113 protein-coding genes, 1 tRNA gene and 2 pseudogenes (2 of these 116 running past the window's edge) are annotated in these 109963 nt (G+C 64.3%); 65 read left to right on the forward strand and 51 right to left on the reverse strand.

Annotated elements, in window-relative coordinates; genetic code table 11:
* Together IVB07_RS16320 and IVB07_RS16325 are read left to right on the forward strand one after the other, a co-directional pair.
* Positions 1-465, forward strand: a pseudogene (locus IVB07_RS16320) (SDR family oxidoreductase) (it extends 239 nt beyond the left edge of the window).
* A 266-nt stretch (positions 466-731) separates the two neighbouring features.
* Positions 732-1553 (forward strand): outer membrane protein, encoded by an 822-nt coding sequence (locus tag IVB07_RS16325; RefSeq protein WP_247362473.1) that lies wholly within the window; start codon positions 732-734, stop codon positions 1551-1553.
* Positions 1554-1622: 69 nt separating this feature from the next.
* Here the strand turns inward: IVB07_RS16325 and IVB07_RS16330 are convergent, their stop codons facing one another.
* Positions 1623-2678, reverse strand: coding sequence for a serine hydrolase (locus IVB07_RS16330; protein WP_247362475.1), 1056 nt, complete (start codon positions 2676-2678; stop codon positions 1623-1625).
* 370 nt (positions 2679-3048) lie between these two features.
* Here IVB07_RS16330 and IVB07_RS16335 point away from each other — a divergent pair, with 370 nt between their 5' ends.
* Positions 3049-3453 carry a metalloregulator ArsR/SmtB family transcription factor gene (locus IVB07_RS16335; RefSeq protein WP_094183458.1) on the forward strand — a complete coding sequence of 135 codons (405 nt, stop codon included), beginning with the start codon at positions 3049-3051 and terminating at the stop codon, positions 3451-3453.
* A 2-nt stretch (positions 3454-3455) separates the two neighbouring features.
* Positions 3456-3947 carry an SRPBCC family protein gene (locus IVB07_RS16340; RefSeq protein WP_247767747.1) on the forward strand — a complete coding sequence of 164 codons (492 nt, stop codon included), beginning with the start codon at positions 3456-3458 and terminating at the stop codon, positions 3945-3947.
* 120 nt (positions 3948-4067) lie between these two features.
* Here the strand turns inward: IVB07_RS16340 and IVB07_RS16345 are convergent, their stop codons facing one another.
* Genes IVB07_RS16345 through IVB07_RS16355 form a run of 3 tightly spaced genes read right to left on the reverse strand, consistent with a single transcriptional unit; the run spans position 4068 to position 7200 of the window.
* Positions 4068-5288 carry an ABC transporter substrate-binding protein gene (locus IVB07_RS16345; protein ID WP_247336135.1) on the reverse strand — a complete coding sequence of 407 codons (1221 nt, stop codon included), beginning with the start codon at positions 5286-5288 and terminating at the stop codon, positions 4068-4070.
* A 22-nt stretch (positions 5289-5310) separates the two neighbouring features.
* On the reverse strand, positions 5311-6285 hold the full coding sequence (locus IVB07_RS16350; protein WP_247362477.1) for a tripartite tricarboxylate transporter substrate binding protein: 975 nt from the start codon (positions 6283-6285) through the stop codon (positions 5311-5313).
* Positions 6286-6321: 36 nt separating this feature from the next.
* Positions 6322-7200 carry an IclR family transcriptional regulator gene (locus tag IVB07_RS16355; RefSeq protein ID WP_247362479.1) on the reverse strand — a complete coding sequence of 293 codons (879 nt, stop codon included), beginning with the start codon at positions 7198-7200 and terminating at the stop codon, positions 6322-6324.
* 210 nt (positions 7201-7410) lie between these two features.
* On the opposite strand from IVB07_RS16355, the gene IVB07_RS16360 reads away from it, so the two are divergent.
* Positions 7411-8253, forward strand: a complete 843-nt coding sequence (locus tag IVB07_RS16360) for a hypothetical protein (protein ID WP_247362481.1) — start codon at positions 7411-7413, stop codon at positions 8251-8253.
* Positions 8254-8257: 4 nt separating this feature from the next.
* Here IVB07_RS16360 and IVB07_RS16365 read toward each other — a convergent pair whose 3' ends face one another.
* Positions 8258-8920 (reverse strand): response regulator transcription factor, encoded by a 663-nt coding sequence (locus tag IVB07_RS16365; protein WP_247767748.1) that lies wholly within the window; start codon positions 8918-8920, stop codon positions 8258-8260.
* Positions 8917-10302 carry a HAMP domain-containing sensor histidine kinase gene (locus IVB07_RS16370; protein WP_247362483.1) on the reverse strand — a complete coding sequence of 462 codons (1386 nt, stop codon included), beginning with the start codon at positions 10300-10302 and terminating at the stop codon, positions 8917-8919. The genes IVB07_RS16365 and IVB07_RS16370 overlap by 4 nt, the downstream gene beginning before the upstream one ends.
* Before the next feature lie 190 nt (positions 10303-10492).
* On the opposite strand from IVB07_RS16370, the gene IVB07_RS16375 reads away from it, so the two are divergent.
* Entirely contained in the window at positions 10493-11362 is an 870-nt protein-coding gene (locus IVB07_RS16375) for a DUF3280 domain-containing protein (RefSeq protein WP_247362486.1), read from the forward strand.
* Positions 11363-11375: 13 nt separating this feature from the next.
* Here the strand turns inward: IVB07_RS16375 and IVB07_RS16380 are convergent, their stop codons facing one another.
* From IVB07_RS16380 to IVB07_RS16390, 3 genes are read right to left on the reverse strand one after another with little or no spacing between them, the layout of a single operon-like run.
* Complete coding sequence (locus IVB07_RS16380) at positions 11376-12407, reverse strand: L-idonate 5-dehydrogenase (RefSeq protein ID WP_247362489.1); 1032 nt, start codon at positions 12405-12407, stop codon at positions 11376-11378.
* Between the two features lie 26 nt (positions 12408-12433).
* A complete protein-coding gene (locus IVB07_RS16385; protein ID WP_247362492.1) occupies positions 12434-13201 on the reverse strand; it encodes an SDR family oxidoreductase in 768 nt (255 codons plus the stop codon).
* An 11-nt stretch (positions 13202-13212) separates the two neighbouring features.
* Complete coding sequence (locus IVB07_RS16390; RefSeq protein ID WP_247362494.1) at positions 13213-14412, reverse strand: mandelate racemase/muconate lactonizing enzyme family protein; 1200 nt, start codon at positions 14410-14412, stop codon at positions 13213-13215.
* 177 nt (positions 14413-14589) lie between these two features.
* Between IVB07_RS16390 and IVB07_RS16395 the strand changes: the two genes are divergently transcribed.
* Together IVB07_RS16395 and IVB07_RS16400 are read left to right on the forward strand one after the other, a co-directional pair.
* Positions 14590-15354, forward strand: a complete 765-nt coding sequence (locus IVB07_RS16395) for a GntR family transcriptional regulator (protein ID WP_247362495.1) — start codon at positions 14590-14592, stop codon at positions 15352-15354.
* Positions 15355-15379: 25 nt separating this feature from the next.
* Positions 15380-16744: an MFS transporter gene (locus IVB07_RS16400; protein WP_346658294.1), complete on the forward strand. Its 1365-nt coding sequence runs from the start codon at positions 15380-15382 to the stop codon at positions 16742-16744.
* 9 nt (positions 16745-16753) lie between these two features.
* On the opposite strand, the gene IVB07_RS16405 is transcribed toward IVB07_RS16400, so the two are convergent.
* Positions 16754-18004 carry an arsenic transporter gene (locus IVB07_RS16405; protein WP_018455238.1) on the reverse strand — a complete coding sequence of 417 codons (1251 nt, stop codon included), beginning with the start codon at positions 18002-18004 and terminating at the stop codon, positions 16754-16756.
* Between the two features lie 286 nt (positions 18005-18290).
* The gene (locus IVB07_RS16410; RefSeq protein ID WP_247362499.1) at positions 18291-20768 is read right to left on the reverse strand and encodes a PAS domain S-box protein; all 2478 of its coding nucleotides are present in this window, start codon (positions 20766-20768) and stop codon (positions 18291-18293) included.
* Between the two features lie 215 nt (positions 20769-20983).
* Between IVB07_RS16410 and IVB07_RS16415 the strand changes: the two genes are divergently transcribed.
* The 4 genes from IVB07_RS16415 (at position 20984) to IVB07_RS16430 (ending at position 25579) form a co-directional block, all read left to right on the forward strand.
* Positions 20984-22054, forward strand: coding sequence for a putative zinc-binding peptidase (locus IVB07_RS16415; RefSeq protein ID WP_247767749.1), 1071 nt, complete (start codon positions 20984-20986; stop codon positions 22052-22054).
* A gap of 183 nt (positions 22055-22237) precedes the next feature.
* Complete coding sequence (locus IVB07_RS16420; protein WP_018455235.1) at positions 22238-24253, forward strand: acetyl/propionyl/methylcrotonyl-CoA carboxylase subunit alpha; 2016 nt, start codon at positions 22238-22240, stop codon at positions 24251-24253.
* Between the two features lie 163 nt (positions 24254-24416).
* Positions 24417-25283 (forward strand): isocitrate lyase/PEP mutase family protein, encoded by an 867-nt coding sequence (locus tag IVB07_RS16425; protein WP_247362504.1) that lies wholly within the window; start codon positions 24417-24419, stop codon positions 25281-25283.
* A complete protein-coding gene (locus IVB07_RS16430) occupies positions 25280-25579 on the forward strand; it encodes an acylphosphatase (RefSeq protein WP_007603158.1) in 300 nt (99 codons plus the stop codon). The genes IVB07_RS16425 and IVB07_RS16430 overlap by 4 nt, the downstream gene beginning before the upstream one ends.
* 8 nt (positions 25580-25587) lie before the next feature.
* On the opposite strand, the gene IVB07_RS16435 is transcribed toward IVB07_RS16430, so the two are convergent.
* Both IVB07_RS16435 and IVB07_RS16440 read right to left on the reverse strand, forming a co-directional pair.
* A complete protein-coding gene (locus IVB07_RS16435) occupies positions 25588-27108 on the reverse strand; it encodes a PAS domain-containing sensor histidine kinase (RefSeq protein WP_085351344.1) in 1521 nt (506 codons plus the stop codon).
* Between the two features lie 147 nt (positions 27109-27255).
* Entirely contained in the window at positions 27256-28110 is an 855-nt protein-coding gene (locus IVB07_RS16440; RefSeq protein WP_247336146.1) for a LysR substrate-binding domain-containing protein, read from the reverse strand.
* Between the two features lie 112 nt (positions 28111-28222).
* Here IVB07_RS16440 and IVB07_RS16445 point away from each other — a divergent pair, with 112 nt between their 5' ends.
* Positions 28223-28645 (forward strand): 4-oxalocrotonate tautomerase family protein, encoded by a 423-nt coding sequence (locus IVB07_RS16445; RefSeq protein ID WP_018455230.1) that lies wholly within the window; start codon positions 28223-28225, stop codon positions 28643-28645.
* A gap of 57 nt (positions 28646-28702) precedes the next feature.
* Here the strand turns inward: IVB07_RS16445 and IVB07_RS16450 are convergent, their stop codons facing one another.
* Both IVB07_RS16450 and lipB read right to left on the reverse strand, forming a co-directional pair.
* Entirely contained in the window at positions 28703-29416 is a 714-nt protein-coding gene (locus tag IVB07_RS16450; RefSeq protein WP_018455229.1) for a DNA helicase, read from the reverse strand.
* Between the two features lie 184 nt (positions 29417-29600).
* Entirely contained in the window at positions 29601-30338 is a 738-nt protein-coding gene (gene lipB, locus IVB07_RS16455; RefSeq protein ID WP_026232907.1) for a lipoyl(octanoyl) transferase LipB, read from the reverse strand.
* Between the two features lie 79 nt (positions 30339-30417).
* On the opposite strand from lipB, the gene IVB07_RS16460 reads away from it, so the two are divergent.
* Positions 30418-30660 (forward strand): FliM/FliN family flagellar motor switch protein, encoded by a 243-nt coding sequence (locus tag IVB07_RS16460; protein ID WP_085351347.1) that lies wholly within the window; start codon positions 30418-30420, stop codon positions 30658-30660.
* Between the two features lie 219 nt (positions 30661-30879).
* Positions 30880-30964: transfer RNA gene (locus IVB07_RS16465), tRNA-Leu, on the forward strand.
* Between the two features lie 186 nt (positions 30965-31150).
* Here IVB07_RS16465 and fdhD read toward each other — a convergent pair.
* Positions 31151-32023: a formate dehydrogenase accessory sulfurtransferase FdhD gene (gene fdhD, locus IVB07_RS16470; RefSeq protein ID WP_083926388.1), complete on the reverse strand. Its 873-nt coding sequence runs from the start codon at positions 32021-32023 to the stop codon at positions 31151-31153.
* 117 nt (positions 32024-32140) lie between these two features.
* On the opposite strand from fdhD, the gene IVB07_RS16475 reads away from it, so the two are divergent.
* The gene (locus IVB07_RS16475; protein WP_247767750.1) at positions 32141-34462 is read left to right on the forward strand and encodes an FdhF/YdeP family oxidoreductase; all 2322 of its coding nucleotides are present in this window, start codon (positions 32141-32143) and stop codon (positions 34460-34462) included.
* Positions 34463-34496: 34 nt separating this feature from the next.
* The gene (locus IVB07_RS16480) at positions 34497-35105 is read left to right on the forward strand and encodes an isochorismatase family cysteine hydrolase (protein ID WP_018455224.1); all 609 of its coding nucleotides are present in this window, start codon (positions 34497-34499) and stop codon (positions 35103-35105) included.
* Positions 35106-35117: 12 nt separating this feature from the next.
* Here the strand turns inward: IVB07_RS16480 and IVB07_RS16485 are convergent, their stop codons facing one another.
* From IVB07_RS16485 to IVB07_RS16505, 5 genes are all read right to left on the reverse strand, one after another.
* The gene (locus tag IVB07_RS16485) at positions 35118-36278 is read right to left on the reverse strand and encodes a DUF305 domain-containing protein (RefSeq protein ID WP_247362511.1); all 1161 of its coding nucleotides are present in this window, start codon (positions 36276-36278) and stop codon (positions 35118-35120) included.
* On the reverse strand, positions 36275-36454 hold the full coding sequence (locus tag IVB07_RS16490; RefSeq protein WP_085351350.1) for a CsbD family protein: 180 nt from the start codon (positions 36452-36454) through the stop codon (positions 36275-36277). The genes IVB07_RS16485 and IVB07_RS16490 overlap by 4 nt, the downstream gene beginning before the upstream one ends.
* 143 nt (positions 36455-36597) lie before the next feature.
* Positions 36598-38202, reverse strand: a complete 1605-nt coding sequence (locus tag IVB07_RS16495; RefSeq protein WP_085351351.1) for an alpha-amylase family glycosyl hydrolase — start codon at positions 38200-38202, stop codon at positions 36598-36600.
* Between the two features lie 27 nt (positions 38203-38229).
* Complete coding sequence (locus IVB07_RS16500; RefSeq protein WP_247767751.1) at positions 38230-38772, reverse strand: hypothetical protein; 543 nt, start codon at positions 38770-38772, stop codon at positions 38230-38232.
* Between the two features lie 12 nt (positions 38773-38784).
* Complete coding sequence (locus IVB07_RS16505) at positions 38785-39960, reverse strand: zinc-dependent alcohol dehydrogenase (RefSeq protein ID WP_247362513.1); 1176 nt, start codon at positions 39958-39960, stop codon at positions 38785-38787.
* Between the two features lie 171 nt (positions 39961-40131).
* Here IVB07_RS16505 and IVB07_RS16510 point away from each other — a divergent pair, with 171 nt between their 5' ends.
* Positions 40132-40914 (forward strand): SDR family NAD(P)-dependent oxidoreductase, encoded by a 783-nt coding sequence (locus IVB07_RS16510; RefSeq protein ID WP_085351353.1) that lies wholly within the window; start codon positions 40132-40134, stop codon positions 40912-40914.
* Between the two features lie 331 nt (positions 40915-41245).
* On the opposite strand, the gene IVB07_RS16515 is transcribed toward IVB07_RS16510, so the two are convergent.
* Complete coding sequence (locus tag IVB07_RS16515) at positions 41246-41656, reverse strand: response regulator (RefSeq protein WP_083926391.1); 411 nt, start codon at positions 41654-41656, stop codon at positions 41246-41248.
* Positions 41657-41745: 89 nt separating this feature from the next.
* Between IVB07_RS16515 and IVB07_RS16520 the strand changes: the two genes are divergently transcribed.
* The 5 genes from IVB07_RS16520 to IVB07_RS16540 all read left to right on the forward strand — a co-directional run bounded on the left by IVB07_RS16520 (position 41746) and on the right by IVB07_RS16540 (position 47463).
* The gene (locus tag IVB07_RS16520; RefSeq protein ID WP_247362515.1) at positions 41746-42753 is read left to right on the forward strand and encodes a chemotaxis protein CheB; all 1008 of its coding nucleotides are present in this window, start codon (positions 41746-41748) and stop codon (positions 42751-42753) included.
* An 8-nt stretch (positions 42754-42761) separates the two neighbouring features.
* On the forward strand, positions 42762-43028 hold the full coding sequence (locus IVB07_RS16525) for a hypothetical protein (RefSeq protein ID WP_018455213.1): 267 nt from the start codon (positions 42762-42764) through the stop codon (positions 43026-43028).
* A gap of 170 nt (positions 43029-43198) precedes the next feature.
* Positions 43199-46366, forward strand: coding sequence for a CheR family methyltransferase (locus tag IVB07_RS16530; protein WP_247767752.1), 3168 nt, complete (start codon positions 43199-43201; stop codon positions 46364-46366).
* On the forward strand, positions 46366-47112 hold the full coding sequence (locus IVB07_RS16535) for a Crp/Fnr family transcriptional regulator (RefSeq protein WP_018455211.1): 747 nt from the start codon (positions 46366-46368) through the stop codon (positions 47110-47112). The genes IVB07_RS16530 and IVB07_RS16535 overlap by 1 nt, the downstream gene beginning before the upstream one ends.
* Positions 47113-47250: 138 nt before the next feature.
* Complete coding sequence (locus tag IVB07_RS16540) at positions 47251-47463, forward strand: hypothetical protein (RefSeq protein WP_018455210.1); 213 nt, start codon at positions 47251-47253, stop codon at positions 47461-47463.
* Between the two features lie 47 nt (positions 47464-47510).
* Here IVB07_RS16540 and IVB07_RS16545 read toward each other — a convergent pair whose 3' ends face one another.
* A complete protein-coding gene (locus IVB07_RS16545) occupies positions 47511-47795 on the reverse strand; it encodes a hypothetical protein (RefSeq protein ID WP_018455209.1) in 285 nt (94 codons plus the stop codon).
* 309 nt (positions 47796-48104) lie between these two features.
* Here IVB07_RS16545 and IVB07_RS16550 point away from each other — a divergent pair, with 309 nt between their 5' ends.
* The 6 genes from IVB07_RS16550 to IVB07_RS16575 all read left to right on the forward strand — a co-directional run bounded on the left by IVB07_RS16550 (position 48105) and on the right by IVB07_RS16575 (position 51885).
* Positions 48105-48311 carry a hypothetical protein gene (locus IVB07_RS16550; RefSeq protein ID WP_018455208.1) on the forward strand — a complete coding sequence of 69 codons (207 nt, stop codon included), beginning with the start codon at positions 48105-48107 and terminating at the stop codon, positions 48309-48311.
* Positions 48312-48313: 2 nt separating this feature from the next.
* Complete coding sequence (locus IVB07_RS16555; protein ID WP_204511415.1) at positions 48314-48514, forward strand: hypothetical protein; 201 nt, start codon at positions 48314-48316, stop codon at positions 48512-48514.
* A gap of 80 nt (positions 48515-48594) precedes the next feature.
* Complete coding sequence (locus IVB07_RS16560) at positions 48595-49671, forward strand: flavodoxin family protein (RefSeq protein WP_247362518.1); 1077 nt, start codon at positions 48595-48597, stop codon at positions 49669-49671.
* Positions 49668-50573 carry an NAD(P)/FAD-dependent oxidoreductase gene (locus IVB07_RS16565; protein ID WP_247336174.1) on the forward strand — a complete coding sequence of 302 codons (906 nt, stop codon included), beginning with the start codon at positions 49668-49670 and terminating at the stop codon, positions 50571-50573. The genes IVB07_RS16560 and IVB07_RS16565 overlap by 4 nt, the downstream gene beginning before the upstream one ends.
* A gap of 18 nt (positions 50574-50591) precedes the next feature.
* Entirely contained in the window at positions 50592-51536 is a 945-nt protein-coding gene (locus IVB07_RS16570; protein ID WP_247362521.1) for a cation diffusion facilitator family transporter, read from the forward strand.
* A gap of 160 nt (positions 51537-51696) precedes the next feature.
* Complete coding sequence (locus IVB07_RS16575) at positions 51697-51885, forward strand: hypothetical protein (protein ID WP_204511411.1); 189 nt, start codon at positions 51697-51699, stop codon at positions 51883-51885.
* Positions 51886-51904: 19 nt separating this feature from the next.
* On the opposite strand, the gene IVB07_RS16580 is transcribed toward IVB07_RS16575, so the two are convergent.
* Positions 51905-52162, reverse strand: a complete 258-nt coding sequence (locus tag IVB07_RS16580; protein WP_231190834.1) for a hypothetical protein — start codon at positions 52160-52162, stop codon at positions 51905-51907.
* Positions 52163-52444: 282 nt separating this feature from the next.
* Here IVB07_RS16580 and IVB07_RS16585 point away from each other — a divergent pair, with 282 nt between their 5' ends.
* Positions 52445-52819, forward strand: a complete 375-nt coding sequence (locus tag IVB07_RS16585) for a hypothetical protein (RefSeq protein ID WP_247362522.1) — start codon at positions 52445-52447, stop codon at positions 52817-52819.
* 3 nt (positions 52820-52822) lie between these two features.
* Here IVB07_RS16585 and IVB07_RS16590 read toward each other — a convergent pair whose 3' ends face one another.
* Complete coding sequence (locus tag IVB07_RS16590; protein ID WP_247767753.1) at positions 52823-54154, reverse strand: polysaccharide deacetylase family protein; 1332 nt, start codon at positions 54152-54154, stop codon at positions 52823-52825.
* A 190-nt stretch (positions 54155-54344) separates the two neighbouring features.
* A complete protein-coding gene (locus IVB07_RS16595; protein WP_247767754.1) occupies positions 54345-55118 on the reverse strand; it encodes a polysaccharide deacetylase family protein in 774 nt (257 codons plus the stop codon).
* A gap of 116 nt (positions 55119-55234) precedes the next feature.
* Between IVB07_RS16595 and mgtE the strand changes: the two genes are divergently transcribed.
* The 4 genes from mgtE (at position 55235) to IVB07_RS16615 (ending at position 59233) form a co-directional block, all read left to right on the forward strand.
* Positions 55235-56656 carry a magnesium transporter gene (mgtE, locus tag IVB07_RS16600; protein ID WP_018455198.1) on the forward strand — a complete coding sequence of 474 codons (1422 nt, stop codon included), beginning with the start codon at positions 55235-55237 and terminating at the stop codon, positions 56654-56656.
* A 222-nt stretch (positions 56657-56878) separates the two neighbouring features.
* Complete coding sequence (locus IVB07_RS16605; protein WP_085351361.1) at positions 56879-57196, forward strand: helix-turn-helix domain-containing protein; 318 nt, start codon at positions 56879-56881, stop codon at positions 57194-57196.
* A gap of 185 nt (positions 57197-57381) precedes the next feature.
* Positions 57382-58200, forward strand: coding sequence for an aldo/keto reductase (locus IVB07_RS16610; protein ID WP_018455196.1), 819 nt, complete (start codon positions 57382-57384; stop codon positions 58198-58200).
* Between the two features lie 49 nt (positions 58201-58249).
* On the forward strand, positions 58250-59233 hold the full coding sequence (locus IVB07_RS16615; RefSeq protein ID WP_247362526.1) for a hypothetical protein: 984 nt from the start codon (positions 58250-58252) through the stop codon (positions 59231-59233).
* Between the two features lie 541 nt (positions 59234-59774).
* Here IVB07_RS16615 and IVB07_RS16620 read toward each other — a convergent pair.
* The 4 genes from IVB07_RS16620 to IVB07_RS16635 all read right to left on the reverse strand — a co-directional run bounded on the left by IVB07_RS16620 (position 59775) and on the right by IVB07_RS16635 (position 64560).
* Complete coding sequence (locus IVB07_RS16620; RefSeq protein WP_247336178.1) at positions 59775-59939, reverse strand: hypothetical protein; 165 nt, start codon at positions 59937-59939, stop codon at positions 59775-59777.
* Positions 59940-60420: 481 nt separating this feature from the next.
* Positions 60421-61473, reverse strand: a complete 1053-nt coding sequence (locus IVB07_RS16625) for an HlyD family efflux transporter periplasmic adaptor subunit (RefSeq protein WP_247487258.1) — start codon at positions 61471-61473, stop codon at positions 60421-60423.
* A complete protein-coding gene (locus tag IVB07_RS16630) occupies positions 61470-62735 on the reverse strand; it encodes a glycosyltransferase (protein ID WP_247362533.1) in 1266 nt (421 codons plus the stop codon). The genes IVB07_RS16625 and IVB07_RS16630 overlap by 4 nt, the downstream gene beginning before the upstream one ends.
* Before the next feature lie 1111 nt (positions 62736-63846).
* Entirely contained in the window at positions 63847-64560 is a 714-nt protein-coding gene (locus IVB07_RS16635; protein WP_018455192.1) for a DUF599 domain-containing protein, read from the reverse strand.
* A 124-nt stretch (positions 64561-64684) separates the two neighbouring features.
* Here IVB07_RS16635 and IVB07_RS16640 point away from each other — a divergent pair, with 124 nt between their 5' ends.
* From IVB07_RS16640 to IVB07_RS16655, 4 genes are all read left to right on the forward strand, one after another.
* On the forward strand, positions 64685-65347 hold the full coding sequence (locus tag IVB07_RS16640; protein ID WP_085360925.1) for a glutathione S-transferase family protein: 663 nt from the start codon (positions 64685-64687) through the stop codon (positions 65345-65347).
* Positions 65348-65671: 324 nt separating this feature from the next.
* The gene (locus IVB07_RS16645) at positions 65672-65875 is read left to right on the forward strand and encodes a hypothetical protein (protein ID WP_007611353.1); all 204 of its coding nucleotides are present in this window, start codon (positions 65672-65674) and stop codon (positions 65873-65875) included.
* 159 nt (positions 65876-66034) lie between these two features.
* Positions 66035-67000: a hypothetical protein gene (locus tag IVB07_RS16650; RefSeq protein WP_026232899.1), complete on the forward strand. Its 966-nt coding sequence runs from the start codon at positions 66035-66037 to the stop codon at positions 66998-67000.
* 42 nt (positions 67001-67042) lie between these two features.
* Entirely contained in the window at positions 67043-67483 is a 441-nt protein-coding gene (locus IVB07_RS16655) for a DUF1489 domain-containing protein (RefSeq protein ID WP_007603229.1), read from the forward strand.
* On the opposite strand, the gene panC is transcribed toward IVB07_RS16655, so the two are convergent.
* A complete protein-coding gene (gene panC, locus IVB07_RS16660; protein WP_247362536.1) occupies positions 67480-68331 on the reverse strand; it encodes a pantoate--beta-alanine ligase in 852 nt (283 codons plus the stop codon). The genes IVB07_RS16655 and panC overlap by 4 nt on opposite strands.
* Before the next feature lie 281 nt (positions 68332-68612).
* Between panC and IVB07_RS16665 the strand changes: the two genes are divergently transcribed.
* The 4 genes from IVB07_RS16665 to IVB07_RS16680 all read left to right on the forward strand — a co-directional run bounded on the left by IVB07_RS16665 (position 68613) and on the right by IVB07_RS16680 (position 72389).
* The gene (locus tag IVB07_RS16665; protein ID WP_018455186.1) at positions 68613-69536 is read left to right on the forward strand and encodes a division plane positioning ATPase MipZ; all 924 of its coding nucleotides are present in this window, start codon (positions 68613-68615) and stop codon (positions 69534-69536) included.
* 342 nt (positions 69537-69878) lie between these two features.
* A complete protein-coding gene (locus IVB07_RS16670) occupies positions 69879-70739 on the forward strand; it encodes an alpha/beta fold hydrolase (protein WP_007603233.1) in 861 nt (286 codons plus the stop codon).
* Between the two features lie 121 nt (positions 70740-70860).
* Entirely contained in the window at positions 70861-71610 is a 750-nt protein-coding gene (locus IVB07_RS16675; protein WP_018455185.1) for a hypothetical protein, read from the forward strand.
* A 53-nt stretch (positions 71611-71663) separates the two neighbouring features.
* The gene (locus IVB07_RS16680; protein WP_247767755.1) at positions 71664-72389 is read left to right on the forward strand and encodes a DnaJ domain-containing protein; all 726 of its coding nucleotides are present in this window, start codon (positions 71664-71666) and stop codon (positions 72387-72389) included.
* Between the two features lie 224 nt (positions 72390-72613).
* On the opposite strand, the gene IVB07_RS16685 is transcribed toward IVB07_RS16680, so the two are convergent.
* Positions 72614-74461: a D-alanyl-D-alanine carboxypeptidase gene (locus tag IVB07_RS16685; RefSeq protein WP_247362538.1), complete on the reverse strand. Its 1848-nt coding sequence runs from the start codon at positions 74459-74461 to the stop codon at positions 72614-72616.
* A gap of 373 nt (positions 74462-74834) precedes the next feature.
* On the opposite strand from IVB07_RS16685, the gene IVB07_RS16690 reads away from it, so the two are divergent.
* The 5 genes from IVB07_RS16690 to IVB07_RS16710 all read left to right on the forward strand — a co-directional run bounded on the left by IVB07_RS16690 (position 74835) and on the right by IVB07_RS16710 (position 79609).
* Positions 74835-75173, forward strand: a complete 339-nt coding sequence (locus IVB07_RS16690; protein ID WP_007603238.1) for a phasin family protein — start codon at positions 74835-74837, stop codon at positions 75171-75173.
* A 781-nt stretch (positions 75174-75954) separates the two neighbouring features.
* A complete protein-coding gene (gene clpS / locus IVB07_RS16695) occupies positions 75955-76287 on the forward strand; it encodes an ATP-dependent Clp protease adapter ClpS (RefSeq protein WP_018455182.1) in 333 nt (110 codons plus the stop codon).
* A 290-nt stretch (positions 76288-76577) separates the two neighbouring features.
* Positions 76578-78983, forward strand: coding sequence for an ATP-dependent Clp protease ATP-binding subunit ClpA (gene clpA / locus IVB07_RS16700; protein ID WP_018455181.1), 2406 nt, complete (start codon positions 76578-76580; stop codon positions 78981-78983).
* 81 nt (positions 78984-79064) lie between these two features.
* Positions 79065-79361 carry a hypothetical protein gene (locus tag IVB07_RS16705; RefSeq protein ID WP_245288412.1) on the forward strand — a complete coding sequence of 99 codons (297 nt, stop codon included), beginning with the start codon at positions 79065-79067 and terminating at the stop codon, positions 79359-79361.
* Positions 79301-79609, forward strand: coding sequence for a cupin domain-containing protein (locus tag IVB07_RS16710; RefSeq protein WP_018455180.1), 309 nt, complete (start codon positions 79301-79303; stop codon positions 79607-79609). The genes IVB07_RS16705 and IVB07_RS16710 overlap by 61 nt, the downstream gene beginning before the upstream one ends.
* A 46-nt stretch (positions 79610-79655) precedes the next feature.
* On the opposite strand, the gene IVB07_RS16715 is transcribed toward IVB07_RS16710, so the two are convergent.
* The 5 genes from IVB07_RS16715 to IVB07_RS16735 form a co-directional block, all read right to left on the reverse strand.
* Positions 79656-81077 carry an MFS transporter gene (locus IVB07_RS16715; protein ID WP_051112982.1) on the reverse strand — a complete coding sequence of 474 codons (1422 nt, stop codon included), beginning with the start codon at positions 81075-81077 and terminating at the stop codon, positions 79656-79658.
* A 146-nt stretch (positions 81078-81223) separates the two neighbouring features.
* A complete protein-coding gene (locus IVB07_RS16720; protein ID WP_162496372.1) occupies positions 81224-81445 on the reverse strand; it encodes a hypothetical protein in 222 nt (73 codons plus the stop codon).
* A 26-nt stretch (positions 81446-81471) separates the two neighbouring features.
* Positions 81472-82497, reverse strand: a complete 1026-nt coding sequence (locus IVB07_RS16725; protein ID WP_085351373.1) for an aldo/keto reductase — start codon at positions 82495-82497, stop codon at positions 81472-81474.
* Positions 82498-82613: 116 nt separating this feature from the next.
* On the reverse strand, positions 82614-82850 hold the full coding sequence (locus IVB07_RS16730; RefSeq protein ID WP_085384439.1) for a hypothetical protein: 237 nt from the start codon (positions 82848-82850) through the stop codon (positions 82614-82616).
* 98 nt (positions 82851-82948) lie between these two features.
* Entirely contained in the window at positions 82949-83905 is a 957-nt protein-coding gene (locus IVB07_RS16735; protein ID WP_018455176.1) for a helix-turn-helix domain-containing protein, read from the reverse strand.
* Positions 83906-84102: 197 nt separating this feature from the next.
* Here IVB07_RS16735 and IVB07_RS16740 point away from each other — a divergent pair, with 197 nt between their 5' ends.
* Positions 84103-85119, forward strand: coding sequence for a carbon-nitrogen hydrolase family protein (locus tag IVB07_RS16740; protein ID WP_018455175.1), 1017 nt, complete (start codon positions 84103-84105; stop codon positions 85117-85119).
* A gap of 26 nt (positions 85120-85145) precedes the next feature.
* Positions 85146-86186 (forward strand): phenylacetaldoxime dehydratase family protein, encoded by a 1041-nt coding sequence (locus tag IVB07_RS16745; RefSeq protein WP_085384438.1) that lies wholly within the window; start codon positions 85146-85148, stop codon positions 86184-86186.
* A 5-nt stretch (positions 86187-86191) separates the two neighbouring features.
* On the opposite strand, the gene IVB07_RS16750 is transcribed toward IVB07_RS16745, so the two are convergent.
* Positions 86192-86830, reverse strand: a complete 639-nt coding sequence (locus IVB07_RS16750; protein WP_085351376.1) for an HAD family hydrolase — start codon at positions 86828-86830, stop codon at positions 86192-86194.
* Between the two features lie 233 nt (positions 86831-87063).
* Between IVB07_RS16750 and IVB07_RS16755 the strand changes: the two genes are divergently transcribed.
* Positions 87064-87360: a hypothetical protein gene (locus tag IVB07_RS16755; RefSeq protein WP_085351377.1), complete on the forward strand. Its 297-nt coding sequence runs from the start codon at positions 87064-87066 to the stop codon at positions 87358-87360.
* A gap of 76 nt (positions 87361-87436) precedes the next feature.
* On the forward strand, positions 87437-87637 hold the full coding sequence (locus IVB07_RS16760) for a hypothetical protein (protein ID WP_018455171.1): 201 nt from the start codon (positions 87437-87439) through the stop codon (positions 87635-87637).
* A gap of 42 nt (positions 87638-87679) precedes the next feature.
* Here the strand turns inward: IVB07_RS16760 and IVB07_RS16765 are convergent, their stop codons facing one another.
* A complete protein-coding gene (locus tag IVB07_RS16765) occupies positions 87680-88720 on the reverse strand; it encodes a TRAP transporter substrate-binding protein (RefSeq protein WP_204513945.1) in 1041 nt (346 codons plus the stop codon).
* Between the two features lie 115 nt (positions 88721-88835).
* Between IVB07_RS16765 and IVB07_RS16770 the strand changes: the two genes are divergently transcribed.
* The 4 genes from IVB07_RS16770 (at position 88836) to tsaA (ending at position 91497) form a co-directional block, all read left to right on the forward strand.
* Positions 88836-89780: a lytic transglycosylase domain-containing protein gene (locus tag IVB07_RS16770; protein ID WP_162496378.1), complete on the forward strand. Its 945-nt coding sequence runs from the start codon at positions 88836-88838 to the stop codon at positions 89778-89780.
* A gap of 106 nt (positions 89781-89886) precedes the next feature.
* Positions 89887-90627 (forward strand): AzlC family ABC transporter permease, encoded by a 741-nt coding sequence (locus IVB07_RS16775; protein WP_247767756.1) that lies wholly within the window; start codon positions 89887-89889, stop codon positions 90625-90627.
* Complete coding sequence (locus tag IVB07_RS16780) at positions 90624-90974, forward strand: AzlD domain-containing protein (protein WP_018455167.1); 351 nt, start codon at positions 90624-90626, stop codon at positions 90972-90974. Before IVB07_RS16775 ends, IVB07_RS16780 begins: the two co-directional genes overlap by 4 nt.
* A 31-nt stretch (positions 90975-91005) precedes the next feature.
* A complete protein-coding gene (tsaA, locus tag IVB07_RS16785; protein WP_018455166.1) occupies positions 91006-91497 on the forward strand; it encodes a tRNA (N6-threonylcarbamoyladenosine(37)-N6)-methyltransferase TrmO in 492 nt (163 codons plus the stop codon).
* Positions 91498-91606: 109 nt separating this feature from the next.
* Here the strand turns inward: tsaA and IVB07_RS16790 are convergent, their stop codons facing one another.
* The 4 genes from IVB07_RS16790 to IVB07_RS16805 are packed head-to-tail and all read right to left on the reverse strand — an operon-like array spanning position 91607 to position 94606.
* The gene (locus IVB07_RS16790) at positions 91607-92035 is read right to left on the reverse strand and encodes an HIT family protein (protein ID WP_018455165.1); all 429 of its coding nucleotides are present in this window, start codon (positions 92033-92035) and stop codon (positions 91607-91609) included.
* A gap of 52 nt (positions 92036-92087) precedes the next feature.
* The gene (locus tag IVB07_RS16795; RefSeq protein WP_204511402.1) at positions 92088-93332 is read right to left on the reverse strand and encodes a GNAT family N-acetyltransferase; all 1245 of its coding nucleotides are present in this window, start codon (positions 93330-93332) and stop codon (positions 92088-92090) included.
* 54 nt (positions 93333-93386) lie between these two features.
* Entirely contained in the window at positions 93387-94133 is a 747-nt protein-coding gene (locus IVB07_RS16800) for a glycerophosphodiester phosphodiesterase (protein WP_018455163.1), read from the reverse strand.
* 5 nt (positions 94134-94138) lie between these two features.
* Complete coding sequence (locus IVB07_RS16805) at positions 94139-94606, reverse strand: RidA family protein (protein WP_007611287.1); 468 nt, start codon at positions 94604-94606, stop codon at positions 94139-94141.
* Between the two features lie 234 nt (positions 94607-94840).
* Here IVB07_RS16805 and IVB07_RS16810 point away from each other — a divergent pair, with 234 nt between their 5' ends.
* Both IVB07_RS16810 and IVB07_RS16815 read left to right on the forward strand, forming a co-directional pair.
* Positions 94841-95686, forward strand: coding sequence for a cell envelope integrity EipB family protein (locus tag IVB07_RS16810; protein ID WP_007611285.1), 846 nt, complete (start codon positions 94841-94843; stop codon positions 95684-95686).
* A 65-nt stretch (positions 95687-95751) separates the two neighbouring features.
* On the forward strand, positions 95752-96153 hold the full coding sequence (locus IVB07_RS16815) for a RidA family protein (RefSeq protein ID WP_007603265.1): 402 nt from the start codon (positions 95752-95754) through the stop codon (positions 96151-96153).
* A gap of 9 nt (positions 96154-96162) precedes the next feature.
* On the opposite strand, the gene IVB07_RS16820 is transcribed toward IVB07_RS16815, so the two are convergent.
* From IVB07_RS16820 to IVB07_RS16830, 3 genes and pseudogenes are all read right to left on the reverse strand, one after another.
* A complete protein-coding gene (locus IVB07_RS16820; protein WP_085351383.1) occupies positions 96163-96570 on the reverse strand; it encodes an ACT domain-containing protein in 408 nt (135 codons plus the stop codon).
* Positions 96570-97858, reverse strand: a pseudogene (locus IVB07_RS16825) (DNA polymerase IV). Before IVB07_RS16825 ends, IVB07_RS16820 begins: the two are co-directional and overlap by 1 nt.
* A complete protein-coding gene (locus IVB07_RS16830) occupies positions 97855-98166 on the reverse strand; it encodes a DUF3572 domain-containing protein (protein ID WP_027518410.1) in 312 nt (103 codons plus the stop codon). The pseudogene IVB07_RS16825 and the gene IVB07_RS16830 overlap by 4 nt, the downstream one beginning before the upstream one ends.
* A gap of 266 nt (positions 98167-98432) precedes the next feature.
* Here IVB07_RS16830 and IVB07_RS16835 point away from each other — a divergent pair, with 266 nt between their 5' ends.
* Positions 98433-98798: a response regulator gene (locus IVB07_RS16835; protein ID WP_007603272.1), complete on the forward strand. Its 366-nt coding sequence runs from the start codon at positions 98433-98435 to the stop codon at positions 98796-98798.
* A gap of 14 nt (positions 98799-98812) precedes the next feature.
* The gene (locus IVB07_RS16840) at positions 98813-100186 is read left to right on the forward strand and encodes a PleD family two-component system response regulator (RefSeq protein WP_018455158.1); all 1374 of its coding nucleotides are present in this window, start codon (positions 98813-98815) and stop codon (positions 100184-100186) included.
* A 241-nt stretch (positions 100187-100427) separates the two neighbouring features.
* Here the strand turns inward: IVB07_RS16840 and IVB07_RS16845 are convergent, their stop codons facing one another.
* Entirely contained in the window at positions 100428-100799 is a 372-nt protein-coding gene (locus IVB07_RS16845) for a hypothetical protein (protein WP_085384430.1), read from the reverse strand.
* Between the two features lie 282 nt (positions 100800-101081).
* On the opposite strand from IVB07_RS16845, the gene IVB07_RS16850 reads away from it, so the two are divergent.
* Positions 101082-101273: a hypothetical protein gene (locus IVB07_RS16850; protein ID WP_085386298.1), complete on the forward strand. Its 192-nt coding sequence runs from the start codon at positions 101082-101084 to the stop codon at positions 101271-101273.
* Positions 101274-101711: 438 nt separating this feature from the next.
* Here the strand turns inward: IVB07_RS16850 and IVB07_RS16855 are convergent, their stop codons facing one another.
* Positions 101712-102320, reverse strand: a complete 609-nt coding sequence (locus tag IVB07_RS16855) for a TetR/AcrR family transcriptional regulator (RefSeq protein WP_085384428.1) — start codon at positions 102318-102320, stop codon at positions 101712-101714.
* Positions 102321-102449: 129 nt separating this feature from the next.
* Between IVB07_RS16855 and IVB07_RS16860 the strand changes: the two genes are divergently transcribed.
* Entirely contained in the window at positions 102450-103688 is a 1239-nt protein-coding gene (locus IVB07_RS16860; protein ID WP_247297033.1) for an MFS transporter, read from the forward strand.
* A gap of 997 nt (positions 103689-104685) precedes the next feature.
* Here IVB07_RS16860 and IVB07_RS16865 read toward each other — a convergent pair.
* Complete coding sequence (locus tag IVB07_RS16865) at positions 104686-105063, reverse strand: PRC-barrel domain-containing protein (protein ID WP_018455153.1); 378 nt, start codon at positions 105061-105063, stop codon at positions 104686-104688.
* 1139 nt (positions 105064-106202) lie between these two features.
* Here IVB07_RS16865 and IVB07_RS16870 point away from each other — a divergent pair.
* The 3 genes from IVB07_RS16870 (at position 106203) to IVB07_RS16880 (ending at position 107280) form a co-directional block, all read left to right on the forward strand.
* Positions 106203-106421, forward strand: coding sequence for a hypothetical protein (locus IVB07_RS16870; protein ID WP_085351389.1), 219 nt, complete (start codon positions 106203-106205; stop codon positions 106419-106421).
* Between the two features lie 203 nt (positions 106422-106624).
* Positions 106625-106846 (forward strand): hypothetical protein, encoded by a 222-nt coding sequence (locus IVB07_RS16875; protein WP_026232889.1) that lies wholly within the window; start codon positions 106625-106627, stop codon positions 106844-106846.
* Between the two features lie 53 nt (positions 106847-106899).
* On the forward strand, positions 106900-107280 hold the full coding sequence (locus IVB07_RS16880) for a hypothetical protein (protein ID WP_018455151.1): 381 nt from the start codon (positions 106900-106902) through the stop codon (positions 107278-107280).
* Positions 107281-107531: 251 nt separating this feature from the next.
* Here IVB07_RS16880 and IVB07_RS16885 read toward each other — a convergent pair whose 3' ends face one another.
* Positions 107532-108449: an NADP-dependent oxidoreductase gene (locus IVB07_RS16885; RefSeq protein WP_085395626.1), complete on the reverse strand. Its 918-nt coding sequence runs from the start codon at positions 108447-108449 to the stop codon at positions 107532-107534.
* A gap of 369 nt (positions 108450-108818) precedes the next feature.
* Positions 108819-109631 carry an aminoglycoside phosphotransferase family protein gene (locus IVB07_RS16890; RefSeq protein WP_247296504.1) on the reverse strand — a complete coding sequence of 271 codons (813 nt, stop codon included), beginning with the start codon at positions 109629-109631 and terminating at the stop codon, positions 108819-108821.
* Between the two features lie 212 nt (positions 109632-109843).
* Here IVB07_RS16890 and plsY point away from each other — a divergent pair, with 212 nt between their 5' ends.
* Positions 109844-109963 carry the start of a glycerol-3-phosphate 1-O-acyltransferase PlsY gene (gene plsY / locus IVB07_RS16895; protein WP_085395627.1) on the forward strand. It continues 564 nt past the right edge of the window, so the window shows 120 of its 684 coding nt (coding positions 1-120); it begins with the start codon at positions 109844-109846; its stop codon lies off the right edge, out of view.

The raw sequence follows: 109963 nt of genomic DNA on the forward strand, positions 1-109963 counted from the left end.
AACAGCGCGGGCCATGGGCCCCGGGCGGCGATCACGGAGATCACCGACGAGCAGTGGCACACCGGCCTCGACACCTATCTGCTCAACGTGATCCGTCCGACCCGGCTGGTGATGCCAATCATGCAAACGCAAAAGGGCGGAGCCATCATCAACATCTCGACCGCCTGGGCGTTCGAGCCGAGCGCGATGTTTCCGACCTCTGCGGTGTTCCGCGCCGGCCTCGCCGCCTTCACGAAGATCTTCACTGACACCCATGCCGCCGACAACATCCGGATGAACAATGTGCTGCCGGGCTGGATCGACAGCCTGCCGCAGCTGGATGCACGCCGCGACAGCGTGCCGATGCGGCGCTACGGCAAGGTCGAGGAGATCGCCGCGACGATCTCGTTCCTGGCGTCCGACGGCGCGGCCTATATCACGGGACAGAACATCCGCGTCGACGGCGGACTGACGCGTTCGGTCTGAGACGCGGAGCGTCGGATCGCGCGCGGGTTGTCGCGATGCGACAGTGGTGTGCGTCGCGCGTCACGGAGGAGGGATGACGCGTGGCCCTCCAGTCACACCCGTCACGCGTTCGCGCGCCGCACGGCTCACACTACGTCACAGTCCCTATGAACTTCGCCGCAGCCCAAGACGGCCAGGGACCGGCAGCCTATGCCCAATCTGCGCCGGACAACTTCCGCCCGCGCATTCGAAACGCGAGATCAATCGCGCGGGGCAAGGAGGCTGGAATGAAGAAGTTTTTACTGGCGGTTGCCGCGGTTGTTTTGGGCTCCGCATCCGTGCAGGCGGCCGACCTCGCGGCGCACTACACCAAGGCGCCGATGATGGCGACGGCCTACAACTGGACCGGCTTTTACGTCGGCGGCAATGTCGGCGGGCAATGGGGCAGCGCCGATCCGGCCACCTCGACCGCGTTCGATCCCGCCGGCTATTTCGCGGACACCAGTGTTACCGCGATTGCTGCAGTCGGCGCCCAGCGTGTCAACAGCTCCAGCGTCACCGGCGGTCTTACCGCCGGCTATAACTGGCAACTCAACAACGCCGTGCTCGGCCTGGAAGGCGATATCAACTATTTCGGCTTGAAGGGCAGTGCATCCGGCTCGGCGCTCTATCCCTGCTGCGCCCCGACCGGCTTCACCGTGTCCTCGCAGGTCTCGGCCGACTGGCTCGCCACCATCCGCGGCCGCATCGGTTTCCTCGCGGCTCCGACCTGGCTGCTCTACGCCACCGGCGGTGCGGCGATCGCCGAGGTGACGGGCAATTTCAACTTCGTGGACACGTTCGCTGCGGCGACGGAGTCGGCCGCGTTCCGCGACACACGCCTCGGCTGGACCGCAGGTGTCGGCACCGAATATGCCTTCGGCGGCGGCTGGTCGCTCAAGGCGGAATATCTCTACGTCGACCTCGGACGCAGCACCGTGACCAGCACCAATCTGTTGGGCGGCGCGTTTCCGACCAACGTCTTCACCCACTCGGTCGATCTCAAATCGAACATCGTGCGCGTCGGCGTGAACTATAAGTTCGGCGGACCCGTCGTTGCCAGGTACTGAGCATTCCCGTTCCGACCTGGCGTGGAAAGCCCCGGCTTAGCGGGGCTTTCTGTTTTTCGCTAGGCGGATTCAGTGCGATGCCACCAGATGCGCCAATGCTGGCAGGATCCTGTAGCGCGCGACCTCGTGGGGATATTCGCCCCGATTGGCGAGCAGGACGATCCCGATCCGCTGCGCCGGCACCAGGCCGATATAGCCGGAGGCGTTATTGAGCCCACCCGGCTTGTCGACGACGGTGACGCCTGGAAGACGCACCGTCTCCCAAGCCATTCCCTGTCCGAACTTGTCGTCGACGCGGAAAATCTCGTGCTGCGTCATCCGCAGGGCCTCGCGCAAGTGAGGCTCGGTCGACTGCCCATCGACGCAGGCCGCAACGAATGCGGCGAGATCCCGCGGCGAAGAAAACATCTGGCCGGTGCCGGGGAAATCAAAATAACTCTGCTGGTTGCCGATGGGGCCGATTGCCATGCCCTGATCCGAGTAGCCCTGGACCGCGAGCTGCATCCAGGCGTCGTGCATGACGGCACGGCTGTCCTCGCCGCGTTCGGGCACGGAGGTCGCATTCATGCCGATCGGCTTGAGGATGTGTTGTTCAAACAGGGTTGCGATCGGAGCGCCGTAACAGCGCTCGAGCACGAGTTGAAGCAGCACGTAGCCGGCGTGGCTGTAGACGCGCTGCTTGCCGGGCACTTCGCCGGCTTGCGGTCTCCAGCTGTTGAACATGTCGATGAGCTGCGCGCGGGAAAACGCGTCGCTCGGCCACGGCGGATGATCGGTCGGCAGCAGCATGCCTGAGGTGTGCGTGACGAGTTCGCCGACAGTGATGCGGCGAACATAGTCGCCGGTGAGCTCCGGGAGATATTTCGCCAGACGATCGTCGAGCCGCAGTTCGCCGCGGAGGGTGCCGAGCGCAACCAGCGTCGCCTCAAACGGCTTGCGTAGGGAACCGAGGTTGAACAGCGTGTCCGGCGTGACCGGCCTTCGCGTGGCGCTGTCGGCAAAGCCGTAATTGAAGTACTCGACATGGCTGCCGGCATAAAGTGCAGCGGCGAGACCGCCCGGCTGGTCCGGCGTCGCGGTCGGCGTCAGTTCGTTCGCAACAATGTCGCGCATCTGCGCGATCATGTCGGAATCCGCGGCGGCCCCGCGCGGCCATGCAAGCGCAAGGGGAACGAGCGCGGCCCGGGCGAGCGCCCGTCGGGTGAGATACGATGAGGTGACAACAGACGACACGGCTCTGGCGCAAGATTCGATGCGCCCCCAGTCTCTTGTAGTGGGAAGGGCCGATCCTCCCTATTCACGATTGCGCGTGGTGGGTTCCGCGCGAATGGTCCGTTAGCCCGGATGGAGCGAAGCGCAACCCGGAAAGTGCCGCAGCCGAGCGAGCGGCCCCGATTACGCTTCCCTTCATCCAGGCTACCAGTCGGCAAAATTAACTTAGCTATTTGGCTAACAATTGTTGACGCGAGATCATGGCAGCCCTATAGTTAGCCCCATGGCTAACCAACTATCCCGGCTCGATCAGGTTTTCGCGGCCCTTGCCGATCCCACCCGGCGGGCGATCGTGATGCGGCTCTGCGCCGGCGAGGCGTCGGTCGGCGAACTCGCCGATCCCTTCGCGATGGCGCTGCCGAGCTTCATGAAGCACATCCATGTGCTGGAGACGAGCGGTCTCGTCCTGTCGGAGAAATCCGGCCGCGTGCGCACCTGCCGCCTCAGTCCTGACGCGCTCCTCACTGCGGAGGACTGGTTCCAGCACCAGCGTGCGATCTGGGAGGCGCGGCTCGATCGCTTCGAAACCTATGTAATGAAGCTGAAGAAAGAGCGGGCGGCTGCCAAACGGGCGACCAAGACAAGTAACAAGCCGATCGACAAGACAACCAGACGGAAAGGTTCCTGACGATGACGAATTCTGCCAATCCCGCTCTGTCGCAATGGTCGCTCGACCGTGAGATCGTGATGTCGCGCGTGATCGACGCGCCGCGCGATCTGGTGTTCGAAGCGTGGTCCGACCCGAAGCATCTGCCGCAATGGTTCGGCCCGAAGAGCTTCAAGCTCGAGACCTTCGAGATCGACGTGCGGGTCGGCGGCGTCTGGCGCTTCAACATGATCGGCCCGGACGGCACGGTCTACCCGAACCGCATGCGCTTTCGCCGCATCGAACGGCCGTCGCTGATGGAGATGGATCACGGTACCGACCAGGACGAGGATCCCGGAATGTTCCGTTTCACCGTCACCTTCGCCGAGCAGAGCAACGGCAAGACGGTTCTGATGATGCGGCAGCTGGCGTCGAGCGCGGCGCAGCGCGACGGCATGATCAACTTCGGTGCCGTCGAATACGGCTACCAGACACTCGACAAGCTCGCGGCCTATGTGAGTGGGATGAAGAGGTAGGGCGAGCAGCCACTTCCTCTCTCATGCGGAGGAGGCCGCGGAGCGGCCGCCTCGAAGCACGAGGACCATTGGTGAAGCCTTCATTCTTCAAGGCGCGCGCCCCTCGGGATGAGGGGCGCTTCATTCCTTCGCGTCGTCCGTGACGATGTCGCCGAGTTTCTGCCAGCGCTGGCCGTCGAACTGCACCATCTGGAACTGCTTGTTGACGCGGTAGTCCGTCGGCGTCGTCGTCACCGAGATGCCCGGCAGCGTCAGGTCGAGTGCGATGTTGTTCAGGCTGGCGGCCTGGCGCATCACGTTCTCGCGCGTGAGATCGTCGCCGCATTGCTTCAGCACCTGCACCAGCAGCTGCGCGGTGATATAGCCGTAGACGTTCAGGTTCGAATCCTTGTCGCCCTCCGGGTAGTACTTGGCCATGAAGGCGAGATATCGCTTCATGCCGGGATCGTCCTTCCATTCGGGATCGGCTGAATCCTTGACATAACCGACGCTGACGACGCCCTTGGCGTTGTCGAGTCCGGCAGGTTTCAGCACCGCGCTGACCGAGGAGGCGTTGATGTCGATGATGTGCAGCGGCTTCCAGCCGATCTCGGCCACCTTCTTGATCGCCTGCGCGGCCTGTTTCGGCGTGGTGGCGCTGAACAGCACGTCGGCACCGGCATCCTTCAACCGCAGGATCTGCGAGTCGATGGTCGGCTCGGTGATCTCGTAGGACGTCTCGGCGACGATCATCTTCGCTTTGTCACCGAGACCTGCCTTGAAGCCGGCGAGGTAATCCTTGCCGAGATCGTCGTTCTGATAGAGCACGCCGATTCTGGCGTTCGGATGGTTCTTCAGAAGATATTGCGCGTAGATCCGGCCCTCGACGAGGTAGGACGGATTGAAGCCCATGGTCCAGGGGAAGTTCTTCGGATCGGTGAAACGCGCCGCGCCCGTTGCCGCGAAGAGCTGCGGGACCTTCTTGGCGTTGAGATATTTTTGCACGGCGACATTGGGCGCCGTGCCAATGATCTGGAAGGTCAGCAGCACCTCGTCGCTTTCGACAAGCTTGCGGGTCTGCTCAACCGTCTTCGGAGGCGAATAGGCATCGTCATACTGGATCAGATTGACCTTGCGGCCGTTGACGCCGCCCTGGTCGTTGATCATCTTCATGTAGGCGGCCTGGGTCTTGCCGATGACGGCATAGGCCGAGGCCGGCCCGCTGAGCGGGACGGTCTGGCCGACCTTGATCTCGGTGTCGGATGCGCCGGGATCGTATTTCTTCTGGGCCTGTGCCGCCGGGATCGATAGCGCGAGAACGATCGCGACTGCCGCGACACGGTTGAGAAGTACGTTTTTCATTTCCATTCCCTGTTCGTGACCGTCACTCGCCCTTGAGACCGGCCTCGCGGATCAGCCCGGTCCACTTTTTTGTTTCGTTGTCGATGAACTGACCGAACTCGGCCGCGGTGCCGGCGCGCACTTCGAGGCCCTGGGCGGTTAGCTTGTCCATGACCACCGGCTCGGCCAGCGCGCGCAAGACTTCGGCCTGCAGCTTGTCGACGATGGCCCGCGGCGTCGTCGAAGGCGCCATGAAACCGTACCAGCCGGCCGCGGCCACGTTGGGAAAACCCTGCTCGCGCAGGGTCGGCGCCTGCGGGTAAAGCGCGCTGCGTTCGGCCGAGGCGACGCCGAGCACAATGAACTTGCCGCTCTGGATGTAGGGCATTGCGGTCGGCAGCGCCGTCAGCGTGGCATCGACGCGGCCGGCGAGCAGTTCGGTGTAGGACGCCGCATCGCCACGGAAGGGAATGTTGAGACCCTTGACGCCGGCATCCCTGAACAGGAGTTCGCCGGCAAGATGCGGCTGCGAGCCGGCGCCGGGCGAGGCGAAGGTCAGGCCATCCGGCTTCGACTTGCCGTAGGCGATCAATTCGGGAAGCGTCTTGAACGGCGCATCCGCGCTGATGATCAGGAACAGCGGCGCGATCACAGCCATCGCGACGGGCTGCAGATCCTTGCGCTCATAGGCCAGCTTGCCGAACAGCGCTTCGGCGGTCGCGTAGGGCGCCGCGACATAGAGGAGGGTATAGCCGTCGCCCGGCGCATGCGCGACCGTGTCGTTGGCGATGCGCGTGCCGGCGCCCGGCTTGTTCTCGACGATGAATTGCTGGTGCAGGTTGCGGCCGAACTCTTCGGCCAGCAGCCGCAGCGAGATGTCGTTGGAGCCGCCGGGCCCGTAAGGCGAGATCAGCCGCACCATACGCGACGGCCAGGCGTCCTTAGCGCGTGCGGCGAATGGAAGCCCGGATATCGAAAGAGCGAGGGTGCCCAAAAATGTTCGCCGTGTGATGGTCATGGTGGCCTCCAGATGGCGGAGCGCCGATTGTCTTGTTCATCGCCTGGCGCTCTTCTTGTTCTGCTTTTGTGTTTCGGTCGCCGGCGCCGCCCCAATCATGGTGCGGATGCTGTCGGCAAGAGCGGCAATGCGCGGGCCGATCTCGCCCTCCAGCTGGCCGGGCTGGAGCCGGAATGCGGGGATGCCGCAATTGATCGAAAAGGCCTGCTTCGCCTCACGCGCATGAAACAGCGGCGCGGCGACGGCATGGATCGAGGCGATGTACTCGCCGAAGCAGGTGCAGAAGCCGCGGCTGATGCATTGTGCGAGGCCGGCGCGGTATGTCTCTCGGACGGCTGACCACAGCTCGGTATCCTCGCTTGCAATGCGCTCTTCGAGCAGCGCGGCATCGGCCTGCGGCAAGGTCGCCGCCGCGGCACGGCCCATCGCCGTCATCACCACGGAAATGGGCATGCCGATGTCGGGGACGTGCGGGCCGACGTCGCCGGAGCGCGCGGTCTCGACATAGATCATGGAGGTCGCATCGAGCAGGCCAATCGAGACCGTGCCGCGCACGCTTTGCGCCAGCTCCTGCATCATGGGACGTGCGACCTGGCGGAACTGCATGTCGGCGAGCAGCGGATGCGCCATGCGAAGGGCGCGCGCGCCGACGCGATATTTGGCGCGTTCGGAATCGTAGCGGAGGTAGCCGAGTTCGGCGAGCGTATGCGTCAGCCGCGCCACCGTCGGACGCGGAATCCCGGTCAGCGTCGACAGCTCCATGTTGCCGAGCTGCGTCGCTCCCGCCTTGAACGCTTCGAGCACCACGAGACCCTTTGCCAGCGTCGTCGCGAACGCGGCGTCGTCGATGCTGTCCGCCAGCACGGCGGCAGCGGACGAGGAGGCGCGGATCGGTTTGGACGCGGTTTTGGCCATCGAGGATTAATGAACCCGGTCGGGGCGGTTGTCCAATATATTCATAAAATAGTATTTTGTGTCCACTATACGGACAAGCCGCGGCGTTGCCCGTGCGGATAAAATGTGCGCGACGAGCTCCGCCGCACACAGATTCTCGTCGTGATTCCGTGGGTTGTTGTGACAGGATTATTACGACTGAATTTCATATCGATTACAGCGGAGCGATTCATGTTGCAGTGGCAGGCGCGGACAAATCCCCTCGCGTGGTGGTGGGGGTCCCTGACGCTGGTCAGTGCTGCCAACATTCTCGCCTGGTTCATGCTGTACCGCGCGTTCTATCCCACGTCCGCCGGCCGCATCAGTGGCGGCTCCGACATCGGACTGATGTTCCTGCTCTGCGCCGGCTATGTCTTCGGCTGCGCCTTCCGCTCGTTCCTGCCGCGCGCCGACGTGCAGCGCATCTGTCTGTTCGACACCTGGCTCTCCAGCGTCTTCGTCGGCCGCACGGTCGCGACCGTGGCCGAACTGTGCTTCGCGGCGCAATGGGCGGTCATCCTGCATCAACTCGGGACCATGACGGGCGCCGAGACGGTTGTGAACATCGCGTGGGTGATCGTGCCCATCATCATCATCGCGGAGTGCTTCTCCTGGTATGCGGTGGTGACGACAAACTTCCTTTTCAACGCGATCGAGAACTCGCTGTGGGCGGTGACATTCTTCCTCGCGGGCATCGCGCTGTGCCGGCTGATGCCGGAATTCCAGGGGCCGGTGCGCTGGGCGCTGATTGCCGGCATCGTCGGCATCGCCTGCTTCCTGGCCTTCCTCGTCACCGTCGACGTGCCGATGTATCTCAGCCGCTGGCGGGCAGGGTATGAAGAGGGCAACCGGTTGCTCGGCTTCCTCGAAGGTCTGCATGACGTCTCGACGCGCTGGGTCGTGACCCACGACATCGCGCACTGGAAGGGCGAGCTGACCTGGATGTTCCTGTATTTCACCGCCGCCGTGTGGTCGAGCCTTGCGCTTTGTGCGCTCTACGCGATGGAAGGCTATCTCACGCGCTATCTGGGTTGAGCAATCAGGCCTCGCCGAGATCGACGTCCGTCAAGATGCCCTGGCGCAGCGCCAGCCGGACCAGCTCGATGTCGGATCCGACGCCGAGCTTGTCCTTGATCAGGGAATGCAGGTTCGCCACCGTCTTCGGGCTGACATGGAGCGTCTCGGCGATCTCCTCTGTCGTATTCTCGGCGAGCAGCAGCCGCAGCACTTCGAATTCGCGCGGCGTGAGGACGTCGGCGGCAGAGCTTTCCCCGGCCAGCCGGCTCAGCGCGAGCTCATGGTCGATGTCGGGGCTGATTGCGATCTTGCCGGCGAGCACGTCCATCACGGCGCGCACCAGCGTCTCCGGCGGACTGGTCTTGGTGACGTAGCCCCTGGCGCCGGCGCGGATCGCCTGCACGGCAAAGCCGGCATTCTCGTGCATGGTGAAGACGAGGATCCTCGCGCCCTTGTCCCACTGCCTGATGCGCCTGACCGCCTCGATGCCGCCGATGCCGGGCATGCTCAGATCCATGATGACGAGGTCGGGCGCCTCCGATTTGTAGAGACGATAGGCCTCGGCGCCGTCGGCGGCTTCGGCGATGACGCGAAGTCCCGGCTGCTTCTGGAGCACGGAGCGATAGCCCTCGCGGACGACGGAATGGTCGTCGACCAGCAGAATGGTCGCGCCGGCCGCGCTCATGCGGCGTGCTCCAGCGGCGGCCGATCGGCGGCTGCGAGCGGAATGACGACGCGCAGTGCGGAGCCGCCGTTCGGCTTGGCCTCGAAGCTCAATTGGCCGCGCAAGGCCGCGACGCGCTCGCGCATGCCGAGCAGGCCCATTCCGGATTTCGCGACGGGATCGGTCGCGCGTCCGTCATCGTCGATCGCAAGCGCGATCTCGCTCGCCCCCATCGTCAATTCCAGGCTGACCCGTGTGGCGACGGCATGCTTGGCGGCATTGGTGAGCGCCTCCTGCACGATCCGGTAGAGGCTGGCGCTGATCGTGGCCGGCAGGGTCTCGAATGCGCCGTCGAACCGGATCGAGAAGCGCGTCTCGCCGCGGCTGCGCCCGTTCCAGCCCGCGACCAGGCCTTCGAGGCTGACGACGAGCCCGAGCTCCTCGACATCCGGCGGCCGCAGCCGGAACAGTGTGCCGCGCAACGTCTCCATCATGCCGGTTGCGGTCCGCGCGATGCCGTCGCATTCGCCAAGCAAGGAAGGGCAGTCCTGCGCGGCGGTCTGGCGGGCGGAGGAGGCGAGCGCCCGGATGGCGGCGAGCGACTGGCCGAACTCGTCATGCAGCTCGCGCGCGAGATGGCGGCGCTCCTCGTCCTGGAGCGCGATCAGCTTCCGCGTCAGCTCGCTGCGTTCGGCAAGTGCGGTCTCGAGGCTTTCGGCGAGATGGTTGAAGCCGTCGCGGATCGCGGAGAGCTCGGCAAGGTCGAACGGCGGCAGCCGCGTGGTGAGGTCGTTGGCGGCAATCCGCTCCAGGCCGGTGCGGATCATGCGGGTGGGGCGCAGCGCGCGTGCCAGCGCGGCGTAGACCAGGGCGCAGAGCAGCGGCAGCGCGATCGCCAGCGCCAGCATCAGGCGGCCGGCCTCGTGCCAGGCCTCCGCCGTCTGCACGGCCGGCTCGACCGAGACCACGGCGTCGCCAAGCTTCGCTCCGCGCACGATCACAGGCCGTGCCGCTTCGCGGCCGGGGTCGAACAGGCTGCGATAGAAGGCCGTGAAGGCTTGCGGGGGTGGGTTTGCCGGGGCGGGCGCGCCGCTGCAGAAGCGCTGGAGGATGTCGCTGCTCGTGCCGCGGAATGCCAGGCACAGGCCGGGCGTCATCACATAGGCCGAAACGGGGTCGAGGTTGGGAAAGTCCGAGCGCGGGTTGGCGACCCACTGGATCTTGCCCTGCTGCAGCTCCAGCGTCTTGGCGACGATGGCGGCGATGTCGTCGAGGCGCGCATGCGCCGCGCGGTCGGCCGTAATCAGGAAGTAGGCGGAGATGGCTGCGAAGCAGGCGGCCGATATCGCGGCCACGCGCAACGTCAGACGGACTTTGAGATCGAATCTCGGGCGGTTCCACATCGGCGGGCACCTGGTGCGAACGGGTTGTCGCGCCCGCATTAAACGGCAGAACGCACCTAGCGCAAAGCCGCTAGGCGCCAGTGCGGTGCACCGTCGTGAAATTTTCCCGGTCATCGCCGGGACCGGCGCTGCTGCGAGCCCTGATTACGCCGTCCAGATTGTGCGCCGCTCCGTCATACGAGGCACATTTATGCACCTGCGCCGGTTGATCCTCTCAGTCTGTCTCCTTGTCGTCCTTCCGGCTTATGCGCTCGGTGCCGAGACTGCCGTCGGCGTCGCCATGGACGATTTCAGTTATACCGATACGTCAGCGGAGCCTGCCAACCAGACCGCCGCCCACGAGCGACGGCTGGCGGCCTTCATGGCTGCGCTCCGGCAAGATATCGGCGGAGACCGGCGCTACCGGCTGGTGCCCTCGGCCCAGGACGGCGCGGCGTTCAAGGTGATCGGCGGCATCCAGAAGACGAGCACACTGGTGCAATGGGCCAAGGTCGCCGTGATCGACGTTGGCGCCAGGAAGGTCGTGATGGACAAGCTCTACACCTTCCGCGGCGACAATGATGAATCATGGGAGCGTGCCGAGATCTTCGTGTCCCGCGAGATCATGGCCGCGCTCGGCGCACCCGCGCCGATCGCGCTGGCGGTGTTCGAATTCGAGCTCGAGGACAACACCGCGGCGCCGGCCGCCGGTCTCGCGGCCGCAGATGCATCCTATCTGGCCGAAGTGACCGGCAGTGTGCGCGATGCCCTTGGCCAATCCGGCCGCTACCGCCTCGTCGATGTCGGCAGCGCGAACGAGGAGGCGGTAAAGGCACGCGCTTTACGCGACTGCGGCGGCTGCGAAGCGGCGATGGCGCAAGGGCTCGGTGCGGATCAGTCTCTGATCGGGGTGGTGCGGCGGGTCAGCCGCACCGAATACACGCTCGGCTTCCAGGTGCGCGATGCCAGGACCGGCGCGGTGCTGGCACGCGGCGACAGCGGCCTGCGCCTGGGCGCGGACTATTCCTGGAAACGGGGCGCCGTGCGGCTGGTCAGCGACCGGCTGATCGAGAACCAATAGCAGCGCTCATCGATCAGAACGTCAATTGCACCTTCATCGACTGCGAGCGGTCGCTGGCGAGCTCGAACGCTGCGACCGCGTTCTCGAACGGCATGGTCGCCGTGATCAGCGGCTTGACGTCGATTAGGCCTTCGCCCATCAGCCGCACCGCCAGCTCGAATTCGGGATCGAAGCGGAAGGTGCCGCGGAGCTGCAATTCCTTGGCGACGATGGAGTTGATCGGCAGCGTCATTTCGCCGCCCAGGCCGAGCTGCACCAACGTGGCCCTGGGCCTGAGCACGTCGAGCGCGGTGCGGAGTGCGGCCTGGTTGCCCGAGGCTTCGAACAGCGTGTCGAACACACCCTTGCCGGTGCGCCACGGATCGAGCGCCGTCGCGCCGGCCGCGACATTGATGGCGTAAGTGGCGCCGAGCTTTTTGGCGACCGCAAGCGGCGCCTCCGCGACATCGGTGACCACGATCTCGGCCGCGCCGCCGAAGCGCGAGACCAAAATCATCAGCGCGCCGATCGGGCCGCAGCCGGTGATCAGCACGCGCTTGCCGAGCAGGGGCCCGGCCTGCTTGCCGGCATGCAGGCACACCGCGAGCGGCTCGGCGACCGCGGCTTCCGCCAGCGATAGCTTGTCGGCGATCGGAACGGCCTGCGCCGCATCGACCGTGATGAATTCGCGAAAGCCGCCCTGCACATGGGGAAAGCGCATCGCGCTGCCGAGGAAGCGCATGTCGAGGCACTGGTTGCGCATGCCTTCCTGGCAATGCAGGCACCGGCCGCACGGCTTGCTCGGATTGACCGCGACCCGAGTGCCCGGCTTCACGTTCGTGACGCCGTCACCGATGGCTGCGACCACGCCGGCGATCTCGTGCCCCAGCGCCATCGGTTGCTGGATGCGCACGACACCGAAGCCGCCGTGATGATAGTAGTGCAGATCGGAGCCGCAGATGCCGCCGTTCGCGATCTTGACGCGGACTTCGCCCGGACCGGGCGCTGCATCGGGGTAGCTATCGATCCGCAGATCTTTCGGTGCGTGAATGACGACGGCGCGCATGGTTAGCTCCCTCAGCGTTTCGCGGCTCACATCGCAGCGATCATGCCGCCATCGACATAGATGATCTGGCCGTTGACATAGGTCGAGGCATCCGAGGCCAGGAAGATCGCAGCGCCCACCAGCTCGTCCGGTCGGCCCCAGCGCTTGGAGGGAACGCGGCCCATCAGCCAGTTGTTGAAGTCGGTGTTGTTGACCAGCGCCTCGTTCATGTCGGTCAGCATGTAGCCGGGGCCGATCGCGTTGGCCTGGATGCCGTGCTGGGCCCATTCCACCGCCATCGAGCGAGTCAGGTTCTTGATGCCGCCCTTGGCAGCGGTGTAGGGCGCAATCGTGGGACGCGCGAGCTCGCTGCCGAGCGAGCCGATATTGATGATTTTGCCGTACTTGCGCGGGATCATGCGCTTGGCCGCCTCGCGGCCGATCACGAAGGCGCTGGTGAGGTTGGTCTCGATCACCTTGCGCCACTCGTCGGTGGTGAACTCCACCAGCGGCTTGCGGTGCTGGATGCCGGCATTGTTGACGAGGATGTCGACCGCGATGCCCCTCTTGTCGAAGTCGTTGAAGGCGGCGACGATCGCAGGCTCGTCGGTGACGTTGAAAGCGGCGCCTTCGGCCTGGTGGCCGGCGGCGCGAAACTCGGCGACGGCCTGCTCGACACGCTTCGGATCGACGCCGTTGACGATGATCCTGGCGCCGGCCTTGGCCATGCCCTCGGCAATGGCGCGGCCGAGACCGCGGGAGGAGCCGGTCACGAGCGCGGTGCGGCCGGAAAGGTCGAAGAGGGCGGTGCTCATCTCAAGAATCCTCAGACGTTGGAACGGCGCACGGTCAGATCGGAGCGGTCGAAGACGGCAGGCAGAAGGTCGACGCCGAGGCCGGGGCCTTCCATTGGATAGACAAAACCATCCTTGATCGTGGGCATGGTGGTAACGAGCTCATTGTACCAGCCCTTGTAGAAGGCGCGCACCGATTCCTGGATCAGCGTATTGGGCTGGCTGAACGACATGTGGATGGCGGCGATGAAGCCGATCGGGCCGATGCAGTCGTGCGGTGCGAAGGGCCGGTGATAGGTCTCGGCCATCGCCGCGATCTTGCGGCCCTCGGTGAGGCCGCCGGTCCAGCACAGATCCGCCATCACCACATGCATAGCGTCGCGGTCGAGCATGTCCTTGTAGGGGAAGCGCGACCCCAGCGTCTCGCTGGCGCAGACCCAGACGTCGGTGCAGCGGGCATATTCGGCCAGCGCCTGCGGCGAGTTCATACGGATCGGGTCTTCGTACCAGGTCGGCTTGTAGGGCTCGAGCGCGCGCGCGATCTGTTTTGCGGTTGGCAGGTTCCACAGCGAGTGAAGCTCGACCATGATCTCCATCTTGTCGCCGACCGCCCTTCGGATCTTCTCGAACGGCTCGATCGCCTGCTTCATCTGCGCGGCGGAGATGTAGAGACCCTTGTTCTCCTGCGCCGCCGGATCGAACGGCCAGATCTTCATGGCGGAGATGCCGCTCTCCAGCAGGTTTTCGGCAAGCGCGTCGGCGCGGTGCATGAAGCCGTCGAGGTCTTCGTAGGGACTCTTGGCAGCGCCAAGATTCCAGTTCGCGACCGGGCTGATATTGGTGGAGCGGACATATTGGGTGCCGGCGCAGGTGTTGTAGATGCGCTGCTTGTCGCGGCAGAGGCCGCCGAGCATCTGGTGGACCGGCTGATTGCAGACCTTGCCGAACAGGTCCCACAGCGCGATGTCGATTGCCGAGGCCGCGCGATATTCGACGCCGGTGGACGACTGCGCCATCGGCAGGTTCAGCATGTCGCGATGGATCGCCTCGATGTGCAGCGGATTGCGGCCGAGCAGGCGGCCGGCAAAGGTGTCGTGGATCTGCGTCTCGACTGCGCCGGCGCCGTAAAAGGTTTCGCCGAGACCGATCATGCCCGTGTCGGTGTGGACGCGCACCCAGATGACGTTGGAGAATTCTTCGGTGCGCAGCGTCTCTATCGACGTGATTTTCACGGCAACTCCTCCCATCGCAGGCGCGCGCAGCGCCGTCTTGTTGTCATTGCGCACCGCAACATGGTGCGGGCAGGCGTCAAGTCTTACGCTCGCTTGTAATATATCACAACATGTTTTAGGGATATCACCAACAAGGCGCCATCCAGCAACGACGGCGCGGGCTGAGGGAGAGACGGCATGGCAACGCGCAAGCGCGCGCTCGAGGTGGTGAGGAACGACGACGGCGAGGGCAAACCCTTCCGACGCAACCGTCTCAACTTCTTCGAGCTCGCCTACCGGAGGATCGAAGAGCTGCTCGTCCATTGCGAGCTCAAGCCGGGCCAGTTCATGACGATGCTGGAATTGCAGCACATCACCGGCTTCGGCCGTACGCCGGTTCATCACGCCGTCAATCGTCTCTCCGCCGATACGTTGATCATCATCCGACCGCGCCACGGTCTGCGCATTGCGCCGATCGATCTGGCACGCGAGCGCATGCTGCTGGCCTTGCGCCGCGACATGGAGCGCTTCGTGATCCGGCTTGCGGCCGATCGCGCCAGCCTCTCGCACCGCAATCAGGCGCTGCATATCGAGCGCCTTTTGCGCGAGCGCCGCGCCACTCTGACCCTCGACGAGTTCAACAGTATTGACCGCCGCATCGACGCGCTGGTGCTGGAGGCGGCAGGCGAGCCGTTTCTGGTGCACACGCTACGGCCGTTACACACGCTGTACCGGCGCATCGGCTACATCCACCACCGGTTCATGCCGGGACAGGCCGAACTGTCAGGCACGATCGATCGTCACCTCGCCATTCTCGCCGCGGTCGCCGGCCGCCGCGTCGAGGACGCGGTGAAGGCGAGCGATGCACTGATCGACTACATGGGCGAGATGTTCACCGGCATGGAGGTGGGGATCGACCCACGCCTGCTCGATTGCAGCATCGAGCCGCTGCTTGGCACGTAAGAAAGATTTGAAGAGAGGACCAAAGATGTCGACGATGGCGATGCCACAACCGACCGCGAGCGAAGCCGCGGTCCGCTACCTCATCACGAACTACAGTCCCAAGGGCAACAAGGTCGGCTGGCTGATGATGGCCTCGATCCTGGTCGAAGCCTGGGATCTCTATTCGATCGCCTTCGTGCTGATCTTCATCAAGGAGCAGTTCAATCCCGATCCGCTGATGCTGGGCCTGGCCGCGGCCGGTACGCAAGGCGGCGCCCTGATCGGTGCGCTGCTCGGCGGCTGGCTCTCCGACAAGATCGGCCGCCGCGTCATGTTCCTGGTGACGATGGTGCTGTTCATCGTGCTGGCGCTGGCGCAGGCCTTCGTGCCCAACGTGTTCTGGCTCGTCGTGATCCGCTTCTTGCTCGGCGTTCCGCTCGGTTCGGACATCTCGACCGGCTACACCTACATCATGGAATCCATGGCCAAGGGTGAGCGCGAAGTCATGGGCAACCGCTGGCAATTCATGTTCGCGGTCGGTGAGGTCCTGACGATCGGCGTCATCGTGATCTTCCTGCTGCTCGACATCAACCACGAAACGCTATGGCGGGTGACGCTCGGCCTCGGCGCGCTGCCGGCGCTGATCATCCTGATCATGCGGCACGACGTGCCGGAGACGGCGGTCTGGCTGGTGCAGAAGGGACGCTACCGAGAGGCCAAGCAGGTCGCGCGCGATATGTTCAACGACGACCTCGCCATGCTGCCGGACCATGACGTGGAGGTGCCCAAGGTGTCCACCCGCGACTTCCTCGCCGACCTCAAGAAGGATCCGATCCGCTGGCGCGCCACGATCTACGGCTGGATCGCCTGCTTCGCGCAGGCCAGCGAGTTCTCGACCTTCGCGTTCTACCTGCCGGTGCTCTTCGTGATGGTCGGCGTGTCGAGCGTGCTCGGCATCAATCTGGTGACGATGGCGCTGTTCTCCTTCGCTGCCGTGTCGGGCTGGGTCGGTCCGCTGCTGACCCCGAAAATCGGCCACCGCGGCATCTCGATCGCGGGCTTCTCGATCGTGCTGGTCTCGCTGCTGGTCGCGGCCTTCGCGCTCTACACCGACAACAAGATCCTGCTGCCGTTCGCGGCTGCCGCGATGCTGTGGGGCCATTATTGGGATGCCTCCAACTGTATGACGATCCCGACCATGGTCGCCAAGCCGAAATATCGCGGCACCGCCAGCGGCTTCGCCTACATGTTCGTGAAGCTGCCGTCGTTCCTCGCGATCTTCCTGTTCCCGTCGTTGTTCGCGGCGATTGGGCAGGCGAATGCCACGCTGTTCGTCGCGATCTTCCCGCTGATCGGATTGCTTGCCGCAATCTTCATCCTGCCGGAAGTCTACGGCTACGAGAACGACTGATCTCGCAAGTTACCTGATCGCGGCCGCCAGGGCCGCGATCAGGGCCGGCGGCGTCACGAGCAGTCCGAGCTTGAGGAACGGCCAGGCGCCGACTTCGATCTTCTCCCGCCGCAGCGCCACCAGCCACAGGATGGTGGCGAGCGAACCGGTCACCGACAGATTGGGACCGAGATCGACGCCGATCAGGATGGCGCTCACGACCGGCGCGGGCAAGTGATCGCTGGCGGCGACCGAGCCGGCAACGAGACCGACGGGAAGATTATTGGCGATGTTGTCGGCGACCGCGGTGGCGATGCCGACGCTCCAGGCCGCCTTCGTCACGGATTGTCCGACAGCTTCATGCAGCAGCGCGCTGAGCTGCCCGATCACGCCGGTCTTGATCAGCGCTTCCACCATCACGAACAATCCGCCGACCAGCGGCAGCACGCTCCAGGAGACGCCGCGCAGCACGGGGAGCGGCGATTGCCGGTTGAGCAGCAGCACGATTGCGGCTGTCACCACGCCGCAAACGAAGGTCGGCAGGCCCAATTGCTTGTCCAACGCGGAGGCCGTGACCAGCACGACGCCGATCGCCACGATGCCGATCGCCGTCAGCTTGCCGCCGCGGCCGAGCTTGGGATGCGGCACTCTGCGCGCGATCGTCTCTTCCTTCAGGGCGCGGTGCTGGGTCAGGCGCAGCACGACATAAGTCAGCAGGATCGAGGCCGCCGAGGGCAGGGCGAACAGCCGCAGCCATTCGGTGAGCGCAGGCATGTGGGCGCCGAACACGACGAGATTGGCGGGGTTGGAGATCGGCAGCACGAAGCTCGCGGCATTGGCGATGAAGGCGCAGACGAAGAGATAAGGCAGCGGCTTGGCGCCGGCCGCACGCGTCGCGGCATAGACGGCGGGGGTCAGCACGATCGCGGTGGCGTCGTTCGAGAGCAGGACGGTGACGAGCGTGCCGACAATGTAGATCAGCAGGAACAGCCGCTGCGGCGAGCCGCCGGCATGTTCCACGGCGAGCGCTGCGAGATAGTCGAACAGGCCTTCGAGCCGCGCCAGCTCGGCGATCAGCATCATGCCGATCAGGAAAAGATAGACATCCACGCCTTTCTCGATGCCGGTGAGCGCATCCCGCCAGGGCAGCAGACCGAACAGCACGAGCGCACTGGCGCCGATGATCGCCCAGATCGCCTCCGGCAGGCGAAAGGGCCGGATGATGACGCCTGCGGTCGCGACGACGATGATGCTCCAGGCCCAGATGGCGTTAGACGGCACGTTCGATCCTTGAGATGTGTCGGTTCATTCGGCAGCGATAGCGGAAGCCGATGTCGATGTCTTCCCCCCGCGAGCGCGGACGGCTATCTGCGATTGCCGCGTCTCGGCCCGAGTTTCAGTCCACAATGTTGTTCAAAAGCCCGTTGGGTTGGAGCGGCGCGATAGCGCCGTCATTGCGAGGAGCGCAGCGACGAAGCAATCCAGACTGTTTCCGCGGAAAGATTTTGGATTGTTTCGCTGCGCTCGCAACTACGGAGTTTGTGGCAGCTTCGTGCGACCATAACACTCATCGCGCCATCGACGGCTTTGCCGTGATTGCCTTGCGCAAGATGCGCGACAGCGCTTCGACCGAATACGGCTTCTGGATCAGCTCGAAACCGCGATCGGCGTTCTCGGCGAGAACGTTGCTGTAACCAGAGGTGAGCACGACGGGCAGGCCCGGATAGCGTTCGCGGATGATGCCGGCGAGCTCGACGCCGTTCATGCCGGGCATGATGACGTCGGAGAAAACGAGATCGACGGCGAACTCGTTCTCGCCGAGAATGGCGAGCGCCGCATTGGCGTTGGCGGCGCGGCGGACGACATAGCCGAGGTCTTCCAGCAGCTCGGTGGAGAACCGGCCGACCTCGTCGTCGTCTTCCACCACGAGCACGCGATAGCCGCGCCCGGTGGCCGCGGCCTCATAGGTCAGCGCCGCGGCTTCCTGATCTGTCGCGGGGCTGTGCGCCCGCGGCAGATAGATGGTGAAGGTCGCGCCTTCACCATGGGTGCTCGTCACGGCGATGTCGCCCTCGGACTGCTTTGCGAAGCCGAAGGCCTGGCTCAAGCCGAGGCCGGTGCCCTTGCCGACCTCCTTGGTGGTAAAGAACGGCTCGAAGATGGCTTCGATGTTTTCGGGCGCGATGCCGCTGCCAGTGTCGGCAACGGAGATCGCGACATAGTCGCCGCCGCGCGCCGGTTGCGTGCGGAGGTCGGGGATTCCCTGAACTTTCCGGACCGCGATGGTGAGACGGCCTTCGCCGTCCATGGCGTCGCGGGCGTTGATGGCGAGGTTGATCAGCGCGGTCTCGAATTGCGCGATATCGGCGACCGTGAAGCAGTCGCCATCGTGAACCTCCACCGCAATTTCGATGCGGCCACCGACCAGCGGCCGGACCAGCTGCGCGACCCCTTCAACCTGGCTGCCGACGTTGAAGATCTGCGGTTTCAGCGGCTGCCGGCGCGCAAACGCCAGCAGCTGGGCGGTCAGCTTGGAGGCGCGCTCGACGGTGTCCGAGATAGCATCGACATAGCGGCGACGGCGCTCCTCCGGCAGCTCGCGGCGGCGCAGGAAATCGGTGGCCGAGCGGATGATGGTGAGCAGATTGTTGAAGTCGTGCGCGACGCCGCCAGTGAGCTGGCCGATCGCCTCCATCTTCTGCGATTGCCGCAACGCTTCCTCGCCGCGGCGACGCTCGGTGATGTCCACAGCCTCGGGCACCGCGCCGGTGATGTTGCCGTGGCGGTCGAGCACCGGGCGCATGCCGAACTCGAAATCGCGCTCCCCGATGGGAAGGCGCAGGCGCATCTCCATCCGCACGGCTTCGCCCTTGAGCACGGTGTCGAAGGCCTCGCGCACTCGTGCGCCCATGCCCTCCGTCGTGCTGAACCAAGGCGTCTGCCACAACGGCTTTCCGATCACATCCGCAGGGCTCGCCTTGATGGCGTCGAGCACGGTCGTGTTGGCGTAAAGCAGCTCGCCACTGAGATTGACGAGGCCCTGATACTGGTTGCTGGTCTCCAGGATGGCGCGCAGCCGCGCCTCGTTGGATTCGAGTTCGGCGGTGCGCTGGACGATGCGTTCTTCCAGCGTCTCGTTGAGCTGCCGGAGCTCGATCTCGGCCTGCTTGGCCACCGTGATGTCATGGGCAACGCCGATGAAGCCGATATGCCTGCCGGTCGGGTCCCAGCGCGGCTGCGATTCCGAACGCAGCCAGCGCCATTCGCCGGCGGCGCTCTTGTAGCGGGCTTCCAGCACGAACGGTTTGAGTGATGCTTCGCCCTGAACGGATTGCTGTAGCACGTGGGGCAGGTCGTCCGGATGCAGCACCTTGCGCCAGTCGAAGGCAATGGCCTGGTCGTAGGGCAGGCCGACGAAATCGACATAGGCCTGGTTGGCGAAGGACCGTGTGCGGTCGAGTTTGGTGACCCAGATCGGCACCGGGGCGCTGTCGGCGATCAGCCGGAAGCGCTCTTCGCTCTCGCGCAGGGTCTCACGCACCAGCATCTGGTCGGTGACGTCGATATGGGCGCCGACGAGGCGAAGGGCGCGGCCGCCACCGTCCCGCTCGATCTTGGCGACGACGCGGATCCAGCGGGTCTCGCCGTCGCTGGGGCGGATGATGCGGTATTCTGCGGTATAGTCCTCACTGGTGCCGGACAGCGCTTCGATGAAGTGCTTCACCGTAGCGTCCCGGTCGCCGGGATGAATGCGATTGATCCAGTCCTCGTGCGACTCGTCGGCAGCTTCCGGCGGCAGGCCGTGAAGCATCAGATATTCCGGCGAACGGCGGTTCTTGAAGCCTTCGCGGAAATCGACTTCGAGACCGCCGACCTTGCCGATGCGCTGGATGCGCGCAAGTTCGGCTTCGCGCTCCTGGAGCGCGCGATAGGCGTTGTCGCGCTCGCGCGCAACATCTTCCAGGTGCTGGCGCAGCTTTTCGGCGGCGATGGTCTCGGGCAAAGGATCGTTCAAGGCGTTGGCCGTTGTGATGCGAGAGCGCACGTGGCGGACCGATATTCACACAGACGTAGCGCGATGGCCATTGCTCAGAGGGAATATGGAAAGAAAGGCGTCGCCGGATGCAGTATGGTGGGCATGAGCGAACGCCAAGTCTGGCTATTTGTTCCGAACATTGGAACGATGAGCCCGCCGCGCGCGTATCCGCGAGGCGCCACAACTGTCATTCCCAAAAGCTCCCTTTCCGAAGAGGCTAAATCTTGAAGCTTTTTGTCTGCCAGGCCTGCGGCAACGTCCTCTATTTCGAGAACCGCACCTGTGAACGCTGCGGCCATCGGGTCGCGTTCCTGCCGGAGAAGGAGACGATGTCGGCGATCGAGCCCGACGGAGAGGTCTGGGCCACGCTCGCCGACAAGGGCAGCGGACGCATGCCGTGCCGTAATGCCGAATATGATTCCTGCAACTGGCTGACGGATGCAGGTGATACCACCGGCTATTGCCGCGCCTGCCGGCATAACGGCGTCGTGCCGGATCTGTCGGATCAGGCGCAACTCGCCCGCTGGCGCGAGCTGGAGATGGCGAAGCACCGGCTGTTCTATTCCCTGATCCGCTGGAAGCTGCCGCTCCAGACCCGGCAGGACAATCCCGAACATGGCCTGATCTTCAATTTCCTCGCCGACGATCCGCAGAGCGGGCAGAAGGTCCTGACCGGCCACGACAACGGCCTGATCACGATCGCGCTGACCGAGGCCGACGACATCGAGCGCGAGCGGCGCAGGCTGGAGATGGGCGAGCCCTACCGGACGCTGCTCGGGCATTTCCGCCACGAGGTCGGGCACTATTTCTGGGACGTGCTGGTGCGCGACGGCGGCATGCTGGACGAATGCCGCGCCGTGTTCGGCGACGATTCCGCCGATTACGGTCAGGCCTTGCAGCGCCACTATGCCGAAGGCGCCCCGCCGGACTGGCAGCAGAACTACGTTTCTGCCTACGCGACCACGCATCCCTGGGAAGATTTCGCCGAGACCTGGACGCACTATCTTCACATCGTCGACACTCTGGAGATGGCTAGCGAGTTCGGCATGGAGGTGCGGCCCAAGGTGGACCGCGACGGGGAGTTGACGGCGCGCATCCGCTTCAACCCGTACGAAGCGAGGGACGTCGAGGCCATCGTCAACGCATGGCTGCCCTTCACCTTCGCCATGAACAGCGTCAACCGCGCCATGGGCATGCGCGATCTCTATCCGTTCATCCTCTCGCCGGTCGTTGTCGACAAGCTCGGCTTCATTCACGGCCTGGTCCGGAACGTGGGCAAGGCCGGGAAGCCGTAGGCCGTCCGGGGCCTGTCAGGCCCGTTTCGGTCTTGCTTCGGTCTTGCGCTGGTACGCCAGAGGGGCCGGATTTTGACCGTTGCCTCCAGCCTATTTTGATGTACCACGGGAGCCACACGGCCCCTCCCATAGGCTCCAACGGCCAGGGAAGGGTCCCGCCCAAGGTCGAGACTCAAGAAAAGCATGTTCAAACGCATTCTGATCGCCAATCGCGGCGAAATCGCCTGCCGGGTCATCAAGACCGCTCGCCGCATGGGAGTTCAGACGGTCGCGGTCTATTCCGAGGCCGACCGCGACGCTCTCCATGTCGAGATGGCCGACGAGGCCGTGCTGATCGGCCCGCCGGCTGCGGCCGAGAGTTATCTGGTGATCGAGAAGATCGTGGAGGCCTGCCGCAAGACCGGCGCCGAGGCCGTGCATCCCGGTTACGGCTTCCTGTCCGAGCGCGAGGCGTTTCCGCGCGCGCTGGAGGCGGCCGGCATTGTCTTCATCGGCCCCAACCCGGGCGCGATCGCGGCGATGGGCGACAAGATCGAATCCAAAAGGGCCGCCGCGAAGGCAAAAGTGTCGACCGTGCCCGGCTATCTCGGCGTCATCGAGGACGCCACGCACGCGGTCAAGATCGCCGACGAGATCGGCTATCCCGTGATGATCAAGGCCTCCGCTGGCGGCGGCGGCAAGGGCATGCGCATCGCGCATTCGACCTCCGAGGTCGCCGAGGGGTTCAACCTCGCCAAGGCGGAGGCCAAGGCCTCGTTCGGCGACGACCGGGTCTTCATCGAGAAGTTCATCGTCGATCCCCGCCATATCGAGATCCAGCTGCTCGGCGACAAGCACGGCAACGTAATCTATCTCGGCGAGCGCGAATGCTCGATCCAGCGCCGCAACCAGAAGGTCATCGAGGAAGCGCCGTCGCCGCTGCTCGACGAAGCCACCCGCCGCAAGATGGGCGAGCAGGCGGTCGCACTCGCCAAGGCGGTGAATTACGACTCCGCCGGCACCGTCGAATTCGTCGCGGGGCAGGACAAGAGCTTCTACTTCCTGGAGATGAACACGCGCCTCCAGGTCGAGCATCCTGTCACCGAGCTGGTCACCGGCGTCGACCTCGTCGAGCAGATGCTCCGCGTCGCCGCCGGCGAGAAGCTCGCCATTGCGCAGAAGGACGTCACGCTGACCGGCTGGGCAGTGGAGTCGCGCCTCTACGCGGAGGACCCGTTCCGCAACTTCCTGCCCTCGATCGGGCGCCTGGTGAAATACCGTCCGCCGGCGGAAGCGAGCCAGGACGGCATCACCGTGCGCAACGACACCGGCGTGCAGGAGGGCGGCGAGATCTCGATCCATTACGATCCGATGATCGCCAAGCTCGTCACCCACGCGCCGTCGCGCGCCGCCGCGATCGAGGCGCAGGCCACTGCGCTGGACTCGTTCTATGTGGACGGTATCCGCCACAACATCCCGTTCCTGTCGGCGCTGATGCATCATCCGCGCTGGCGCGAAGGCCGGCTCTCCACCGGCTTCATCGCCGAGGAATTCCCCAAGGGCTTTGCCGTGCGCGTGCCTGAAGGCGAGGTCGCACGGCGGCTCGCTGCGGTCGGCGCCGCCATCGATCACGTGCTCGGCGAGCGCAAGCGGCAGATCTCGGGGCAGATGGGCGGCCGCATCGTGCAGCGCGAGCGTCGCCGTGCGGTCTGGCTCGACCGCCAGGAGATCCTGCTGGAGATCGCGCGCGAGGGCGAGGCGGTCGCGGTGCGTTTCGTCAATGCTGACGGCAAGACCGGCAATGCGCATCTGTTGCAGTCGCCGTGGAAGCCGGGCGATCCTGTCTGGCAGGGCACCATCGACGGGCATGTCGTCGCGGTGCAGGTGCGCCCGATCGCGAACGGTATCCGCCTCGCGCATCAGGGCGTCGAGGTGCCGGTCTATGTCTGGACCGAAGCGGAAGCTGCCTCGGCGCGGCTGATGCCGGTGACCACGGCTGCCGACACCGGCAAGAAGCTGCTTTGTCCGATGCCCGGTCTCGTGGTCTCGATCGCGGTGACCGAAGGGCAGGAGGTCAAGGCCGGCGAGACGCTCGCGGTGGTCGAAGCCATGAAGATGCAGAACGTTCTGCGCGCCGAGCAGGACGGCACGGTGAAGAAGATCCACGCCAGCGCCGGCGCGACGCTCGCGGTGGATGCGCTGATTTTGGAGTTTGCGTAACGTCATTGCGAGGAGCCACCGGGTCCGCGCGAAGCGCGGCCCGATGACAGGCTCCGCGACGAAGCAATCCAGTCTGTCTCTGCGGATGCATTTCTGGATTGCTTCGCTTCGCTCGCAATGACGGAGTATGCTGCGGCCTCCGTGACCTAACCGAGACATCACCATGGCCTTTCGTTCCCGCCGCGAAAAACTGCGATCGATCCTGTCGGGCGGGACGTGCGTCCATCCCGGCTCGGTCTACGACGCTATCTCGATCCGCATCGCCGAGGATCTCGGTTTCCCGCTCGGCATGTTCGGCGGCTCGGTGGCTTCGCTCGCGGTGCTCGGCGACCCCGACATCACGCTGATCACGCTCACGGAACTTGCCGAGCAGATGCGGCGGATGTCGCGTGCGGCAGCGCTTCCGGTGTTGGTCGATGCCGATCACGGCTATGGCAACGCGCTCAACGTGCGTCGCACGGTGCAGGAGCTGGAAACGGCGGGCGCCGCCGGCCTCACCATCGAGGACACGCTGCTGCCGGCTGGCTTCGGCGAAGCGAAGACGCAGCTGATCTCGCTTGAGGAGGGCGTCGGCAAGATGAAGGCGGCACTCGACGGCCGCGGCGACCCCTCGCTCGTCATCATTGGCCGCACCGGTGCGGCCTCGATCACCTCGATCGAGGATGCGATCCGCCGCGCCAGAGCTTATGAGGCTACCGGCGTCGACGCGCTGTTCTTCACCGGCATCAAGTCGCGCGCCGAGCTCGAGGCCATCGTGTCTGCGACGCGCCTGCCGATCGTGCTCGGCGGCGCGCCGGAGGAGTTGAACGTGCTCGAATACCTCGCTGGCCAGCGCGTGCGCATCGCGCTTCAGGGCCACGCGCCGATCGCGGCCGCAACGCAGGCCGTCTACGAGACGCAGAAGGCGCTACGCGACGGCACTGCGCCGAAGAATCTCAAAGGTCTCCCATCGTCGGACTTGACCAGCCGCGTCACGCGGGAGGCCGACGTCAAGGCGCGGAGCGCCGATGTCCTCGGACTGAAACAATGAGCCGGGCGATCCTCCAGGTCATGATCCGCGGCCGCGTGCAGGGGGTAGGCTACCGGGCCTGGCTCGAGTATCAGGCGACGACGTGCGGTCTCGAAGGCTGGGTCCGCAACCGCCGTGACGGCAGCGTCGAAGCGCTGTTCGCGGGGCCGCCGAAGCACGTCGCGGACATGGTTGCGCTGTGCCGCCACGGCCCGCCGTCCTCGCGCGTCGACAGCGTCACCAGCGAGACGGCCGACGTCGATGAACTGAACTTGCGCCGAGCAGGCGAGGCGTTTTCGGTGTTGCCGACGGTGTAGCTAAAGAATCACCGCGGCAGCTTGGCGATCGCTTCGCTCAATTCGTGGATCTCGTAGGGCTTGCGCAGGATCGGGAAATCGCCGCGCACGCCTGCGGCGACTTCGCTGTAGCCGGTGGCGAGCAGAATCGGCAGGCCGGGGCGGATCTGGCGGAGGTGATGGGCGAGGCTGAGCCCGTCCATCTTGCCGGGCATGACGATATCCGAGAACACGAAGTCGACGCCGTTCTTCTCGATCTCGCTCAAGGCGGCTTCGGCGTCCGCGACCCGGCGCACCTGATAGCCGAGCTGCTCCAGAAGGCCGATGCTGACGGCGGCGACGTCCGGATTGTCCTCGACCAGCAGCACCGTGCCGCTGCCTTGGAACGCCGGTTCTCCCGCCGCCTCACGCGATGGCTCGTCTTCTCCGCGCGGCAGCAGGATGGTGAAGGTCGTGCCCTTGCCGAGCGCGCTCGCGACCCGGACCGTGCCGCCGGCCTGATGGGCGAAGCCGTGCACCTGGGAGAGACCGAGGCCAGTGCCTTTTCCGATCGCCTTGGTCGTGAAGAACGGCTCGAAGATCTTGTCGAGAACGTCGGAGGGAATGCCGAGGCCGGTATCGGTGACGTCGATCGCGATGAATTCGCCCACGAGGGGGTCCTCGTCGAGCACGAGATTGCGCGCTGCGATCGTCACCGTGCCTCCGTCGGGCATCGCGTCGCGGGCATTGATGACAAGGTTGAGCAGCGCGGTCTCGAGCTCGGAAACGTCGGTCCTGATCGGCCAGACGTCGTCGCTGACGTCGAAAGCCAGGCGCACGGAGCTGCCGACGCCGGCATCGAGTACCTCGCGGATCGCCGCGATGCGGTCGGCGAAGTCGATCGCCTGCGGATTGACGCTCTGCCGCCGCGCGAAGGTGAGGAGCTGGTTGGTTAGCGCGGCGCCGCGCCTGGTAGCGGTTTCGATGGCCGAGATCGCGCGCTGAAGCTTGGCTTCGTCGTCGGCCCCTCGTTTCAGCATGTGGAGGCTGCCGCTGATGATCATCAGGAGGTTGTTGAAATCGTGGGCGACCCCGCCGGTGAGCTGGCCGAGCGCGTCGAATTTCTGGGATTCGGCGAGCTGCTTCTGCATCGCCTCGAGTTTGAGCTGGGTATTGCGCCGCTCGGTGATGTCGCGCGTGATCTTGGCGAAGCCGACCAGCTCGCCGGCCTCGTAGATCGGATCGATCACGACGCTGGCCCAGAAGAAGGTGCCGTCCTTGCGGACGCGCCAGCCTTCCTCCTCGTAGCGGCCCTTTTCCCGCGCGATGCCGAGCGCACGGGCGGGCTTGCCGTTGGCGCGGTCGGTCTCGGTGTAGAACCGGGAAAAGTGTTGGCCGAGGATCTCCCCGGGTGAATAGCCCTTGATGCGCTCGCCGCCAATGTTCCAGCTGGTGATTCTCCCGGTGGGATCCAGCATGTAGAGTGCGTAGTCCGCAACTCCTTCAACTAACAGGCGGAAACTGCGTTCGCTTTCGAACAAATCCCTCTGCTGACTAGACTTCTCGACCATTCCCGGACCCTGCCTCAACGGGGGCAAACGCAGTAGGTGGCGGATTGTTCCCGGAGGTTGGAACATTTTTAGGCAACATTGCGCGTCCGTATGCAGGACGCAAGCCAGCAGACGCTCGCCCGCATTCGAGCCGGAAAGCCGTGCGCGTCAGACCGCCGCCACGCTACGGAACGTCGCCGCCACCGCACGCAGCGCCGCCAGCTTTGCGGGATCGCTGACCTTCGAATGGAGCATCACCTTTGAGCTGCCGAGTTTCGGCAGCTTGTGGGCGGGGCCGACGTCGACCAGGCCTGCCGGCGCGATCCGTCGCGCCAGCGGCGCGATTGCAAGTCCGGCGAGCGCGGCTGCAACCACGGCGGTGACGCCGCCGCCGACGAAGCGCTCACGCCATTTCAGGCCGGCCTTGTCGAGCGCGCGCACAGCGATGGCGCGGACGCCGCAGGGCGGGGCGAGCGTCGCGAGCGGCAAAGGCTGCCCCTTTGGCACGGTGAAGCGTCGTGACGCGAACCAGCCGAATTCGTCCTCGGCCAGCGTCTCTCCGCCGCGCCGGCTGCCTTCCTGGCGCACGATCACCGCATCCAGTCGGCCCGCATCATAGGCCTCCTGCATCTCGCGCGAGAAGCCGATGATGACGGCAAGCGTGAGGTTCGACGACATCGCATGCAGGCGTTCGAGCAGGGGTACCAGCTCCGGCCCCGCAGCATGGTCGGAGATGCCGAGCGAGAGCGACTGCGCGACCGAGGCCTCGCCCGATAGCGCGCGGTCATGCGCCGCGATCAGCGCGCGGGCGCGCTCCAGGAACGTCGCGCCGTCTGCCGTGAGCCGGACCGCGCGCGGCGAGCGCTCGACGAGACGTTTTCCCAGCAGCGTCTCCAGCCGTTGCAGCTTGAGGCTGACAGCCGCCTGGGTCGTGCCGAGCGCTTCGGCGGTCCGCGTGAAACTCTGGAGGTCGGCGACCAGCAGGAAGGCCTGGACGGTGGCGATGTCGAGCGTTGCTATCATTACGATTTCTTATCACTGGTATCAACAGAGATAAGATACCAAGATGTCGAGGGCGGGTCTAGCTTCTCACCAACGCCGCGCAACATCTGCGCGACATCCGAGGAGAACGACCATGCCGCTGATCACCGTGTCCTACACCACCCCGCGCCAGTCGCCGCCGCTGAAGGCCGACATCGCGAGCGCCGTATCCGAGCTCACCGCAAAAATCCTGCACAAGGACCCTGAGGTCACGGCCATTATCGTGAAGTCGGTGGAGGCGAGCGACTGGTTCGCTGGCGGCAAGTCGCTCGCAGAGCAAAAGCTCGCGAGCTACTGGATCGACATTCACGTCAGCGAAGGCACCAACACCAAGGACGAGAAGGCCGCCTATCTCGCCGCGATGTTCCAGCGCATGGCCGGGATCCTGGGCCCGCTGCATCACGAGACCTATCTGCATGTCGACGAGGTCAAGGGCGACGCCTATGGCTTTGGCGGCCTGACCCAGGAGCGGCGCTACATCGCCGGCAAGCTCGAGGTTTCGCCGGAGAAGGCGTGAGGAGGGAGGCCGCGGGTGAATAACCGCACCCGCGGCCTGAACCGTTGCCAGGGATCGTCAGCTCGCTATGCGAAACTGAACTTCGTCCTTGTTCAGGAAACAGGTCTTGTCGAACAGCTTCAGGTCGAGCGGGTTCGGCAGCCTGACATCGTCCAGGTCAGGGCAGGGTTTGAGCGAGGAATCATAGGAACGGTCGATCTGCGAGATGAAGACGACGATCAATCCCTTGTCGTGCGCGAATGATTTCAACGCGCGCACCTGAACGGTGAGGTCGGGATTTTCCCGCCGCTGGTCCAGCAGCTGCAGATAGTCGATCACCACGACCGTGCCGCGCGGTGCTGCGGCCATCTGCTTGACGACGTAGTCGGCACTGATGGCGTCGGAGCAATCGACCTCGAAGAGTTTTTCGAACTCCGCCAGATCCACGCCGATCGCCCGAAAGCGATCCAGAACGTCTTTCTCGGTGTATTCGAGCGAGAAGAACGCGGCGCGGTGGCCCGACCGCATCGCCTCTACGGCAAGCCCGAGGCTCATCAGGGTCTTGCCCTGGCCGGGACGCGCGCCCACCAGCACCAGGTCACCCGGTTGGAATTGCGGGAAAAGCCGGTTGGCCGGCGTCGCTGTGGCCGCTTTCGCCGCGAGCAGGCTCCATGCGGAAAAGCCTTGCGTCGCAGCGACGCGGTCGAGCGCATCGTGCAGCGGGATGCCCACCTCGTGGGACAAGCGCTTCGCTTTTCGTTTCAGATGATAAATGGGTGCAGACAGTCTCATCGCAAAAACCTCCCATTGCAAGCTGAAGCGCAACCCCTCCTTATGCCTTGGCGCTCGAACAGTCGGTCCGATGATCAATTCGCCCGGCATGACATCTGCTTTCCCGGCGGAGGAGGGAGGCGTAGGCGACACCGGAATCGAGGGTAGCTGATTCCGGGTTTGCCGAGAATGAGGGAGACCGAAGTTAGGCCGCTGCTTCCGGCATCAGCGCCTGGGTCGGCCCGAACAGCTCCTCGAAGGCTTGCCGAAGCGCCACGTCGACATCGCTCATCGTCAGGAGCTGGCCGAGATCGACCAGCGAGGTGACGCCGTAGCGGGGATCGGCGACGCCGCAGGGCACGATGCCGGCGAAATGTGACAGCTCCGGCTCGACATTGATGGCAATGCCGTGAAACGAGACCCAGCGCTTCAGCCGGACGCCGATCGCGGCGATCTTGTCCTCGTGCTCGGGTCCCTTGTCGGGCCGCTTGACCCAGACGCCGACCCGGTCCTCGCGCCGCTCGCCACGGATGTTGAAGGCGGCGAGCGTTCGCAGAATCAGCTCCTCCAAGCTCGCGACATAGGCTCGGACATCCGGCCGGCGGCGCTTCAGGTCAAGCATGACATAGGCCACGCGCTGGCCGGGCCCGTGATAGGTGAGCTGGCCGCCGCGCCCGGTGGCAAAGGTCGGGAATCGGGCATCGAGCAGGTCGGTGGTCTTGCCCGAGGTGCCGGACGTGTAGAGCGGGGGGTGCTCCAGCAGCCAGACCAGCTCCGGGGCTGCACCGGCCGCGATCGCCGCGACGCGCGCCTCCATTTCGGCGACCGCCTCCGGATAGGGCACCGGCGCGTCCGAAATCCGCCATTCCACCGGCTCGCCGGTGGAAGCGGAAAACGGCGTCAAATCGAGCTCTTGGCGGGGGTGTTGGGGCGAATTAACCATTGGCTAACCATAACCAGGTGATGATCCCAGGAGCAAATACCAGTCCCTAGTCCTAGTCCCAAGTTGCGGTGGTGCTGAAGTGCCTACTCTCGACAAAGTCACCGTGGACCTCATGGTCGTCCTCGGGACGACGACCATGCCGATCCATCAGGTATTGCGTCTTTCCCGCGGCGCCATCATCGAGCTGGACGCAACCGAGGCCGACGAGGTCAAGGTTCTGGCCAATAATTTGCCGGTCGCCTCCGGGGTCGTGCTGGTCGACCGCAACCGCATCGCGGTCGAGGTCAAGCAGATGCTGCCACGTGTCCCGGGCACACGGTAGCGGCCCGGGCAGGCGTCGCGGCCCGGGCACGCGTCGCGGCCTGGGCACGCAGTAGCGGCCGGGCAGGCGGAAAAGGCCGATCCCGGCGCAAGGAGCCGGAACTTTCCTGCCAAGCTTGTGGAATTCAGGGCCTTTGGAGGCTTGTACCCCTCTGACGGATTTGTTAGATCGGCGCCGTTGATCCGGTTGGCCTTCAAGCCTCAAGCCGGCATTCCCAAAGCGCTCGTGGCGGAATTGGTAGACGCGCTGCCTTGAGGTGGCAGTGAGTAAAATCGTGGGGGTTCGAGTCCCTCCGAGCGCACCAAGCAAACAGACACGCGAAAGATTGTTTCGCGATTTTCGGTGCCCGCCCTGTTCGCGCTGCGGACCCTGGAACGGGGCCTCCCCAAGTCTTCGATGTTCGATCTCGCGGCCGAGGGTTCGCTCCCTCGGCGCGATCGGGCATGAAGTTGCCTAGCGAAGTTCGCTATGCCCTCACGTCCGGGTTCCCTTAGTTTGCCTGCGGTCGAGACTCCGGCTCGATCTGCGTGGCGGCGGGCTTAAACACCCTCGCCGGATGGCTGAAGATCTCGAATTCGTCGCCCCGCGCTATGCCGACAAGCGTGATCCCGCTGGCTTCGGCCGTTCGGACTGCGAGCGCGGTCGGTGCAGACATGGCAACGACGACGCCGGCGCCGATCGCGGCGGTTTTTTGCACCATCTCGACCGAAATCCGGCTGGTGAGAATGACGGCGCCAGCGCGGCCGGATGCTCCTTCCGTCGCGAGAGCGCCGGCAAGCTTGTCGAGGGCGTTGTGGCGCCCCACGTCCTCGCGCACCGTCATGGTCTTGCCGACTGGCTCGAAAAAACCCGCGGCGTGAGCGGCGCGTGTCTTGTAGTTGAGGATCTGTGACTCGCTGAGGGTTGCGACGGCCGTGCTGATCTGCTCCGCCGTGAGGTTCGCTGGCTGCTCGACGCACTGAACGATCCGCCCGGCTTCCCGCAAGCTGTCGATGCCGCACAGGCCGCAACCCGTCGGCCCGACCAGATGTCGCCGGCGCTCCTTCAGGCGGCGCCCGGCGTTCGTTCGCAGCCATAGCCGCAGTTCGATGCCGTCGCGACCGGGAACGACCGTGAGCTCCTCGATCTCGCCGATGTCCCCGATGATCCCTTCGGTCAGGCTGAATCCCACAGCAAGATCGGTCAGATCGGCGGGAGTTGCCATCACAACGGCGACGGTCGTTCCGTCGTAGACGAGTGCCACGGGACATTCCTCCGCCAGCATCCGCTCATCCCGCGTTCCGCTCGACGTCAGCCGGGGCATTCTCACGGATGCCGTGGGCATGGATGCGCGATCGTGTGCGCCGGATCGAGAGCCGTGCATGGGTGTTCGTCCTACGTCGATTCATCGACGCACGAACCGGAGCAAGGTTCCGAACGCTTGGAACTTGCCATCCCATCTCGGGTTTTGCGTGCAGGGCTTGCGATTGAAGGAAACGCCATGCGGCAAAAGGCAAAGGTCGAGAACTATGATGCGCCGGCAGGCGGCTGGGGCTCGCTCAAAGCCGTTGCCAGTATCCTGACACAGGAAGAGGTCGCCATTCTCGGCAGCGAGATCCTGCTCAAGCAGAACAAGCCGGACGGATTCATGTGCGTGAGCTGCTCCTGGGCCAAGCCGGCCAAGCCGCGTCCGTTCGAGTTCTGCGAAAACGGCGCCAAGGCGACCGCCTGGGAGATTACGCGCAAGACCGTGACACCGGAGTTCTTTGCGCAACATACGCTGGCTGAACTACGAACTTGGTCCGATCATCAGTTGGAGGAGCAGGGGCGCCTGACGACGCCGATGCGTTACGACAGGGCAAGCGACAAATATCTGCCGGTCGACTGGGAGGAGGCCTTTGCGGCTATCGGCGCCGAGCTGAACCGGCTCGATCCCCGTTCGGTCGTGATGTACACGTCTGGACGTGCCTCGCTCGAAACCAGCTACATGTACCAATTATTCGGCCGCATGTACGGCACCAACAATTTCCCCGACAGCTCGAACATGTGCCACGAAACCACGTCGGTGGCGCTGCCGGAGGTGATCGGAGTTCCGGTCGGGACCGTTCTGCTGGAGGATTTCGAGACTACCGGTTGCATCTTCTTCTTCGGCCACAACACGACCACCAATGCGCCGCGCATGCTGCATCCGCTCCAGGAGGCGGCGCAGCGCGGCGTGCCGATCATATCTTTCAATCCGCTGCGCGAGCGCGGCCTGGAGCGTTTCGTCAATCCGCAAAATCCGGTCCAGATGATCGCCGGCGGCACGCGCATCAGCTCGCAATATTATCAGGTGCGGGTCGGCGGTGATGCTGCGGCGATCGTCGGGATTTGCAAATGGGTGATCGAGGCGGACGACCTCGCGCGCAAGAATGAAGCTGCGCGCGTGGTGGATGTCGAATTCATCCAGCAGCACACGGCCGGCTTCGAGGAGTTCGCCGCATTCTGCCGTACACAGGATTGGGACGAGATCGAACGGGCCTCGGGGCTTTCGCGCGGTGCGCTGCGCGAAGCCGCGAACACCTATATGGAAGCCAAGGCTGTGATCGCCAATTACGGCATGGGCATCACCCAGCACAAGCACGGCGTCGAGACGAACAAGATGATCGTCAACCTGCTGCTGCTTCGCGGCAATATCGGCAAGCCGGGCGCGGGCATTTTGCCGATTCGGGGCCACTCCAACGTGCAGGGCCAGCGCACCGTCGGCATCTCCGAGAAGACCAAGCTGGTGCCGCTCGACAAGCTTGCGGAGCTTTACGGTTTCGAGCCGCCGCGGTGGGAGGGACTGTCCACCGTCGACGCCTGCCAGGGTATTCTGAAAGGCGACGTTCGCGGCTTCGTCGGCCTCGGCGGCAATTTCCTGCGCGCCGTTCCGGAGCGGTCCCTGATGGAGCCCGCCTGGTCCGGCCTGCGCCTGTCGGTGCAGATCGCGACCAAGCTCAACCGGACCCACCTCGTGCCGGGCGAGGGCACTTATCTGCTGCCGTGCCTCGGCCGGATCGAGATCGACCGGCAGGCCAGCGGCGCACAAGCGGTGTCGATGGAGGATTCCACCACCTGCATTCACGGATCGCGCGGCCAGCGCAAGCCGGTGGCCGACCATCTCCTGTCGGAGCCGGCGATCGTCGCCGCCCTGGCAAAGGCAACGTTGAAGCCCAACCCCAAGATCGATTGGGACGCCTGGGTCGCCGACTATTCGCGGGTTCGGGACGCCATCGAGCGCACCTATCCCGACCAGTTCAAGGACTTCAATGCGCGCATGTTCGAACCCGGCGGTTTTGCGCGGCCACTCGCGGCGCGCGAGCGGAAGTGGAAGACCCCGAACGGCAAGGCCAACTTCACCGTTCCGAAGTCGGCCTTCGCGCCGCCGCGCGAGACCGACGGCGTCTATGAGCTGATGACACTGCGCGCGGACGGGCAGTTCAATACGACGATCTACGCCGAAGGCGATCGCTTTCGCGGCATCGAGGGCGGCCGCTACGTCGTGTTCATGAATCCCGCCGACATGGAGGGAGACGGGTTGAAAGCAGGAGATACCGTCACGCTGGTGACGGAGGCGGGCGACGGTGTCGAACGCAGCCTGAGCGAACTCCAAATCGTCCCCTATGGCATCCCGCGCAGGAGCATTGCGGCTTATTATCCGGAGTGCAACGTGCTCATTCCGCTCTGGCATTACGCGGAGGGCAGCAAGGTCCCTGCGGCAAAATCCATTCCGGTGCGTCTGTTCAAGGACATCCTTCCAGAGATCGTCGAGGCCGGAGAGGCTCCGATCTCGGCGTCGTGAACGCCGTCGATCACGCCCACAGGAGTGAAGGACGATGAGAGACAGCGCGTCGGACGTGACCGACATCAGCGACGCCGTTCACTTGTGCATCGACATGCAGAACATCTTCGCTCCGGGTGGCCTTTGGGAGACGCCATGGATGGCGCGAGTGTTGCCGACGATCGCCTCGATCGTTTCGCGCCATCAGGCCAGAACGATCTTCACGCGATTCATCACGCCGGAAGATCCGGAAGATCGTCCCGGACAGTGGCAGCGCTATTTTCGTCGCTGGCGCGAAGCGACCCGCAAACATCTGCCGCCATCCGGCCTCGAACTCGTGCCGGCTCTGAGCCGCTTCGTTCCGCCGGCTGCCGTCATCGACAAGCCGGCCTACTCCGCGTTCAGCAATCCTGGCCTCGCGAGCCTGCTGATCGACAAGAACGTCGGCACGGTCGTCATCACCGGGGCGGAGACGGACGTCTGCGTGCTCTCGACGGTCCTGAGCGCCGTCGATCTCGGCTTCAGGGTCGTCATCGTCGAGGATGCGCTGTGCAGCTCGTCCGACGTCGGCCATGATGCGCTGATGACGATGTATCGCACCCGCTTTCACGGCCAGGTCGATCTGATGACCGCCGAGGAATTGGCGGAGTTCTGGCGCGAGTAGGGCACGACCCGCTCAATTGACATTGTCGCCGAGCATGTTGCGGAAGGCGGCGGCGACGGCGGCAATGCCGCTGGCGCCGTGCATCAGCGCGATCTCGCCCTGTTGCTCATGGCGGATGGCGTGGGCCATCACACGCAGGCGCAGATCGCCGCCGCTATGCCACATCTGGTTGGCCATCTTGACTGCGCCTGCGTGATGCTTGCTCATCGTTTCGACGAAAACCGTGTCGAATTGGTTCGCCGGCGCGGCCTTGACCTGCCGCATCTCGGCCTGTGTCAGGAAGCCCGGCATGGCGGCACGTTCGTCCGAGCTGCAATCGGGTATCTCGGTGTCGAACCAGCTCAGCCACCACGTCTCGAAAATCCGGTTCTCGCCGGTCTGGCTTGCGACCATCAGCATCGCCAGCTTTCGCAGATGCGGGTCCTGCGCGCGCTCCGCGGCGATCCGCGCCAGCGCGATGCCCTGGGCGTGATGCGCAGTCATGTGACGGATGTAAGTCTGGTCCGCGTCCCTGTCGCGGCCCGCCCACTGCGGCTCGTAACCATGGCTGCCGAACAAGGCAGCCGCGCCGAGCAGTGCGATCAAAGCCAGCGCGCCGGTGATCCAGGCATTGGTGAAGCGAACGTCGCGCGCGGGTGCTGCTCCCCCCGTCCAGCGCAGCCGGGCAAACAGGGGGTACATCACGGCCGAGGAGCCGTGGACGAGCAGGCCGATCCAGTAGGGCTGCTGCAGCGTGAACAGCGGTTGCCAAAACGGAAACAGGGGCACCAGCACGAACCATTCCATGCTTGACGAGAACACGGCCCAGGGCAGCGCGAGCAGCAGGATCGTGAGCGGCCGCAGGTCAGCGGTCCAGCGCCCGAGCACACCGAAGAACACCAGCGCCCAGGAGAAGTCCGCCCATTGGTGGAAGGCGATCCCGGCAAGGATCGCGCTCCACGACGGCTCTGCGCTAATCGCCCAATCGCGCGCGGGAATGGCGGCGACCGTCATCCAGTCGACCGCGGCATCGCGTCCGATGCGCGCGGCGAAGAGCTGGCTGACGATGGTCGAGAAGGTGCTGCTGATCAGGCCGAGTTCGGCAGCGGCGACCCAGCGCGAGCGTCGCCGTGAGGCGCCTTCATCACCGGTGCGAATTGACTTGGAAATGGCTGACGGCGCGGCAGCGTTCACGTCAGCTGATTGAGTTTCTTCAACGGATTGAGCTCGCTCGGCTTGCTCTGTTCGTCCCGGCCGCGCTCCGCTTGCTCCTTGCCTTCCTCATGGAGATTCTGATCGCCGACGATCTCGCCGACGGCCTGTTTCGCCTTGCCGGCGATCCGCTGACCGAGGCCCTTGGTCTTGCTCATGATCCGCCTCCTGGCTCACGCCGCCACCCCGGCGCTTGAAGGGGGTGAGCGCCGGGGCTGCGGTTTCGTCTATTCAGCCTCCGGCAGGGGGGACGTCGGAGGCGTTGATGAGACTCTCTGACGCGCGGATGGTTCCTCGGCCGTCACCGTGGCTCGAGTTCGATGATCACGCCTTCATTGCCGCGGAGCAGGATGGAGGCGTCCGGCAGCGGCTCGGACGGCAGGTCGAGATGCGTCGACATCAGCAGGCGGCCGCGACCTTGCCAATGCAATTTCCGCGGCTCGGCGGCAATGTTGAGCGCGACCAGAATTTCCTTGCCGCCATCCGTCCGCCTGTAGGCAAGAACGTCGTTCTGCGCGCGTAGGGGCTCGTAGCCGCCGTGGCGCAGGCACGCGCGCTCGCGCCGCAGTCGCATCAGCGCGCGAAACAGCGCCAGGATCGAACGTGGGTCGCGCTGCTGCGCGGCCACGTTGGCCGCGCCGTCGCGCGGCTCGAGCGGCAGCCATGGATCGCCGGTTGTAAAGCCGCCGTTGCTGCTGTCATCCCATCGCATCGGCGCGCGTTCGGGATCGCGGCAAAGGCCATACCCCGGCACGAGCTTCTCGAAGGGATCGTGGACGCGGTCGGGCGGAATGGGAACGCGCTTGCGGCCGATCTCGTCGCCCATGAAGAAGAAGGGCGTTCCCCGCAGCGTCATCAGCAGCATCGCCAGCACGCGCATTTGCGGCTCGCCGATTTGGCTCGCGATCCGTTGCTTGTCGTGACCACCGATCACCCAGACCGGCCATGCATGATCCGGGATGGCGTTGAAATACGCGTCGATCGTTGCTTGCAGGGACAGCGCGTCCCATTGCGAGTCCAGCAGTGCGAAATTGAGGGGCAGATGCAGGCGCGGTCGGTCGTTGCCGTAGAAGTGGCCGATGCGGTCGGTCTTGCCTTGGACTTCACCGCACAACATCCGCCCTGGATAGCCGTCGATCACCTCGCGAATGAATTCGATGCAATCCATCGTCTCCGGCCGGTCGTCGGTAAAGACGGGCGTTTGGCGCTGCGGCGGCGGCTTGCCTTTCGCTTGCGGGTTATGCGGATTGTCGCGCAGCAGCGCGTCCTTGATCAGGACCGCGCTGGCATCGACGCGAAAGCCGTCGACGCCGCGATCGAGCCAGAAGCGCATGACGTCGGCGATCGCGGCGCGCAGTTGCGGGTTGCGCCAGTTCAGATCGGGCTGCTCGACCAGAAAGGAGTGATAGTAATATTGCCGCCGCGCCTCGCACCATTCCCAGCCGCTGCCGCCGAAGCGGCTCAGCCAGTTGTTGGGCGGGCCGCCGTTCTCGGCTGCGTCGGCCCAGATGTACCAATCGGCCTTCGCGCTGTTCCGTGAGCTGCTGCTCTCGATGAACCATGCGTGATCGTTCGCGGTATGATTGGGCACGAGATCGAGGATCACGCGGATATCCGCCGCGTGCAGGGCCTTGAGCAGGCGGTCGAACGCCTCGAGGCTGCCGAACGCAGGATCGATCGAGCAGTAGTCGGAGATGTCGTAGCCGAGGTCGCGAAACGGGCTCTTGTAGACCGGCGTCAGCCACACCGCGTCGACGCCGAGCCATTTCAGATAGTCGATGCGGGATGTCAGGCCGGCGAGATCACCCTTGCCGTCGCCGTCCGAGTCCTGGAACGAGATCAGTGCGATTTCGTAGATGACGGCGGATTCCCACCACGCACCTTCGTTACGGGACGCTTCGCTCATTGTCTTGCATCACCTCGTCGCGCGTTCTCAGGTCCGTTCCGTCGCGGCGTGCGCTGCGATCTGCTTGGCCGCGGTTCGGGCGCTCTCGATGCCCTTGGGAAAGCCGCTGCGGTTCGGATACAGCTTGCGCGGTGCGTCGCGCTGCGGCCGCTGCGGCTTGGTGTCCTGCGCGGCGCGGTAATCGAGCATCGCGATGCCGCCGACCATCAGCAGCGCCAGCGCGATATTGCCCTTTTTGGGATTGTCCGCGGTCAGCCCCGAGAGCAGCGCGGCGGCATCGAGGCCGTCGCCGCCGACGCGGGCCCACAGGCCGGCGTTCTTCTCGACCGAGAGCGTCATGACCCCGGCCAGGATCTCGCGCAGGCCGAAGGTGCGGACCAGCGTCTCATGGCCCTCCATGCCCAGCGTTTCCGTGACGCGCCGCGGCGCGAAGAATTCCACGACGCCGAGACCGATGCTGAACCAGCCGAGCGCACGGGCGAGCTGGTCTTCGGGCCGCTTCAGGCTCGGGCCGCCCTCGACGATTTTCGGGTCGCCCTTGGTGCGAACGATGTTGGAGAAATGAAACATGGGTCTTGCTCCTCAGGGCTTCAGCACGACCTTGACGCAGGAGTCGCGCTTGTCGCGAAACACCTGGTACATCTCGGGGCCTTGGCTAAGCGGGACGGTGTGGGTGATGACGAAGGACGGATCGATCTGACCTTCCTCGATGCGATGGAGCAGGTCGTCGGTCCAGCGGTTGACGTGGGTCTGGCCGGTGCGCATCGTCAGGCCCTTGTTCATGAAGGCGCCCATCGGCAGCATGTCGGAGAATCCGCTGTACACGCCTGCCACCGAAATGATGCCGCCGGGCCGGCAGACATAGATCATCTCGCGCAGCACATGGGGCCGGTCGCTCTCCACCATGACCATCTGCTTGGCGCGGTCGAGCAGCGTGTCGGGCAGGGTAGCCATCACATGCGACTCCATCCCGACGCAATCGATACATTTTTCGGGGCCTCTGCCGTCGGTGAGCTCCTCGAGCCGCTCCAGGACGCTTTCTTTTTCGAAGTTGATGGTGGTGGCGCCGCCGGCTTCGGCCATGCTGAGCCGTTCGGGCAGGCAATCGATCGCGATCACCTGGTTGGCGCCGAGCAGGATGGCGCTGCGGATCGCCATCTGCCCCACGGGACCGCAGCCCCAGATCGCGACCGTGTCGGTCGGCTCGATGTCGCATTGCACGGCGGCCTGCCAGCCGGTCGGGAAGATGTCGCTGAGAAACAGCAACTGCTCGTCGGGAATGCCCGCGGGCACCTTGATGTGCGTGGCGTCAGCGAACGGCACGCGCAAATATTCGGCCTGGCCGCCGGGATAGCCGCCGGTCAGGTGCGTATAGCCGAACAGGCCGGCGCCCGAATGACCAAACGCTTTTTCAGCGAGATGACTCTTGCGATTGGTGGTTTCGCAAACCGAGAAATTGCCACGCTTGCACTGGTCGCATTCGCCGCAAATGATTGTGAAGGGCACGACGATGCGGTCGCCCTTCTTCAGCTTGCCGTCGACGCCCGAGCCGACCTCGACCACTTCGCCCATGGCCTCGTGGCCCATGATGTCCCCGGGCAGCATGCCCGGAATGTAATTGTGAAAGAGGTGCAGGTCCGAGCCGCAGATGGCGCAGCTCGTGACTTTGATGATGGCATCCCGCGCGTCCTGAATTTCCGGATCGGTAACGGTGTCGCAGCGTATGTCTTCCTTGCCGTGCCAAACCAGCGCCTTCATCTCTTTTCTCCCGAGCTACGAGGCAACCAAGTCGAACAACGAACGATGGTTGCTATTGCACAGTGCAAAATCTTTGCGCCGCACCAGCGTGCGTCCCCGATAGGAACGAGCGCGCATTGCGGTGATTGGAGCGTCATCAATCCCCCTCGAGGATTAGCGAAGGATACGCTCATGCCCGCCAATCAACTCGCCGTCGTCACCGGCGCCTCCACCGGCATCGGGCTGGAACTCGCCAGATGCTGTGCCCAAGCAGGTTTCAACCTTGTCATTGCGGCGGACGAGCCCGAGATCGAGAGGGTGGCCGTCGATCTGCGCAGGCTCGGCAGCAGCGTCGAACCGGTGCAGGCCGATCTCGCCACCACCGAAGGCGTCGACAAGCTCTGCGCCGCGGTCGGCGACCGGCCGATCGACGCGCTGCTGGCCAATGCCGGCGTTGGTCTTGGCAAGGCCTTTCTCGACCAGGATTTTGCCAGGATCAAGCACCTCGTCGACACCAACATCACCGGCACGCTGTATCTGATCCATCGCGCCGGCAACGCGATGCTTCGCCGCAATTCGGGGCGCATCCTGATCACGGGCTCGATCGCGGGATTCACGCCGGGCAGTTTTCAGGCGGTCTACAACGCCAGCAAGGCGTTTCTTGATTCATTCTCATTCGCGCTCCGCGAGGAGTTGCGCGACAGCGGCGTCACCGTCACCTGCCTGATGCCTGGCGCCACGGAAACGGAGTTCTTCCGCCGCGCCGACATGATGGATACCAAGGTCGGCACCGAGCCGAAGGACAGTGCCTACGACGTGGCGAAGGCCGGCTTCGACGCCATGTTGCGCGGGGAGTCCGACATCGTGACCGGAATGAAGAACAAGATCCAGACCACGATCGCCAACGTCACGCCGAACGAGATGCTGGCCAAGCAGCATCGGAAGATGGCGGAGCCGGGCACGGCGAAGTCGTAGAACGATACCGTCGCAATCTAAGCTAACCAGTGCGGCGCGGACCGATAAGGAGGACGCCGATTCACATAGCCTAATGCGCAAAGCTCCCCGCGCCGTCAGACTGGTTCGGCTGGAAAAAGGGGGCTGTGATGCCGATGGATCGCGTCGAACAGGCCTTTGTCGCAACGGCAATCACGGGTTTTCTCGTCATGATGGCGGCGATCGTCTGGATGATGATGGGTTGATGACCGGGAGGGCTGCTGATTTGCGGATCGCGTTGCCCTATGCTGCGGTGCTTCTGTGTCTGGCGGTGACCGCCTGGCTCGCTTTCGCGCATCTGTTCTGATCGCCGTCAGGCTCGGCCGTGCGGATCGGCGATCAGCGCCGCCAGCCTCTGTGCCATCGCAGGCATATCGATCGGTTTCTCCAGGATCGGCACGTCGTGGAATTCCGGACTGATCGTGACCTTGTCGTATCCGGTCGTGAAGAGGAAGGGGACGTTCCGTGCCTTCAGTTCGCGCGCGACCGGAAAGATCATTTCGCTGCGGATGTTCACGTCGAGCACGGCGGCATCCAGAACACTGCCGTCGTGCAGGATACGGAGTGCGTCGTTGAGATCGCCCACCGGGCCCGCGATGTCTGCGCCGAGCGCGCGACATGCTCTGCCAATGTCGTCGGCGAGAAAATATTCGTCCTCGACAATGAAGATGCGTCGCCCGCTGAGCGCCGACTCTGGACCTGACGATCGAGGCGACATCGCCATGGTGCCTTCCACCCCTTCGTTGCCGGTTCATAGGAACATAGGGCGGTGACCCGCCTTGGTACAAACGAATACAACCGATAGTGGGTTCCATGAGCAACCGCGACATCATCGTCATAGGTGGCTCGGCCGGCGCGACCGCGCCGCTGAAGCAGATCCTGGGCCGGCTGCCGCCGGATCTGCCCGCGGCGGTGTTCATCGTGCTGCACATCCCGGCGCAGGGCATCGGCATTCTCTCGACGGTGGCCAGCAGCGCCGGTCCGCTCCCGGTCCGGCAGGCCGAAAACGGCATGAAGATCGAGCCAGGCCGGGTTTATCTGGCCGCACCGGACCACCATCTGCTGCTGTCCGAGGATCGCGTATTCCTCGGGCGCGGCCCGCGCGAGAACATGGTCCGGCCGGCCATCGATGCCTTGTTTCGCTCGGCCGCCATCAACTACGGCCCGCGTGTGATCGGTGTGCTGCTCAGCGGCCTGTTGTCCGACGGTTCGGCCGGTCTCAACGCCATCAAGCGTTGCGGCGGGATTTCGGTGGTTCAGGACCCCTCGGATGCCATCGCCGATGAAATGCCAAGGAGCGCCCTCGAGGCGACCATCATCGATCTTTGCGTTCCCGGCGCCGGAATGGGCGACGTGCTGTCTGATCTCGCCAGGGAGGCTGCCGGCGCCGCACTGCCGATCCCGCCGGAGATCCGGCTCGAGGTCGAGATCGCGGCCGGCGAACGGATCGGCAGTGACCGTCTCGTCTCGATGGCCGATCCGGTTGCGCTGACCTGTCCGGCCTGCGGGGGCGTCCTGTCCGAGATGAAGGAATCGCACCCGATGCGCTTCCGTTGCCAGGTCGGTCACGCCTTCGCCGCCGACGTCCTCGCAAAAGAGCAGGAGGGGCAAGTGGATGAAGCCCTGCGGGTCGCACTGCGCATCATCGAGGAGCGGGCCGAGCTGGTGCAGCGCATGGCCGCCGACGGACGGCGCAACGGCCGGCCGGCGGTGGCCGAGATGTACCAGGCGCGCGCTGCCGAATATCGCGAATATGCCGACATGATCCGGCGCGTTGTGCTAAAGTCGCTCGATCCTCCCATTCGCAGGCGGGAGGCTTGAGGGTCGCGATGGCCATTTCCCTCGCCGAATGGACCGAGCAACTCGATACCGAGCGCCGCCATCTGATCAAGGCCGATCGGGATATCGAGGAGGGTTCGCGGCGCATCCTCGATCAGGAGGCGCGCATCCGCGAGCTCAGTGCCGGCGGCCACGACGCGGGCCAGGCGGAACGGTTGGTCGAGGCGCTGAAGCAGACCCTCACGGAATGGCTGCGCCATCGCGTCCTGATCGAGCAGCGGATCGCCTATCTTCGGCAGCAAGTCGGTCCGGAGTGATCTGGGGGCGTTGGCAGGCCACCCAAGCTCAATGCCTAATGCCCAATGCTCGCTGTACGGAACGCAGCGTGACGTTTCCGCCTTGCACCTGTTGGGATAATATCAATTCTGCTATTTGCGGCGAGCGGGCGTCCTCTGGTTCCCGTCAATGAATGAGAGCTACCGAGACCATGCATGAAATCGGCGACCAGTCGGTCGAAAGAGAGCGCCAGACCAGGTCTCCGCTGATCATCGGGGTGGGCGCCGCGCCGACAGCTCTGGATAGCGTCGAGCGGTTCTTTTCCAGGCTGACCGTAAGCGCCGACCAGGCCGTCGTGCTCGCATTCCAGCATCATGAGGCCCTCGACGAGCCGCGGCTGCGCCAGATCGTGCGAAATTCCCACGGTGGCAAGATTTCCGACGTCGGCAACGGCCAGACCATCGAGGGTGGCACGATTTATCTGTGCCCGCCGGCGATGATCACGACGATCCAGGACGGTCGCTTCGGCGTCCGCCCGGCCGAGCAGGCGCCCGGCGAGCGGGCGACGATCGACAGCTTCCTGGTGTCGCTGGCGGAAGAACGCGCCGAGCAATCGATCGGCGTGATCCTGTCCGGCATCGGCGGCGATGGCACGTTGGGTACCGCGACACTGAAGGACCACGGCGGCCTTGCCATCGCCGAAAAAGGCGCGAGCGACGACGCGGATCATCTGAAGGACGCCGATACGCCGGCGGCGATCGCCGACTACGTGCTGACCGCCGAAGACATCGCCGAGCACATCCAGGTCTATGCCCGTCATCTGCGGCGGCTGGAGGAGAAGCAGGGGTTCGATGAGGTGCTGGCCGCTGCAGCGACCTCGCTGTCGCGCATCGCCGACATCCTGCGCAGCAAGACCGGCAATGATTTCCACGGCTACAAGCAGAACACCTTCCTGCGTCGCGTGCAGCGGCGGATGCAGGTGGTCCAGATCGGCGACATTTCCGCTTACGTCGATTTCCTGCGCAACGACCAGGACGAGGCGCAGCACCTCTTCAACGACCTCTTGATCGGCGTCACCGAATTCTTCCGCGACAAGCGTGAATTCGAGGTGCTGGAGAACCAGATCGTCCCGAAGCTCTTCGAAGGCAAGGACGCGAGCCAGCAGGTTCGCGTCTGGGTGCTCGGCTGCGCCACCGGCGAGGAGGCCTATTCGATCGGTATCCTCCTGCGCGAGCACATGGCCAAAATGGACTCCGTGCCGCAGGTTCAGATCTTCGCGACCGACATCGACGGACGGGCGTTGGCGGCCGCGCGCGTCGGCCGCTATCGCACCAAGATCGAGGCGGACATGACCGGCGAGCGCCTGGCGCGCTGGTTCGTGCGCGAAGGCGATACCTATTGCGTGGTCAAGGAGCTGCGCGAGATGTGCATCTTCTCGCAGCACAACGTGATCAAGGACGCACCGTTCTCCAAGCTCGATCTCGTCTCCTGCCGCAACCTGCTGATCTACCTCAATGCCGAATTGCAGAACCGGGTGATCCCGTTATTCCACTTCGCCCTTCTGCCGCATCGGTTCCTGTTCCTCGGCAATTCCGAGAACGTCACGCGGCATCCAAAACTGTTCGTACCGGTCGACCGCCGCGCCCGCATCTTCAAGAAGCTCGAGACCGGAACCCGGCTGCCGCCGGAATTTCCGATCACGACCGCCGCGGGGAGGGCAAACCTCGAGATAGCGCCGGCGCGCTCCTTCCGCCCTGATATCGGGCTGGAGCGTCGCGCGCAGCGGATCGCGGAGCGCTATGCGCCCGCCTATGTCATCGCCGACAGCAACTTTCAGGTCCTGCACTTTTCCGGGCGCACCGGACGCTACATCGAGCCGACGGCAGGCGCCGCCACGCTCGATCTGCTCCAACTCGTCCACCGCGATCTCCGCCTGGACCTGCGGGCGGTGCTCAGCCGCGCGGCGGAGACCAACGAGCCCGCCCATGCCGAACAGGTGCAGCTCGGCGCCAACGGCCAGCACATTCCCGTCGACATCACGGTGGAGCCGATCCAGGAGAGCGGCAGCGGCGATCGCAATTTTGTCGTCCTGTTCAAGGACGGCCCGGTGCGCGCCATCGATGCCGGCGCAGGCAAGCCCAATGCGTTGGTGCAGACCGAGCATGTCGAGCGTATCGAAGGCGAGCTGCGGGCGACGCGGGAGCGCCTTCAGGCGACCATCGAAGAGCTCGAAAGCACCAATGAGGAGCTGAAGTCCTCGAACGAGGAATACCAGTCCCTCAACGAGGAGCTCCAGTCCGCGAACGAAGAACTCGAAACCTCGCGCGAGGAATTGCAGTCGGTCAACGAGGAGCTGACCACCGTCAACGGCGAGCTTGCTCACCGCGTCCAGGAATTGACGCGCGCCACCAGTGACCTCCGGAATTTCCTGGAGAGCACGCAGATCGCGACCGTATTCCTCGACAACGAGTTGCGCGTGATGAACTTCACGCCGGCGATCACGCAAATTCTGCATCTCGTAGAAACCGACATTAGCCGGCCCATCGCGCACATCAAGGCGCGCGTCCCGATCGAGGACCTCTATGACGACGTTCGCAGCGTGCTGCGGACGCTTGCCAGCGCCGAGCGCGAGCTGAGGGCGCCGGACAGCGGCACGCGCTACATCGTGCGAATCCTGCCCTATCGCAGCATCGAAAACTTCATCGCCGGGGTCGTGATCACCTTCGTTGACATCACCGCCATGACCCGCGCCGAGGAGCGGCAGCGCCTGCTGCTGGCCGAGCTCCAGCATCGGGTCCGCAACACGCTCGGCGTGGTGCGCTCGATCGCCCGTCGCACGGCCGATACGAGCTCGACGGTCGAGGAGTTTGCCTCTCATCTCGACGGCCGGCTCAACGCTTTCGCCCGTACCCAGGCGCTGGTGACCCGCGATCCCGAGGGCGGCGTCGATCTCGAATACCTCGCCGTCGAGGAGATGCTGGCCTATAATGCCAGGGAGGGCGAGCAGGTACGTGTCAGCGGTCCCCCGGTGCGTTTTCAGTCGAAGGCAGCGGAAACCTTTGCCCTTGCCATTCACGAGCTCGCGACCAACGCACTCAAATACGGCGCCCTGAGCCGGCCGACCGGTCGCATCGAGATTTCCTGGCGCCTCGAGCAGGGCACCGACCCGGCGGAGCTGGTGTTCGAGTGGCGGGAGCGCGGTGGGCCGCCGGTTGCGCCGCCGCCGCACAAAGGATTTGGGACCGAGCTTCTGGAGCGCACACTCGCGTTCGAGTTCAAGGGGCAGACCAGGTTGGCATTCAGTCCCAAGGGATTGGAATGCACGATCACCATTCCCCTCAGCAAGCGGGCGTTTCATACACCGGCGGTGGCCAGCTGATGCCCTTGTCGACGCTAGATCGCAGCCAGGTGGACCCGGTCATTCGCCGGCTGAACGTGCTGAGGCCGCTGTCGACGGAGGCCCGCACCTCGCTCGAATATGCAATGCTCGAGGGAATCCAGCGCGCAGGAGCGGGCGAGGATCTGATCTCGGAGGGCGATCCGGTCGACAGCGTGCGCCTCGTGCTGTCGGGCTGGCTCTGCCGCTACAAGACGCTCGAGGACGGGCGGCGCCAGATCGTCAATTTCCTCTTTCCCGGCGAAAGTTGCGACGCGCACGCGTTCCTGTTGTCGGTGATGGATCATTCCATCGCGGCGATGACGCCGGTCGTCTACACCGAAATCAAGCGCGCGCGGTTCGAGAGTCTGGTGGCGAGCGACCGCGCGCTGGCGGAAGCGTTCTGGTGCGAGACGCTTGTCAACAACGCGATCCAGCGCGAATGGGCCATCAATCTCGGCCGCCGGGTGGCCTTCGAACGCGTGGCCCATCTGTTCTGCGAAATCATCGAGCGGCTGCGTCCTGTCGGCATGGTCGAGGGCAATTCCTGCGTGATGCCGGTGACGCAAATGGATCTTGCGGACGCCACCGGCCTGTCGGTGGTCCATCTCAACCGCACGGTTCAGGAGTTGCGTGCTTCCGGTCTGATCGTGCTGCGCGATCGCACGCTGACCATCACCGATCTCGATGCGCTCAAGGACGCGGCGCTGTTCTCGCCGAGCTATCTGCAACTCTATCGACGGAGCTAAGCGTTTGCTCGGTTGGGGAACGGTCGTACTTGATCCAGGTTAGCGTTCGCGAATGTTTTTTGAGCGGATGGCTGGTTTTGAGTAATTGACGTAACTTACGTAAAGGCAGTTTCGTCCCGAATCCTGTATTGTCGCTCCATGAACGACGTCCTGCTTGCCCGCGCTGAGCGCGCGATCGAAGCAAGCCGCGCCCTCCGGGCGCAGCGCAGAGCGGTCGCGGACCAGCTTGATCACGCCACGCGCCAGGTGCGCCGGGTGGTGATGGAAAGCGCGATGTTGCGCTCGGAGCTCAAGGCCCTCCGCGACGACCGGGAAGGACAGGATCTCCGGCACCGCGCGCCGTCGGAATAGGAGCCGACGACACTAAACGTCTAGCTGCGCCGGGATGGGTGCCTCGCTCAGCGCCGCTTCGCTGCTTTGGATCGCCTGTTGTAAGGCGAGCGGTTGACGGGCTTGAGCGAAATGCCTTCGCGCTGCGCCTTGCTGCGAATGGCCGCGACCGGACGCTGCAGCTTGATGCTCATGACGCCCGTGGGCGTGTTTCCTTTTGCGAGCTGCTTCAGCTTGCTCACGTCCGCAGGTGTCCATCGTTCGCGCGCCCGCCGCTTGTACGCGGGGTTTGCCTTGCGCGGGCCCTTGCGGCCGATCGGTGAACCCGGTTGTTTCCATGCTGCTTTCACCATTATGATCCTCCTTCAAGTCCCTCATCAATAAGCGAATCAGCATTTCGGTTCCGGCGCACTCGAGGCAGTGCCGGCGCGCGAAGGGAATGCGCGCATCCGTCGCTGCTCGGCCGTTTCGTTTCGCACCAGCAAAATCACGCACCGTTAACTTATTGAAATGCCGGAACCTGCGGTTGCGGCCGAAGCTGCCAACACTGCCGGGCTGGGCCGCCCCAACCGGCACGAAACTCTGGCCCCGGCGCCGACCTCCCGCCGGGGCCAATTCCTCCCATCCCAATCCTTCCATCTGAAGGGCTTTGTGAAAGTACAATGACCGCGAAACGCAACCGCAGGAAACAGACCCAATCGCTCCAGGAGCGGTTGGCGGCATTCGCCCAAACCGCTCGCGAGCGTGCGCGCAGCCTGCCGCCCGGCAAGGAGCGCGACATGCTGCTTCAGCGCGCCAAGCAGAACGAGGTGACCTCGAACCTGACGGACTGGCTGAGCGAACCTGTCTACCCGAGACGGGGAGGGTGACGATGCGGAGCATCAAGCACTACCGCGCGTTCCAGATCGATCCGGACGGGCATGTGTTTGGATGCATCAACCTGGTCTGCGACGATGATGAGCAGGCCAAGCGCGAGGCCGCATCGCTCGTGCTGGTGCACCGCATCGAATTGTGGCGGCTGGACCAGCGCATCGCGCAGTTCGATGTGCCGCCGCAAGTTGTTCGCCAATAGAGCGACGACAATAAAGCGAGAAGGAACCGCGCGCTGCGCCCCGGGTTGGTCGAACTGTACCGACCTCGCGAGGAGCCAGCATGACGGAAGCCGACATTCGCAAGGGGATGCCGCCCGTCAAGCTCTCGCGCGAGACCTTCGAGCGCCGCTACAGGAGCCGGTTCGTCGATCCCGCCTTTGCACCGCTCCAGCGCGAGCTCGACGCCATCGTCGGCGCGGCCTGGGACGCCTACAGCGATTCACGCAAGGCCCCGCTGACGCGAAAGGCGGGCGCGGGATTCTCCGATCCCGATTACGACATCGCCATCGACTGGCTCGATGCGCGCGCGAAGATCCTGGCGGCGCAGCGACGCCATGACGATGCGGACGAGACGCCGCGCATCCTCATCATCAACGGCTCGGCCCGCAGCGAGCACACCTGTCCCGGCGAGATGTCCAAGACCTGGCGTCTGGTCGAACTCGCCGAGCCGGTCTTTGCCGAGCTTGGGTTTGCCGTCGACATCCTGGACCTGTCGCGCCTGGCCTCGGAGTTCGGCAAGACGATCCATCCCTGCAAATCCTGCGTCGGAACCGCGATGCCGCTCTGCCACTGGCCGTGCAGCTGCTATCCAAACTATTCGCTGGGGCAGACCGACGACTGGATGAACGATATCTATCCGCTGTGGGTCGCGGCCCACGGCATCCTGATCGTGACGCCGGTGAACTGGTATCACGTACCCGCCGGACTGAAGGCGATGATGGACCGCATGGTCTGCGCCGACGGCGGCAATCCCGATCCGACCTCGACCCACGGCAAGAAGGCGGCCGAGGCGAAGGCGCTGGAGCTGAAGGGCTGGCCTTATCCGCGCCATCTCGCCGGCCGTCATTTCGGCCTCGTCGTTCACGGCGATGCGGTCGGTGCCGAGGGCGTGCGCCGGGCCTTGTCGGATTGGTTGACCGATATGCAGTTGATCTCGGCGGGCCGCTTCGCCGAGCTCGATGGCTATGTCGGCTACATGGAGCCATACGCCACCTCGCACCGCGACCTCGATGACGACAGGGCATTCCAGACGGAGGTGCAGAACGTCGCGCGCGCACTCGGCAACGCGGTCCGCCTGGCGCGGAGCGGACAGCTTCGCGAGCCCGGTGCGGGCCTGTCGGATCCAAACCCCAAATGATGGCGAATGATCAGCCGTATGATTGCCTGATCGTCGGCGGCGGCCCGGCCGGGCTGATGGCTGCGATCTACCTCGCGCGATTTCGGCGCCGCGTCTGTGTCGTGGACGCAGGCGCGAGCCGGGCGGCGCTGATCCCGCGCAGTCACAATGTGCCGGGCTTCGTCCACGGCCTCTCCGGCACTGACCTGCTCGCGCGCATGTCCGCGCAACTGGGCGAGCTCGCGGTCACGCGCGTTGATGCCGAGGTCACCAGCTTGCGACGACACGATCACGGTTTTCAGGCGATCTGGAACGGCGGCGCGCATACGGCCGCCACCGTCATCCTTGCCTGCGGCATCGTCGACGCCCATCCGCCGTTCGACGAATGGCGCGCGGCCGTCGCGGACGGGCTGTTGCGCTACTGTCCCGTTTGCGACGCCTTCGAGGCGATCGACCGTCGCATCGGCATCGTCGGTCCGCTTCACCGCGCCGCCGGCAAGGCGCTCTTCATGCGCGGCTACTCGCGCGACGTGACGCTGCTGGCAACGGGCGAGGATGACGGGAAGCCCGCGGCAGCGGAGCTCAATGAAGCCGGTGTCGAGATCGTCGTCGCGCCCGGCCTGCGCCTGAGGCGGCGAGACGACGGCGTTGAAGCCGTCTTCGCCGATGGCCGGACGGCGCAATTCGAGATGGTCTACCCGGTGATGGGTGCGGAAGTGCGCTCGCATCTCGCGATGACGCTTGGGGCCGAACACACCGCAGACGGCCATCTGAAAGTCGACGACCATCAGCGCAGCTCGGTCGACGGGCTCTACGGCATCGGCGACGTCGTCACCGACCTGCACCAGATATCGGTCGCGTTCGGCCACGCCGCGCTCGCCGCCTGCACGATCCACAACAGCCTGCCGCGGCGGCTGGCATGAGGAACGGGGTATCGGACATTGGCAACAGAATCATCCTCGAAGACCGCGGTCTATGCGGCGCTCTTCGGCAATGTCCTGGTCGCGGTCACGAAGATCGGCGCCGCCGCGTGGACGGGAAGTTCGGCCATGACGAGCGAAGCGGTGCATTCGCTCGTCGATACGACCAATGAGATCCTGCTGCTCTACGGCTACCGGCGCGCGAGCCGCTCGCCCGACGAATCCCATCCGCTCGGCTATGGGCGCGAGCTGTATTTCTGGAGCTTCATCGTTGCGCTGCTGATCTTCGCCCTGGGCGCCGGTGTCTCGCTGTATCAGGGCATTCTGCATGTCGCCGCACCCGAGCCGATCGAAAGTCCGATCGTCAGCTTCGTGGTGCTCGGGCTGTCGTTCCTGTTTGAAGGCGGTTCCTGGCTGGTTGCCCTGCGGCGCTTCAGCTCCGACGGCCAGCGGTTCGGGTATTACCAGGCTTTCGTTCGCAGCAAGGATCCTCCGGCATTCATGGTGCTGCTCGAGGACAGCGCGGCGCTGGTCGGCATCGCCATTGCCGCGGCGGCCACTGCCGCGGCCGTATTGCTGCGCCAGCCGGTCTGGGACGGGATCGGTTCGATCATGATCGGGATATTGCTGGCGATCGTGTCGATCGGTCTCGCGCGCGAGAGCAAGAGCCTGCTGATCGGCGAGCCCGCCGATCCGGAACTTGCGCGATCGGTCCTCGACATCGCAAGGCGGTCGCCCGGCGTGCTCAGGGCCAACGGCCTGCTGACGGTGCAGCTGTCGCCGGCCGAAATCGTTGCGGCCCTCAGCATCGAATTTGCGGACGACAAGCGCGCCGACGATATCGAGCGATGCGTCGTTTCGATCGAGACCGAGATACGCAAACGCCATCCAAGCGTGGCCGCCTTGTTCATCAAGCCGCAGACCGATGCTCGCTACCGGGCGGTGCGCGCCAGGCGTTACGGCTAGCTTTGCGAGGTTCCCTGGACGTCACAATCGGCACGACGGCAGGAACGATCACAACATCCCCCTGGTTGACCGGTGCAGGTCGGTGGCATGGACGAATGCGTCGCCATGTGCCGCTCCTGCGCGCAATCCTGCCGCGCGATGGCGGCCTGAGGACAAGCCCATGCTGGAAGAGAAACTCACGGAAGCCATCGTCGAGGAGCTGAAGCGGCAGGCGGCCAACCGGCCGCAATTGCTAAAGCTCGAACGGGCGGACGACGCGAAAGCCTCGGAGGAGCTGATCGTCAACGGCAAGATCGACTTGGCCGCGCTGGTTATGGTGATCGCCGGATCGGTCGCCGGCGGGCCTTAAGTCCGGCCGTCAACGGCCCTCAGCCATATTCCTCGCCGATGCCGTATTCCCGGTAGATTTCCAGCGGATCGAGGTCGGGAAACAGCCGGCATTTGGCCTGGGCGAGATGGAGGCTCACCGCCGCCGGCTCCTTGCCGTTCGAGAGGATCTTGCGGATGTCGTCCATATGCGCGCTCGGCTGGTGCTTGGTATCGAGCTGCTCCAGTGCGACCAGCGCAGTCGCCAGCGCCTCGGTCAGTACCCAGTCGTCGTGGCCGGTGATTCCCTTCTTCGGCATCGGCAGACCCCACATGTGGCGGTCCCAGTCTATCGGGACTTCGGCCAAATCTCCAAGGAGCCGTTGCAGCCAGCAGGCCCGCGGACCGGCGGCCGTGCTCCGGCTTGCATTATGGCCGGGCGTGGCTAAAAGGCGGCATTGCCGGGGCAATAGTATCTTTGCTGAAACAAAGTTGGCGTAGACGGGGCTGCATGGCATTCAGGCCGGCTGTTCCGGTCTGGGCTCCTGATCCCCGCATTTGCAACACGGTCGGTTGCGCCACCCTTCAAGGCTTAAGCCCGCATGGTCTTTTTAAGCTTCGTCTATCGCTTCGTGACCAACTTCGCATTCATGGCGATGGTCTATTTCAGCCTGAATTTCATGGAGAAGTACCAGAACCGGGCGATTATCGCGATCCTGGTGCTGGTCTATACCGGCATGCGCGCAGCTTCGACGCTGCGGGCGTTCTACTTTTACCAGAAGATCGAGAAGCTGGAAGCCGAGACCAAGCGCCTTCTGGCTCCGCTCAATGACGGCACTGGCGGAACGAGTGTGCGCAAGCAGGTCGTGGTTGACGTCGCCCGGCTGCGGCGCGACGGCGAGGTCAAGTCCTATATGGACCTGTTCTTCCTGGCGCTGATCGTATTGCTCTGCGTCGCCAACATCATGCGACAGTAAGCTCTACTGCGCGCGCTTCTTCAGGCTTGCCACACGGGTCGGGCGCGGCGCTGTGCTCTTGGGCGCGGCGCTCTTGGGGGCAGTGCTCTTGGCTGCAGTGCCCTCGGTCTCTGCGGCGTGGTTCGGTGTGCCATGAGCAGCGCGCGCGGTGCGGTGAGCGTGCCACTTGCCGGCTTTGACCTTGGCCGCAGGAGGCGTCTCGGCCGCCATTGCCAGGCGCGTCGCGGCGCGCCGCGACAAGGTCGTCGACAGCAGCACCTCGACCGAGCCTTCCGGGATCGCAAAGAGATCGCGGCCAGGCACGGGCAGGGTGGCCGCGACATTGGCGAGCGCCATGGTCTTGCGCGACAGCAGCGGTTGGTGCGCGGCCTGTGCGTTGAGGTCGGCCAGCGAGGGTGCCGGAAGCGTCTTGGTCTGCGCGAACACGAAGTTCGGCACGGTCGGCCAGCGCGCGATCGGTGTGGTCTCGGTCGGCGGATGCAGCAGCCATTCCACCGGCGTTGTCGGCGTCGCTGGCTGCTCGGCGGTCGCGGGCACCACATGCACGATGCGGTAGCCGCGCGCCTTGAGGTCGCGGATGATCTTCGGCAGCGCCGCCACCGTGCGGGACTGGATGTCGTGCAGCAGCAGGATGCCCTTGCCCTTGGCCTCAAGCCGCTGGATTGCGAGCTGATAGACGCGATCGGACGACACATGGCGCCAGTCGTCGGCCGGGAAATCGGCGCTCCAGACCTGGATGCCGCGCGAGATCAGAACGTTCTCGACGCCATCGGCGCGCATCAGGCCGGGAATGCGAAAAAACGGCGCGAGCTTTGACGGATCGGTCATCGCGGCCGACGTCCACTCGATGCCGCCATTGATTTGCGCCTCGGCCTTCTCGAGCGGCATCCGGTCCATTGTGAGCGGATGCGTCATGCTGTGGGTGCCGACGGTATGGCCAGCCGCGACCAGCTTGCGCACGCCTTCCGGGTTCGCCTTGGCCTGTTCGCCGATGATGAAGAAGGTCGCCTTGATGCACTCGTCGGCGAGGATCTGCAGCACCTGATTGGAATATTTCGGCAACGGACCGTCGTCGAAGGTCAGGACGACTTCATGGTCCTTCAGCGGCAGCGTCTCGCGGTACTGCATGGTGCCGATGCGGGGATGCTCGTGCGGATCGACCACGAGCGTGCGGGACGTCTCGAGCGCGTCCGGATGGCCGGGGCAGTCGGCCGCAATGGACGGCGAGCCGATGGTCAGGACACCAAGGAATCCGCCAAGAAATCTGCCAAGGAAGCTGCCAAGGCAAAGGACGATCCACGATCGCGTCCGAGCAACAACGCTACTTCCGATCATGAACCCCGTCTGCCCTCTTACGCGATTGCCGCCATAGTAGGTCGGAGACATCAGCAAACGGTTCAGGCGCAAGAACCGTTACCCAGAACCCTGCCGCGACAAGTCCCCTTGATACTTGCATGGCGTAGCATGAACAGACTGTTAATAGGGCCCAAATCACCCCATTTTGCACCGGCGTGACATTCCGGCATCAATGCGCGTCGGCACTCTTCTGTGATGCGCCCGCCGGCACGACGTGAACCACCCGATAGCGGTTCTCCCTCAGATACCGCAGGAAGGCCGGCATGATCGCAGCCGTACGCGCCTTGGGATCGTGGAGCAGGATGATACCCTTGCCGGCGGCGGCGAGCCGCTCCGTGACGAGCTTCAATTCCTGCTCCGGCGTCATCTCGTTCCAGTCGCTGGCCCACAGGTCGGCCCCGAACACTACGATGCCGCGGGACTGGAGCAGGTCGAGCTCGGCTGGCGTCGCCTCGAAATAGGGGAAGCGGAAGAACGGGGTCGCGGGCGTCGTTGTCGAGGTGCCGTGCAGAGCCAGCTCGACGGCCGCGATGCCGCGGTCGATTTCGCTCTTCGCTTTGTCGAACGGAATGCGCGCCATGAACGGGTGCGAGAAGGTGTGGTGACCGATGCTGTGGCCCTCGCGCGCGATGCGCTTGACCATGTCAGGGTGTTCGGAGGCGTGCAGGCCGATCAGGAAGAAGGTCGCGCGCACGCATTCCTGCGCCAGTGCCCCCAATACCTTCGACGTCGTCGGCGGATGCGGGCCGTCGTCGAAGGTCAGCACGACCTCGTGATCGGCAAGCTCCAGCGTCTGCGGAAAGCTCTTCAGGCCCACGCGCGGCGTGGTCTTGGCGTCGACGCTCAGAATGCGGGAGGTGCCGAGCGCGTCCTTGCGCGGGCACTCGGCGGCTTCACTCGAGGCGATGCCGGTGAGGGCGGCGAGGGCTGCGCCTGCCGACATCGAGGTCCACCTCAGTCGAAGCATCTTTGTCATTGCGCTCAGAGTTGCCTTGTGGGTATTGCCTGAACCGTCAGCTCAGACCACTCGTTCCAACCTGTCGAACGGCGAGGCGCGCCATGGATGAACATCTGGACGGTGCCGCATCTGCCGCGGAATCGGTACTCGACCACGTGCCGATGCGCAATGAAGACGGCGAAATTCGTCACGAATTCGTCGCGGAAATTACCCATGCGATCGAGGCCGGCGACAGCGCCGCGCTGCGCGCCTGCGTTGCCGAGCTGCACGAAGCCGATCTCGGCGATCTCATTGGGGCTCTCGAGCCCGACGATCGGGTCCGCCTGGTTGAGCTGACGGGGCGCGATTTCGACTTCTCCGCGCTGAACGAGCTCGACGAGGGCGTGCGCGAGGAGATCCTCGAGGAACTGCCGCCGCAGACGGTCGCGGAAGGTGTGCGCGAGCTCGAATCCGACGACGCGGTCGAGCTGCTGGAAACGCTCGATCAGGCCGATCAGGAGGAGATCCTCGAGAAGCTGCCGCTCAAGGAGCGCGTCGTGCTCGAGCGCAGCCTGCTTTATCCGGAGAACTCCGCCGGCCGCCGGATGCAGACCGAGTTCATCGCCGTGCCGCAGGATTTCACCGTGGGGCAGGCGATCGACTACATGCGCGAGACGCCGGATCTGCCAGACCGCTTCTACGAGATCTACGTCGTCGACAAGGAGCAGCACTGGCAGGGCGCGGTCTCGCTCGACGTGCTGCTGCGCGCCCGCCGCCCGGTGGCGCTTGCCGAGCTGACCGACGAGGATCGCCGCCGCGTCTCCGTCCTGGAGGACCAGGAGGAGGTGGCGCGCATGTTCGGCAAGTACAATCTCGTCGCAGCCCCGGTGCTCGACACCCAGGACCGCCTCGTCGGCGTCATCACCGTCGACGACGTCGTCGACGTCATCGAGGAAGAGGCGGACGAGGACCTCAAGGCGCTCGGCGGCGTCAACAGCGACGAAGAGCTGTCCGACACCGTGTTCACCATTGCACGCGCGCGGTTCAACTGGCTGCTGGTCAATCTCGCTACCGCCTTTCTGGCGTCGTCCGTGCTCGGCCTGTTCGAGGGGCAGCTCGAGAAGATGGTGGCGCTCGCCGTGCTGGCGCCGATCGTCGCAAGCCAGGGCGGCAATGCCGCGACCCAGACCATGACGGTCGCGGTGCGGGCGCTGGCGACGCGCGAGCTCGGCTCCTCCAATGCCTGGCGCGTGGTGGTGCGCGAGGGCCTGGTCGGCCTCGTCAACGGTCTCGCCTTTGCCGTGATCACGGGCGTCGCTGCGGTGGCCTGGTTCAGGATCCCGGGCCTCGGCCTGGTCATCGGGCTCGCCATCATCGTGAACCTCTTCGCCGGCGCACTCGGAGGCATCCTGATCCCGATGGCGCTCGAACGTGTCAGGGCCGATCCGGCCGTGGCCTCCGGCACGTTCGTGACAACGGTCACTGACGTCGTCGGCTTCTTCTCCTTCCTCGGCATCGCGACGTTGTGGTTCGGGTTGAGGTAGGGCTACACGCACTCTCGTCTCCCCGGCGCGCTGCAACGCCCTTGGCGTTGCTGCGCAACCGGGACCCAGAAGCGGCACAGTATTGCAGCGACATGGGCCCCGGCTCTGCAGCGCACCGCTGAAGAAGCGCTGCGCTGCGTCCGGGGCACGAGACCGTATACGCAGCCATCATCTTTAATCCGAACTTAAGCGAGCTGCCGCATCATCGCCTTGCTTGGGGGAATGAGCATGCGTGTGCGGTTGAAGGCGGACGGACGGATTGTCGAGTTGCGGGATGGGCGGGAGTTTCCGGTCCAGCCGTTTCCAATCCAGCCCGTACCTAACGCAGCGCCGCCCGACACCAGCTCGCTCGCCGTGCGCGATTTGCGCCGCCGTGCCTGCCTGACCCAGATGGAGTTCGCGGCCAAGCTCGGCGTTCCCGTCGAGACCATCCGCAATTGGGAGCAGGGCAAGCGGGCCCCGCGGGGACCCGCCCGCGCGCTGCTCGCTGTGATCGCGCATGCGCCTGACACCGTATTCCAGGCGCTTGCCAAAGCCTGAGCTCGAGGCCTGACCTCAAGGCCTGACGTCAAGGCCTGACGTCAAGGCCTGGCACGAACCTCCCGTTAGCATTGCGCGCAAGATCCGACCCGGCGGCCGGTGTCGCCCGTTGGCAGTGTTGCCAGCCGGGTTCATAATGACGCCTGGATCATGATTTGGGGCGACCGCGACAGAGAGGATTCCTCATGCTGTTCGTCGAGACCAATGGCGCAAGGATACCGGCGATCGGGCTGGGGACCTGGGAGCTGAGCGGGCGCATGTGCACCCGTGTGGTCGAGCAGGCGCTGCGGCTCGGCTATCGCCACATCGATACCGCACAGGTCTACGAGAATGAGCGCGAGGTCGGCGACGGCTTGCGCGCCTCCGGCGTGCGCCGCGACGACATCTTCCTGACGACAAAGGTCTGGACCAATCATTTCGCGCCCCACGATCTCGAGCGCTCGGTCAAGGAGAGCCTGGCGCGCATGCGACTTCCCTCCGTCGATCTCCTGCTGCTGCACTGGCCCAATTCGCACGTGCCGCTGGAGGAGACGCTGGGCGCGCTGTCGCATGCCAAGCGCATGGGCCTGACCCGCCACATCGGCGTTTCCAATTTCACCGTGGCGCTGATCGAGCAGGCGGTGGCGTTGTCGCCGGAGCCGCTGGCCTGCAACCAGGTCGAATACCACCCTTATCTCGACCAGGCGAAGGTGAGGGCGGCCTGCGATCAGCACGGGCTCGCGCTGGTCGCCTACAGCCCGATCGCCAAGGGGCGGATCAAGACCGACCGGACGCTCGCCGAGATCGGGCGTCTGCATCACAAGACGCCGGCGCAGGTCTGCCTGCGCTGGCTGGTGCAACAGAATGTCGCTGCGATCCCGCGCACCTCGCGCGTCGAACGCCTGTCGGAAAACATCGAGATCTTCGATTTCGAGCTTTCGGACGACGAGATGGCCCAGATCGCCGCGCTGGCCAGTCCCAGGGGCCGCCTGACCGATTTCGCCTTCGCGCCAAAATGGGATTGAGAGGGGCCTGCCGTATGCTAGGACCAGCTTGGCAACCTGAAGTCAGGCGATGGAACTGCGGAAGATCATACGGACGGACATTGCAGCGTCGGCGATCGCCCATCTGACGCTGGTCGCGCTGATCATCGTGATCAGCGAAGTCCATCCGTTTCACGCCAGCCCGCCCGAATCGGTTTCCGTCAGCATCGTGACGCCGGAGCAGGTGAAGCAGGAGGAGGCCAAAGCCGAGGAGAAGACCGGGGAAAAACTCAAGGCGAAGCCGCCGGAGCCGACCCCTGACCTGAAACTGCCGAAGTTCGATTTGAACGATAAGGACAAGGCGGCGGCCGCGCCGAAGCCCGAGGCGAAGCAGCAGGCTGCGGCACAGTCCTCGAAGCAGCAGGCCTCGCCTGAACCGCCGCAGCAGAAACAGCCGCAGCCACAGCCTTCACAGACGCCGCAGCAGCGCGAGGCAAATGCGCAGCCGCAACCGCAGCCTCCACAGCCACAGCCTCAGCCATCGCAGTCGCCGCCGCCTCAGGCGACGCCGCAGCCCCCGGCGCCACAGCTACTGCCACAAGCGATGCAGCACCCGGAGGCCGCGCCGCCGCCGTCCTATCAGGCGCCGGAGCCCGACGTCACTGTCAAATACGGCGTCATGCTGGGCCTGCCGCCGGAATTGCCGACGGAGCTGCCGAAAGACGCCCCCAAAGACGATGGCGGCGATGCCAAGGATTCAATCGCGGCGAAGCTGGCGGTCGAAATCATCGCCGAGCTGCGTCGTCATTTGCGAAGCTGCGCCAAGCTGCCGGCTGGGGTCGCGCCGACCGACAACGTCAACATCAAGCTGCGCACCGTGCTCGCGACCGACGGCACGCTGGCGCGCGAGCCGATCCTGATCGAAGCCCCGCCGTCCGCAAAGGGCGTCGCGCTCGTGAAGTCCGCCATGAGCGCGCTTCGGGCCTGCCAGCCCTACAAGATGTTGCCGGCCGACAAATACGGGGAATGGAAGGTGATGGACCTGCCGTTCAGCCCGCGGGATTTCGGCGGCTAAACTCTCGCTTGGGCTACGGCCTTGCTTTGTCGCTCTGCTGTCAATCCATCTTCGCAAATATATTCCACTTTGCCGAAATTCGGACACGGCGTATGTGTTGGCCATCCCGGCTCATCCTTGAGGGGCGATCTTGTGGTCGTCATGTTCGCGAGCCGGCTTGCGGTGGACGCGGCAGCGTTCGGGTGCGAGAGGCCAAGGGCAGGGCGGATTGCTCTCTGTGAGCCCAAAGCTTCGTGCCGACGAGCGGCGCTGCAAAGCTTCGTCACGGCGCCGCCTGTCAAACCGCCACAGACGAGACGCCGGCAGCGAATACAACCTCAGCCTGAGTCGGGCGGCGAAATTGAAGCGCAGCCGCCGCGCGTGCACGGCGATTGCCGCGTCGGCGGGAGCATCAAAATGCAAAGATAATCAATGCCACCAGCAAGACGTTGAACATGCCCAACGTGAGTACGGCGATATCGAAAACGCGGATCAAGCTGATCATGGTGTCCTCCGATACACGCCAACCGGGTGCTATGATGCCTCCGCTACGACCGGGTGTCTATGCAGTTTGTGCCTGCTCGGCGACCATCGCCACAATGTCGGCCAACCGCGTTGGGTCCAGAACGCCGTGTGTGGGAGCGCGGGCGCGCTTGGGAAAAGTGGTGAAAATTCCGCCTTCGTCAACTCGCGCGGCATTGTTGACCGATGCGCTGTTGAGTTGCAACCATTTGTCTCAAACTTCACTCGCCCTGTGGAGACAGGCGAGACCGTTGAAACTATCGTAGTTACAGTCGGGCATCGTGCTACCGACCAAGGCAGCTCTACCTGGCTGCTGAAGCTACCCTATGCTTATTCTCTGTCCAACTCTGCTCGCCGCAGTCGCACTTGAGCGACGGATAAGCCGAGATCGCCGCTAATCCTTACAAGCCAGCCGGAGCACACGCTGGGGACACCACCATCTCGACCCAACACCTTGTGCACCGCGCGCTAGTGCCCACGATCTCGCAAGCTGGGTCGGCCGACACAATGTCGCGGCAGCACTTCGGGCACGTATATCCCGCGATGTTTGGCGTGAAGTCATACTCCGGACCAACATAGGCGCAGATCATGTGGTGGAATACTGGAAACAACATCAGCGCGGAGGAGCCGCAAGCCGGGCAACCCGTTTGGTTCGCTTCGATCTGCATGCTGCACCTCGCTCCCTCTCACAGCTCGTCGAGCCCGAATAGTTTCACCAGCATGGAAGCGATGCGCGCGCTGAGTTGTGTGTAGTGCATGTGAACGTCGACGGCCGAGTTCAGCGCCGGGGGATGCGCGCCTGGGCTGAACTGAATTCGCGCGATTTGCGAGGCGGTACGCTCGCGCGCCGCCGATGAGCCCGCTCCGGGGTACACGTCTGACACCGGCAGAATTTCCACGATCTCGCCCAGAATTCGCCGGTTGCCGAACAGGACAAAGACTTCGTTGCCGACTTTCGGGTCGGACAGGCGTTCGTTGGGAACGTACCAGTCGACGAAGACATCGGTGGGGTCGAGAATTTCTGCGATCGGAGTGCCCGCCACCAGTGACTGGCCGGCACGCGCTGGATTGTTCGCGACGATGCCAGCTATGGGTGAAAAGATTCTTCCGTCGGCAAAGCTGCTTTCAACCTTTTCGAGGCGATCAGAAAGTTGCCGGCTGAATTCGTCGAGAGCGGCCAATTGAGTGCTGGCCTCGGCGGCTTCCGCCTCCTGCGAGACCACGGCTTTGTTCGCCAGGGCGCGCTCCCGCGACATGTCAATGCGGTAATTCAGGCTCGCGGCCGATGAGGTTGCGATAAGTTGGACAGCTTCCTCAGCAAGCTGCAGATGTGAGCGCGCCGCGTCGAGAGATTCGCGCGCAACCCGGGCTTTGACACGCAGTTCCGCTTTGCGGCCGGCGATGTCCGCGAGCGAGCGCATATAAGTAGCGACGATTTCATCGTGCTGCGGAGACCGCACCCTTCCGATTTCTTCGCCTGCCTTGACCGATCCACCTCTCACCACGGTGATGCTGTTGATCTGCACGATGTAGGGCAGTGAAACCAAATATCTTGGCGAGGACACGCTGCCCGGGCCGCCGAGATAGAGAATTGGCCTCCCGAAATAGACGACAAAGAATGCGAGTATGCCGAATACGATTGTCGCATAGGCGGCGCGGACGGTCCGTCCGGCCGCGCGCCGACGGCTCTCGATAGGATCGGGAATATGCGGATCGAGTCGCGTCAGGGCCACCGTCATTTGGCCACCTCTTTTGTCCGATCTCCGAATAGTGCACGGCGAACGCGCGGTGGCACGAAATCATCGTTCCGCGACGAGGCAAAGATGATTTCCGAAGAGTAGGAAAAAAACCGCGCGCACTTCAGATAGACGCCCTGGTACAAGGGAAAGATCAGCGCCATCTTCCAGCCAAAGTTTCCGACGGATCGTTGGAATAGGGCGAACACAAGTGCCATAGTGAATACCGAGATCCAGAGCAGCAGCAGGTAGATCGCCGAGAGAAACAACACGGCATCCGGGCCGAACAACAGCACAATGTAGGCCAAGTAGAACGGCAGGCTGAGCGTCGGAACGAGATCGAAGACGATGAAGTCCAGCCTTTGGATCGTGTCCGGTAAACGCTCTAGCGGATGGCGAAAACTCAGCTCGCCATACATCATGAAACGGATGCGCAGAGCATCGCGATCCCAGCGCGCGCGCTGGCGCAACAGACTGATGCCGCTTGCGGGGCCGGCTGTTTCCGCCCAGGCGTCGGACACGAACCGAATGACATAGCCGAGCCTGCGGAGCCGTAAGGTGTACTCCATATCTTCGCCAGGGCCGACGTCGAGCCCGCCCTGCTGCGTGAAGATATCCCGCCGATACATGGAACAGGCGCCGGACAGACACGCGATCGCATCCACCACGTCGAGGATCGACCGCCCCGCAGTGATCGACATCAGGTATTCGACGCTTTGAAGTCCTGTCCATATCGAATCGCGCTCATTGCTGATCGCGATGTTGCAACTTGCGCCGGCGACGAGCGGATCGCCGAACGCAGCCGCGAGGCGCTCAACCGCGTTCGGTTCGAAGACAGTGTCGGCATCTACGGTCAGAAGAAGATCGCCGCGGGCAAACCGTGCTGCAGCGTTGATGGCAGCGCTGCGGCCGCAGCGGGTCCCATGGCAGATGACCATATCAACTAGCCCCTGCGCTCTCGCCCGCTCCGCGACCGCGCGTGTTTGGTCGGTGGAGCCGTCGTCGACGACGATGATTTCGACAGGTCGCAGGGTTTGCCGGCGCAGCGAGCTGATCGAAGGAGCAAGCCCGGAGCCGCCGTTGAAGGTCGGGATAATCACGCTTACCGTCGCCTCGCAAACCGTCCCACTGGCGCTTCGCCGGTTCGAGCTGAACAGAGCAAGAGACACCAGCGATAAGGTGTAGCGGGGTATGTCGAATATCAGCAGCGAGAAGGCGAGCAGAAACAAACTCGTTCCGGCGAGCACTTCTACCATTTCGGACATGCCGGCCACCTCCGCTGCGAAAGGACCATTCCGAGCATCCGACCAAACAAGGCGCGCAAGGCAATTATCAGATGGGAAAATGAAGACCATCGCGTTGATGGTCGAGTGGTAAATTGCGTAAACATTTGCTTTGTGTGTCTGCGCTATTCACCTCCAGCATCGGCTTGGCCAATTGACGATGGAAGCGTGCTCTCGAGTTTTGATTTTGTTGGCCTGCTGGCATCAGCATTGCGGTTTCATGCTGTTGCCGGGTCGATAAATCCGACAAGGTGACCGGTCCGGCCAACCTTTCAGGCGCAAGACGGCCTCAGTCTGGAGGGCTGAGGCCGGGGGCCGTTGATGTACCGTTGGGGTCGGTACTCTTCTATTTTAATCATGGCGAGACCACTTTGCGGTATTGTCCTGAAGGACAAGCAATCAGCACGTTGTTCCTCTCACACATCTGCGGACCGCCCGACGGGTATGACGGACCGTCGTCCGTGCTACGCACACGCCGTTGATACGTGTCCTACCGACGCCGCAGGCAGCAGCAACTTCCGTAACGAGGCTTTCGGGCTGTGCAATCGGGGCAGGTGTCATCGCCTGAGCCGATACTGCGAAGCAGAAGGCGAATGTGGCAATTCCGAGCGACTTGATCATATCGAGCTCCCTGGAAGCGCCCAACCGCCCGGCCGGCGCGGCGGAGCGATGACGCGACTCTCTCAAGTTGATGCCCGCGTCTGTAAGAGAATTGAGATAGATCAAAGCGACTTTAGGGAGTTCCATGCGGCAATCGCTGCACATAGCAGATCGAGACGCCGGCTTAGGACTATGACCGCAGACTTCCCTGTGCCTCTTGGGACAAGAGGGTGAAGTGGCCAGACTCGGGCAAAATGCGCCGCGAAGGTGCGAAGCTATAGTCGCAATTCAAGATGCGAGCTGGAAAAGTGGCGCTGCCGCCTCATGCTCCGTCATTGCGAGCGCAGCGAAGCAATCCAGTCTGCCGCCGCGGGGGGATTCTGGATTGCTTCGCTGCGCTCGCAATGACGATGTGGAGAGAGGGTGCGCCACATTCGCTCTTGTGGACGCACCGCTACTCAGCGGTGCACTGCAGAGCCGCAACACGAGCGCGTCAGGGACCGCGCCGCGTCTCCTCGCCATTCACCACCTCCGGCGCCATCGCTTCCCACGCGCTCGAGGCGAACTGCCGCCGCCAAGTCACGATCACCACGGTTGCCGTGGTCACGAACAACACCCAGGGGCTGACGAACCAGCCGAGATAGCCGAGTGCGAAGAAGAAGGCGCGCTGGCCGCGGTTGAAATGGCGGCCGGCGGATTCGAACAGGCGCGAGGTGCGGATCACATGAGCTTCGGCCTCCGGCGTGTCACGCTGCGCGGCTGCCGGCATGCCGCCGAACAGGATCGCGACATAGTTGAACAGGCGGTACGACCAGGCGAATTTGAAGAAGGCATAGACGCAGATCAGGACGAGGCCGACGCATTTCAGCTCCCACATCGCCGGCGAGGTACTGAGATCGATCGGCAGCTTGCTCAAGATCGTGATCGCGTCGTTGGTCGCGTGCAGCAGCGCCAGCGCGCCGCCGAGCGCGATCAGGCTGGTGGAGGCGAAGAAGGCGGTGCCGTTCTGCAACGAGGCCATGATCTGCATGTCGACCATGCGCGCGTCGCGGTCGAGTAGCCGGCGCACCCACACCTCGCGGTAGCGGTTCATGCGCGCCGACAGGCTGTCGCGGCCATAGGCCGATTGCTCCAGCGTCAGGGCGTAGACCAGCCATTCGATGATGAAGAAGCCGACGGCTGTGATGTCGACCCAATGCCTGCTCATGTCAGTCTCCCGGAGAGGATCGCAACGCTTGCCACGCATGGCGAGGTGCAGCAACGATTGATTGGCGGCAGGCGATGGCGTTAAAAGCGGCTCGCTTCAAGGCGTATCGAGAAGGACTGATGACATGGCTGCGCTGAAACTCGCAATCGGCAACAAGAATTACTCGTCATGGTCGATGCGGCCCTGGCTCGCGCTCCGCGCCAACGACATTCCGTTCGTGGAGACCCTCATCCCACTCTACACCGACAATCCCGCGGACAAGGAGCAGATCATCTCGTTCAGCCGCGCCGGCAAGGTGCCGGTGCTGGTCGATGGCGACATCACGGTGTGGGATTCGCTCAGCATCATCGAATACATCGCCGAGCGCTATCCGGAAGTGAAGTTGTGGCCGGACGAGGCCGCCGCGCGCGCCCATGCCCGTTCGGTGTGCGCCGAGATGCATTCCGGCTTCATGGCCCTTCGCAACGAATGCGGCATGAACCTGCACCGCCCGGTGCGCCCCGTGACGCTGTCGGCGGACGCCGAGGCCAATATCGCGCGCGTGCAGGAGATCTGGCGCGAATGCCGGGCCCGGTATGGCGCCAATGGACCGTTCCTGTTCGGGCGCTTCGGCGCAGCGGATGCGATGTATGCCCCGGTCGTGCACCGCTTCCGCACCTACGCGATCCAAGTCACGCCGGAGACCAAGGCCTACATGGACACGATGCTGGCGCTGCCGGCGTTCCAGGAATGGACCCGGGACGCGCTCGCCGAAACGCTGGTCATCGAAAAGTTCGAGAACGTGTAATCCGCGGTGATCGGCCTCGCTCGACGCCGAGCAAGCCGGCGGCGCTCAATCGCCAGAGTCGTCGGCAGAGGGACCTCACGGCCCAGGAACCTCCCAAGGTGGTGGATCACGCCAGCCCCGACGACCGTTTGCCCCATACCCCCGGAAGAACCGGTTCCGGCGGTATCGTCGGCTGACGGCATCACTCTGAAATAACTGCAAAATTCGCACGTTTGCCATGTCGCATACTGCTGGCCAAAAACGCTCGTCGCATGCTATACAGCGGCCGGGTTTCCGGCCGGCCGACGCAGTGGGACCACGGGCGTGGCAGGCGTTGTTTGAGTGATGGAGAGGGTGTTGAAGCACAAATTCCCTATTGGCGCGCGCGTATTGTTCACCGCCAGCAATGTCGCACGCCCCGCTGCCAGCGGCTCGTATGAGGTCATCCGCCTCCTGCCGACCGATGGTGACGACTGTCAGTACCGGATCAAGAGCTCGACCGAAGCCTTCGAACGCGTCGCCAAGGAAAGCCAGCTCGCGCTGTCCTGAAGGCCGACGCTATCCGCGCATTGGCGCGTCCCCGGGAATTTGTATTCTGCCGCCGTCAAAAGGCCCGCTTCACCTTCAAAAGGTGGGCCGGGGGCAGTTGCCGACTCTCGGTACTCGCTTTGACCATTCGCTCTCTGCTCGCGTGAGGGGACGTCGCGCATGAACTGGGCATGGGCCTCGTCGTTTGACCAAATCTGGAGCTCGCCGGCCCTTCCAATGTGGATGATGCTGGCGGCTGCCGGCTTCTTCGGACTGATTCTCCTGGTCACGCTGCTGCGCGCCGAACGATCGGTCGCCAACGGCGCGCTGACCGTCATTGCGCTGCTCGCCATTGCCATCGCGCTGGCTGCTGTTGTGCGCGTCGATGGACCGGCGGGGCAGACCACGCCGACCGAGGCGCGCGCACAGGCGGCGATGACCGCGAGCCTGCCGGCGCTGTCCTGTCTCGACGATCTCGCGGGCGATGCCGTGGCCATGGGCTGCGAGAAGGCGCTGTTCGGCGCGCCTGACGCGGCGGCTGCGGCCGTCTCCACGACCGCGGCCAGGATCGACCGGCTGACGGCGCTCGGCGATGCCGCGACCGCCGAGAAGAGCCTGACGCCCGACATCAAGGTGCTGCGCAAGTCGCTGGAGCGTGATCGCTACGGCCTGGTCGCGCATGTGCTGGTCGCGCGCGATGGCTGCACGCAGTTTGACTGCGCGGCCTTCCGCTCGCTGACCGACCAGCAGCGGGTCGCCGCCAACATGGATTCCCATCTCTACGACACGCTGGTCGCGCGCTACGCCCCGACCTGGAATGCGCCTGCAGCAGCGCAATCGTTGCCGGCCACTGCCGCACTTGCGGGGCTGCCGCCGTCGATGCCGACGGGCAAGCCGACCAATGCGGAGTTCCCGAGTGCCTCGTCGACGCCGCCGGTCAGCATCATGAATCCCGAGCCGCCGACGCGTCAGGCGGCGCCCACCGCAAACGCGGCGGCTCCGCGCGCCCCCGCAGCGGCCTCGGCGCAGGCCGCAGCTCCCGCCGCGAAGAAGCCGCCTGCGCCGAAGGCTGCGCGGGCGCCGGCGGCAGCACCGGTTCCGCTCACGCCGCCGGCCGCGGCTGCCCCGGCTGCGGATAACAAGTAGATCGGCATTCCAAATGCGTGGCTGTCCGGCTAATGCTGGGGCATGCCACTACATCTGATCAAGCTCGCCGTCGGCTGCGAATCCGTCAAGGAATTGAAGGAGTGGACCGCCGAACGGATGCAGACCGCCAAGAAGAAGGGTCTGCCGCAACATCACATCCACATCACCCGCATGGTGCCCAAGCGCGACGCCGAGATCCTGTCGGGTGGGTCGCTCTATTGGGTGATCAAGGGCGAGGTCGCCGCGCGCGAAAAGATCATCGGCATCGAGCCGTTCCGCGACAAGGACGGCATCGGGCGCTGCCGGATCGTGATGCAGCCGAAGGTGATTCCGGTGTCGCCGCGGCCGATGCGCCCGTTCCAGGGCTGGCGCTATCTCGCCGACGATTCGGTGCCGCCCGATCTCGGCAAGTCCGCCGCCGGCTCGATCGCGGCGATGCCGGAGCCGATGCGGCGCGAACTGCGCGATCTCGGGCTGCTCTAAACCGCGATATTGTCGATCAGCCGGGTGGTGCCGAGCTTGGCCGCGACCAGGATGCGCAACGGTCCGTCGTTGCGCGAGCTGACCTGTGCCAGGGTCGCTGCATGGCGCACTTCGAAATAGTCGAGCTCAAAGCCGGCCGCCGTGATCATCGCGGCACCGCGCGCCATTGCGGGCGCGACCGCTTCGCCGGCGCGAATGCGCCCGGCGCTCACCTTCATGGCGCGGTATAGCGTGGTTGCGGTCTGCCGCTCCTGTGGCGACAAATAGACGTTGCGCGAGGACATCGCGAGCCCGTCGCGCTCGCGCACGGTGCGGGAGCCGATCACCTTGACGCCGAGCTCGAGGTCGCGGGCCATCTGCGCCACCACCCGCAACTGCTGAAAATCCTTCTCGCCGAAGATCGCGACATCCGGCCGGCACTGGGTGAACAGCTTGCCGACGACGGTGGCGACGCCGCCGAAGAAATGCGGGCGGAAGCGGTCCTCGAGGCCAGCCAGCGCCGGTCCCTCCGGCACGATGCGGGTGGCAAAGCCCTCCGGGTACATGGCCTCGGCGCCGGGATGCCAGACGATATCGACGTCCTCGGCGGCGAGCTTGGCGAGATCGGTCTTCCAGGTTCGCGGATAGGCGCCAAAATCCTCGGTCGGAGCGAACTGGGTCGGGTTGACGAAGATCGACACCACGACGCGGCTCGCGCGCCGCTTGGCCAGGCGCACCAGCGACATATGGCCGTCATGGAGCGCTCCCATGGTCGGGACCAGCGCGATCGTCGCCTTTCGCTTGCGAAGATTGTCGACGGCGCGTCGCAAGGTGGGGACCGTGCGGGCGATCAAGGGGCTGCGTGACATCAGAACTCGACGGGATTGGGAATCGACGGGCGCGTTCCGGCGCCCGGCAGGCTAACCTTAACAAGCGGCGACCATGGACGCCATGCATCCGGATGCGGCACAGCATCCCGCGCAAAGCCGCGCAAGCGTCGCGGCATTGTGGGCTGGATCACAGACGCGAAGCGGCGCCGCGATTCATGATGAAGGTCAGCGCGCCGCGATTTGTCTTGCCTGTCACGCATTTCACTTGACCGCAGACGCGGCCAACTCGAAGATATTCGTTAGGGGTGTTGAGGATCGCGATGCTTGTGCAAGCTAGCCAAGGCCAGTCCGGCTCGGCGCATGTGGTCGTGCTCGGCAACGAGAAAGGCGGCTCCGGCAAGTCGACCACCGCCCTGCACATCGCAGTCGCGCTTCTCAAAGCCGGCCAGCGCGTCGCCACCATCGACCTCGACTGCCGTCAGCAGAGCTTTACTCACTACATCAACAACCGTTCCGCCTGGGCGCGCCGAACCAAGCTCGACCTCGAACTGCCGTTGCATCGCTGCATCAAGCTTGGCGAAACGATGCAGGTTGCCGAGAACGAGAATTCGGAGTTCCTTCAGTTCATGGAGGCGGTCTCGGCGGTCGAGAGCAGCTTCGACTTCATCGTCATCGATACGCCCGGCACCGACAGCTACCTGATGCGGCTTGCGCACTCGATGGCCGACACGCTGGTGACCCCGATCAATGACAGCTTCCTCGATTTCGATGTGCTCGGCACTGTCGATCCCGCCAATTACGCGGTGACAGGCGAGAGCCACTACGCCGAGATGGTGCGGGATGTCAGGCGCAAGCGCCGCCAGCTCGACGGTGCGACCACCGACTGGATCGTGGTGCGCAACCGCCTGTCGATGCTCGGCTCCCGCAACAAGCAGCTCGTTGCCGATGGGTTGAAGGATTTGTCGCTGCGGCTCGGCTTCCGCTACGTCGACGGCTTCGCCGAACGGGTCGTCTATCGCGAGTTCTTCCCGCGCGGTCTGACCGCGCTGGACGAGATCGACGAGGCCACGCTCGGCATGCGGCCAAATCTCGGCCATCTCACCGCACGGGAGGAGGTGACGAGCCTGCTCCGCCAGCTCAAGCTTCCGCTCGACGAGCGCGGACGTCGCCGCGCGGCCAATCGCGCCGAGTGGTTCAACCAGGTCGACAAGCCGCTCGAGGTCCACGACATCCTCGGCGCTTGAGGCGGCGGTACATAGCTACTTCCAGTCGATCAAGAGGCCGGTCTCCCCCGGGGAACCGAGCCCGCGCTCAACCGTTTTCACCCCGTGTTTACTGCAAAACGGAACCCGATCGAGACAGGTTGCGTCGGATGACGTGCACCCTGACGTAGCCGTGTGAGAGCGAGATGCCCAAGAAACGTGTGCGCCGCACAATGAAAGGGCTGCCGGTTCACAATATTTGGCCTTCCTGTCACGCGGCTGTGACATATATTAGGGAATAGGCGACCAAGGGCCGAAGAGCTCCGGAAGAACACGATTTTCAACAGGGATTCAGGCCGCAAGAGCCTGAGGCTGAGGACGAAAATGAAGCGTGGAATTGCCGTTCTGGTTTCGGTCAGTGCCCTCTGTGGCGTCGCCTATTTCACGGCGAGCAAGTGGGCAATCAGGCACGAGACCATCACCTTCTACGATGCCTCGCGCGACAACCGTGCGGTGCCCGTCGATATCGCGATCCGTCGTGACAAGGAAATGCAGGCCAATGCCGGCATGATCACGATGCCGGTCGCCGTGATCAACCACGGCAACACCGTCAAGAACACCGAGTACGGCTTCCTCGCCAACATTTTCGCCGCGCGCGGCTACCTCGTCGTCAGCCCGCAGCATGATTTGCCGACCGATCCACCGATGGTGACCAAGCCGGGCGAGATCTATGTCGGCCGGCTGCCGCAGATCCTGCGCGGCGTCGCCAACATCCATCTCGCCATGCAGGAGATGAAGAAGGTTCAGCCCAACGCCGACTACGAAAAGGTGACGATGGTCGGCCACTCCATGGGCGGCGACATCACGATGTATTTCGCCAAGCAGTATCCGGATGAGGTCAAGAAGGTCGTCACACTCGACAATCTTCGCGTGCCCTTCGTCACCGCCGGGAAGTTCAAGATCCTGTCGTTCCGCTCCACCGATCCGCAGTTCAAGGCCGATGCGGGTGTGATCCCGACCGACGAAGAATGCGAGAAGGCAGGCATCCAGGTCGTGAAGACCGAATTCCAGCACAACGACATGCGCGACACCGGTCCGGATGCTGCCAAGAACTCGATCCAGGGCATGCTCGACAAGTTCCTGAGCGCGACCGACAGTGAAGTGGCGCCGGTCGACACGCAATCGTCCCCACCCAAGATTCTCGAGCCCGGGCCGGTCGCTTTGATGGCGCCCGCCAAGAGCTGACGCCTTCCTCGTCGTCGATACCAATTTCAAAGCCTCCGCCGGCTGCCGCCTGCGGGGGCTTTGCGCATTGACCGGGCTGCATGTGCTGACCACATTAGCCGCTCACGCAAGGGTCAAGGAAATGTCCGGCGAACCCATCAAACCGCGCGGCCGCGATGCCGTCTCGGCGCAACCAGGCGACGCTGTGCCGCAGGCGGGGACCTCGACCTCGGAGGACATCGCCGCCTTCGTCGCCAACGCGCGCGCGCTGTCACCGCATGCGCCCGGTGCAAAAGGGCGGCTGATCTTCGCGCTGGATGCGACGATGAGCCGGCAGCCGACCTGGGACATGGCTTGCGCGCTTCAGGCCGACATGTTCCGTGAGACCGCCGCGCTCGGCAGTCTCGACATCCGGCTCGTCTACTATCGCGGCTTCGACGAGTGCCGCGCCACGGGATGGATCTCCGACAGCGCCAGGCTGGCGGCGCTGATGAGCAAGATCGATTGCCGTGGCGGCGACACCCAGATCGGCAAGGTGCTGAGCGAGGCGCGGCGCGAGGCCGTCGCATCCGGCGTGCGCGCCGTCGTCTTCGTCGGCGACGCCATGGAGGAGAACGTCGACCAGCTCTGCGCCAAGGCAGGCGAGCTCGGCATGCTCAAAGTGCCTGTGTTCGTCTTTCAGGAAGGCCATGACGCGGTGGCCGAGAAGGCCTTTCGCGAGATCGCGCGCCTGACCGGCGGCGCTTGGTGCCGGTTCGATCCGGGCGCGGCGGCGCAGTTGCGCGAGCTGTTGCGCGCAGCCGCCGCCTACGCGGCCGGCGGACGCGAGGCGCTGTTGCAATTGGCGAAGACCGCCAGTGGCGCGGCCAGGCTGATCGGCCAGATGAAGTAGCGCTGGCGCAAGGACACGATGCTTTTTGGCGGTAGGCCGACTATATTCGGGCCATGACCCTGATCGCCGGCGCTATCGCAATTATCACCCTTTATTTTCTGCTCCAGATGTTCCGTTCGGCCAATCCGGCCGTGCTGGCACGCGCGATCAGGTTCGGTGGCGGCGTGGTGGCGCTGGCTGTCGCAGCGTTCACGGGCTTGAAGGGCGAACTGGTGGTGGCGATCCCGCTCGGGATATTCGGCGCCGGGCTCTTGGGCTGGACACCGATGGCAAACGCCGGCTTCGGCAATATCGGCGGGCTGTTCGGCGGGGGCGCGACGCGCCCGGCCGGTCAGGCCTCGCGCGTGCGCTCGCAATTCCTGGATATGCGGCTCGATCACGATTCCGGCCAGCTCGGAGGCCAGATCGTCGCCGGGCCTCACGCCGGGCGCGATCTCGATGAGTTTGATCTCGCGGCCCTGCTGGCAATGGTCCCGGCGTTCGACGCCGAGAGCGTGGCCCTACTTGAAAGCTATCTGGACCGCCGGTTTCCCGCTTGGCGTCAGAACGCGCAGGGCGACGCGGCAGGGGGGCAGCGCCGCACGGTGGCGAGCGGTAAAATGACGACGGAGGAGGCCTATCAGATCCTTGGCCTGCAGCCGGGGGCGGGGCGTGACGACATCAGCCGGGCTCACAAGTCCCTGATGAAGAAACTGCATCCCGACCAGGGGGGCTCGACGTATCTCGCTGCCCGTGTAAACGAGGCCAAGGATACTCTGCTTCGCACGCATAACGGCTAACTCCGGCACCACGCTACAAACGCTCGTCCCGCGTGAGCTCTGCTTGCTCTGTTTGCCGTCGCCCCGATGCCCGCCATTGTCGGCGTGGTCGATCCCTTGCGTAAAGTTTTAACCGTAAATCCTTGACGAGAGGTTGTCGTGGAACAGCCTCGTCGGTCACCGCATCCCGAAAATGAAAATGCCCGCGCAAGGCGCGGGCATTTTCATTGGAGCGGTGCGAAAGTTCAGTTGCGGACGGTCATGCAGGAGATCTCGGCGCGCTTCAGGGTGCGGCAGACGGCTTCGGCCTGGTCCCGGTCGAGCCCGGCGAAGCGGGCGCGGTAGAGCTTGCGATTATCTTTCGCGACGACCGGCTCGGTGAACGGATCGGCCTTGCTGAGCAGGCCGCGAGCCGAGCTGCGCGCCGCGTCGATGCGCTGCTGGGCTTCGTTCTCGCTCTCGAGCGCGCCGACCTGAACGATCCAGCCGCTGTGGGTAGCAACCGGCTTCGTGGTGGCGCTAATCTGGATCGGCTGCAGCGCCGGGTCGGCTGATGCGAGCTTCGCAGCAGCCGGGGCGGGTGCGGCGGCGGTGGCGGCCGGCAAGACGCCGAGGGTGCCGTTGCCGGTGCCGAAGCCCGCCGGCTGCCGCGGCAGCTCGGCACGGGTGATCTCGGCCCTCGGAGCTTCCGGTTGGCTGGCCTCGGGCTTGTTGATGAGGTCTGCGCGGGCGACGACGGCACCGGAGGTTTCGGCGACTTCGGAGCGGGATGCGATCGTGCTCGTGACCTGCGGTGCGATCTGAGCCGGGGCGGCGGAGGCGACCTTCACCGCGCCGGCCTTGACCTGGACGGTCTTGACCCGGACCGGCTTCATCGGTTCGGACGAACCGGGGATGATCGAGAGCGGCTGGCTCGAGATCACGCCATTGGTGAGCGGCGCAGGCTCGATCTTGGATTCTATCGGCCGAACTTCAGGCCTATTGGCTTCAGATCTGGGCTGAGCCGACGGCACCGCGGCAGCCGCAGCCGCAAGCGTCGAAAGGCGCGCGGCGAGACGCGACGGGGCTGCTTCGGGAGCAGGGGCAGCCGACGCCTGGACCTGCGGAGCGGAACGGGCCGGGGTGTCCGATGTATCGGCGACTTCGGCAGCGGCGTCGGAGCCGTTGCGTTCGGTGACCGCGGCGACGGTGTGGGCGGTCGCGGCCTTATCGAGGTTCTCCGCGAGCAGGTTACGCATGATGGCGTCGCGCGAGCCGCCGCTACGGCCGCCCAGCACCACGCCGATCAGGTGGCGGTTGCCGCGGCGCATCGAGGTCACGAGATTGAAGCCGGAGGCGCGAGTATAGCCGGTCTTGATGCCGTCCACGCCCTCGACATTCCCGAGCAGATGATTGTGGTTCCGGATCGACTGTCCGCGCCAGTTGAACGTCGAGGTCGCGAAATAGCGATAGTAGCGCGGGAAGCGCTCCTGGATGGCGCGGCCGAGCGTGGCCTGGTCGCGCGCGGTCGTGACCTGCTCGTCGTTGGGAAGACCGTTGGCGTTCCGGTAAACCGTCCTGGACATGCCGAGCGAACGCGCCTTGCGCGTCATCATCTGGGCGAAGTCGTCCTCGTCGCCGCCAATTGCTTCCGCGATCACAACGGCTGCGTCGTTGGCGGAGCGGGTGACGAGACCTTTGATCGCGTCCTCGACGCGAATGGTCTGGCCGGCACGCAGGTTCAGCTTGGTGGGATCCTGATCGGCGGCGTGCTGCGACACCGGCATCTCGGTGTCGAGCTTCATCTTCCCGGACTCGAGGCGCTCGAACAGCAGATAGAGCGTCATGATCTTGGTCAGCGAGGCCGGATGGCGGATCCCGTCGGGACTCGTGGCCTGAAGCACGGAGCCGGAGTTGCCGTCGACGATGATCGACGCGAATTTCGGGCTGGAACTCTCGGACACATCGCGCTGCACGCGGTGTTGCGCGTAGTGACGCCGGTGGCGCCGCGCCTCGGCAGCATCGGTGGTGAAGATGACTGCACTCGTGACCGCAAGAAGCCCAAAAACGCCAACCCGCGCCAAGCGCGAGGAAGACAAGTTTTTACGAAGCATGAAACCCCGTCCCCGTTTGTGACTTGATCACCGGCTCGTGAGGCGAAATTGTGCCCAAGGGACCCGGGATCATTACCTGCTCAGGCTGTCCTCCGCAGATGTTCGCCGCGGGGGACGTTGGACCTGAGCCGCTGTTCTGGCTAAGGTCATGTTCTCCAACGGCTTTTGGCCGCTTGTGGAAGTTGAACACGTCCAGGGAATCAAGGTAGGGGGCCGCGGTTTCCAAAAGCTTAAGGAACCATTGCGGGAAACCCCGGGAATCTTGGCAAATTTTGTGCGACGCACAAAATTCTTGACTTTTTTGTGCGTTGCACTAATCGTGAGCAGAGTCAGGGAGCCGGGGCTTCCGACAGGCTAGGGAAAAGGATTCCGAATGTTCAAGGTTGAAGACTTTCAGGGCTACGGGAAAGAGCACTTCGAGCAGTACGTCGCCTCCGCGACGTCGATGCAGCACGGCCTTCAGGCGATCGCCAGCGCTTATGGCGACTACACCAAGAAGTCGTTCGAAGACACCAAGTCCTTCGTCGAGAAGCTTTCCGGCGTGAAGTCGCTGGACAAGGCCGTCGAAGCGCAGACCGAATTCGCCCGTTCCGCCTACGAGTCCTTCGTCGCGGAATCGCAGAAGATCGCCGGCCTTTACAGCGACCTCGCCAAGCAGGCGTTCAAGCCGGTCGAGACCATCGTGTCGAAGTTCACCCCGGCCGCCAGCTAACGTTTCCTGACGTCCTGGAATCAAAGGCCCGGCTGCAGTAGCCGGGCTTTTTTTGTTTGTCTCGAAGTGTAGGTCTCAGCGCGCCATCGCAGCTTCCACAGCGTGCCGGTTTCCTTGAACATCGAGACGTCTGATCTGCCTTCGTCATCAGATAGAACTTGTCGGTGCGGCTCGCGCAATACTGCAGCACGCGGGAGGTCGGGTCGCTCCGGTGTTCACCTGCACCGTATGGATCCTGATGTTCGCCGCCTTGGCGTTATCGCACAGCTTCTTCTGCCGCGCGTCGATCTGCGAGGCGTGACGATCCCCGGAAATCTGTGCCTTTGCCCGTTTTCGCGTCACGCCATTGAGGGTAAATTGGTCCGTAGATAACCGGAGATAGCCCGCGCGAAACCGCCGCAGCCGCGTTGCTGGCCGGGTTCCTGGTGAACATCTTCTAAACCGGCGGGGCGGAAGCTTTTGTCAAATCAGTCCGGATTGATTAACCTTGGTGAGGATCGCCCGGACCGGGAATCGGGACCGCCATGGCCGCATCGGCCGAACTGCCGCACGCTTGCGGCGAGCCGGGGGCAGGCCCATATTCGGTGAGGCCGATCCGGTTTGGACCGGACCGGCTGGAAGCGGCGATCCAAAAAGGCGGTGCGCCTGTGCGAAGCTCCGAAGGCCGGGGCTGCGCGGCGAACCGTCATACGCTTCCGTGGGGAATTTGAACGCCTGAGCCATGCCGCAACTGTCTTCCAGACCAGATCCCTCCGCGGCCGCCGCCGCCCACGCTGCCCTGATGAGCAACGACGAGAACCGTTCCGGCGGTCCTTCCGCGCCAAACACGTCCGTCATCACCAAGGTCAAGCCGAAGACCAAACGGCCGAACCTGTACCGTGTGCTGATCCTGAACGACGATTACACGCCGATGGAATTCGTCGTTCATGTGCTGGAGAAATTCTTCCAGAAGGACGCCGAGGCCGCAACCAAGATCATGCTGCACGTTCATCATCACGGGATCGGGGAGTGCGGCGTGTTCACCTACGAGATCGCCGAGACCAAGGTGACGCAGGTGATGGATTTCGCTCGCAAGCACCAGCATCCGCTGCAATGCGTGATGGAAAAGAAGTAAGACACGTTACGGCGCATTCGAAGCCGGTTCTTGTGCATGTCGCAGTGTGATTGCCGCGTGATGTCTGCGCGCGATGTTCGTTGCAGAGGGCAAAACTACGGAATTTCGGACCGGTGCTGATCGTGCCCAAACCGGAACGGGTTTTGCATCAAAAAATACCGTAGCTGTGCAGCCGCCTGAGTCGCGGAACCGGTCTTTCGCCGCGATCTTGTATAACTATATGTGACAAAGGTTGTTGTTGCCTGACCGGGCGATGGCGATCATGATGGTGGGGGCCATAGAGGACGCGAATGCCGACTTTTTCCCAAAGCCTTGAACAATCCCTGCATCGTGCACTGGCGATCGCAAACGAGCGTCATCACCAATACGCGACGCTCGAGCATCTTTTGCTCTCCCTGATCGACGACTCCGATGCAGCCGCCGTCATGCGCGCCTGTAGCGTCGACCTCGACAAGCTCCGTACGAGCCTCGTCAATTATCTTGAGACCGAATTCGAGAACCTGGTGACGGACGGCGCCGATGACGCCAAGCCGACCGCAGGCTTCCAGCGCGTGATCCAGCGCGCGGTGATCCACGTGCAGTCGTCCGGTCGCGAAGAGGTGACCGGCGCCAACGTGCTGATCGCGATCTTTGCCGAGCGCGAGAGTCATGCCGCGTATTTCCTGCAGGAGCAGGACATGACGCGCTACGACGCCGTCAATTATATCAGCCACGGCATTGCCAAGCGGCCGGGCGTCTCCGAGGCGCGGCCGGTGCGCGGTGTCGACGAGGAGACCGAGACCAAGGGCAGCGAGGACGCCAAGAAGAAGGGCGAGGCGCTCGAGACCTATTGCGTCAACCTCAACAAGAAGGCGCGCGACGGCAAGATCGATCCGGTGATCGGACGCAATTCCGAGATCAACCGCGCGATCCAGGTGCTGTGTCGCCGGCAGAAGAACAATCCGCTGTTCGTGGGCGAGGCCGGCGTCGGCAAGACCGCGATCGCGGAGGGCCTGGCCAAGCGCATCGTCGACAGCGAGGTGCCGGAGGTGCTGGCGGCTGCGACCGTGTTCTCGCTCGACATGGGCACGCTGCTCGCCGGTACGCGCTATCGCGGCGACTTCGAGGAACGCCTGAAGCAGGTGCTGAAAGAGCTCGAGGCGCATCCCAACGCCATCCTGTTCATCGACGAGATCCACACCGTGATCGGTGCGGGCGCGACCTCGGGCGGTGCGATGGATGCCTCGAATCTGCTCAAGCCCGCGCTGGCTTCCGGCACCATCCGCTGCATGGGCTCGACCACCTACAAGGAATACCGCCAGCACTTCGAGAAGGACCGCGCGCTGGTGCGGCGCTTCCAGAAGATCGACGTCAACGAGCCGACGGTCGAGGACGCGATCGCGATCCTCAAGGGCCTCAAGCCGTACTTCGAAGACTACCATCGGCTGAAATACACCAATGAGGCGATCGAGGCTGCGGTGCAGCTCTCTTCGCGCTACATCCACGACCGCAAGCTGCCGGACAAGGCGATCGACGTGATCGACGAATCCGGCGCGGCGCAGATGCTGGTCGCCGAGAACAAGCGCAAGAAGACCATCGGCATCAAGGAGATCGAGACCACGATCGCCTCGATGGCGCGGATCCCGCCGAAGAGCGTGTCGAAGGACGATGCCGAGGTGCTCAAGCATCTTGAGCAGACCCTGAAGCGCACGGTGTTCGGTCAGGACAAGGCGATCGAGTCGCTCGCCGCTTCGATCAAGCTGGCGCGTGCCGGCCTGCGCGAGCCGGAGAAGCCGATCGGCTGCTATCTGTTCTCGGGTCCGACCGGCGTCGGCAAGACCGAGGTCGCGAAACAGCTCGCGGCGTCGCTCGGCGTCGAGCTGTTGCGCTTCGACATGTCCGAATACATGGAGCGGCACACCGTGTCGCGCCTGATCGGCGCGCCTCCCGGCTATGTCGGTTTCGATCAGGGCGGCCTGCTCACCGACGGTGTCGACCAGCATCCGCATTGCGTGGTGCTGCTCGACGAGATCGAGAAGGCGCATCCCGATCTCTACAACGTGCTGCTCCAGATCATGGATCACGGCCGGCTCACCGACCACAACGGCAAGCAGGTCAACTTCCGCAACGTGATCCTGATCATGACCACGAACGCGGGCGCGTCCGATCTCGCCAAGCAGGCGTTCGGCTTCACGCGCTCGAAGCGGGAAGGCGACGACCACGAGGCGATCAACCGGCAGTTCGCGCCGGAATTCCGCAACCGTCTCGATGCCGTCGTGTCGTTCGGCCATCTCAGCGTTGAGGTGATCGGTACGGTGGTCGAGAAGTTCGTGCTTCAGCTCGAAGCGCAACTCGGCGATCGCGATGTCACCATCGAGCTGTCCGATCCCGCCAAGACCTGGCTGGTGAAGCATGGTTACGACGAGCAGATGGGCGCACGTCCCATGGCTCGCGTGATCCAGGAGCACATCAAGAAGCCGCTGGCCGACGAGGTGCTGTTCGGCAAGCTCAAGGGTGGCGGCCATGTCCGCGTCGTTCTGGTCAAGGACGAGGCCGACGAGACCAAGGACAAGATCGGCTTCGAGTTCGTCGAGGGTCCGGTCACGCCGAAGCAGGAGAAGCTCCCGGGTGCCCGCAAGCGCCCGCCGGGCAAGTCCAAGCCCGGTGGCCCCGGCGGCTCGAAGGGGCCGACCAAGAGCCCGCTGGTCAAGGCTTGATCTGCGCGCGATGAATTGAAAAGGCCGGCTGAGAAGCCGGCCTTTCTCGTTGGCAGCCAAATATAAGCAAGAAGATCCGGTATGACCAACACGCCTTCTGCAAACTCGTCGTCAGCTTCCTCGATCCCCGCCGACGATCCCGGCCGCGCCCTGACGGTCGCCGATCCCGACGGCGCTGACGTGCCGCATATCTCTGTGGCCGGCGGCACCTACACGGTTCTGGTGTCAGGCGCGCAGACCGCAGGACGCTATTGCCTGGTCGACATGCTGGTGCCCGCCGGCGGCGGGCCCCGCCGCACCGCCACGACTTCGAGGAGATGTTCACGCTGCTCGAAGGCGAACTTGAATTCACCTTTCGCGGTAAGTCCCATACCGTAAGTGCGGGGTCGACCGTCAACGTCCCGGCCAACGCGCCGCACGCGTTCAAGAACGTGTCCGGCAAGACGGCCCGTATGCTCTGCATGTGCGCGCCAGCGGGACAGGACGAATTCTTCCTGGCGGTTGGCTTTCCCGTCGAAGGCCGCACATCGCCACCGCCGAAGCCGACCCCGGAAGAGATGGCCGAGAAAGGCAAGCTGATCGCAGCACTGCTGCCGAAATATCGCACCGAGATGGTGAAGATGTGAGGCGCGGCGGACGCAGCCGAAATCGGCCTTCCCAAATGGTCGCGCGCTATTCGCCGCGCAGGCGCTGGTCGTCCTGCACGCGAACATGCTCGGCGCCGCGCGCACCCGCGGACGACAGCCGCAACATGCTCAGCGCTGCGCCGCAGAGCGCGAAGCCGACGCCGGTCAGCAACGCGATCCTGGTTCCCTCGATCGGATAGCGGCCGAGGAAGAGTGCCACCAGCGCTGCGCCGGTGGTCTGCCCAAGCAGCCGCGCCGTCCCCAGCATGCCGCTGGCGCCGCCGGCACGCTCGCGCGGGGCGGCCGCGATCATGGTGCGGTTATTGGGGGTCTGGAACAGGCCGAAGCCGGCGCCGGCCAGCGCCATCCGCCAGACCACGTCGAGCGGCGTGGGCGCAGCCGGCAGCAAGGCGAGCGCAGCGAGGCCGCAGGCGAACAGCGTAAGGCCGATGCCGCCGAGCAGGCCGGCCGGATAATGCTCCACCAGGCGGCCGGCGAGGGGGGCTGCGAACGCCACCGCGATCGGCCACGGCGTGATCAAGAGGCCCATATGCACCGCCGAATAGCCGAAGCGGCTCTGGAGATAGAAGGGGATCGCGACGAAGGCCAGCATCTGCCCGCAGAACGAGGCGATCGAAGTCGCAATCGACAATGCGAACACGGGGATGCGCAACAGGTCGATCGGCAGCAGCGGCGAGGCCATGTGGGTCTCGCGGTAGATCAGCAGCGCGCCGGCGACGAGCGCGATGGCGAACTGCACGAGGCAGGTGATCGCGGCTTCGCCATGACCGACGCTATCGACGGCCGCGATGCCGACGCCGAAGGTGATCGCGGACAGCCCCGCGCTCTGCCAGTCGAAGGAATGGCTCGCAGGCCTGGTGTGCGGCAGGCTGCGCAGGCCCAGCACCAATGTCACCACGCCGAGCGGAACGTTGATGGCGAACAGCCAGGGCCAGCTGCCGAACGCCAGGATACCGGCGGCGAGCGTCGGGCCGACCGCGGCTGAGAAGGCGACGACGAGAGCGTTGAGCCCGATGCCGCGGCCGAGCTGGCTGCGTGGGTAAGTGAAACGCACCAGCGCTGCGTTGACGCTCATGATGCCGGCCGCGCCGAACCCCTGCACGATGCGTGCAATCGTGAGGAGCGGCAGCGTGTGCGCCAGCGCGCAGAGTGCGGAGGCAAATGTGAACAGCACCAGGCCGACCAGATAGACGCGGCGATAGCCGACGATCTCGCCGAGCGAAGCCAGCGGCAGCAGCGAGATCGTGATCGCGAGCTGGTAGCCGTTGACGATCCAGATCGAGAACGCCGGGCTGGCGTCGAGGTCGGCCGCGATCGTCGGCAGCGCGACGTTGGCGATGGCGCTGTCGACCACTGCCATGATAATGCCGAGCGCAATGGTCAGGACCGCCTGGCCACGCTGCGGCTGCGGCAGGCCGTCGGCGTGCTCCATGGAGGCTGGCAACATGATGGCGGCGTGCTTGATTCGAGCCGTGGTTCGTCTCCGGATTAGGAAATTGCGAGATGCATCGCAACCCGGCAGGATACGGGCGGTTCCTGCGCCGGGAGCGGGTCTCCCGGCAGCGCGGGCATGGGTCGGCATGGCCTCGCGGCTCACCAGCGGGAGGTCGACTTCCCGAACACATAGAGCGCGCCGAGCCCAACCGTCACCGCGGTCGAGACGATCAGGATGGTGCGCTCCCAATCGATCCGCTCCGCTCGGCGCGGTTGAGATTGAGAGCGGTGAACAGGGCCTTCATGGCAAATCGGCGCATCGGCTGCCTCGCGTGAGCGCACGATGCCACTGTCGGCGCGGGCCGGCTTGATGCAGCTCAAGCCGGACTGCGCCGGCGTGCCGGTCTCTACACCGCCGGCGGATTGCGGTCGGTGAAAGTTGTGCGCTGGTGCCAGTAAGGATAGGGCAGCGTCACCTTGCTCGCCGCATCGAGCTTGGCGATCTGGTCCTTGGTCAATGACCAGCCGACCGCGCCGAGATTTTCGCGCAGCTGCGTCTCGTTGCGCGCGCCGATGATCAGCGTCGAGACGGTCGGACGCTGCAGCAGCCAGTTCAGCGCGATCTGCGAGACGCTCTTGCCCGTTTCCCTGGCGACCTCGTCGATCGCATCGACGACGCGATAGACGTGCTCGTCCGGCACGGGCGGGCCGAACTCGGCCGTCTTGGGCAAGCGGCTTACGTCAGGCTTTGGCTGGCCGCGGCGGATCTTTCCGGTGAGGCGTCCCCATCCGAGCGGCGACCAGACCACCGCGCCGAGGCCCTGGTCGAGGCCGAGCGGCATCAGCTCCCATTCGTAGTCGCGCCCGATCAGTGAATAATAGGTCTGGTTGGCGACGTAACGCGGGAAGCCATGCTTGTCGGCAACGCCAAGCGATTTCATCAGGTGCCAGCCCGAAAAGTTCGACACGCCCACGTAGCGGATCTTGCCGGCGCGCACGAGCACATCGAGAGTCGCGAGCACCTCTTCAGGCGGGGTGAAGGCGTCGAAGCCGTGAAGCTGGAACAGGTCGATGTAATCGGTGCCGAGCCGGCTCAGCGAAGCGTCGATGGCTGTAAGCAGATGCTGCCGCGACGACCCGATGTCGTTGGGGCCGTCGCCGAAGCGGAACGTCGCCTTGGTCGAAACCAAAACCTTGTCGCGGCGGCCCTTGATGGCTTCGCCGAGAACGCGCTCGGACTCGCCGAGCGAATAGACGTTCGCGGTGTCGAACATCGACACGCCGGCATCGAGGCAGATATCCAGAAGGCGCCGGGCTTCGGTCGCGTCGGTGGTGCCCCACGCAGCGAGGCGGCCCACGCCGCCGAAGGTGCCGGTCCCAAGACTCAAGGCGGGCACCATGAGGCCCGAGCGGCCCAAGCGTCGGTATTCCATCGATTTGCTCCTCGGCTGGCCGCTGATTGATCCCCGCGACCTCTGTGCCGGATCGTAATGCAAGGCTGCGCCGTGTCCTACCTCGCGCTCACATACCGGCCTTGCTTGGAAACGGCCTAGTCGTGCAGACGCATGTCATCGAATGCCGCGTCAGTCACGCGCGGGCTGGCCGTCGTCGCCGGAAGCGGAGCCGCGCCCCTCGTTACTGGTGATTGAAGGCAGGTGGCCTCGCTCTCGCGCGCCGGCCGCGGCAGGAGCGTCAGGCTCCAGCCCACCGCAACAAGCACCGCGAGCCGGATCGCGATCACGCCGAGCAAGACTTCCGATCCGCTTATCGTGGCGTTGGTTCTCATGTGCAGAGCCTGATCCCGGCTGCAGCACCTGACAATCTGGAATTCACGAGCACGGCCTTCGCCTGAAGCGAAGGCTCGGGCCATTGGCTGCCCGGACGTCAATGCCGCGACTGGCTCTGCCGGAAGTCGCGCGGTGACATCCCGAAATGCTCGCGGAAGACGCGGCCGAAATGCGAGAGGTCGTTGAAGCCCCAGGCGAAGGCGATCTCGCTGATGTGGCGGTGAGCGAGCACGGGGGAGGCGAGGTCGCGCCTGCATTGAGCGAGGCGCTCACCGAGGACGTAGCGCTGGAACGAGGTGTCCTCGTCAGCCAGGAGATCGTTGACATAGCGGGACGAGATGCCGAGCGCCGCTGCGGTCTCGGACAGCGAGAGGTCGGGATCGGCAAGATGAGCCCGGATATGCGCCTTCAATCGGTAGAGCAGGGCGGAGCGATGCGTCGAGGACGGCAGCGGCGTCTTGCCCAGCCGCTCGCCCAGCGCCATCGCCAGGACATCGACGGCCTGTTCCGACAGAGCGGCGGCGTGGTGCAGATCGATCTGATCCGCGCTCTGGCAGAGCCGGTAGATGAAATCGTAGGCGATCCTCTGCAGTGGCGAGTCCGGCCCGAAAGAGGTGGCAGTAAGAGTTTCGGTCGCGCCGAGCCGGCGCTGCAGCATCTCGCGCGGCACCTTGAAGATGGTCTGCGTGAAGATGCCGTCGAATTTCAGCTCGTAGGGACGGGTGGTGTCATAGAGCGCAAACTCTCCCGGACTGACCACGGCCTCGCGGCCGTCCTGCACCACGCCGCCGGCGCCGCGATTGCCGAGCGCGATCAGGATGAAGTCCTGATCCGAGCGCGCGATGCGCGACGGCGTGCGCAACACGTGTTGACGGTCGGAGCAGACCTCGGAGCATTCCGCCTTGCCCAGTGGCGCCCGGGTGACCGTGCCGCGAAAGGCGCTGCCAAGATCGGACCTGCAGTCGAGCCCGACGAAGACGTCGCAAACGATTTCCTGCCAGAGCGCAAGCCGGCGGTGGCCTGGGCTGTCGTCCGTGGTGAACTGGATTGGCATCTGCAGAGCCTCCCTTTCACATCCCGCAAAATCGCGTGTCGGCGCTGGTCCCGACTGACGAAGGCAAATCCCGTACCGGGTCGGTGAATCCCGTCCGGTCGAGTTTTTGTTCCGCCGCGGTCGAGCGCCCGCCGCCCGGCTTGGTCAAATAGACTGCATCGGACCTGGCTTCCGATCAACCGGCAAGGGAGGCGGGAATGGGCATCGAACATCCGAAATACAAGGTCGCGGTGGTGCAGGCGGCGCCCGCCTGGCTCGATCTCGACGCCTCGATCGACAAGTCAATCGCCCTGATCAGGGACGCCGCCGAGAAGGGCGCCAAGCTGATCGCTTTTCCGGAAGCCTTCATCCCCGGCTACCCCTGGCACATCTGGATGGATTCGCCGGCCTGGGCGATCGGTCGTGGCTTCGTGCAACGCTATTTCGACAATTCGCTGTCCTATGACAGTCTGCAGGCCGAGCGGCTGCGCGACGCCGTGCGCAAGGCCAAGCTCACTGCCGTGCTCGGTCTGTCCGAGCGCGACGGCGGCAGTCTCTATCTGGCGCAATGGCTGATCGGGCCCGATGGCGAGACCATCGCAAAGCGCCGCAAGTTGCGGCCGACCCATGCCGAGCGCACGGTCTATGGCGAGGGCGACGGCAGCGATCTCGCCGTGCACGCGCGGTCCGACATCGGCCGCATCGGCGCCCTGTGCTGCTGGGAGCATCTCCAGCCGCTGTCGAAATACGCCATGTATGCCCAGAATGAGCAGGTCCATGTCGCGGCCTGGCCGAGCTTTTCGCTCTACGATCCTTTCGCGCCGGCGCTCGGCGCCGAGGTGAACAACGCCGCCTCGCGCGTCTATGCGGTCGAGGGCTCCTGTTTCGTGCTCGCGCCTTGCGCGACGGTCTCGCAAGCCATGATCGACGAGCTCTGTGATCGGCCGGACAAGCACGCGCTGCTGCATGCCGGCGGCGGCTTCGCTGCGATCTACGGCCCCGATGGCAGCCAGATCGGCGATAAGCTCGCGCCGGACCAGGAGGGCCTCTTGATCGCCGAGATCGATCTTGGCGCCATCGGCGTCGCCAAGAACGCCGCTGATCCAGCCGGGCACTATTCGCGCCCCGACGTGACCCGGCTCCTGCTCAACAAGAAGCGATACCAGCGCGTCGAGCAGTTTGCGCTGCCGGTCGACACCGTCGAGCCCACGGACATTGCCGCGGCGGCGAGCTGATCGCCGCAATCGAGGGAGGCACGATCATGGAATCCGCAATTCCTCTGCATCTCGAGACGCCGCGCACGCGCCACAAGCGCGTGCCGGACGATTACCAGCCGCCATACCCGTCCTTCGTGGCGCGCTATAAGCCTTCCGTGAACCGGGTCGTGATGGCCTATTTCGGCCTTCAGTATCGCGGCACGGCGGCAGCTGCTGCAACGGACGCTCTCGCCGAAATCGCGGCGCGGTTTGCCGCGGAAGGCGGTCCTTCGCATTGGGACCGGGCGCAATATGTTGATCAGGCAGGCTACGAGAACGTCGTCTCGGTGGCCTATTGGGACGACATTGCGCGGTTCGACAAATGGTTTGCATCGGCGCGCGAGGCCTGGACCGGAGCGCAGCCCGAGGGCATCGGCACGTTCATCGAGGTGCTGCGCCCCACGGTGGCGCGGCACGAGACGCTGTTTTCCTCGCTCGGCCGGCCCGAGGGCGTCGCCGCAATCTCCGGCGGCATGAGCGGCGAGGTGCAGGAGCACGCCTATTGGGGCGGCATGCGCGACCGCATCCCGCTGTCACAGACCGGCCCGATGTCGCCGGGCGGCAATCCCGAGCTGATCCGCGACGGCGCGCGGCTGCGCGTGAAGGCGCACGACAATCTCTGTCTGATCCGATCAGGCCAGGATTGGAGCGATACCGAGACCTCTGAACGAAAGCTCTATCTCGACGACGTCGAACCGGTGTTGCGCGAGGGCATGGATTTCTTGCGCGATGACGGCCTTGGCATCGGCTGTTACGCCAACCGTTACATGCGCGTGCTTGCAGCCGGCGGGGACGCGAGTGAAAAGTCCTACGGTCAAAGCTGGTGGAAGAGCCTGGCGGCGCTGGAGCGGTGGGCGGAATCGCATCCGTCCCACGTCAGGATATTCGGCGCCGCGATGAAGTACCTGTCGACGCTCGGCCCCTCGGCAAAACTGCGGCTCTACCACGAGGTCACCGTGGCTGCTGCCGACGAGCAGTTCTTCGAGTACCTGAACTGTCACGCCAAGACCGGCATGCTGGCGGCGGTGGAGACCGTCGCCGCTTGATAGAGTTAGATCACGCAATGGCCGAGCAGCTCGGGATGCGCGGCGCAGATGTGATGCGCGCCGGCGTCCCGCAGCTCGGTCTCGCTGCCGTAGCCATAGAGCACGCCGATCGCGGTCATGCCGTTGGTGCGGGCGCCGACCACGTCATGGCTGCGGTCGCCGATCATGATCGCGCTGGCGGGATCGACCCTGGCTTCGTCGAGCGCGTAGCGCAGCAGGTCGCGCTTGTCGACGCGCGTGCCGTCGAGTTCGGAGCCGAACACCCGCTCGAAATACGGTTTGAGGCCAAAATGCTCGACGATACGGGTGGCGTAGACCGCGGGCTTGCTGGTCGCCACGAACATGCGCGGTGTTGTCGCGGCAAGCGTTGTCAGCGTGTCCACGATACCGGCATAGGCTTCGTTCTCGAACAGGCCGACGTCGCTGAAGCGCTCGCGATAGAGCAGCAGCGCCCGGTCGGCGAGTTCCGCGCTGCCCGTGAGCTTTTGCAGGCTGGCATGCAGCGGCGGCCCGATGCACCAGGTCAGCTCGTCCTCGCTCGGAACCGCAACGTTGAGCCGCTCCAGGGCGTACTGGATCGAGCGCGTGATCCCGGGCTTCGGGTCGGTCAGCGTGCCGTCGAGATCGAAATAAATGGTCACCATATTGTCGCGCCTGTGTTGATACCGCCGCCTATTGCCAGACCTAAACGAGGCCGGGGGCCAAGGCAAACGCGCAACCATTGTCACGCCGAAAATCGCCTTCCCGATACCGCGTATCCCTTAAAGCTCGCTATTCGCGGGAGGGAAGCGTAGAGTCGCGCCATCACCGCCTTTCCATTGGCATCGACCGGTGACTGAGGGTCACCAGCGCTCCCGCCGACTGAGCAGGAGCGTGCATGACTCGATTTCGTCTGGTCGACTGGATCCGCCGGAGAGCGCTTCTCGTCGCATTGATGCTTGGCACATTGATACTTGGCACACTGTCGCAAGGCGCTGTCGCGGCAGGACCGGACTGCCGGGCGATCGAAAGCACGAGCGGACGTCTCGCCTGCTACGATGCTGCGTTTCCTCCGAAGGAAAAAAAGCCCGCTGCTGCGGAAGGCGATGGGTCCCGTGCTGCCTACAAGGACCCGTTCGTGGCGGAAGAGGCCAGAACCGCGGCGAAGCTGAAGAACATCTGCCGCGGCTGTTGAGGGTTGCTCGTTCGCCGCGCTCGTCGATCAACGAGTCCGGACGAGGGATCGAGACGATTTTTTCAGGAGAGGCCGGATGAGCGAGCGACTTGAAACCCTGAAGAAGGCCCGTGAGCGCATGATCGAGGACAGGGACGCGCATGCGAAAGTGCTGGCCGCCCCCTTTGTGCGCGACACGGCCGAGCGAGCGCGCAACAAGTTTATCGAGATCCAGGCGCTGATTGATGCCCTCGACCGCGCCATCCGGGGCGAAATCCCGGTTGCGGTCAAAAACTAAGGCGGTAGGCAGCGAGACCAGCGGAGCGCCGCTACCGCTCCCTCATTGCTGTCTCGCCCATTCGACGATGGCGGTCGCCTCCGCGCCTGCCCGGGTTTCCCAGGCGGTGATCGCGCCCGTTGCTGCCTTCCGCAGCTCCGTGACAAGGGACGCAGGCGCCGGCTCGGCGATATGGACGCCATTGTCGCGCATGCGCGCATAGTTCTCGATGGTGCGGTGGCTCAATAGCGCCAGCTGGCTCTGCTCAGTCTCGGCCGCCGCCGCCAGCACCTCGCGCTGCATCGGTTCGGACAGTTCGGCAAAGGCGTCGCTGCGGACGAAGGCGATCGAGATTGGCATCGCGTAGTTGATGGCCGTGAAATGCGGCAGGAAGTCCCACAATTTGCGTCCCGCGCCGCCGTCGCCGGAGGTGAGGAAGGCATTCAGCCGGTGTTCCCTCAGTCCGGCGAGCGCCGCATCCATCGGCAGGAATTGCGCGTTCGCGCCGGCTGCGCGCATGACCTCGGTGGAATTGGCATCGTAGGTTCGCAGGTTCAGTTTCGGCAGGTCGTCAGCACCGTCGAGCGACTGCTCCGACCAGAGGCCCGTGGCCGGCCAGATCGTCACATAGAGCAGCTTGAGGCCGCGCGCAGCCAGCGCCTTCTCATAGAGCGGTCGCGCCCGCAGATTGGTGGCCCGGGCGAGATCCACCGATTGCACGAGAAAAGGCAGGGTGGACAATCCGAGCACAGGGTCGAGGCCCGAGAGCGCGCCCGCGAAGGCATCGCCGCCCGCGATCCGGCCGTCCAGCGCCGCGCGCGGCATCTCGCCCGAGTTGATCTTGAGCTGGTTGTCGAAGGCGTTAGTCACGGTCACGAAGCCGTGGGTACGGTCGGAGACGCGGCTGGCGAAAGTCGCCAGCCCAATCCCGGAGATGTTATTCTCAGGGTATTCCGTGGTCATCCGCCAATTGACTTGAGACGCGACTTGAGACGTCACCTGCGCGGCGGCTGGCGCGACGCTCAGGATGAGCGCGGCGAGGACAAGGATCGCGCGGATCCGGTTGGCGGGGTAACGCATTGGGAGAAGCAGGTCAGGCAGCATAATATTGGCGACCCGTCGAACCATGGCACGATGCCACAACATTGTTGATCACACTGTCGCATGCCGCGCCGAGGCGCGCTACCGCCGTGCCTGCGCGCGATGGGTGCAGATTGCGATGTGCATCATCTCCGCGCTGCTTGTCTCGTCGACCCAGGCCGCGGCATGGGACAGTTCGCCCGCCAAGACCGACGTTGCCATCCCAAGCGTCGAAGAACTCGCTGTGCAGCCGGAGAAGCCCGGTGCGCGGGAGAGCGACACGCGGGAGTCGATCTGCCTGATCATCGAGGCCGCGGCGCGCGATGCCAATCTTCCGCTGGAGTTCTTCGCCCGCGTGATCTGGCAGGAAAGCCGCTTCCAGACCGATGCGGTCGGGCCGGTGACGCGCAGCGGCGAGCGGGCGCAGGGGATCGCGCAATTCATGCCGGGCACCGCGAGCGAGCGCGGGCTGCTCAATCCCTTCAATCCGGTGCAGGCGCTGCCGAAGTCGGCGGAATTCCTGAACGAGCTGCGCAACCAGTTCGGCAATCTGGGGCTGGCGGCGGCCGCCTACAATGCCGGGCCGCGCCGGGTGCAGGAATGGCTCGCCGGCACCGGCGGCATGCCCGAGCAGACCCGCAATTACGTTCTTGCGATCACCGGCACGAGCGTCGATGCGTGGGCCAAGGCAGGCGCGACCGGCAAGGGGCCGCCCAGCGTGCCGCCGACGAGCTGCCGCGATCTGATGGCGCTTTTGAAGCGCGCGCCGAATGCCTTCGTCGCCGAGCTCGAGCAGCATGTGGAGCTTGCGGCTGCAAAGGTCTGGGGCGTGCAGCTCGCCGCGGGCTTTGACCGCAACCGCGCGCTGGCGATGTACTCCCGCGCGGTCACGCGGCTGAGCGCCGTGATCGGCGAACGTGATCCGAGCCTGCTCAGCTCGGTGATGCGCAGCCGCGGCACGCGCGCCTTCTACCAGGTGCGCATCGGCGCCGATACGCGGAGCGAGGCGGATGAACTCTGCGGTCGCATCCGCAAGGCCGGCGGGGCGTGCTTCGTGCTGAAGAATCGCGGTGTGAGCGGGTAGGGCATCTGTCCCAGCGTGCATGCCAGCCCCGCCGTGCGCTTTCTTGACGCGAGGCGCCGCATTGCCCGTTATGCGGGCACGATTCCTCATCCGGCCAAGACTCCCCGTGGCGCTTCCTCCGCTCAATTCACCTCAATGGCAAAGTCCCTGGCGCGCCTTTGCGTGGGGGCTGAGCTCGATCACGCAGACCATCCTCACGCTCGTGCTGTTCGTGACCTATCTCGGCATCGGCGCGCTCGCCCACGACACACATTTCAGCCTGCTCTGGGCGCTCTGCTCGACGCTGTTCGTCTGGGCAGGTCCGGCGCAGATCATCCTGATCACCACGCTTGGCTCCGGCGCGACGATCGTCCAGTCCGCGATCGCGGTCACCGTCAGTGCGATCCGGCTGTTTCCGATGGTGGTCTCGGTGCTGCCGTTGATGCGCACGCCGACGACGAAACGGCGCGAGCTGTTTTTCGCGGCGCATCTCACCGCGGTGACACTGTGGGTCGAATGCCATCGCTTCCTGCCGCAGGTACCGCGTGAACGCCGGATCGCCTTCGTCAACGGACTTGGCTTCGGTCTTGTCTCGGTGTGTCTCACCGCCAATGCGGTCGGCTATTTCCTTGCCGCCAATCTGACTCAGACGCTTGGCGCGGCGATCCTTTTGCTGACGCCGCTGTCCTTCCTGTTCTCGACCGCACGCAACAGCCGCGAGCTCGCCGATGTCGTCGCCCTCGCGCTGGGCATATTGCTGTATCCACTGGCCGCGAAGATCAATTCCGGCCTCGACATCCTCGTCAGCGGGCTCGTGGCGGGCACGATTGCCTATGGCGCGCATTGGTGGCGGGAGGTGCGCGCATGAGCTTTGCGCAGCTCATCGGCGACTGGCACGCGCTGGCGGTGCTGTTCGTCGCCGGCGTTGTTCCCAACCAGATATGGCGCATGCTGGGCCTGTGGTTCGGCGGCGGCATCGACGAGGGCTCCGAGCTTCTGGTCTGGGTACGGGCGGTCGCCACGGCGACCCTGGCCGGCGTCATCGCCCAGATCGTGGTCGAGCCCCCCGGGGCGCTTGCGAGCGTGCCGGACGCCCTGCGCTACGGTGCGGTCGGCGCCGGCCTCGTCGTCTTCCTGCTGGCCCGCCGCTCGATCTTCGCGGGCGTGGTCGCGGGCGAAGTCTTCATGCTGGCCGGCAAGTGGTGGTTGGGCTAAAACCGCCGGCGAACAGCAGGGAATTGGACATATGGTTCGCGAAAACCAGCTCCGCGAGGGTGAAGTCTCCATCGAGCTGCCGCCGACGCAAGATGCCGGACTCGTCTTCATCGGCCGCATCCGCACGCCCTGGAGCTCGCGGATGGAGACCCCGCGGCAGGGCCGGACAGACGGCCCGATATGTCGGCTCGAGATCTTCGAGCCGTTCGTGCCGGCGATCAAGGGCGTCGATTTCTACAGCAATCTCGAAGTGCTTTACTGGCTCGACAAGTCGCGCCGCGACATCGTCCTGCAAAGCCCTAAGAACAACGAGAAGACCCGCGGCACGTTTTCGCTGCGCTCGCCGGTGCGCCCTAATCCGATCGGCACGTCGATCGTGAAGCTGGTCGGCATCGAAGGCAACGCGATTCTGGTGCGCGGGCTCGATTGCCTCGACAACACGCCGCTGATCGACATCAAACCAGATCGTTGCGAGTTCACGCCGCTGGCCGCCCCGCAGCCGGGAGATTTTCAGACGGAGTGAAGTGTCTCCTCCGTCATTTCGAGGAGCTCTTGCGACGAAGCAATCCAGACTGTAGCCGCGGAGGCAGTCTGGATTGCTTCGCTGCGCTCGCAATGACGAGTGGAGAGCGTCAGCCCGCCTTCAACGCCGCGATCAGCTTGGTCGCGTTCTCTTCCAGCACCTTGACGTCTTCCTTGCGGCTGGCGGGCGGAAGCATCGCCACGCCGTCGTGGCGCGGCATCACGTGCATGTGGAGATGAAACACCACCTGTCCGCCGGCCGCCTCGTTGAACTGCTGCACGGTGATGCCGTCGGCCTTGAACGCCGTCATCGCTGCGGCAGCGATTTTGTGTGCGCCGCGGGCGACGTGGGCGTAGTCGTCCGGCTTGATGTCGAGGATGTTGCGGGCAGGAGCTTTTGGAATCACCAGCGTGTGGCCCGGTACCCGCGGCATGATGTCGAGAAAGGCGAGCACGTGCTCATCCTCGTAAACCTTGTGGCAGGGGAATTCACCGCGGAGGATCTTCGCGAAGATGTTGTCGGGGTCGTAGGCGGTCATGGCGGCGGCTCCCTGGAATTTTGCGCTTACTGTCACCAGCCGCAACGAACCGTCAAGGCGCCTCGTCGGCGCCTTTGCGGAACGGGCCGAGCTCGGCCAGCTCCCGTCCGGCTTCCGCAACATAGGCGCGCTCGCGCTTGAGGTAATCGTCGATGGCGCGGCGCAAGCCCGGATCAGCGATGAAGTGAGCGGAGTGGGTGGTCCGCGGCAGGTAGCCGCGTGCGATCTTGTGCTCGCCCTGCGCGCCGGCTTCGACATTCGCCAAACCGCGTTTGATGGCGAAGTCGATCGCCTGGTAATAGCAGACCTCGAAATGCAGGAAGGGATGATGCTCGACCGCACCCCAGTTGCGGCCGAACAGCGTGTCCGAGCCGATGAAGTTGATCGCGCCCGCGATCCAGCGATCGTTGCGGCATGCCATGACCAGCAGCACGTCCTGGCTCATGGTTTCGCCGATCAGCGAGAAGAATTCCCGCGTCAGATAAGGGCGGCCCCATTTGCGCGAGCCGGTCTCCATGTAGAACATGAAAAACGCATCCCAGGCATCCTCGGTGATCTCCTTGCCCGTGAGGCAGTGGATGGTGACCCCGGCAGCCAGCGCATCGCGCCGTTCGCGCTTGATCGATTTGCGGTGGCGGGAGTTCAGCGTCGCCAGGAAATCGTCGAAACTCGCAAAGCCTTCGTTGTGCCAATGGAACTGCTGGTCGGTGCGCTGGAGGAAGCCGTGCTCGGCGAGCAGCTTCCACTCCGCCTCGCGGGCGAAAGTGACGTGCACCGAGGAAGCCTTGCTGACACCGCACAGCGCCACCAACCCGCTCGCCAGCGCTTCCATGATGTGCTCGCGGTCAACGCCGTCGCGGACCAGCAGCCGCGGTCCCGTCGCCGGCGTGAACGGAACCGAAACCTGCAGCTTCGGATAGTACCGCCCGCCGGCGCGCTCATAGGCATCGGCCCAGCCGCGGTCGAAGACATATTCGCCTTGCGAGTGCGATTTCAGATAGCAGGGCACGACGCCGGCGACGCGACCGTCGACCTTGGCCACGAGATGCCGCGGTCCCCAGCCGGTGCGGATCGTGGCCGAACCCGATTTCTCAACAGCCGATAAAAACGCGTGGGAGACGAAGGGGTTATAGCCGGGCTTTGAGAGGCCGAGGGAATCCCCTGGAAGTCCGGATGAGGTTCCCTTGCCATGCCCATTACAAGACTTGCCGCCGGGATTGGCGCAGGCGTCCCAGTCGTCCGGCGATACTTCGCCAATGGAAGGTACGGCCTCAAGGGTGATTTCGGATGGTGCCATCGTGCCCAAGATCGTGCATTGCAGCAGCGACTTCAAGAGTGGGAAACATCAAGCCTAGGGTACGAAGCCCTCGAAGATCATCTGATCCGCATATTGCGCGACCCGCGTCCGCTGCTCGGTCGTACGCACGGTCCAGCCCAGTAGAGCGCAGCCGAACACATTGCGGGCGATCCAGAGGGCGGGGGCGGGCAGGTCGTCGACCCTAAAGGCGACGAACTGCGGCTGGGTCTGAAAACCATGGCGCAGGTACAGCATGCTGTCGCGCTGCTGCTGCGTCAGATGAGCCCAGTAGTCGTCCTGATAGCTCCGTTGCGCGACGATGCCGCGGGGGCGGGATGGCAGCAGCTCGCGCAGCGCCAGCACCTGGTCCGGGTCGAACGACATGCCGACCGCGGGGCCATCATAGGACGCGAGCACTTCGGCCATCCGCTTCACCAGCTTGCGGTCGCGGTCAAAACGGCTCTTAACCTCGATCACCAGCGGCACGCGGCCGCCAACAAGGGCGCAGAGGTCGCTGAGCGACATCATCCGCTCGGCCGTGTCCTTGAACGTGAGCGCCTTCAGTTCAGTGGCGGTTTTCTCGACCAGCGGGCCGGTGGCCTCGGTCAGGCGGCCGAGCGCATGGTCGTGATGCACCATGGCCTCGCCGTCGGCGGAGAGCTGGATGTCGACCTCGATGGAGAAATTGCCCGCAATTGCAGCCTGCACCGCGCCCGGCATGTTCTCGACGATGCCGCGGGAAATGTCGTGCAGGCCGCGATGGGCGACCGGGCGGGCTGTCAGCCAATCAGGAGCGCGCATTCGCCTCAGGCGACCTCAAACACGCCTTCGACCTCGACCGCCGCATCCGCGGGCAGGGAGGCGACGCCGACAGTGGTGCGGGCATGACGGCCCTTGTCACCGAAGGCGGCGACCATCAGGTCGGAGGCGCCGTTGAGGACCTTCGGCCCGTCCAGGAAGTCCGGCGCCGAGTTGATGAAGCCGCCGAGGCGCACCACGCGCACGACCTTGTCGAGGTCGCCCAGCGCCGCCTTGACCTGGGCCAGCAGATTGACGGCGCAGCCGCGGGCGGCCGCGGCGCCGTCTTCGATGGTCACGCCGGCGCCGAGCTTGCCCTTGGCGATCAGCTTGCCGGCGGGATCGAAGCAAACCTGGCCGGAGACGAACAGCAGATTACCGGTGCGCACGAACGGCACGTAGTTTGCCACGGGGGTGGGGGCCTCGTGCAGCTTGATGCCCTGTTCCGCCAGCTTCTGCTCGACCGTGCCCGCCATGTCCGACCTCGTTGTCCAAAAATCCATCCGCCCCGGCGCATCCCTTGCAGGCCGGGCGGGCCCTGTTTCGCCCATCGTGCCGCCACATGCAAGCAACCGTCGGGGGTGGCATTTTGTTGAGGCAGGGCAGGAGGTTCAACGCAAAGGCCGCAACTTTACGTGAAACGGCCTCAGTTGCGACGCAATGGAACGGTCATTAAAATGTCGAATCTGCGCTTTCCTCAGGAACCAGACATGCTGCACCTTTTCCGGACTTCGCTCGGTGTGACGGCGCTCGCGGCGGCCGCTCTCGGCCCCGGAGGCGGGGCGTTGGCCGCGAACGGTCCGTTTCTCGCGCATCAGGCGCTCTATGATCTGAGCCTGGTGAAATCGCGCTCGAATTCGATCAACAGCGCGCGCGGCCGCATCCTCTACAATTTCACCGGAAGTTCGTGCGAGGGCTACACCTCCGAATTCCGCCAGGTTTCCGAGCTCGACAGCGGCGAGGGCAAGGTCACGCTCAGCGACCTCCGCTCCAATTCCTGGGAGGACGCCGGCGGCAAAAGCTACCGCTTCAAGATCGAGACGCGGATGAACGAGGCGGATGCCGGCCGGGTCGACGGCTCGGCTGAGCGCGACGGCGACCACATCAACGTCAAGCTGAAGCTGCCGGCCCCGAAGAGCTTTACGCTCGACGGCAAGATCGTATTCCCGACCGAACAGATCCAGCGCATCATTGCCGCCGCCAAGGACGGCAAGTCGCTGCTCGAACTCTCCGTCTATGACGGCTCCGACGATGGCCAAAAGGTCTACAACACGCTGACCGTGATCGGCCAGCCGATCCCCGCCGAACGCGAAGGCTCGCCCGATCCCTCGACGTCCGACGAGCACATGAAGTCCCTCAAGCGCTGGCCCGTCACCGTCAGCTATTTCGATCGTGAGGCCCAGCAGAAGGAAGGCGAGCAGACGCCGGTCTATGCGATGGCGTTCGAGCTCTACGAGAACGGCGTCTCGCGCCAGCTTGTGCTCGATTACAACGATTTTGTGATTTCGGGCGCGATGGGCAAGTTCGACGCGAAGGACAGCAAGCCCTGCAATTGAGGGCTGGCCTGCAACGCGGTCTCTGGCTACGCTCCTCCCAACCACAAACATCCGGGAGGCTCGTCATGCCCAAGCTCGATCATCTCCGTCCCAGCGGCCTGCATCACAATCCCGCCTATTCGCATGTCGTCACCGCCACGGGGGCGCGGACGATCTACATCTCCGGCCAGGTGTCGGTGGACGAGGAGGGGCGGATTGTCGGCGAGGGCGATCTCGCGGCGCAGACCACGCAGGTGATGCAGAATCTCGGGCATGCGCTGAAGGCGGCCGGCGCGAGCTACGCCAACATCGTGAAGATCACGACCTTCGTCGTGAACTACAAGCCGGAGCTGCGCCCGATCATCGGCAAGGCCCGCTCGGCCTTCTTCGAAGGTATGGAGCCGCCGGCGAGCACGCTGGTCGGCGTCTCGGCGCTCGCCGCGCCGGAATGGATGATCGAGATCGAAGCGGTGGCTGTCGCGGATTGAGATCTTTCGCTACAAGTGTGTTGCGTTGGACATCTCTCGCAGAAGAACCATCGCGTCGTCGGCCCTGTCTGCCGGCACAAACAAATGATCGTGGTGAAACGCCGACACGGCGTTCACGCTGATGCCGGCTGCGGCGAGACGTGCCGTGATCGCCGCCAGGAAGCCGACCGCATCGAGTGCGGAGTGAACCGTCAGGGTGATCAGGCACGATGCAAATGCGTGGCGTAGTCCTGCCGCTTCGGCCTCTTCGCGCAGGAGCACCAGCGTCGTTCCTTCCTGCTCGCAAAACGTCAGCAGTGGACTGAGCGCTGCGGGAACTGGCTCGTTCGTCGGGATCGTGCAGAACACGAAGATGCCCGGCCGCATCTCCGGCTTCATGTGTCTCAGCAGTGCGTGGAGGTCGCGTTCGCCTGTCATCACTCCTGCGCCTTTTCCGGCCCCTCATACGCGATGCCGCGGATCACTGCGGCGCTGCCGAATTTCTTGCGCAAGCTGTCCACCGCGCGCTCGGCATGGGCGGCGCGGCGGTCGAGCATGTCGGTGTCGTCGGCGACTGAACCCTCGCGCAGGGCGCTGACGCCGGCGCCCATCAGGCGGAAGGCGGTGCCGTCGATCTCTTTCGCCAGCATCTCGCGGCAGATCGAGAAGATCTTCGCGGCAAGCTGCGTCGGGGCCGTGATCGACTGCGAGCGGGTGCGCTGGCGGAAATCGGCGGTCTTCAGCTTCAACGTGACGGTCAGGCCGGCGAGCTCGCTGCTCTTAAGGCGAGACGACGTCTTTTCGCACAGCCGCCACAAAATCTTCTCCAGCGTCGCGAAGTCCCGGATGTCGGTCTCGAACGTCGTCTCGCTCGAAATCGTCTTGGCGCCCCGATCGGGCTCGACGCGGCGGTCGTCGATGCCGCGCGCGAGTCGCCACAGCCTGCGGCCGTCACTCGGAAACTGCCGCATCACCTCGATCTCGTCGGCCTTCTGCAGGTCCGCGATGATGCGGAAGCCGCGTTGCACCAGACGCTCCTGCGTCGCGGGTCCAACGCCGAAAATGAAACCGACCGGCTTCTCCGCCAGCATCAGGCGCGCTTCGTCCTGGTCGAGCGCAGCAAACCCGCGCGGCTTGTCCAGGTCGGAGGCGATCTTCGCCAGGAACTTGTTGCAGGAGAGGCCGACCGAGACGCTGATGCCGATGTCGCGCTCGATGTTGCGTGCGAACCGCGCCAGCACCTTGGCCGGGATCATGCCGTGCACCCGCTCGGTGCCGGAGAGATCGAGGAACGCCTCGTCGATCGAAAGCGGCTCGACCAGCGGCGTCAGCGCTTGCATGGCCTGGCGCACCTCGCGCCCGACCCGGACATATTTCGCCATGTTCGGCGGGATCACGGCTGCATGCGGGCAGGCTTCCAACGCCTTGTACATCGGCATGGCCGACCGCACGCCGTAGGTGCGGGCGATGTAGCAGGCGGCCGACACCACGCCGCGCTTGCCCCCGCCGATGATCACGGGCTTGTCGGCGATGTCGGGATTGTCGCGCTTCTCGACGGTCGCGTAGAAGGCGTCGCAGTCGATATGGGCGATGGTCAGGCTTGCGAGCGCGCGGTGGCGGGCGAGGCGGGGGAACCGCAGGCGGAACAGCGCCGCACGCCCATATCCAGATCGGCCGAACAATCCCGGCAGAAGCAGCGGGGCCCGGCCGTCTCCAAGGAGGTCACGGCACGTCGCGCTCCCAATTGGGGTCGCCGAGCGCGTCGCCGAGAACCTGCCGCGCTGCGGCAACGTTGGTCGGATGCAGTTCCGCCGTGCTGGCAAAAGCCTTCACGGTGGCGTCGTCGCGCATCACGAAATCGAGCACGCTCAGCAGGAAATTGGGGTCCGAGGCGGCATTGCGCAGCATCTCCGGGCCGACCCCTGTCTCGGCCAGGAACAGGCCCAGCCGCTCGGGTTCGCCCGCGACGAAAGACAGCGCCTGAAGCGCAACGATTTCAGCGACTTCGCGCGGGTTGTGAACAGGCTTTTTCACGTGGCCGGTTTGCCTTTCCGTTAACTTTCGGTGTCTACTTTGGGGCCACCATGCCCGAGTCTCGTTTCCAAGTCTCTTGCCCAGTCTCTTACCCAAGTCTTGCGACCCCCGACAAGCAACTGGAAACCACATCGCAGAAAGTCGGCCCTCGGGTTTAACGAAACTCAAGCGAATTCGAGGCTAGTTTGAATCCAGTTTTCGAAGCGCCGGCGACCGGCGCCTGAGGCGTCACATGCATCGGTCTGCGGACCAATCAGGAGGGCGGGATGGCTAAGACCGTCCTGATCGTGGAAGACAACGAGCTCAACATGAAGCTCTTCCGCGACCTGTTGGAGGCGCACGGCTACCAGACCACCGGCACCAGCAACGGCTACGAGGCGCTCGACCTCGTTCGCAAGATGCGGCCCGACCTCGTGCTGATGGATATCCAATTGCCGCAGGTCTCGGGCCTGGAGGTGACGCGCTGGATCAAGGACGATCCGGAGCTGCGCAGCATTCCCGTCGTCGCCGTCACGGCGTTCGCGATGAAGGGCGACGAAGAGCGCATCCGCGAGGGCGGCTGCGAGGCCTATTTGTCCAAGCCGATCTCGGTCGGCAAATTCATTGAGACGGTCCGACGTTTCATCGGATAGGAAGTGAGTTCACAGTGTCCGCGCGTATTCTCGTCGTCGATGACGTCCCTGCCAACGTCAAGCTGCTCGAAGCCCGCCTGTCCGCCGAATATTTCGACGTGATGACCGCCGCGAACGGCACCGAGGCGCTGGCGATCTGCGCCCGCGCCGAATGCGACATCATCCTGCTCGACGTCATGATGCCGGACATGGACGGTTTCGAGGTCTGCCGCCGGCTCAAGACCGATCCGGCCACGCATCACATTCCCGTCGTGATGGTCACCGCGCTCGACAGCCCGTCCGACCGCAACCGCGGGCTGGAAGCCGGCGCCGACGATTTCCTGACAAAACCCGTCTCCGATGTCGTGCTGATCGCGCGCGTGCGCTCGCTGACCCGGCTGAAGATGATGACGGACGAGCTGCGCATGCGCGCCATCACCTCGCTCGAGATCGGCATGCAGGCGCCCGAGCGCAGTGCGATCTCCGACACCGGCAAGGGCGGCCGTATCCTGCTGGTCGACGACCGCCAGTCCTCCTATGAGCGGCTGGCGACGATCCTTGCCGCCGAGCACACCATCGACGTCGAGCCGAACCCGACGGAGGCGCTGTTCCACGCCGCCGAGGGCAATTACGATCTGCTGATCGTCTCGCTCGACCTCAACAATTTCGACGGCCTGCGGCTGTGCAGCCAGGCGCGCTCGCTGGAGCGCACGCGGCATGTGCCGATCCTGGCGATCGCCGACCCCGAGAACGCGACGCGGCTGCTGCGCGGGCTCGAGATCGGCGTCAACGACTATCTGCTGCGTCCCATCGACAAGATCGAGCTGCTGGCGCGTGCCCGCACCCAGATCCGCCGTCGCCGCTACACCGACCATTTGCGCGACAACGTGCAGAATTCGATCGAGATGGCGATCACCGACGCGCTCACGGGGCTGCACAATCGGCGCTACATGGAGAGCCATCTCGCGACGCTGGCCGAGCAGGCCGCAACGCGCGGCAAGCCGCTGGCGCTGATGATTCTGGACATCGACTACTTCAAGTCGATCAACGACAATTACGGCCACGACGCCGGCGACGACGTGCTGCGCGAATTCGCCGTGCGGGTGCGCAAGTCGATCCGCGGCATCGACCTTGCCTGTCGCTACGGCGGCGAGGAATTCGTCATCGTGATGCCGGAGACCGATCTCCACGTCGCGGGCATGGTCGCCGAGCGCCTGCGCCGCTCGATCGCCGGCGAGCCCTTTGCGATCCACAAGGGCACCAAGCGCATCGAGGTCACGATCTCGATCGGCCTGACCACGCTGGAGCAGAAGGGCGAGGCGGTTGGCGACGTGCTCAAGCGCGCCGATACCGCCCTGTACCGCGCCAAGCACGACGGCCGCAATCGCGTGGTGTCGCACGCGGCGTGAGGCCGCTGGCACACGCCCGCGTAAAAAAACGCGAAAACAACCCCATGCACAGTAGCCGACACTAGTCGGATCAATGGCTTACGTCGGCTGCAAAACGGCTGATGCGCACAGCATTGCCGTTTGACTCGTCGGGCAAAACAGGAGCATCCTGCTAGCATCCAACATCCACAAACTCTGCTGTCATCCCGCTAGCGAGGAATCCGGCACGCCACGGCGAACAAGCGGGCGTCCACCCTTCAGGTCAGGGAGGATAGGGCTCCGACCATTCTGCCTTGGCCAGGGCCGCGCCCGTGCTGGACTTCGCGATGACCTCATAAGTGTACAGGCCGGAATTGCAGGGGCCCCAGGTTCGCAAGCTCTCCGGCTTCACGATGTTGTCTGAAGGAAATGGGATCTCCTGGCCCCCCATCTCGTAGTTCTTCTCTCTGCGAAACTTGACGACGATCGTGCGCGTGCCGGGCGGAACACTCTTCATCTTGATTTCGGGATTGGGAAAGACGGTGGTGCAGGGCCGCGGAGGTCCAAACGTGAATTGGATCTTCATCTCGTCGGCCCAGGCCGGGGTGCAGATGATCAGAAATGAAATTGGCAGCAACGACGAAAATCTAATCATGGGCACGCCCCAAAAAAAACCAGTGTATCGGCAGGGCCGCCTGATGCCAAGTTTACTCCATGTCTCGCCCTCGCAGCCCTAGGCCTCGTCCACTCCCTTCAGGACGTCACAGAAAGGGCCCGCCGTAGCGGGCCCTGTGGAGATGGAGAAAGTCCGGGTCACTTCTGATCGACGTTGCTGGTCCCTGAACCGGGCGTACCGATCGGCAAGCCGTTCGCCGCATGACCGACGCCAACACCCGGCGCACTGACGGCTCCTGGAGTTTGATCCTGTGGAAGCGTCTTGATCCCCGTTCTTGCCTGCTCCGCGGGGCTCATCTGGTTCTTGTTGTCGCTGTTGGCGCCGTTGGTGGACGTGATACCGGACCTGTCGGTCCCGTTTGGCGTGCCCGCCTGTGTCGATCCTGACGCGGTGTTGCCCGCGCCGGTGGTGGTCGGTGTGCTCGCGGTATTCCCGTTCGGCGTCGGGGGCTGAACGTTCGGGTTGGTTGGAGAGTTGTTGGTGTGAGCGCCGGTTGAGGTTCCGTTTGTGCCCATGCCGGATGGCGCCGAGTGGCCTCCATTGGCGGCGCCAGACGTGCCAGTGCCTGCGCCTGAGCTGGCGGATGATCCGGACGCGCCGCCGCTCGCAGCTGCGCCACCCGCGCCTCCGCCGCCACCACCTCCGCCGCCGCCTTGTGCGAAGACGGGAGCGGCAACAGCGAAGGACAGTGCGGCTGTAAGAAGAAGCGATTTTCGATTCATGACCTTCTCCGGTGTAAAGAAGGTCAACTACGCCGAAATGACGATGGTTCCTCTCAGTCCACTCGCTTCAAGAGATCGAAGGGTGAAGCACGGCAAACGGACCTTGCGGTGCGTGCTTTCCGATCCGTACTTCTTGCGGCGAGCGGCGGGTTCTGATGTTGCAGCTGCTTCAGGGATGCCGGGCCGGCCGCTTGCCTCGCTTCACCGTAGTCTGATCTCCCACCGTCACCCCCGCATTCCGCAGCAGCACCGTCGCCGCTTCCTTCGCGGCGCGGGCCATTGCGGGGTCGTCGCGGACGAGGTCCTGCGCGATCGAGCCGTCGACCAGCAGCACAAGCTGCGTTGCGAGTGCCTCTGCGTTCGCAACGCCGAGCTCATTGAGGCGATCGCGAAACCAGGTGCGGCGGCTTTCCTTGAAGGCGATGGCAATCTTCTTTACGGCGCGGTCCGCCGGGCCAAGTTCGGCGACGGCATTCACGAACGGGCAGCCGCGAAAATCTTTTGCGGCGAAGCGGCGCTCCAGCGAATCGAAGGTGGCGAGGATCTGCTCGGCCGGGGGCTTGTCGGAGGGGCGGGGCTGCACGAAGCGGCGCTCCAGGTAGGCGGCGATCAGCGCGTCCTTGGAGGGGAAGTGGTTGTAGAGCGTGCGCTTGGAGATGCCGATCTCGGCCGCGATGGTGTCGACGCCGATGGCGCGAATGCCCTGAAGATAGAACAGTTTGTCGGCGGTCTCGAGAATCCGCTCTTTCATCGTCTGTGGGGCGGGCGGGGGAGCCATGCGGCGGTGAATGTCCTGTTTGCTTGACAGCGCACGCTATTCATAGCCTAAGTACACAGGTCTGTGTAACCAAAATCAACTGATATTGCAGACGACGGCGCTCGCGCCGCGCCGATGAGGGAGACAAAAATGCCCCTGTTGCAGGTCCTGCGCCCGACATTGCCCATCCTGATCGGCGCCTCGATCATGCTGACGCTGAGCATGGGGCTGCGGCAGAGCCTCGGCATCTTCATGCAGCCGCTGACCCACGACATCCATCTGTCGATCTCCGATTTCACGCTGGCGCTGGCCGTGCAGAACCTCGCCTGGGGCTTTCTCCAGCCGCTCGCCGGGGCAATGACCACGCGCTACGGCTTCCGTCCGATCATGATCGCAGGCTCGTTCATGTACATCGCGGGCCTGGTGCTGATGGCAACCGCGAACGGTCTCGTCGCCATCATGATCGGCGCCGGCGTGCTGATCGGCACCTCGCTCGCCTGCACCGCGGCGGCAATCGCGATGTCGGTGGCGGCGCGCGCGGTGCCCGCGACGGTGCGTTCCACCGTGCTCGGCATCGTCTCCGGCGCGGGCTCGCTCGGCGCGCTGCTGTCAGCGCCGATCGGGCAGATGCTCAACGAGGGCTTTGGCTGGCGCATTGGGCTGGCCGGCTTCGTGGTGATGTCGGTGCTGATGATCCCGGCGGCCTGGTATGCCGGGCGCGTCGACGCGGTCCCGCTGCCGAAGCCCGCGACTGACGAGATCGTCGATGCCACGGCGATGATTGCAGCGAAGACCGCCTTCGGCAATGCGTCCTTCGTGGTGATGACCTGCGCCTATCTCGTCTGCGGCATGCAGCTCGTGTTCCTCACCACGCACCTGCCGTCCTATCTCGCGATCTGCGGCCTCGATCCGATGCTGAGCGCGCAGACGCTCGGGATGATCGGCGGCTTCAACGTGCTCGGCTCGCTGTTCTTCGGCTGGGCCGGCCAGCGCTGGAACAAGCTGGCGCTGCTCGGCGGCATCTACGTCCTGCGCTCGCTGGCGCTGGCCTGGTACTTCATGTTGCCGGCGACGCCTGCCTCGACCTTGCTGTTCGGCGCAATCATGGGCTTCCTGTGGATGGGTGTCGGACCGCTGGTCGCGGGCGCGGTTGCCGAGATGTTCGGCCTGCGCTGGCAGGCGATGATCCAGGGCCTCGCCTTCATGAGCCACCAGATCGGCAGCTTCCTCGGTGCCTACGGAGGCGGGCTGCTCTACGACGCGCTCGGCTCGTACACGATGGCCTGGCGCATCGGCGTCGCGCTGGGGCTGGCCGGCGGCATCATCCAGGTCGCGTTTGCGCTGATCCGGCCGTCGCAGCCGCCGGCGCCGGTGTTGCGGACGGCGTAGGCGAGGCGTCCAGCGGCTTGAGCGAACTTCGTGGAGCGCGGCATCATCAAACGGAGTGGTACCGCTGCCCCGATCAGTGCCCAGCGCCGCGCCCAATTTGGGACTTCCGTAATTGTGAAGGGTTTCGGATGCCGGCCCTATGACGGTGTTGCCGCGCACACGGGGCCGGCGTCCGAAAGCCTCCAAAGGAGGAAACCGCGCTGGGGGGACGTAGGACGTCGCGTCAAACAACCTTCAGACGATCAGGACGATCGCCTATGGGGATTTGATGTTTGGCGGCACCTGTACTTTCAATGGCTTGGCTATAGCAAAAATACCACACCACACAATCTAAACGTGAGCTCCTCGATATTCGAAGGCCATGAGGCTAACCGATCTCTGGTGGCTGGAAAGCCCCCAGAGCTATCAGAGCCGAAACTGTTTCGATCTGCTCGTCAAGAGCATCACCGCATTTGTAACTCTGCTTACGTCGAGATTCCGACTCGTCCAACTAGCGCGACGTTGCACACAATCGCGATCGAGGGTTCGAGTTGGCTCTTGTGCAATGGTTGGTGCTCCGCCACGCCTTCCAGATCAGCACGTCCTCAATCATCGAATCATCGTCAGCTACGGGCTAATTGCCCCGCTCGTCACGATGAGCTGTCGCCTATTGCTTCGCCGTGTCGCCAGCCGCGGCGTTCTACCGCGCGAGCGGTTTAGTCCTCTGGTGCGAAGCGGACCTTCACGGTAATGCCCGCTGGGCGCCGCTTGAACCCATTGCTGACTCTAGAGAGAAGCTGAGCAAAACCAATGAGCGACATCCTCCGCCTCCGATGCGGGCGGCAGGCGTTGTTCGCTGCAAGGCTCATCAATCAAAACTGCCTGAACTTCGCTGGACGGTGTCCAGCGAAGCTCAATGCTGGTATGGGTCGGAAGATCGATCCGACAGCATCCACGAGGGTCGCCGATCAATTCAGCTGACACTCACGATTGGAAAATTCCGGCGCGTCATCTGGCGTTATAGGCCACCTCGCGCTTCCCAGTAAGTGGGTGTCCCATAATACCGGTGGGTTCGCGTTTCCCAATCTCGATCCTGCCAGGAGTCATCGCTGAACTCCGGCGCATCCCTGAGCTGTTGCTCTGTGATATTGGTTCGGAAGCCCTCGATCGACGTATCATACGTCAGAGCGCTCCATGGAATGGGGTAGTGGCTGTGACCCAAGCCAACAAATCCGCCGAAGCTCATGACTGCATAAGCTACGCGGCCTGACACCTTGTCGATGATGAGGTGATCAATCTCACCGATATTCTTTCCATCTGCTCCATACACCTCGGTTCCCTGAATGTCTTCGCTCGAGATGCAGTGATGATCCGGGTGGGCCGTTGCGCGGGCCATGACTTTGTCTCCCTCACAGGTGATTTTGGCGGCTTAACTTGGCAGCTACGAGGACGTTCCTGCGTTGAGCGCCGCAGCGCCAAATCGACGCGATTGGTCCGTAGCTGACCTACGGAGCGCGGCCAGTCGAGGACCGCTAGTGGGCCCAAAGCGGACTCCAGCGCATCGCGCTGCCCCTGAGGGAGTAGCGAAGCCTCGAATAGCCTTGGAGCAACTTATGGGCGCACTTTCGTGACCGAGCCCGTTAACATAGTTAAATTGATTTGCTGGTTTTTCCCGATAGTTTTTTGCGCAGGGGAGAACATTCATGCGAAGCTCTCGCGCAATCCTTTATGCCCAACGACTTAGCGAACTCACCTCTCAGCTCTCAGAATTGGAATATATTCGAGGTCTAGTCGAAGAAGCAGAGCGAAGCGCCCGCAGTGTGCCTCCATTACGCTTGACACATCCTGCTTCGCGCCGCCTTCGAACTCGTGAACCAGGCGCCCTGTCTGTCCGCTTCCGTCGCCGCGCGCCACCAAGCTGGAATGCAGGCCCTATCAGCCCCTGACAACGACAACCAAGTCAATCGGACTTTGCTGGAGCCATTCCCCGACGGATGGTGGGCTTCCTCCTAAAACCTCTCCAAGCGCTCGCCTTCACTCCTGCTGAGAAGGAGGGGACGAGAAGCGCCAGCAATGATAAGCGACTTCGCACATTGATACGCATCGCCGGCCGAGGGTCTAACCGTAGGCGTCGGTGGCTGAGAGACAATTCCGCGCTCCCGCCTGCATGTTAGGAGCGCAAAATGGCCGAAGAATTCAGCGCCGAGACACGTGCCTGCTCGAGCGAGCCAACGAACCATCGCTCAAAGTCGTCACTTAGCCACGGAACATCGCCCACTCGTCCCTGAGTGCGAACTAAATCTCCGACACAGGCTGCTCAACATAGTCGCCCTGCATACTGATGACCGGAGATTGCCGGGTCCGCGCACCTGACGACGCTTGAGGGCTTCGGTCCGCTGCCCCTGAGGAAGTTCCGAAAAGTGCGAAGCCGGACGAAACTTATTGTCGCACTTTGTGACCGGACTTATTAACATGGTTCAATTGATTTAATAATATTTAAGGTATTTAATCTCTGCGCCAGCTCCGGAGAGACCCATGCCCGACGAAGACGATGACCGCCGCGAATTTCTGAAGACCTGCGGAAAGTTCGCGGTGGTGACACCTCCAGCCATAACGCTGCTGCTCTCCACCTCCCTCACGTCCGATGCAATTGCTAAATCGGGTGCGAGCGCGGTCCATCACCACGGCAACAATGGCTGGGGTAACGGCGGCGGCGATGGTAGTCCCAACGGCAAGGACGACAGAGGCCGCTGAACATTTGTAGGCGGAACGGCAGTTTGGAACGACTCGTCAGTTACCAAGTTTTCCCAATGCCCATCCCCAAGTGGGTGATTCAGTCGGGCCCCAGCTCTTCCCCCATTGCCCCCCGGGAGCTGGGGCCCATTTTGTTGCGCCTTCCGGCGCCGGTTTCGGAGCTTCGACAACATTCAGTCATGAAGCAACAAGGAGGGATCCGCATGCCGATCCAAGTCGTGATGGACAGTACCGGCGACAGCCGTCACTTTTTCGACGCCAACGATGCACGAGAAGTAGCCAAGGCGGAGCAGCGATTCCGCGAGCTGAGGAACGTCGGCTTCACCGCCGCGGTCCGGACCGGTTCAAATCAGGTGTCGCAGATCCGATCGTTCGACCCCACTGCGGAAGAAACTCTCTTCTTCCCCAGGCTGGTCGGCGGCTGAATCGCTGAGCCGTGTGGCTGTTCAGGCCGTCCCGGCCGGGTGAACGCTCACGGATGAGGGCTGCAAAGGCGCTGTTCATTAGACACGGCGCCGAGAGCACTCCCGAAGGACGCGCGCTGCTGCTGCTGCGGCATTGCCTCTCGCCCCTCCAGCGGCGGCAATTCACGCAAACAGGCTATTTCGATGTGGTCGGCGGCGATACGGGCAACCGCTATAGGATCTATGCGGGAGCGGCTGCGAATGTCTGCGAGATCGGCGAAAACGGTCGCCCAAAGATCGGCTTGTGCTTCCTGCCCGTTGGCGATCTTCCGATTGGCGACGTCATGCTGGCCCAGAAGATCGCGCTCGAAACGTGCGAGGCCAGCGCGCTCGCAGTAGCCCGAAAGTTCACTCCCAGCGGTTTCTTGTTCAGCCGGTCCCGCCCGCTTCGCTAGCCGCGGTGTTGCGTCAGTCAAGTTTGGGCGTCGGTGACGTCTCCCATTGGCCCATCTGCGACCTCGAAGGCCTTCAGGTCTGCGGCCGATGTTGGCGGTAAACCGGACATCTGGCGGGCGGCCGCTTAATGAGTACACGCCCTGGCAGGGCGGAAGCGCATGCTTCGTCTCCATCGCGGCGGATAATCCAGCGGGCATCCGAGCTGCTGGTGATCGCCGGCCGGTCGCGCGCATCAATGGGCGTGCGTCTCTCAGGGACGAATGTGGATAATCGTATTCCCCTTGCGTCGCTTGGTCGGATTTAACGCGGCGACGGCATCATCGAGGGTCGAGACGTTGCCGATGTTCGTCCGCAGTCGTCCGTCCCGCACCCGCCGTACGATCTCACTCAGTTGGGCTCGATCGGACTCGACGACGAAGTCGACCGCCAGGCCATCGGAGGGCCGCGTCTCGGCCGGCCCCACGATCGTCACCAATGTTCCTCCGGCTCGGATCAGTGCTGCGGATCGCTTCTGGATGTCACCGCCGATGACATCGAAGACCAGATCGACTTTGCCCACGTCCTTCAGGGTATCGTTGTCGAGGTCGACGAACTCCTTCGCGCCGAAGTCGAGCACCGTCTGACGGTCGGCGGCGCGTCCAGAGCCGATGACGTAGGCGCCGGCCTCTCGTGCGAGTTGCGTCACCATCGATCCGACTGCGCCGGCCGCGCCGTGTGCGAGGACGCTTTGCCCCGCCTGAAGGCGGCCGTGTTGGAACAGCCCTTGCCACGCCGTCAGGCCCGAGATCGGCAGACTCGCACCTACCGTAAAGTCGACGTCGCCCGGCAGCGGTGCAAGGTTGCGTGCCTCGATCGCCACATACTCGGCCAGCGTGCCGTCGCGATACCAGTCCGCGAGGCCGAACACCCGCTGTCCGACTGATAGTCCCGTTGTGCCATATCCGAGGGCGGAGACCACTCCGGCCAGCTCGTGCCCAGGGATCGACGGTGTTCGGTCACGTTCGAGGCGATCGGTCCAGGTCGAGGGCCACGCCAGCTCAGTCGGTACAAATCCCGACGCATGAACCTGAACGACGACGTCGTTTATCGCTGCCTGCGGCTCGGGCCGGTCCATGAGCTTCATCCCGGCCCTTCCTGCGGCCTGGTCCGTTACAACGATCGCCTTCATGGGAATTATCTCCTCGGTCATTTGTCTCTTGGGCGAATAATGCAAAGAGCGTGGACGCACCGGCATCCACAGAATGTCAGGCTGTGTGGAACTCGTGTCTTCGTGTCCGCAATCTCCGCTCTCCGCATTGACCGGGGCTCCCACTCATCCTGATGGATAGGGATCGCTCCGGTCGCCGGTCGTCAGCGAATAGATGCGTTGCGCCCGGCTATAAAACAGGACCAAGAATGCCGATTTTGGCTGTACCAAGCGCGAGGGCCGCCTCCCGATACAACCCGATTGTGCCAAACGGCTCCACTGGCTGCCGAGATTTGCTCGGTGATCGAGAGCGCCTTGAGACGGCGAACAGGAATCGAGGTTGCGGACGGTTCAGTCTTTCGCGCGCAGCCCCGCTTCGATGCGCTGGATCAGTTGCTCCCGCAGCGCAGGCACCACGTTTCCGAGGACGACGAAGGTGCGGACGATAGGCAAATACGGCTCCATTGCCGCCGTCAACTCCGCCAGAGACATGCCGGCCAGCCGCGCATATTCGGATTGCGCCGCCGCATTGGTCGCGCGCGGCCGCTCCGGATTGTCGGCTATTTTCGGGCCGAGCTCGGACAGGATGACATGCAAGAACCCAAGATCGAGGGCGGCGGGCCCGCGCATCGCGAAGGTCCAGTCGACGAGCTTGGGGCCTTCCGCAGTCATGATCACGTTGCCGGGGCTAAGGTCGCAATGGCAAAGCCCGCCGCCGGTCGACAGGCGATCGATCAGGGTGAGGATGTCAGTGGCGACGTGCTTCGGGACCTTGCCGTCGTCGTGCCGCAACTCGCTCTCCATATACGCGCGCATGGAGGGGAGCTCCGGCGGTGGCGACGTCTTGTGAAGAGACATGGCCAGAGCCGCGATGATCGCGCCCGCCTGTTCGAACGTCACCGCGCCGGTGCGCGAGAGATGCCGCAGGGTCGGTCCGTCGAGGCGCTCCAGCACGATGCCGAAGCGCCCGTCCAGCGTCACCTCTCCCAACACCGCCGGCACGGGGACGCCGGCGGCGTGCACGGCGCGGATCATGCGTACCTCGTGTCGGCCGAGCAGATGAGAGACGCCGGCCTTAAACAGCTTCACGACCTGACCGGGCGCCCAGGCGTAGGCCTCGGAGAAGGCCCCTTCACCGATCTTTTCCCCCAGCGATCCCTGCATGTCCGTTCTCCGCCGCGCAGATGAAACACCGGCGGCGAGAAAAAAGGAACCCTTCCCGTCGCGGGGGCAGCCGGACATTATCATCGCGTTTCAACCTGCAGAGACCTTCGATCGCAGTCGCAGCCTCGGGGCCGTGATCGGCCACTTGTGACGTATAGCGGTCAGACGAAGTCGGGGATAAAACAGCGTTCAGGAAACTGGATCCAAAACCCATGGCTTTTTGGACAGCGGGCGCGGTTGGGTTGTTGATCGCCTATCTCCTTGGCTCGGTCCCCACGGGCCATCTGGCGGGGAAGCTGCTCAGGGGCATCGACATCCGAAGGCATGGCTCC

This window comes from Bradyrhizobium sp. 172 (genome assembly GCF_023101065.1).
Classification (GTDB): domain Bacteria; phylum Pseudomonadota; class Alphaproteobacteria; order Rhizobiales; family Xanthobacteraceae; genus Bradyrhizobium; species Bradyrhizobium canariense_D.

Excerpts from the sequence above, each read along its gene's own strand:
- IVB07_RS16325 (WP_247362473.1), top strand. The coding sequence starts at position 732 with ATGAAGAAGTTTTTACTGGCGGTTGCCGCGGTTGTTTTGGGCTCCGCA.
- IVB07_RS16330 (WP_247362475.1), bottom strand. The coding sequence starts at position 2,678 with ATGATCGCGCAGATGCGCGACATTGTTGCGAACGAACTGACGCCGACC.
- IVB07_RS16335 (WP_094183458.1), top strand. The coding sequence starts at position 3,049 with ATGGCTAACCAACTATCCCGGCTCGATCAGGTTTTCGCGGCCCTTGCC.
- IVB07_RS16340 (WP_247767747.1), top strand. The coding sequence starts at position 3,456 with ATGACGAATTCTGCCAATCCCGCTCTGTCGCAATGGTCGCTCGACCGT.
- IVB07_RS16345 (WP_247336135.1), bottom strand. The coding sequence starts at position 5,288 with ATGAAAAACGTACTTCTCAACCGTGTCGCGGCAGTCGCGATCGTTCTC.
- IVB07_RS16350 (WP_247362477.1), bottom strand. The coding sequence starts at position 6,285 with ATGACCATCACACGGCGAACATTTTTGGGCACCCTCGCTCTTTCGATA.
- IVB07_RS16355 (WP_247362479.1), bottom strand. The coding sequence starts at position 7,200 with ATGGCCAAAACCGCGTCCAAACCGATCCGCGCCTCCTCGTCCGCTGCC.
- IVB07_RS16360 (WP_247362481.1), top strand. The coding sequence starts at position 7,411 with ATGTTGCAGTGGCAGGCGCGGACAAATCCCCTCGCGTGGTGGTGGGGG.
- IVB07_RS16365 (WP_247767748.1), bottom strand. The coding sequence starts at position 8,920 with ATGAGCGCGGCCGGCGCGACCATTCTGCTGGTCGACGACCATTCCGTC.
- IVB07_RS16370 (WP_247362483.1), bottom strand. The coding sequence starts at position 10,302 with ATGTGGAACCGCCCGAGATTCGATCTCAAAGTCCGTCTGACGTTGCGC.
- IVB07_RS16375 (WP_247362486.1), top strand. The coding sequence starts at position 10,493 with ATGCACCTGCGCCGGTTGATCCTCTCAGTCTGTCTCCTTGTCGTCCTT.
- IVB07_RS16380 (WP_247362489.1), bottom strand. The coding sequence starts at position 12,407 with ATGCGCGCCGTCGTCATTCACGCACCGAAAGATCTGCGGATCGATAGC.
- IVB07_RS16385 (WP_247362492.1), bottom strand. The coding sequence starts at position 13,201 with ATGAGCACCGCCCTCTTCGACCTTTCCGGCCGCACCGCGCTCGTGACC.
- IVB07_RS16395 (WP_247362495.1), top strand. The coding sequence starts at position 14,590 with ATGGCAACGCGCAAGCGCGCGCTCGAGGTGGTGAGGAACGACGACGGC.
- IVB07_RS16400 (WP_346658294.1), top strand. The coding sequence starts at position 15,380 with ATGTCGACGATGGCGATGCCACAACCGACCGCGAGCGAAGCCGCGGTC.
- IVB07_RS16420 (WP_018455235.1), top strand. The coding sequence starts at position 22,238 with ATGTTCAAACGCATTCTGATCGCCAATCGCGGCGAAATCGCCTGCCGG.
- IVB07_RS16425 (WP_247362504.1), top strand. The coding sequence starts at position 24,417 with ATGGCCTTTCGTTCCCGCCGCGAAAAACTGCGATCGATCCTGTCGGGC.
- IVB07_RS16430 (WP_007603158.1), top strand. The coding sequence starts at position 25,280 with ATGAGCCGGGCGATCCTCCAGGTCATGATCCGCGGCCGCGTGCAGGGG.
- IVB07_RS16435 (WP_085351344.1), bottom strand. The coding sequence starts at position 27,108 with ATGGTCGAGAAGTCTAGTCAGCAGAGGGATTTGTTCGAAAGCGAACGC.
- IVB07_RS16440 (WP_247336146.1), bottom strand. The coding sequence starts at position 28,110 with ATGATAGCAACGCTCGACATCGCCACCGTCCAGGCCTTCCTGCTGGTC.
- IVB07_RS16445 (WP_018455230.1), top strand. The coding sequence starts at position 28,223 with ATGCCGCTGATCACCGTGTCCTACACCACCCCGCGCCAGTCGCCGCCG.
- IVB07_RS16450 (WP_018455229.1), bottom strand. The coding sequence starts at position 29,416 with ATGAGACTGTCTGCACCCATTTATCATCTGAAACGAAAAGCGAAGCGC.
- lipB (WP_026232907.1), bottom strand. The coding sequence starts at position 30,338 with ATGGTTAATTCGCCCCAACACCCCCGCCAAGAGCTCGATTTGACGCCG.
- fdhD (WP_083926388.1), bottom strand. The coding sequence starts at position 32,023 with ATGCACGGCTCTCGATCCGGCGCACACGATCGCGCATCCATGCCCACG.
- IVB07_RS16475 (WP_247767750.1), top strand. The coding sequence starts at position 32,141 with ATGCGGCAAAAGGCAAAGGTCGAGAACTATGATGCGCCGGCAGGCGGC.
- IVB07_RS16480 (WP_018455224.1), top strand. The coding sequence starts at position 34,497 with ATGAGAGACAGCGCGTCGGACGTGACCGACATCAGCGACGCCGTTCAC.
- IVB07_RS16490 (WP_085351350.1), bottom strand. The coding sequence starts at position 36,454 with ATGAGCAAGACCAAGGGCCTCGGTCAGCGGATCGCCGGCAAGGCGAAA.
- IVB07_RS16495 (WP_085351351.1), bottom strand. The coding sequence starts at position 38,202 with ATGAGCGAAGCGTCCCGTAACGAAGGTGCGTGGTGGGAATCCGCCGTC.
- IVB07_RS16500 (WP_247767751.1), bottom strand. The coding sequence starts at position 38,772 with ATGTTTCATTTCTCCAACATCGTTCGCACCAAGGGCGACCCGAAAATC.
- IVB07_RS16505 (WP_247362513.1), bottom strand. The coding sequence starts at position 39,960 with ATGAAGGCGCTGGTTTGGCACGGCAAGGAAGACATACGCTGCGACACC.
- IVB07_RS16510 (WP_085351353.1), top strand. The coding sequence starts at position 40,132 with ATGCCCGCCAATCAACTCGCCGTCGTCACCGGCGCCTCCACCGGCATC.
- IVB07_RS16515 (WP_083926391.1), bottom strand. The coding sequence starts at position 41,656 with ATGGCGATGTCGCCTCGATCGTCAGGTCCAGAGTCGGCGCTCAGCGGG.
- IVB07_RS16520 (WP_247362515.1), top strand. The coding sequence starts at position 41,746 with ATGAGCAACCGCGACATCATCGTCATAGGTGGCTCGGCCGGCGCGACC.
- IVB07_RS16525 (WP_018455213.1), top strand. The coding sequence starts at position 42,762 with ATGGCCATTTCCCTCGCCGAATGGACCGAGCAACTCGATACCGAGCGC.
- IVB07_RS16530 (WP_247767752.1), top strand. The coding sequence starts at position 43,199 with ATGCATGAAATCGGCGACCAGTCGGTCGAAAGAGAGCGCCAGACCAGG.
- IVB07_RS16535 (WP_018455211.1), top strand. The coding sequence starts at position 46,366 with ATGCCCTTGTCGACGCTAGATCGCAGCCAGGTGGACCCGGTCATTCGC.
- IVB07_RS16540 (WP_018455210.1), top strand. The coding sequence starts at position 47,251 with ATGAACGACGTCCTGCTTGCCCGCGCTGAGCGCGCGATCGAAGCAAGC.
- IVB07_RS16545 (WP_018455209.1), bottom strand. The coding sequence starts at position 47,795 with ATGGTGAAAGCAGCATGGAAACAACCGGGTTCACCGATCGGCCGCAAG.
- IVB07_RS16550 (WP_018455208.1), top strand. The coding sequence starts at position 48,105 with ATGACCGCGAAACGCAACCGCAGGAAACAGACCCAATCGCTCCAGGAG.
- IVB07_RS16555 (WP_204511415.1), top strand. The coding sequence starts at position 48,314 with ATGCGGAGCATCAAGCACTACCGCGCGTTCCAGATCGATCCGGACGGG.
- IVB07_RS16560 (WP_247362518.1), top strand. The coding sequence starts at position 48,595 with ATGACGGAAGCCGACATTCGCAAGGGGATGCCGCCCGTCAAGCTCTCG.
- IVB07_RS16565 (WP_247336174.1), top strand. The coding sequence starts at position 49,668 with ATGATGGCGAATGATCAGCCGTATGATTGCCTGATCGTCGGCGGCGGC.
- IVB07_RS16575 (WP_204511411.1), top strand. The coding sequence starts at position 51,697 with ATGCTGGAAGAGAAACTCACGGAAGCCATCGTCGAGGAGCTGAAGCGG.
- IVB07_RS16580 (WP_231190834.1), bottom strand. The coding sequence starts at position 52,162 with ATGCCGAAGAAGGGAATCACCGGCCACGACGACTGGGTACTGACCGAG.
- IVB07_RS16585 (WP_247362522.1), top strand. The coding sequence starts at position 52,445 with ATGGTCTTTTTAAGCTTCGTCTATCGCTTCGTGACCAACTTCGCATTC.
- IVB07_RS16590 (WP_247767753.1), bottom strand. The coding sequence starts at position 54,154 with ATGATCGGAAGTAGCGTTGTTGCTCGGACGCGATCGTGGATCGTCCTT.
- IVB07_RS16595 (WP_247767754.1), bottom strand. The coding sequence starts at position 55,118 with ATGTCGGCAGGCGCAGCCCTCGCCGCCCTCACCGGCATCGCCTCGAGT.
- mgtE (WP_018455198.1), top strand. The coding sequence starts at position 55,235 with ATGGATGAACATCTGGACGGTGCCGCATCTGCCGCGGAATCGGTACTC.
- IVB07_RS16605 (WP_085351361.1), top strand. The coding sequence starts at position 56,879 with ATGAGCATGCGTGTGCGGTTGAAGGCGGACGGACGGATTGTCGAGTTG.
- IVB07_RS16610 (WP_018455196.1), top strand. The coding sequence starts at position 57,382 with ATGCTGTTCGTCGAGACCAATGGCGCAAGGATACCGGCGATCGGGCTG.
- IVB07_RS16615 (WP_247362526.1), top strand. The coding sequence starts at position 58,250 with ATGGAACTGCGGAAGATCATACGGACGGACATTGCAGCGTCGGCGATC.
- IVB07_RS16625 (WP_247487258.1), bottom strand. The coding sequence starts at position 61,473 with ATGACGGTGGCCCTGACGCGACTCGATCCGCATATTCCCGATCCTATC.
- IVB07_RS16630 (WP_247362533.1), bottom strand. The coding sequence starts at position 62,735 with ATGTCCGAAATGGTAGAAGTGCTCGCCGGAACGAGTTTGTTTCTGCTC.
- IVB07_RS16635 (WP_018455192.1), bottom strand. The coding sequence starts at position 64,560 with ATGAGCAGGCATTGGGTCGACATCACAGCCGTCGGCTTCTTCATCATC.
- IVB07_RS16640 (WP_085360925.1), top strand. The coding sequence starts at position 64,685 with ATGGCTGCGCTGAAACTCGCAATCGGCAACAAGAATTACTCGTCATGG.
- IVB07_RS16645 (WP_007611353.1), top strand. The coding sequence starts at position 65,672 with ATGGAGAGGGTGTTGAAGCACAAATTCCCTATTGGCGCGCGCGTATTG.
- IVB07_RS16650 (WP_026232899.1), top strand. The coding sequence starts at position 66,035 with ATGAACTGGGCATGGGCCTCGTCGTTTGACCAAATCTGGAGCTCGCCG.
- IVB07_RS16655 (WP_007603229.1), top strand. The coding sequence starts at position 67,043 with ATGCCACTACATCTGATCAAGCTCGCCGTCGGCTGCGAATCCGTCAAG.
- panC (WP_247362536.1), bottom strand. The coding sequence starts at position 68,331 with ATGTCACGCAGCCCCTTGATCGCCCGCACGGTCCCCACCTTGCGACGC.
- IVB07_RS16665 (WP_018455186.1), top strand. The coding sequence starts at position 68,613 with ATGCTTGTGCAAGCTAGCCAAGGCCAGTCCGGCTCGGCGCATGTGGTC.
- IVB07_RS16670 (WP_007603233.1), top strand. The coding sequence starts at position 69,879 with ATGAAGCGTGGAATTGCCGTTCTGGTTTCGGTCAGTGCCCTCTGTGGC.
- IVB07_RS16675 (WP_018455185.1), top strand. The coding sequence starts at position 70,861 with ATGTCCGGCGAACCCATCAAACCGCGCGGCCGCGATGCCGTCTCGGCG.
- IVB07_RS16680 (WP_247767755.1), top strand. The coding sequence starts at position 71,664 with ATGACCCTGATCGCCGGCGCTATCGCAATTATCACCCTTTATTTTCTG.
- IVB07_RS16685 (WP_247362538.1), bottom strand. The coding sequence starts at position 74,461 with ATGCTTCGTAAAAACTTGTCTTCCTCGCGCTTGGCGCGGGTTGGCGTT.
- IVB07_RS16690 (WP_007603238.1), top strand. The coding sequence starts at position 74,835 with ATGTTCAAGGTTGAAGACTTTCAGGGCTACGGGAAAGAGCACTTCGAG.
- clpS (WP_018455182.1), top strand. The coding sequence starts at position 75,955 with ATGAGCAACGACGAGAACCGTTCCGGCGGTCCTTCCGCGCCAAACACG.
- clpA (WP_018455181.1), top strand. The coding sequence starts at position 76,578 with ATGCCGACTTTTTCCCAAAGCCTTGAACAATCCCTGCATCGTGCACTG.
- IVB07_RS16705 (WP_245288412.1), top strand. The coding sequence starts at position 79,065 with ATGACCAACACGCCTTCTGCAAACTCGTCGTCAGCTTCCTCGATCCCC.
- IVB07_RS16710 (WP_018455180.1), top strand. The coding sequence starts at position 79,301 with ATGTTCACGCTGCTCGAAGGCGAACTTGAATTCACCTTTCGCGGTAAG.
- IVB07_RS16715 (WP_051112982.1), bottom strand. The coding sequence starts at position 81,077 with ATGTTGCCAGCCTCCATGGAGCACGCCGACGGCCTGCCGCAGCCGCAG.
- IVB07_RS16725 (WP_085351373.1), bottom strand. The coding sequence starts at position 82,497 with ATGGAATACCGACGCTTGGGCCGCTCGGGCCTCATGGTGCCCGCCTTG.
- IVB07_RS16730 (WP_085384439.1), bottom strand. The coding sequence starts at position 82,850 with ATGAGAACCAACGCCACGATAAGCGGATCGGAAGTCTTGCTCGGCGTG.
- IVB07_RS16735 (WP_018455176.1), bottom strand. The coding sequence starts at position 83,905 with ATGCCAATCCAGTTCACCACGGACGACAGCCCAGGCCACCGCCGGCTT.
- IVB07_RS16740 (WP_018455175.1), top strand. The coding sequence starts at position 84,103 with ATGGGCATCGAACATCCGAAATACAAGGTCGCGGTGGTGCAGGCGGCG.
- IVB07_RS16745 (WP_085384438.1), top strand. The coding sequence starts at position 85,146 with ATGGAATCCGCAATTCCTCTGCATCTCGAGACGCCGCGCACGCGCCAC.
- IVB07_RS16750 (WP_085351376.1), bottom strand. The coding sequence starts at position 86,830 with ATGGTGACCATTTATTTCGATCTCGACGGCACGCTGACCGACCCGAAG.
- IVB07_RS16755 (WP_085351377.1), top strand. The coding sequence starts at position 87,064 with ATGACTCGATTTCGTCTGGTCGACTGGATCCGCCGGAGAGCGCTTCTC.
- IVB07_RS16760 (WP_018455171.1), top strand. The coding sequence starts at position 87,437 with ATGAGCGAGCGACTTGAAACCCTGAAGAAGGCCCGTGAGCGCATGATC.
- IVB07_RS16765 (WP_204513945.1), bottom strand. The coding sequence starts at position 88,720 with ATGCTGCCTGACCTGCTTCTCCCAATGCGTTACCCCGCCAACCGGATC.
- IVB07_RS16770 (WP_162496378.1), top strand. The coding sequence starts at position 88,836 with ATGTGCATCATCTCCGCGCTGCTTGTCTCGTCGACCCAGGCCGCGGCA.
- IVB07_RS16780 (WP_018455167.1), top strand. The coding sequence starts at position 90,624 with ATGAGCTTTGCGCAGCTCATCGGCGACTGGCACGCGCTGGCGGTGCTG.
- tsaA (WP_018455166.1), top strand. The coding sequence starts at position 91,006 with ATGGTTCGCGAAAACCAGCTCCGCGAGGGTGAAGTCTCCATCGAGCTG.
- IVB07_RS16790 (WP_018455165.1), bottom strand. The coding sequence starts at position 92,035 with ATGACCGCCTACGACCCCGACAACATCTTCGCGAAGATCCTCCGCGGT.
- IVB07_RS16795 (WP_204511402.1), bottom strand. The coding sequence starts at position 93,332 with ATGGCACCATCCGAAATCACCCTTGAGGCCGTACCTTCCATTGGCGAA.
- IVB07_RS16800 (WP_018455163.1), bottom strand. The coding sequence starts at position 94,133 with ATGCGCGCTCCTGATTGGCTGACAGCCCGCCCGGTCGCCCATCGCGGC.
- IVB07_RS16805 (WP_007611287.1), bottom strand. The coding sequence starts at position 94,606 with ATGGCGGGCACGGTCGAGCAGAAGCTGGCGGAACAGGGCATCAAGCTG.
- IVB07_RS16810 (WP_007611285.1), top strand. The coding sequence starts at position 94,841 with ATGCTGCACCTTTTCCGGACTTCGCTCGGTGTGACGGCGCTCGCGGCG.
- IVB07_RS16815 (WP_007603265.1), top strand. The coding sequence starts at position 95,752 with ATGCCCAAGCTCGATCATCTCCGTCCCAGCGGCCTGCATCACAATCCC.
- IVB07_RS16820 (WP_085351383.1), bottom strand. The coding sequence starts at position 96,570 with ATGACAGGCGAACGCGACCTCCACGCACTGCTGAGACACATGAAGCCG.
- IVB07_RS16835 (WP_007603272.1), top strand. The coding sequence starts at position 98,433 with ATGGCTAAGACCGTCCTGATCGTGGAAGACAACGAGCTCAACATGAAG.
- IVB07_RS16845 (WP_085384430.1), bottom strand. The coding sequence starts at position 100,799 with ATGATTAGATTTTCGTCGTTGCTGCCAATTTCATTTCTGATCATCTGC.
- IVB07_RS16855 (WP_085384428.1), bottom strand. The coding sequence starts at position 102,320 with ATGGCTCCCCCGCCCGCCCCACAGACGATGAAAGAGCGGATTCTCGAG.
- IVB07_RS16860 (WP_247297033.1), top strand. The coding sequence starts at position 102,450 with ATGCCCCTGTTGCAGGTCCTGCGCCCGACATTGCCCATCCTGATCGGC.
- IVB07_RS16865 (WP_018455153.1), bottom strand. The coding sequence starts at position 105,063 with ATGGCCCGCGCAACGGCCCACCCGGATCATCACTGCATCTCGAGCGAA.
- IVB07_RS16870 (WP_085351389.1), top strand. The coding sequence starts at position 106,203 with ATGCCCGACGAAGACGATGACCGCCGCGAATTTCTGAAGACCTGCGGA.
- IVB07_RS16875 (WP_026232889.1), top strand. The coding sequence starts at position 106,625 with ATGCCGATCCAAGTCGTGATGGACAGTACCGGCGACAGCCGTCACTTT.
- IVB07_RS16880 (WP_018455151.1), top strand. The coding sequence starts at position 106,900 with ATGAGGGCTGCAAAGGCGCTGTTCATTAGACACGGCGCCGAGAGCACT.
- IVB07_RS16885 (WP_085395626.1), bottom strand. The coding sequence starts at position 108,449 with ATGAAGGCGATCGTTGTAACGGACCAGGCCGCAGGAAGGGCCGGGATG.
- IVB07_RS16890 (WP_247296504.1), bottom strand. The coding sequence starts at position 109,631 with ATGCAGGGATCGCTGGGGGAAAAGATCGGTGAAGGGGCCTTCTCCGAG.